The following is a 113,359-nucleotide window of genomic DNA, read 5'->3' on the forward strand; positions in this document are numbered from 1 at the left end:
GGAGCAGCGGCTGGGTGAGCAGTTCAGGGATTTGGTCGAACGCCGAGAAGGCGAACATCTTGTCCATGCTGGTCAGCAGGAAACGACCCTTCGCATTGGGGTGCTGACCTCGCGGTGTCCTGTAGTAGTCGTATCCTTCGCGCAGGAGGTCCGGCGTGCTTTCGTTGATCTCCTCCAGCGTTTCCGGGACGAACGGGGCGTACAGAGGCTGTGCTCCTCCTGCTTCCGCCGTGCGCTGCTGGGCGACCATTTCCAGCGTGCCGATCTGCTCGGCCACCGGGGACAGATGCCCCAGGAAGCCCCTGGAACCCTCACCCATCGGAGCTGCGCTGACGGTAGCGACTGCCTTGAAGCGACGTTCGGTCTGGGCCACGCTGATCGCGTAGCCGCCGCCGGCGCAAATGCCGAAGACCCCCATGCGGTCGGAGTCGACGAACGGAAGCGTGGTGAGGAAATCGGCTGCACAGCGAGCGTCTTCCACCCGGGTGGTCGGGTCTTCCAGGAGACGGGGTTCACCACCACTCGCTCCTTGGTAGGAAGAGTCGTAGACGACGGTGACGAATCCGTGCTCGGCGAGCCTCTTGGCGTAGTGGCCGATGGTCTGTTCCTTTACGCCGCCGGCCGGATGAATTCCGACGAGTGCCGGATATTTCTTGTCTTCGCTGAAGTTTTCTGGCAGATGGAGATGTCCCGCAATCTCCACTTCCTTGTTCCTGAACGAAACGGTTTCGACCATGGCGCCTGGCCTTTCGTGGCGCTGGGCAAGTAATTGCCCCTGTTTTGGGTTCGTGTTCTCCGTGGGCCGGCCCCGGTTGCCGGCCGCGGGTTGACCCTGCCATCCTCGTGCGAGCCCCCAAAGGGGAGAATTCCATCCTGAGAATGGCTTATCCAGGGGAGGAATCCTTACCCTCCTCGCGCAGACCGAGCGGTGCGAGACTGGCCGTCGGACTGCGCTTCCTGGCGTCGTGGACTGCTGCCCCGTATCAGCGGACGCGGGATGCGACAGCATGACCTGGGGCGCCGGTCCGGCGCGAGCGGCGCGTTCACTTCTTGGGCGCGTTCCAGAGCTCGCTGAGTTCCGCCCAGTCCGGAGCCGGGCTCTGCAACGCGGTGGGCCCGTCGGTGGTCGATGTGCGCAGTCCGGCGAGGATCAGGTCGAGGTACCGCAGGTGGAGCGTGGTGGCGCGTTCGTCGGTGACGGGGATCCGTGCGGTGAGGTGTTCGAGCAGCAAGGGAACGTCGGCGGAGGTGAAGTCGGCGCGCAGCACGCCTGCGCGGTGAGCGCCGTCCACCAGGTCGTCGAGGGCGGCCCGGAGTCGGGCGGCGGATGCCACGATGTCGTCGGTGGCCGGCAGCCGGCCGCCGATCAGGGGGAGGAGCGGGCCGCCCGCCCCCTGGGCCGAGAGCGCGTCCCGCAGGAAGCGGGCGAAGGCCGCCCATGGTTCGGGTTCTTCGGCGAGGGCGGTGCGGGCCTGGGTGACGAGCTGCTCCATCCCCACGATGCGCATCCGTTGAGCCAGCATCTCCTTGCTGGGGTAGCGGCGGTAGAGGCTGCCCATGCCGATGCCTGCCCGGCGGGCGATCTCCGAGACGGGCGCGTCCCAGCCGAGCTCGGCGAAGACTTCGCGCGCAGCCTGCATGAGGCGGTCGTCGTTGCGGTCCGCCTCCCGTCGGCGGCCGCGCGGTCTGCCGGTCTGCGTGTCACCCATGGGCAGGTATTTTCCTCTACCGGCGTGCCAGGCCGTACCCACCGTCGACGGTGAGCACCTCGCCGGTCAAGAAGGCGGCTTCCTCACCGAGGAGCATCACGATCGCCCGGGCCACGTCCTCCGGTTCCGCGACCCGCCCCAGGGGTGTGTTCTCCGCCAGCAGCCGCTGGAAGTCCTGCGGCATGTGTGCGCTGCTCTCGGTGCGGACGTAACCGGGTGCCACGACATTGACGTTGACGCCGAGTGGACCGGCCTCGTGGGCGACGAAGCGGGCGAAGGTGTTCAGGGCGGCCTTGGCGGTGCCGTGGGCGGTCATGCCCGGGGCCGGCGGACCATCGGCCACGGCGCTGGAGACGTACACGATCCGGCCCTGCCCTCGGGCGCCCATGAGTTCCAGTGCCCGCTGGGTGAGCGTATAGACGGATGCGAGTTCGCTCGTCACCTTCGTCCTGAAGTCGTCCCAGGCGAGGGTCTGCACCAAAGTGGGCGTGAAGCGAGCGCCGGCGTTGCAGACGAGGACGTCCAAGCACCCGTCGACCGCGGAGCTCTCCAGCAGTTCGGCCGCCTGGATGGGGTCGTACACGTCGGCCTGCACGGCGAAGGCTTCGCCGCCGTCGGCCTCGATGAGCTGGACCACCTGGTCGGCCGCCTCGCGGTGAGAGAAGTAGTTGACGGCGACGCGGTAGCCGCGAGCTGCCAATGCACGCGAGGTGGCAGCTCCGATTCCCCTGCTGCCGCCGGTCACCAGGGCCGTGGGCTTGGTCGTGGCGTTCATGGGTCCTTCCACGTTCGGGTGCTCTGTCACCCAACTTATCGGAGCGGAGCGCTCCGTTCAAAAAAGTGCCCCAGAAGGGGAATCGACCTTTCCGGCGCCGTGTTGTCCTGTGACATGAGCGAAGCAGTAGTAGCGCGTGCCTACGGTGGTCCTGAGGTGCTGTCGGTGATCGATGTCGCCGTAGGGGAGCCAGGGCCGGGTCAGGTGCGCATCGAGGTCCGCGCCGTCGGCGTCAACCCCTTCGACCACAAGATGTACAGCGGTGCCTTCGGAACCGATCCGGCGAATCTGCCGATGCGGCTCGGCGCCGAAGCGGCCGGTGTGGTGACCGCTGTCGGTGCCGACGCGACCGGCCCCGCGGGCCCGATCCGGATCGGCGACGAGGTGATCGCATACCGCGCGCCCGGCGCGTACGCGGCCGAACTCATCGTCCCGGCGTCGTCGGTGGTGCCCAAGCCCGCTGCTCTCTCCTGGGAGCAGGCGGGAGGACTGATGGTCACGGGCGTCACCGCGGTGCACGTCCTCGAAGCGATCGGCCTGCGTGAGAACGATGCCGTGCTGATCCACGGCGCCGCGGGTGGCGTCGGCCTGATGGCCGTGCAGCTGGCTGTCGAGCGCGGCGCGAGGGTGCTGGGGACGGCGAGCCCGGCCAAGCACGACGTGCTGCGCGACCTGGGGGCGATTCCGATCGCGTACGGGCCGGGTCTGGCGGACCGGGTGCGTGCGGCAGCGCCGCAGGGCGTCCATGCGGCGGCCGACCTGGTGGGCACCGACGAGGCGGTGGACGTCTCGGTGGAGCTGGTGGCGGACCGGTCCCGCATCGCGAGTGTTGCGGGGTTCGAACGCGGGGCCCGAGCCGGCATCAAGCTCCTGGGCGGCGGGCCCGGCGCGGACCCCGGCACAGAAATCCGCGCCGCCGCGCGCCTGCAGCTCACCGAAGCCGCGGGGGCCGGGCGGCTGCGGGTCCTGATCGCCGCCAGCCATCCGCTGCGCGAAGCCGCCGCAGCGCATCGGCAGATCATGACCGGGCACACGACGGGGAAGATCGTCCTCGTCCCGTGACCCGACCCCCGGCTGCACCGGCGGCGGCGCTGTGAGAAGAGACGGGGCAGTGCCCGAGGGGAAGCGAAGGGATGGGCAGAGATCCGCTGCCCACTTGCTGGCGGCGGTGGGGATCCCTGGGATCTTCGGCACGCACCCGCTTCAGGAGGCAGGGCCGTCCTTCCAGCGAGTGGTCGGTGCTTTCGTCGCCGGCTGAGCGGCGTCGCCGTGGGGTGTGCCCCATCGCAGCCGGCGTGCGATGCGCCGAGACCATGCGGGAGGAGTCGGCGTGCGCCGGGGCAGTCCCCGGACGCACAAGTGTGGCGTGTCGACCGACGGGTTCAGGCGTTGCGTACCGTCTTGCTCACATGGTCGAGCAGCGTCAGCAGCTGCGCGCTTTCTTCCGGTCCCAGCCCCTCGGTGACGTGGCGCTCGATGTCGGCGATCACCTGGTCGGCCGCGCGCAGCGCTTCCCGTCCGGCGTCGGTGAGGTGCAGCTCCTGCACGTGCCGGTGGCGCGGGTGCTCGCGCCTCTCCAGCTGCCCGCGGCCCTCCAAGCGTGCCACGAGGGAGGCGACGGCCTGGGGGGTCACGTTGAGGCGGCGGGCCAACTCGGCGCCGGCCAGCCCTGGTTCGCTGTGCACCGATATCAGCAGGGTGTAGTGAGCGGCGGCCATGCCCAGCGGGCGTAGCCGCTGTTCCTTGAGTGTCAGCACCGCCAGGTCCGCGCGGCGCAATGCCCAGGTCACCCGGTCGAGCGCGCCGAGCCCCACAGGCTCCTCGTCATCACGTATCACCTGCCAAGGGTACGACACTTCATAACTATCAAGCGTTTGACACTAGGCTAACGCTTGAGACATGCTCGACGTATGACTCGCACGATCGCTCTCATCACCGGCGCTTCCTCCGGCATCGGCGCCGAATACGCCCGTCTGCTCGCGGACGACCACGACCTCGTCCTGGTGGCGCGCCGCGCGGACCGACTCGGCCGCTTCGCGGAGGAACTCCGCGTCCGGGGTGCCGCCGTGGAGGTGCTGCCCGCTGATCTCGGCACCCACGAGGGCATCTCCGCTGTCGTGGGTCGCCTCGCCGCGGGGGACGTGCGCCTGCTGGTCAGCAACGCGGGCGCCGGCGGCTACGCCCCGCTCGTCGATGTCGACCCCGCCGACGTCGACCGACTGCTCACCCTCAACGCCGTGGCCCCCGTTCAGCTGGTCCGCGCCGCGCTTCCCGGAATGCTCGCCGCCGGAGAAGGCGCGATCATCACGGTGGCCTCGCTGCTGGCCTTCAGCGGGGGCCTCGACGACCCACGCGCACCCCGACGCACTCTCTACGCGGCGGCGAAGGCCGCAACCGTCGCCTTCACCCGGACCCTCGCAGGTGAGCTGGCCGACACACCCATCCGTACGCAAGTGCTGCTGCCCGGCGTCGTGGCCACGGAGTGGAACGAAGGCGTCGGCCGCGACATCCCCTGGGCGATGACCCCGCAGGACGTCGCCTCGGCCAGCCTGGCCGGCCTGCGCCTGGGGGAGACAGTGTGCGCCCCTGGTCTGGAGGACCAGGCCGCCGCCCTTGACGCCCTGCTGGCCGCGGAGTCCGCTCTGCTCACCGGCGGCAACCAGCCCACCCCCGCGGCTCGCTACCGCAACGCGCAGGTGTAGAAGCGGGCGTCTCCTCGGCGCTGCCCCCGACCGGGCCGCGGGTCGCCCTCCGACGGCTGCGCAACATCACCCCGCCGAGAGCGCATCCGGATATGCGGCCACCGATGCCCCACTGCCGTCGGCCCGCGCCGACTGCAGTCCAGCGGCCACTGTGCCGAAGACCTCGTCCGCCACCTGCCCTCAGCCATGGGTGCACCTCACGCGGGCGGACGTAAGAAAGACAGGGGAAGACCCATGACCGACAACAGCCCGACGATCACACGTGACGGCGTCATCGGATACGACGCGACCGAGATCGTCACCATCGACCAGGCCACCGGAGCCGAGTTCGCGCGCTACCCCGTGGCCGGCAAGGAAGAGGCAGCCGCAGCCGTCGCCGCCGCGCGCTCGGTCACCGGGGCCTGGTGGGACCTCGGCTTCGAGGGCCGCGCGGAGCGACTGCGCGCGTGGCGGCGGCAGATAGCTCTGAGTGGTGAGGAGGGCGCCGCACTCATTCACGCCGAGAACGGCAAGCCCCTCGACGACGCCCGCGTAGAGGTGCTCGGCACGCTCGAGCACGTGCAGTACGCCGCTGACAACGCCGCGCGTGTCCTGGAGCGTCGCGAGGTTCCGGGTAGCCCCACCACGCCCAACCAGCGTGCGTGGGTCGAATACCAGCCCTACGGCGTGGTCGGCGTCATCGGCCCGTGGAACTTCCCCTTGCTCACTCCCGCGGCCATCCTCGTCGACGCGCTCGCGGCCGGGAACGCCGTGGTCCTCAAGCCCAGCCAGATCACGCCCGGCGTCGCCGAATGGCTCGTCCGAACCTGGCAGCGTGCCGTTCCGGAGCTGTCGGCCGTCCTGCAGAGCCTGAACGGATACGGGGCCACGGGGCAGGCGCTCATCGAGGCGGGCCTCGACAAACTGGCGTTCACGGGCAGCGTCGCCACGGGTAAGGCGGTGGCCGCCCAATGCGCTCAGACCTTGACCCCCGTTCTGCTGGAACTCGGAGGCAAGGACGGCGTCATCGTCGCCGAGGACGCCGACCTGGACGAGGCCGCCGCTCACGTCGTGTGGGGCGCCATGCAGAACACCGGGCACGGTTGCATCAGTCTCGAAGTGGCCTACGTCGTCGAGTCGGTGCACGACGAGTTCGTCCGGAAGATCAGCGAGCTTGCCGGGCAGGTACGCGTCGGCAGCGACGAGGACGCGGAGATCGGGCCGGTTCCGCTGCCGAGCCAGACCTCGATCATCCGGGAACACATCAAGGACGCTTTGGACCGCGGCGCAACAGCCACCGTCGGTGGTCTCGACGCAGTGGGTGAACGCTATGTCGCGCCCACCATCCTGGTCGGCGTGGCCCCCGACGCCCTCGCGGCGACGGAGGAGACGTTCGGGCCGACGCTGGCGATCATCAAGGTCGCCGACGCGGATGAGGCCGTCGCTCATATCAACGCCGGCCGGTACGGACTGGGCAGCGCCGTCTTCAGCCGCGACCGCGGCGAGGCCATCGCCCGTCGCCTCCGCGTGGGAATGACCAGCATCAACGATGCCCTGGTGTTCTCCATGAACCCCGCGGTGCCGTTCGGCGGTCGCGGCGACAGTGGTTACGGGCGCAAGCAGGGAGAGGAGGGGCTGCGGGAATTCGCCTACGCGCACTCCTTCACCGCCAAGACCGGCCCCGCCCGGTTCTCCGCCTCGACCTTCGGCAGGCCGCAGGGGGCCATGGCGGGAGCCCTTGCCAGCGTCCGTAAGCAGATCCTGGCCGAGAGCGGCGAGAAGTCGGACTGATTCAACTCACGGGCTGCGACGGACGTTTCGGGCCGAGTCCGGTCCGCCATACGTGCCCCTCACAAGGCAGGCCATCGGCCGCCCGGCATCCGGGTCCCAGACGCTGCGCCGTCTTGGGACCGGGTCCCGGCGCCGGGCCGATGCCGGGGCGCATCGGAGCAACCGGCGCCCCGGCTGTGTGTCGTCCTCCGCGGCGGCCGGATGCGTGCCGCGAGCACGGCTGAGCCGACGAACTGCGGAAGCACCGCAGGTAGCCGCGTAGTACCGCGGTACCACTCGTACGGCGCAGATCAGCCTCCCGGTACCACCGGGTCGGGATGATCCGGCACCTAGCGTTGCCGGTGCGGCGTCGAAGTGACGGACGCCGGAGCCGGACAGAAAGAACGCGGATGATCGACGCACGGCAGCTGACCAAGAAATACGGCGAGAAGACAGCCGTCGACGGACTGGACTTCGTCGTGAAGCCGGGCACGGTGACGGGCTTTCTGGGGCCCAACGGCGCGGGCAAGTCCACGACCATGCGCATGATCGTCGGCCTTGATGCCCCGACGAGCGGCTCCGTCACCGTGAACGGCCACCGTTACGCCTCGCACCGGGCGCCACTCCAGGAGGTCGGCGCGCTCCTGGAGGCGAAGTCGATCCACCCCGGCCGCTCGGCGTACAACCACCTGAGGGCCCTCGCGCTGACCCATGGCATTCCGGGCCGCCGGGTCGACGAGGTCATCGACCTCGCCGGACTGGCCAGCGTGGCGAAGAAGCGGGCCGGTGCCTTCTCCCTCGGCATGGGCCAGCGGCTGGGCATCGCCGCGGCGCTGCTGGGCGATCCGCAGACGGTGATGCTGGACGAGCCGGTCAACGGGCTGGACCCGGAGGGGGTGCTCTGGATCCGCAACCTGCTCAAGGGGCTCGCCGACGAGGGGCGGACGGTGTTCGTGTCCTCGCACCTGATGAGCGAGATGGCCCTGGTCGCGGACCACCTGATCGTCGTAGGGCGGGGCCGGCTGTTGGCCGACACGACCGTCGCGGACCTGATCCGTGAGGCGGGCGGGGACACGGTGCAGGTGGTGACGCAGGATCCGGCGCGGCTGCGGGACGTTCTGGCCGGGCCGGGCGTCGAGGTCACCGGCCGGATCGGCTCCGAGGAGCTCCAGGTGACCGGGCTGAGCGCCCGCGAGATCGGGCTGAAGGCGGCCGAGCACGGGATCGCCCTGTTCGGGTTGAGCGCGCGGACCGTGTCGCTGGAGGAGGCGTTCATGGATCTGACCAGGGATGCCGTGGAGTACCAAGGCTCCACGACCGGCATCGAGACCCTCGGGAGGTCCGCATGAGCACCCTCACCGCAACCGCCGAGGAACCCCGGACCACCCCTGCCCGCCCCGACTACCGGGTGACCGGACGGCGCGTGCTGGCCTCGGAGTGGGCCAAGCTGTGGTCCCTGCGCTCGACCTGGATCACCTTGGGCCTTGGCCTGCTGTTCGTGGTGGCCTTCGGCCTGATCGCCGCGAGCCGCTACAAGTCGGGGATCGACTCCGGCAACCTGGACCGGGACTTCGCCGATTCGACGACCGTGAGCCTGTCCCTCTTCGGTACGAACTTCGCCCAGCTGGCCCTGGGCGTGCTCGGCGTGCTGGTCACGGCGGGGGAGTACTCGACCGGCATGATCCGCTCCACGCTGGCGGCGGTGCCCCGCCGGCTGCCCGTGCTGTGGTCCAAGGCGACCGTGTTCGGGCTGGTCGCGCTGGTGGTGGGGACGCTGGGTGCGTTCGTCACCTTCCTGATCGGGAGCGGAATCGTCTCGGGCACGCCCGCGGCCATGAGCCTCTCGCACGCGGGTGTCCTGCGGAGTCTGCTGGGCGCGGGGCTCTACCTCGGCCTGGTCGGGGTGATCGGCGCCGCCCTGGGCGCACTGCTGCGGTCGGTGGCCGGCGGGATCTCGGTCCTGGTGGCCGCCCTGATGCTGATTCCCGGACTGATCTCCCTGCTGCCGAGCTCCTGGCAGGACGACATCAGCCCCTACCTGCCGTCCAACGCGGGCCAGGCGATGTTCGCCCTGACCCACGACTCCACGACCCTGTCGCCGGGCGCCGGACTGCTGGTGTTCCTGTGCTGGACGGCGCTGGCGCTGGGCGGCGCGGCGTACCGGCTCGTACGCAGTGACGTCTGACGGCCGCACCATGGACCGGTGACGTCCGTGACCACCGATGACATCAGCGGGATGGGACCGCTGGTCGCCCGACTGTCCCGGGGCGGCCAGCGGCTGCGGCATGCCGACCGGACACATCCGTGGGTACTGGACACCGCGGTCGTCGTCCTGGTCTTCCTGATGTTCTGCCTGCCCGACCTGATCCACGGCGGTGCGGACGACGGGGACAGCCCGCGCCGGTTCCGGCTCGCCTTCACCCACCTGCCCGTCGCCGGAATGCTGGCCCTGCAGGCCGGCCTGGTACTGCCCCTGCTGTGGCGGCGGCGCAGGCCCGCAGCGGCCTTCGCCGCCATCACCGCGGTGTTCGTCCTCCAATGGTCCCTGGGCGCGGCGCTGCGCGCGGATGTCGCTCTCTTCGTCGCCCTGTACAGCCTGGCCCTGCACGGGAGGCTGCGGCAGTTGCCGTGGGTCTGTGCGGCCATGGCGGGCGCCATGGTGCTGGTCGCGGTCCGCGTGTCGTCGGTGGTGTCCGTCGGGGACTCGCTGTTCTTCCTGCTGAGCACGGCGACCGCGGCGCTCGCACTCGGCCTGATGGTCCGGATCCGCCGGGCCCAGCTCGCAGGACTGCGGGATCGGGCCGCCCGGCTGGAAATCGAGCGCGACCAGCGCAGCAGGCTGGCCACGGCCACCGAACGCACCCGTGTCGCCCGCGAGATGCACGACATCGTCGGCCACAACCTGTCCGTCATCATCACGCTCGCCGACGCGGGCGCCTACGCCACGGACGTCGCACCCGCACGAGGCAAGGAGGCCCTGGAGCTCATCGGCGACACCGGCAGACAGGCACTCGGCGAGCTGCGGCGCGTGCTCGGCGTGCTGCGCGAGACCGCGGACGGTCCGCCGGACAGGCCCGAGCTCAGCCCGCAGCCCGGCATCGCGGACCTCGAAGCGTTGTGCGCCAAGGTGCGCGCCGCAGGAATGGAGGTCGTCTACCGGACCTCCGGCGACGTGGACACCCTGGACAGCGGGGTGCAGCTGACGGTGTACCGCATCGTCCAGGAAGCCCTCACCAACGTCCTGAAGCACGCCGACTCCGGCACCCGGGTACACCTGGCGATCCTCGTCGAGGACAGCCGGCTGACCATCCGGGTCCTGGACACCGGCCCGGCCACATCATCCGAACCGCCGAACGAGGAAGGACACGGCCTGGTGGGCATGCGGGAGAGAGCGGCCTTGTACGGCGGCACCGTCAGCGCGGGACCGGCGGGCGGCGGAGGATGGAGCGTCGAGGCCGTCCTCGACCTCACGCCTGGAAGCGGCGGTGACCGATGACCACCGTGCTCATCGTGGACGACCAGCCGCTGCAACGTTACGGATTCCACCTGCTCCTGGACTCCGTCCCCGAGACCGACGTCGTCGGTGAGGCCGCCCACGGCGCCGAGGCCGTCCGCAAGACGGCTGAACTGCGCCCCGACGTCGTCCTCATGGACGTCCGCATGCCCGGCATGGACGGCATCGAGGCCACCCGCCGCATCGTCGCCGCGGGCGGTCGCTCGCGCATCCTCGTGCTCACCACCTTCGACCTCGACGAGTACGTCCACGCCGCCATCCGCGCCGGCGCCAGCGGCTTCCTCCTCAAGGACGCCCGCCCCGAAGAACTTCTCGCGGGCATCCGCGCGGTCGCCGTCGGCGACGCCGTCATCGCACCCGCGCTCACCCGCCGCCTTCTTGACGAGTTCGCCCAGTACGTCCCCTCCCACAGAGCTGGTCCCTCCGAGGACCCGAGGCTCATCTCCCTGACCGACCGCGAGCGCGAGATCCTCGTGGCCGTCGGCAAGGGCTGGACCAACGGGGAGATCGCCGCGCGGTTCGTTCTGTCCGAGTCCACGGTCAAGACGCATGTCGGCCGTGTCCTGACCAAGATCGGAGCCCGCGACCGCATCCAGGCCGTGATCTTCGCCTACGACCACGGCCTGGCCCGGCCCACCGTGGACTGAACCGACGAGCGGCGGCCGCATGCGATCATGCCGACCGCGCGACAACCGCTGCCTGCAGGAACCGGATCAGCTCGTGAGCGGGGTGCACCCGCACGGCCGATGAGCGGTCGGGCCACTCGTTCAACGCCCGATGCAGCAGGCGGAAAGTGCGCATGTCCGCGAGGTCCGGGCCGGTTCGGTGAGCAGGTCGCGGTCGGCCGACACGTGCTGCCGCGCTGATGTCCGCCATCGCCGTGCCGGCACATCCGCCGCCTCCTCCTCGGCAAAGGATGCCCGGGGACTCCTCGCTGAGGGCCGGTGGTCACAGTTCCTTCTGAGCAGGGCGCGGCCTGCCGGGTGTCTAGACTCACGTGAGATGTGGTGAACTCACAGGAGGAGTCAGGATGCCGCGGAACCGCCAACAGATCCCCCGCGAGGAGCGCACGGGTGATCTGCTAGCCGCGGCCACCGAGCTCTTTCTGGCGAAGGGCTACGCCAAGACCACGATGGCGGACATCAGTTCCGCCGCCGGCGTGGCCCGGGGCAACGTCTATTGGTACTTCGACTCCAAGGACCACATCTTCGCCGCCGTCATGAACCGCATGCTCAGTCGCGAGATCCGCATCCTGAACGAGGAGCAGGCCGGCGCCGACCCCCTGAGCCGCCTGGTGCGCGGGCTGTCCGACATGCGCTATTCACGGCCGCTGCACCAGGCCATGCACGACCGGCTTCCTCACTCGGAGGAAGTCCGCGAGGCCCACAACACCTTCCTGAACTGGATCGTGGGACTGGTCGACGAGCTCATGGCCGAGCGCGGCCTCGACAGCGCCCCTGGCATCGATGCCGCGCTCGTCCGCGATGTCGCGATCGCCGTGTTCGAAGGGGCGAACGTGCCCAACGACCAGAACAGGCCGGCCCACGAGATGATCCGCTTTCTGATGGAGTCCGTCCTGGCCAGGTGCGCGGGGCCCAAGGGGCGGAAGCGCTGAGAGCGGTACCTCAGACGAGGTGAGTCCCGACTCCCGCTGATACCGCCTGCTCCGCACCGGCGGCTTTCCCGTCCGAAGGCGAGAGCGTCGCCCCGCGCAGCGTGTCGAGTACGGCGACGGGATCCGCGGGAGCCTGCCGACCTCTCCAGCCGACGTGGCCGTCCGGGCGGACGAGCACGAGCGGCCGCTCGTACAGCTCCGCGGCGGCCGGGTCGGCCAGGCGCAGCACGGTCATCGGCACACCACACCGGCGCGCTGCCCGCACCAGCGGCGTCGGGTCGGCGAAACCCGAGACCACGAGCGTGAACCCGCGCCCGAAGTGGTCGAGCACCGAGCTGCCGTCGGGCAGCCAGACGTGCGGCGCGCGGCAGCCGGGCCACGTCGACGGCACGTATTCGTCCGGCTCGTCGGGCGGCTCCGGACTGCCGTCCGGCACGCAGATCGGGGAGCCGCTGTAGCGGTAGCCGAGCTGGACGCCCGTACAGCGGAACTCCTTGGCCCGGGACCGGCGGATCTCCTCTCCCACCTCACGACGGAGCCGTTCGCCTTCCGCGTCCATGCGGTCGAGCACGGGATCGGGGACGAGCCGCGCGTCGGCCCTCCAGTTGCTGGAGGCTTCCGTGACGTTGCGGACGGCGATCGGCCGCCGCTCCTGTTCGTAGCTGTCCAGGAGCGCCGGGCCTCCCCATCCCTGGAGGGTCGCGGCGAGCTTCCAGCCGAGGTCCACGGCGTCACCGATCCCGGTGTTGGCGCCGAAGCCCCCCTTGGGCCACAACAGATGCGCCGCGTCGCCCGCGAGGAACACCCGACCGTCACGGTAGGTGCGGGCCACGACGCAGTGTCCGCTCCAGGGCTGCGCTGCGAGGATCTCCACGTCGATCGGCGCACCGGCGGCCTCGCGTATCCAGGCGACCGCGTCAGCGGGGTCGGGCTCCTCGTCCAGGTAGACCGAGAGCCGCCATTCGTCCACGCCGTTGACGACCGTGATGTACGGCCTGCGCGCCGACGACAGGGTGTGGATCTGCACCGCGGGGCCGCCCAGCCGCTCCCGCAGCAGGTCCAGCAGCTGTGGCGCACGAAAATGCACGGCGAAGTTGTGACCCTGCGCGAACATGCCCTCGAACTCGATGCCGAGCGCGCGACGGATGCCGCTGCGGCCTCCGTCGCAGGCCACCAGGTAGGCGCCGGCCAGCGTCTCGGTGGCGCCGCTCGCCACGTCGCGCACCACGGCCAGGACACCGTCGGAATCCTGCTCCATCGTCTCCAGGCGGGTGCCGTACCTGATCTCGACTCCCGGCAGTTCATCAGCCGTTCGGGCGAGCAACGGCACGAAGGAGAACTTGGACAGGAAGGCGGGACCCTCCGGCGTCAGCGGCGTGTACACACCTGAGGACCGGTTGGTGACCCCGTAGTCGAAGTCGGTCAGGACGTGCCCCGTGGCGGAGGTGGCGAACACCGTGCGGTGCGGGTAGTCGGGAGCGGGCGCCGACTCCGTGCGGGCCTCTTCCGCGCAACCCCAGCGGCGCAGGTGTTCCATGGTGCGGGAAAAGATCGCCTCACCTGCTGGAAAGGGCACGCGGCCGTCACCCTGATCGATCACGGTGACCGGTACGCCTCGCCACCCCAACTCGGTCGCGAGGGCGAGGCCCACGGGCCCCGCCCCCACGACCAGGACGCGCCGAGATCCGGCTCTTTCGTGCTGGTCGGACATAGAAGATCTGCCTTCCTGAGCAAGGGTCGGACCGCTCATGGCCCCATCTCTTGAACCGGGGTCAGAATTGCACGCGCATGCCGTTGTGTGGAAGACCTGGCAAAACACAAGACTTTTGACAGGTCATGTGCGGTGCTACGCTCGTCTCTGGTTCAAGAGGCGGGGATGGCCATGGCGACTCCCGCGAGACATCACCACCCGCCCATTCCGCCGCACCGGCGGCAAGTGGCACATCGCGCGCCGCTCCTCAAGGCCGCTGCACCTCACCGTTCGACGGGCAAGGAGGCCCTCACGATGACGACGACTCCCCAGACCGAGGCCGGGACAGAGGCCGCCGGGACGCAAGCCGTCGCGCTGCAGCTCTCCGAGCTCGTGCTCAAGACCGCGCGCTACGACGACATGGCCGTCTTCTACGCCCACGTCCTCGGACACGGCCCGTTCTACGAGCGGACCCCCGACCCGGACGCCCCGCCGCGCCCCGTCGGCATGCCCGAGCGGGCGGTCGACGTCCGGCTGGGCTTCTTCCGCATCGCGGACGCCCCGCACAGCCAGGTGTTCGCCCTGTTCGGCGTCGAAAGCCTGAGCGAGACGGAGACCTCCGGACCCGGTCTGCACCACTTCCAGTTCGGCGTCAGCACCCTGGGAGACCTCATCTCCCAGCACGAACACATGGCCTCGATCGGCGTGCGCCCGACCCGCGCGGCCAACCACGGCCAGGCCACCAGCTTCTACTACCGCGACCCGGACCGGAACATCGTCGAGTTCTCGTGCCCCAACTTCGCCACGTTCGAGGAGGAGGTGGCCTTCATGTCCGGGCCCGTCTTCGCCGCGAATCCCTCCGGGCTGGAACTGGACCCCGACCGCTTCGCCGCCCGCTACCGTGCCGGTGACCCCGAGCGCGAGCTGCTACACCTCGACAATCGGGCGGTGGCCCTGTGACCAGGCTCGTCAGCACCGCCAAGGGCATCGGCAGACTGGCGCACGACGGCCGGACCATCGCCTTCCTCGACGTCGGCACGACCGACCTCGGGACGGCTCTGCAGAGCGGCCTCGACCTCCGCGCCCTGGCCAAGGCCGCGGTCCGCGACCGTATGCCTACGAGGCAGGCCCAGCTCCTCGCTCCCGTCCCCCGGCCCTCGAAGGTCTGGGCGGTGGGCTACGCGTACGCCGACCACCGCACGGAGGTGGACTACAACGGCGTGGCACAGGAGCCGGTCGTCTTCCTGCAGGCTCCGTCCTCGGTCATCGGCACGGGCGAGCGGATCCGCTTCCCGAAGGCAGCCCCCGACGCGGTCGACTACGAAGGCGAGCTCGCGGTCGTCATCGGCCGACGTGCGACCGACGTCTCCGAGGCGGAGGCGTACGCGTTCGTCGCCGGCTTCACGATCGTCAACGACGTCAGCGCCCGTGACGTGCCGAAGGGCCGTATCCCCGGCCGGGCTGCCGATGTCACCGCAGCCAAGAGCTTCGACACCTTCACCCTCATGGGGCCCGCCCTGGCCACCCTCGATGAATTCACCGACCCCGACGACCTGCGCCTGCGCACCTGGGTCGACGGGGAGCTGCGTCAGGACGCGCGCACCTCGCAGTCCAAACCCCGGCCGGCGTCGGCCACAAGCAGGGACTCTTCCTGAGGTCCGGCACCGAGGTGCGCATCGAGATCGAAGGCATCGGCGCCCTCGTCAACATCTGCGCGTGATTGACGCGCTCTCAACCCCACAATTCCGGCAGGCTACGGAGGACATGACGACATGAGTACACAAGCCAAGGACGACTTCGGCGGCGGAGACCCCTGGAAATACATTCAGCCGTGGGACGAGGAGCGTTTCGGCCCGGAGATCAACGATGTCGACCAGCGGGTGAAATGGGAAATGGCGATGGCCATCGCCGGTGGTCTGCCGTACATCTGGCAGGAGCTGGCCCGGCCGATCTCCGAGATCGTCTACGGTCTGCTCGAACTCCGTGCCGGAGACCGGGTTCTGCTCATCGGTGAGGGCATCGCGCCCGCCGGATGGGTCGAGGACATGCAGGCCATTGTGGGGCCGGACGGCGTCATCGACACCGTGGAGATCATCAAGGACGGACGGAACGCCGTCCTGGGCAAGGTCCCCGGCCGGAACGGTCAGATCGGCTGCTGGCGCTGGTCGTACACGGACGGCGTGGACGACGAGGCATACGACTGCGTAGCCGTGCTGCAGGCGACACAGCACTGTGACGACTGGGACGAGACGGCCGCGGACCTGCTGCGGGTGATGAAGCCCGGCCGGCGCATCGTGCTGGCCGAAGCGGTCCTGAAGGGAGCGACGTTCACCTCCCGTATCAACTCCGACGTCCACCTTCGGCAGTGGTTCGACAAACTCTTCGCGCACGTCCCCGTGGACGACATTCCCTACTACTCAGGAGAGCAGATCCGCGAGGCGTTCGGGGACAAGGTCGACAGCCCTCAGCTGATGGAATGGAAGGGCATCGAGATGTACTGGGGCCGAAAGAGGTGACCACCCAAGGACACGTACCCAAAGACAAGGAGGTCCCTGTGAGTGTCGTTGAAGACGTCATGGTTCTGGGCTCCGACCGTCCGTTGCGCAGCATCGTCCGCGACGAGCACCTGCTGCTCTCGCCGCCGCATCCCCCGAAGGTGCCCGTCAAGCTGTGGGGGGAGCACCCGCCGCTGACCGTGGTGCACTACCCGCAGCAGTATGAGCCGGAGGCATTCGCCCCGCCGCGCGGCGTCTATGAGAACGACGAGATCCGCGTCGAGTGGCAGAAAATGGACGGCCGGCAGCCGTTCTACCACCGCAACTGCGACGTCGACGAGATCTCCTACCAGATCGGCGGCGAGCGGACGCTGATGTCCGAGCTCGGCGCGATCGAGTTCCAGCCCGGCGAGTTCTCCCGTATCCCGCGTGGCGTCGCCCACGACAACTACGGCCGTGAGGACAGCCACCTGCTGTTCTACATCCCCGCACCGGTCACCGAACTGGCGCCGACTCAGCGGGAGTCAGCAGCCATCATCCCGCCGTTCCCCGGCTGGCAGCCCGGCGAGGCAAACGAGGCGATCACTCAGTGCATGGCCGCGGCCGGCCACGACATCACCGTCTTCGCGGTCGACGAACAGCTCCTGCTCGAGCAGGTGCACCAGGAGGACCGCCGGATGGCGGTCCTGCGAGCCGATCCCGGCCAGGACGTCACCTGGCTGTACAGCACCGATCGCATCCGCCTCGGCATGGTCACCACCACCCCCGGCGGCGAGCGCCGCTACCGGCGCATCCTCGACGCCGACGAGATCCAGTACCAGGCCCATGGTCACCGCACGCTGGTCACCCAGCGGGGCATCGTCGACCTCGGGCCGGGCGACTTCGTGCGCATCCCGCTCGGCATCTCCCACACCAGCGTCGTGACCGAGCCCGGTGACTACGTCAGCCTCCTCTCGCACCAGGAACTGCCCCAGGTCGCCGAGACCGCGCGTACGGCGGATGCGTACACGCCCGAACGGCTCCCGAGCCTCACCGTGGAGGTCCGCTGATGGCCACGATGCTCGCCCTACGAGCGCACCAGGGCGCCGAAGCACTCGTCCTGGACGAGGTGCCCGTCCCCGAGCCGGGTCCGCTCGACGTGGTCGTGAAGGTCGCCTCCGCCGGCCTGGCACCGGGCATCGTGCGCCTGCTGCGCATGGGGGCGCTCAAGCACCTGCCCACCACACTCGGCCACGAGGCCGCAGGCGTCATCTCCGCCGTCGGCCGCGACGTCACGGGCCACGCGGTCGGCGACCGGGTGCGGGTGCACCCCCTGCTGAACTGCCGTGAGTGCGACTACTGCCGTACCGACCGGGACATGATGTGCGCCCAGCAGGCCATGATCGGCCACGCCGCCTTCGGCGATGCCCCGATGCCCCTGTACGAGCAGTACCACGACGGCGGACTCGCGGAGTACGTCCGTGTCCCGCACTGGCTGATCGATTCCCTGCCGGACTCCGTCGGCTTCGACGTCGCGGCCAAGATCCAGGATCTCGCCAACGCCGTGCGCGCACTCAAGTGCGCCGACCTTCCGGAACGGGCCACCCTCGTGGTCACCGCCGCGACCGGCACCATGGGAACCGCGACGGTCAAACTCGCGGAGCACTTCGGAGTCGCCCGTCTGATCCTCGTCGGTCGCGACACCGACCGTCTCCACCGCGTCGCCGGGCTCTCCGGCGGCATACCGGCCAGTGTCGTCGCACTCGGCGAACTTCCTGAGAACTGGTCGACCGACGGCTCTCTCACCCGTCGGCTGCGCGAGCTGGCACCCGAGGGAGCCCATGCCGTCATCGACTTCATCCCGGAGGGACCCGCCCTCGGCCAGACCATGGCCGGCCTGGCCACCGGCGGCACACTCGTGCACATGGGCGGCAACGCCACCCCGCTGGCGCTGCCGGCCATCGCCCTGATGATGAATTGCTGGCGCTTCGTCGCCACGCGCGCCTACACCCGCCAGGACGCGACGGATGTCCTGCGTCTGCTCGCGGCGGGCACCCTCACCGCCGACGAGCTCATCACCCATCGGTTCCCGCTCACCGAAGCGCTCAAGGCCATGGACGCGATACAGCAACGCGTCGACGACCCCATGTGGATGACCGTGATCAACCCCTGACCCGACGCACGCGCGCGTGGCGACTCCGCGGAGTCGCCTCAGAACAGCGAGAGGAAGCCGGAAGTGTCCGAATCACAAGCCGTACGCAGCCAGGAGCCGCCCCTGATCGCGGTGATCGGAGCGGCCGGGCTCTGCGGTACATACGTGCTGGAGGCCGTGCTGCGAGCGCCATTCCGGGTCCGGGCCGTGGTGCACGGTCCGGCAGGGCGGGACCGCGTGGCCGCCCTGGGCGTGGACGACATCGTCGAGGCCGACCTGGAGAAGCCGGACACCGTCCGTCAGGCGCTGGAGAACGCCGACTTCGTGTTCATGATTCCGCCGGCGTTCCACCCGGAGGAAGACGTGCTCGCGATCAGGGCGCTCGAGGCGGCCGAGCACGTGGGCGCGCGCCGGTTCGTGTACCTGTCGGTCCTCCACCCCCACACCCCCGGGCTGCGCCACCACTTGCGCAAGGCGAACGCCGAGGCCGCCGTGCGGGCCTCGTCGCTGAACTGGACGATCCTCCAGCCCTCGATGTTCGCGCAGATCGTCCTGTCGACGTGGGGGAGGGCTCCGGCCGGCCCCGTCGAGGTGCCGTTCGACGTCGACAACGAGTTCTCGTTCATCGACCTGCGTGACCTCGGGGAAGCCGGTGTCAAAGTGCTGTCCGAGCAAGGGCACGACTCGGCGACCTACGAACTCGCGGGGCCCGCCCTGACGTTGGCGGAGGCGGTGCGCTTCGCCGGGCGGGCACGAGGAGTGGATCTGGAGGCGAGGACGGTGGACTGGGCGCACGCACCGCTCCCGCCGGGAGTGGCCGACTCCGCGTCCCGGGCCTCGGACATGCGCGCCATGTGGCAGGACTATGACCGCCACGGCCTGCGCGGCAACAGCAACGTCCTGCGGATGCTGCTCGGCCGTGTACCCGCGTCCTTCGAGGAAGCGGCCACCGCGTTCGCCGCGCGAGGCTGAGCGCCCCAGCGCCCACGTGTTCAGCTACGCGGGGAACTGACAGGCCGTAGGCCGCGGAGGACGGTGTCGACGATCTGTTCGGGCAGTCCGTCCGGGAGGTCGGGGTCGTGGCGTACGAACGTGCGGATGAGCAGAGGGCCGACGAACATGTCGATGGTCAGTTCCAGGTCGATGCCCGTACGCAGCTCCCCGTTCAGCTGGCCTCGCCGGAGGATCTCCAGTCCGAGGTCGCGCCGGGGGGCGATCACGCCGGAGTGGTAGGCGGCCCATATCTTCGGGCTGCTTCTCATCTGGGCGTGCGCGGTGTGCAGGACCGCCGACGAGCGGCCGGCCAGGCTGCGTTGGCGCAGTGACTCCAGCAGAACGACCAGGTCGTCCCGCATCGACGTACCGCGGAGTTCTCGCTCGGCGGGCTCAGCGGCGCGGATGACGTCGACAAAGAGATCCTCCTTGTCGCTCCAGCGGCGGTAGACGGCCGCCTTGCCGACGCCGGCGGTGCGGGCGATGCTCTCGACGGAGAGATCGGCCAGGGGTACGCCGTCCTCGAGAAGCGTCAACACCGCTTCCAGGATGGCCTGTTCCACGGCCTTGCTGCGGGGACGACCGCGGGTGGAACCGTACGACGGCGGACGGCTCTCGGCACGGCTCATGGCTTTGCGTCCTCTCGCCCCCGGAAGTGGCGGCCGCTGGACGGTCAGGGGTGGTTCAGCGATCGCGCGTCGATGGCGAGGGCATCGGGGTTCAGTTCCTCGACCAGACGGTGGAGCAGACGGTGAATGGCGTCTTTGTCATCCGGGGAGAGCGGCGAGGTCGTCTCCCGTTCGATCCGCCTCGCGATCGTCGTGGCACGAGCGGCCGCCTCGCCGCCGTCGGTGGTCGCGAACAGGCGCATACTGCGGCGGCTGGTCGGATGGGGCTCCCGTCGCAGCAGTCCTCGCTCGACGAGCTGGCTCACCGCGGCTCCCATGGACTGAGCCGTGATGCCGGAGCGGCGCGCGATCTCCGCGGCGGACACCCCCGGCGTCCAGAGGACCTGCTGCAAAGCGTTGTGCTGCGCCAAGGTGAGGTCCTCCGCGCGCAGTGCCCGCTCCAGTCGTCCGGCGATGATCTGGGAGAACTGCCAGGCGAGGTATCCGGTAGTGGGAAACGGGGCGTCGGTCACGGGCGCAGTCTACGAGAGCGAGGTGCGCTGTTCCCGAGCGTGTCACCGGTCAATGGAGTTGGGACTCCGCCGCGTGGCGCGCAGGCTGACTGGTCAGCCGACGGCCGCGCGACGGGGCCCGCGGGCATCGAGCACGAAGAGCACCACGGCGGCGACGAGGATCCACGCCGCCAGGACGACGATGCCCGCGGTGAGACCGTCGTTGTTGAAGTGCGACAGGCCTTGGACAGCTCGTACGCCGACTCCCACCGGGAGGATCTCCGAGAGCGGATGCAGCCAGCCCGGCAGGTAGGCGGTGGGCAGCGTGCCACCGCTCGTGCTGTTGCCGAAGGTCAGCAGGACCACGGCGGCCAGTGACATCCCGGCGCGGCCGAAGAGGCGCATGAACATCATGGTCGCGCTGCCGATGGCCGCGGCCATCAGTGCGATGACCCCGGCGATGCCCAGGAAGGGACCCGGCAGTGCCGAGAAGCCCAGGCTGCCGGCCATCGCCGCCACGAGGATGCCGGCGAGGATGCTGAAGGAGGCCAGGCTGACCAACCTCCACCGGTACTCCAGTCGCGGAGCCATCTGGTAGGTCATCATGCCGAACAGGAATCCGGCCAGTACGACGCCGAACCCGGCGTAGAACACCGACATGCCGCGGGTGTCGCCCGCCGAGGCCGGCACGACGTCCCGCACTATCAGCCGGTCTCCGCTCGCCTTGGCGACACCGGAGAAGGCACCGGTGACCGTCGAGGTCACCGAAGGGCCGTTGGCTCCGGCATACAGCAGCTCGGCGGACTTCCCGGGGCCGGTGACATAGGCGGCGTACACCTTTCGGTCCTGCAGCGCATGGCGGGCCGTGTCCGCGTCGGAGTAGCGCTTCACCTCGAATCCCCCGGGCAGTCCGAGTTCCAGCCCTCCGGTGATCTGTTCGAGCCGTTGGGTCGACCCGACCACGGCGACCGGCAGGTCGTGAGGCCGCGGTGCGTGAAATGCGGCCAGGAACACGCTGACGAAGATCGAGCCGATGGCCAGCACGATCGCGACGGGGAGCAGAACTCCCTTCATCCCGGTGGCGCCCTGCGGCGTCGGAGCGGTGTCCATCGCGTGGTGATGGTGCGCTGGGTGCGGCTCGGCGGAAGTGGTCGGTGGCGTGGACATGGGAGGGGCCCTCTCCAGCTCTGCTTGTAAGGTACCTTATAAGGTACCTTCTATTTGTACCATAGAAGTATCAGGCACCTTACTTTTGGAGTTTCTGATGGGCCGTCCCGCCGCACATCCCTCGACGCGCATGGGCTACCTGGCGTGGCAGGTGGTGCACGTGATGGGGACGCGTCTCGAGAGAGCGTTGCGCTCGCTCAACCTCACGGCCGCCCAGCACAACGCGCTGCAGCACGTCGTCTGGACCCCGGGCATTTCCGCGGCGGAGATCGCGCGTCGGACCGGCTTCACTCCCCAGTCCATGGGTGCCGCTGTCAACGCGCTGGTCGACCACGGCCTTCTCGCTCGCCGCGAACACCCTTCGAGCCGCAGAACCGTACAGCTGACGATCACCGACAGCGGGGCGAAACTCGCCGAGCGGGCGCGGGGTGTGGTGGAACGTCTCGACGAGGAAGCGCTCGCCGTCCTCGCCCCCGGCGAGCGGGCAGTCGTGCACACCCTGCTGCTCCGGATGCTTGCCGAGCTCAATCCCGATGCTCTGCCGGCGAAACCCGACCGCCTTCTTGACTGAGAGTCATGAGAGAACATCGTACCGGTGCGGCTCATTTCACTGGTATTGACTGGTAGCTACCCCGGAACTAACTTGGCTCCAGTTCAAGAGCTGGAACGCCGTTCGAGCCGCGGCCCGCTCAAGGCATGGCGTCAGCCGGCTCTCGGCACTGCACCGACGCCCATGCCGTCGGACCACTCGCCAACCACGCGCACCCTCGCGGAGCGCACCAGCCATGGCAGGACCCCGGCCATCAACCGCGCCCTCGAGGGAGAGTGGACATGCCCGACGACCGTCCCTTCCACGCCGTGACTCCGCCCGCCGAGCCTCGCCCCAAGCCTGCTGCCGAGGCCACCCGGCGAAGATTCATCGCCGCGACCGCCGCTGCCGCAGGAGCCGTCGTGGCCGGCGCTCTGGTCCCGGGGTCGCCCGCGTTGGCAGCCGAGGCCGCGCCTGGCAACCGTGTCTCCACGGCGGCCGGCGGATCGAAGGACCATCGGAGCACCAAGAAGGAGAAGAAGATGCGCATCGTGGCCGTGGAAGAGGCGTTCTCCATTCCCGGAGCCATCCGCCAGGAGGCAGCGATCCGTCAGCGCATGGACGTGCCGGAGGCGATCAAGCAGGAGTGGTTCCGGCGCCTGGACGATCTGACCGACCTGCGCCTGGCGGACATGGATGCCAACGGCGTCGACGTCCAGGTCCTCTCCTATTCCACGCCGGGCCTGGAAGTGATCGAGGATCCGGCAGAGGCGGTGGCCGTCGCGCGGAGGGTCAACGACTATCTGGCCAAGGCGGTCGCCGGTCATCCGAAAAGGTTCGCGGGTTTCGCGGTTCTTCCGCTGCAGGACCCCAAGGCCGCGGTCGTGGAGCTGCGCCGGGCGGTGGAGGAACTCGGGCTCAAGGGCGTGCTGTACAACGACCATGTGCGTGGGCACTACCTCGACGAGCCGCAGTTCAGGCCGGTATGGGCCGAGCTGGAGCGCCTTGGCGTGACGCTCTATCTGCATCCGGCCGTCGTTCCGGCCGACAACTGGCATGTCTTCGACGGGTATCCCGTGCTGGTCGGGCCGTCCTGGGGCTGGACCGCGACGACAGGTGCCCATGCGCTCCGGCTGATCTACGGCGGAGTGTTCGACGAGTTCCCACGCGCGTCGGTGATGCTGGGCCACATGGGCGAGCTGCTGCCGTTCCAGATGGCCCGGCTCGACAGCCGCTACGACCAGGTGCCCGCCGAGCACAGGGTTCAACACCTGCCCTCGTACTACCTGCGGAACAACGTGTACGTCACCACCAGTGGAGTCATGTCGCATGCCGCACTGCTGGGCGCCGTCCACGCCGTGGGTGTCGACCGGGTGCTGTTCTCCATCGACTACCCGTTCGAGTCCAGCGCTGAGGCGGTGGGATTCCTGCGCTCCGCACCGTACGCGCCGGCCGACCTCGCGAGCATCGCGCACGGCAACGCCGAGCGCGTTCTGCGACTGTGAGGAGCCTCGACGACGTACGCACAGCAGGTCGTACCTCGAAGACACCACGGCGCACGCCACCGCGCGGCTTGACGGTGGCGTGCGCCGCCGTTCACAGACCCTGACCGATGTCCCGCGCTGTCGCGAGCAGAGGCTCTGACAGTTCAGCGAGCCTTGCGCGGGTGCAGCGAACGGAGGGAGCCGCCACGACCACGGCAGCTACGGCGGCGTCCGTGCGGTCGCGCACACACGCGCCGACGGCGTGCACTCCGCGCTCGCTCTCCTGGAGATTGATGGCGTAGCCGTGGCGGCGCACGGACACCAGCTCGTTCACCAGGCTCTCGAAGTCCTTGGGAGTCCTGGCCCGGTCCTCGGGAAGTCCGTTGGGGTACAGGGCCCGGAGCCGGTCCGTCGGCAGTGCCGCGAGCAGGGCCTTGCCGCCCGAGGTCACATGCGCGGGCAGGAGTGTTCCGGTGCGGTAACTGACGCGCAGCGCCTGGGAGCCCTCGACTCCGTCGAGGAAGCGGCTGCCATTGCCCTCCAGCACCATCAGGTGGGTCGTCTCCCGGACCGCGTCCGCCAGTCGTTGCAAGTGAGGGTGGGCGATGGTGATCAGGTCCGGGGGAGGGGCGGCCTGGCTTCCCCTGATCGCCTGCAGAGCAGGCCCCGGCCGGTACACCTTGTGGCGGTCCTGCACGGCGAAGCCCTCGAAGACGAGCATCGCGAGGATCCGGTGCGCGGTCGAGCGCGCGACGCCGAGCCGGTCGGCGACGTCCATCACCCGCAGCTCGTCGAGCTCGTGCAGCAGCCGGACGACGCGCAGGGCGTTGCCGGCGGCGCTCACCGGATACGAGGGGCCGACCGCACGAGCCGCTGAATTCTCCATAGCGGAATCCTACCCCTCGGCGATTCCGGTGACAGGAAACATCGGCGTAGCGTCAGGAAACAGCGCCGAAAGACGCGCGCTTCTTACGGCGGTCGCCGAACACACGACGTGGAGGTTTCCGTGACCGACACCACCAGCGAACAGACCGAGCGCAAGCTACTCGAAGAGCTGTACGCGGACTTCGAGGACGCGGGCCTGATCCCGCTGTGGACCCAGGTGGACGGCCTCATGCCGATGTCGCCGCAGCCCGCCGCGGTTCCGCACCTGTGGCGGTGGGCGGAGCTGCTGCCCATCGCACAGCGCTCCGGAGAGCTCGTACCGGTGGGGCGTGGCGGCGAGCGCCGTGCCATGGCCCTGTCCAACCCCGGCTTCCCCGGCCTCCCTTACGCCACTCCCACGCTGTGGACCGCGATCCAGTACCTGGGTCCGCGCGAGGTCGCCCCCTCGCACCGGCACAGCCAGGGAGCCTTCCGGTTCGTCGTCGAAGGCGAAGGCGTGTGGACCAACGTCGACGGGGACGCGGTGGCGATGCGGCGGGGCGACCTGCTGCTCACACCGAGCTGGGCCTTCCACGAGCACCAGAACGTCACCGACCAGCCGATGGCCTGGCTCGACGGCCTCGACATCCCCCTCGTCTCCCAACTGGACGCCGGTTTCTTCGAGTTCGGCCCCGACGAGCTCTCCACCCGTGAGACTCCGGAGCGCTCACGCGGCGAGCGACTGTGGGGCCACCCCGGGCTGCGCCCCATCGGCCGGCCCGACCAGCCCAACTCCCCGCTGAACGCCTACCGCTGGGAGCACACCGACGCCGCCCTGACCGCTCAGCTGGAACTGGAACAGGAGGGCGTACCCGGCGTGCTCGAGCCCGGGCACGCCGGAGTGCGCTTCTCCAACCCCACCACCGGCAGGGACGCCCTGGTCACGATGCGCACCGAGATGCGCCGACTGCGGGCCGGCACGCAGACCGCCCCGGTACGCACGGTCGGCTCCGCGATCTGGCAGGTGTTCGAGGGCGAGGCGGTCGCCCACGTCGGCGACAAGGTCTTCGAGATCGCCAAGGGCGACCTGTTCGTCGTCCCGTCCTGGTGCGAGGTCTCACTGTCCGCCCGCACCCAGGTCGACCTGTTCCGTTTCAGCGACGAGCCCGTCTACGAGGCCCTCGGCCTCGCCCGTACCTCCCGAGGAGAACACAAGTGAAGCTCGCCACCATCCGGGTCAACGGCACCACGCGCGCCGTCCGCGTCGACGACGACAAGGCGGTGGACCTCGGCGAGAGCGACCTGGTGGCCTTCCTGCGCCACGGCGACTGGGCGACGCGCGCCGCGGCCGCCGACGGTGAGACGTACGAAGGCGCCCTGGACTACGCCCCCCTCGTCGTCGCGCCGGAGAAGGTCGTGTGCGTCGGTCTCAACTACCGCACCCACATTCTGGAGATGGGCCGCGAACTCCCCTCGCACCCCACGCTGTTCTCCAAGTTCTCGCGAGCGCTGGTCGGTGCGTACGACGACGTGACCCTGCCCGCCGCCTCCACGCAGATGGACTGGGAGGCCGAACTCGGCGTCGTCATCGGAGCCGAGGTCCGGCACGCCGACACGGAGCAGGCGCGGGCCGCGATCGCCGGGTACACCGTGCTCAACGATGTCACCGCCCGCGACTGGCAGTACCGCACCACCCAGTGGGACCAGGGCAAGACCTTCGAGGCCACAACCCCCATCGGGCCGTGGCTGGTGACCGCCGACGACCCCGCGGTCTCCGCCCAGGGCCTGAGCCTGACCTGCGAGGTCGACGGCGACACGGTCCAGAAGGCCGACACCGGCGACCTCGTCTTCGACCCGGCCGCACTCGTCGCGTACCTCTCCGAGATCATCACCGTCGTGCCCGGCGACGTCATCGCCACCGGCACCCCGGGCGGGGTCGGCCACGCCCGCAAGCCCGCCCGCTATCTGCAGGACGGATCACTCCTCGTCACCCGGATCGAGGGTATCGGCGAGACCCGCAACACCTGCCGCCGGGAGACTCGGTGAGCGCACGCCCTGCGGCGATGCTGGAGTGGGCGGCCAAGGGCACGGCGGCCTTCGAAGCCGCCGTGCACCGGCTCACCGACCCGGGATTCACCAAGCCTTCGTACCTGCCGGACTGGAGCCGGGCCCACGTCGTCGCCCATGTCGCCCGCAACGCCGACGCTCTGGTCAACCTGCTGACTTGGGCGCGGACAGGTGTCGAGACGCCCATGTACGCAAGTGGCGACCAGCGGGCGCGTGAGATCGAGGACGGCGCCCGGCGTCCCGCCGAGGAGCTCCGTACGGAGCTGCTCGCGGCCGACAGCCGTCTCGCCAAGGAACTCGCCGCGCTGCCCGACGACTGCTGGGCGGCGACCGTCCGCACCGCGCGGGGGCGTAAAGTACCCGCCTCTCAGGTCCCCTGGATGCGGGCGCGCGAGGTATGGGTCCACGCCGTCGACCTGGACGCCGGCACCAGCTTCGACGACGTGCCGCACGACATGTGCGCGGCCCTCGTCGACGACGTGACCGTCTCCTTCCGGGGGCGACCGGACTGTCCCTCCGTCCGGCTGCGGTCCGAGGACGGTGCCCACACCTGGCTTCTCGGCGACTCGGCCGGCGTCGAGCCGGTCGTGGTGAGCAGTGACCTGCCCAGCCTGGCCGCCTATACGACCGGGCGGCCCGTGCCCGGCCCCCTGTACCCGACCGGTGGGGGATCCCTGCCGACACTGCCCGCGTGGCTGTGAGCGCGAAGGAAAAGCCATGAAAGTTGCCTGCATCGGCGCAGGTCCCGGAGGACTCTTCTCCGCCACCCTGCTCAAGCGCAGCCGGCCCGAGGCCGAGGTCGTGGTCTTCGAACGCAACCGACCCGACGACACGTTCGGCTTCGGAGTGGTCTTCTCCGACGCCACCCTCGACGCTATCGACGCCGCCGATCCGGTCCTCAGCGAGGCACTGGAGAAGCACGGCCGGCACTGGGACGACATCGAGGTCCGCGTGCACGGAGCACGGGAGCGCGTCGGCGGCATGGGCATGGCGGCTGTCGTACGCAAGACGCTGCTGAGCCTGCTGCAGGAACGGGCCCGGGCCGAGGGCGTTCAGATGCGCTTCCAGCACGAGGTCCGCAATCCCGCCGAACTGGACGACTTCGACCTGGTCGTGGTGTGCGACGGCGCCAACAGCCGCTTCCGCACCCTGTTCGCCGACGACTTCGGACCGACCGCCGAGGTGGCGAGCGCCAAGTTCATCTGGTTCGGCACCACTTACCTGTTCGACGGGCTCACCTTCGTCCACCAGGACGGCCCTCACGGCGTCTTCGCCGCCCACGCCTATCCGATCAGCGACTCGCTGAGCACCTTCATCGTCGAGACCGACGCCGACTCCTGGGCCAGGGCCGGTCTCGACGCCTTCGATCCGTCGGCCCCGCCGGGCACGAGCGACGAGAGGACCAAGGCATACCTGGAAGACCTGTTCCGTGAGCAGATCGACGGGCACCCGCTGGTCGGCAACAACTCCCGCTGGGCCAACTTCGCCACCCGCGGGGCCAGTTCGTGGCGGCGGGGCAAGTGGGTGCTGCTCGGCGACGCCGCGCACACCGCGCACTTCTCCGTCGGATCCGGCACCAAGATGGCCATGGAGGACGCGGTCGCGCTGGCCGAGGCCCTGAGGGAGGCACCGGACAGCGTGCCGGACGCACTCGACCTCTACGAGGAGCGCCGCCGCCCCAAGGTCGAGAGGATCCAGAACTCTGCGCGGCCCAGCCTGTCGTGGTGGGAGCACTTCGGCCGCTACGTCCTTCACCTCGACGACCCGACACAGTTGGCCTTCCACTTCCTCACCCGCAGCATCCCGCGCGGCAAACTCGCCCTGCGTGACGCCTCCTACGTGGACCGCGTCGACGGATGGTGGCTGCGACACCACGAGGCGGGGCCCCTGCAGACGCCTTTCCGGGTCGGGCCGTACCGCCTTCCCTCGCGCCGGGTGACGGCCGACGACGACCTCCTGACCGGGACCGACGGCACCGGCATCCCGATGGTCCCCTTCAGCGGTCAGTCGTTCGGGGCGGGCGTGTGGATCGATGCCCCGGACACCGAGGAGGGGCTGCCGCTCGCCCTTGATCAGGTGCGTGAGACGGCAGAGGCGGGCGTCCTGCTCATCGGCGTACGCGGCGGTACGGCACTGACCCGCGTACTGGTCGCGGAGGAGGCCCGGCTCGTGCACAGCCTGCCCGCCGCGATCACCGGCGCGTACGACGACGACACCGCGACCACGCTCGTCCTCTCCGGCCGGGCCGACCTCGTCGGAGGCAGCAAGTGAGCGCCCTGGACGCGCTGTTCGCACCCCGAGCCATTGCCGTGCTCGGCGCGTCGGCCACGCCCGGGAAACTCGGCGCGGCGATGGCCGACTCCCTGGCTTCCTTCCCGGGGCCGGTGATGAAGGTCAACTCCGGCCGCCCGGACCCCGACCGGGGTTTCTTCCCCACGGTCGGCGAGGCCGCCGCAAGCCACGGCATCGCACCCGACCTGGTCGTCTCCTGCATCCCGGCCGCCGTAACCGCCGACGCCCTGCGCGAGGCGGCAGCCGTAGGTGCCCGTGCTGCACTCGTGTGCGCCGGCGGGTTCGCGGAAGCCGGGGGTGACGGTGCGCTGCACCAGCAGGCGTTGGCCGAGGTGGTGCGGGACACCGGCATCCGGGTCCTCGGACCGAACACCTCGGGCTTCCTCGCCCCCCACCGACGGCTCACGGCCAGTTTCGTCCCCGGCGCGTCCGACCTGGAACCGGGTCCGGTGGCGGTCGTGGCCGCGAGCGGCGGCGTGAACCACGCGCTGGCCTTCGCCCTGGCCGAGGCCGGCGTCGGGCTGCGCCTCGGGGTCGGCCTTGGCAACAGCCTGGACGTCACCCAGGGCGACGTCCTGAACCACCTCGCCGAGGACGACGGCGTACGGGCCGTCGCCCTGCACGTGGAGACCGCCGCGGAAGGCCGACGCCTCACCGAGGCGGTACGACGCCTGACCGATCGGGTCCCCGTCGTGGCCCTGGTCGTGGGCCGCAGCGACATCGGAGACTTCGCCCGCTCCCACACCGGCGCCCTGGCAACCTCCTGGCGCGTGACCAGGACGGCCCTGCGCCAGGCCGGAGCCGTCCTCGTCGACGACGAACGCGACCTCGTCGACGCCGTCACCGCGCTCAGCCGCGTACGCCTCCCGGCCAACCCACGTCCGGGCATCGGCCTGGTCACCGCACAGGCCGGACCCGGACTGCTGCTCACGGACGACCTGCGCTCCCACGGCATCCAGGTTCCCCCGCTGGTCGAACGGACGGTGAAGGAGCTGTGCGAGCTGCTCCCGGCCCTCACCTATCTCAACAACCCCGTCGACACCGGCCGCCCTTCGCCTGTGCTCACGCAGGTGGTGGAGCGGGTCTCGGAGGACCCCGGCATCGACGTCACCGCCGTGTACGGGCTGCTGGAACCCACGGCGGTGGACCTCCCGGCCGCGCTGACCGCCGCCCGGACGGCCACCCCGCTCGTCGCCGTCGTCGGCGGACCCGTGGAGCAGGCGCGGCGGACCCGCCGTGAACTCGGCGAAGCCGGCATTCCCTGCGCGGCCACGCCCGCCTCAGGCTCGGCGATGGTGCGCGCGCTCGTCGAGGACGCGGCTGCCCGCACCCGACGGGACGCCGTCCTCACCGCCTCCGATGCCCCCGCCCTGCCCCCGCTGGGCCCGGTCGACGAGCACACCGCCAAGGGTGTCCTCGCGGATTTGGGCATCCGTACGCCCGTACGACGCGTCTGCGCCGACCCCACCGCGGCGCACGCGGCTCTCGACGAGCTCGGCGGGCCGGTCGTCGTGAAGATCCTCGACGCGGAGATCCTGCACAAGACGGAGGTCGGCGGGGTCCAGGTCGGCATCCGCACGCACGAGGAGCTCGACGACGCCCTCGCCCGCATGCCCGCAAGCCCTGCGCTGCTGGTCGAAGAGATGGCCCCCGCGGGCCCCGATCTCATCGTCGGCGTACGCCGCGACCCGGTCTTCGGCCCCGTGCTGGCTCTGGGCGCCGGGGGAACGGCCGCCGAAATCCTCGGCGACGTCTCCCTGCGCCTCGCGCCCCTGTCCGCGAACGAGGCCCACGCGATGCTCGACGAGCTCGCCACCCACCAGTTGTTCCTCGGCGCGCGCGGCGCCACCCCGGTCGACCGCGCGCGACTCACCCACGTGCTGCTCGCCCTCGCCTCCCTCGCCGCGGACAACGCAGTGACCGAGTGCGAGATCAACCCTTTGCGCGTCCTGCCCGACGGCGACGTCGTCGCGCTCGACGCCGTACTGCTGCTGCGTGACCCCCGGGATCAAGGAGGATCCGATGACGCGTGAGGGATTCGTGCCCTGGCCCAAGGAGGCGGCCGACCGCTACCGCGAGGCCGGGTACTGGCGTGGGCGGCCGCTCGGCTCGTACCTTCACGAATGGGCCGAGGCCTACGGCGACACAGTGGCCGTCGTGGACGGAGACACCCGTCTGACTTACCGTCAACTCGTCGGCAGAGCAGATGGATTGGCATGCCGACTGCTGGACAGTGGCCTCAGCCCCGGGGACGCGATGCTCGTCCAGCTGCCCAACGGCTGGGAGTTCGTCACACTCACCCTCGCCTGTCTGCGGGCCGGAATCGCTCCCGTGATGGCGATGCCCGCGCACCGCGGTCACGAACTGCGCTACCTGGCCGCGCATGCCGAGGTCACCTCGATCGCCGTACCGGACCGACTCGGCGACTTCGACCACCAGGCCTTGGGACGGGAGGTCGCCGAAGCCACCCCGAGCGTACGGCTGTTGCTCGTCGCGGGCGGCACCTCAGGCACCGACGTCACGGACCTGCGCGCCCTGGCCGAACCGGCCGACGACCCGGTCGCCGCACGGGCCCGGCTCGACCGGATCGCCCCGGACAGCGGCGACATCGCCGTCTTCCTGCTCTCCGGCGGCACGACCGGACTGCCGAAGCTCATCACCCGCACCCATGACGACTACGAGTACAACGCGCGACGCAGCGCCGAGGTCTGCGGCTTCGACTCCGACTCCGTCTACCTCGTGGCCCTGCCCGCCGGACACAACTTCCCCCTGGCCTGCCCCGGCATCCTGGGCACCCTCATGAACGGCGGCCGGGTCGTCCTCGCCCGCACTCCGGAACCCGGCAAGGTGCTGCCGCTGATGGCCGCCGAGGGCGTGACGGCCACCGCCGCCGTGCCGGCCGTCGTCCAGCGCTGGATCGACGCGGTGGCCTCCGGCCGCCACCCCGCCCCGCCCGCGCTACGGCTGTTGCAGGTGGGGGGCGCCCGCCTCGCGCCGGAGGTCGCCCGCCGTGCCGAACCCGTGCTCGGCGGCACGCTCCAGCAGGTGTTCGGCATGGCGGAAGGGCTGCTGAACTACACGCGCCCCGACGACCCCGACGACATCAAGATCGAGACGCAGGGGCGCCCCATGTGCCCGGACGACGAGATTCTCGTCGTTGACGCCTCCGACGACCCGGTCCCGCCCGGCGAGATGGGCGCCCTGCTCACCCGCGGCCCGTACACCCCACGCGGCTACTACCGGGCTGCCGAGCACAACGCCCGTGCGTTCACCCCCGACGGCTGGTACCGCACCGGTGACGTTGCACGGCTCCACCCATCAGGCAATCTTGTCGTCGAAGGACGGGACAAGGACCTCATCAACCGGGGCGGCGAGAAGATCTCCGCCGAGGAGGTCGAGAACCTCATCTACCGTCTGCCCGGTGTCGCCCGCGTCGCGGCCGTCGCGAAGGCCGACCCCGAACTGGGGGAGCGGGTGTGCGCGGTCGTGGTCGTCGAGCCGGGAACCCGGATGAGTCTCGAATCGGTCCGTGCCGCCCTCACCGCGATGCAGGTGGCCCGCTACAAACTCCCCGAAGACCTGCTGGTCGTGGACGAGTTGCCGCTGACGAAGGTCGGCAAGATCGACAAGAAGCGGCTGCGGGATGTCGTCCGTGGCCAGGCGGACTCCGTCGAGGCGGTGTGACCGTCAGCGGTCTTACTCCCCTTCGCAGATGCCCTCGACAGCGAACTTCTGGTACAGGTGCGGGTAGGCGACGGTGCCGGCCGGGTAGCCCGCCAGGTGCGAGGCGAACTCCGGCGTGCCGAGCGCGGCACGGAGGTGCTCGGTGGATCGCCAGACCGCGACGTTGGTGAAAAGCCGGCTGCCGCCGATGCCCCGGTACAACTGCACCGAGAGGAGGCTCCCCGACTTCTTCATGTACTCCGCGTCGGCCGTCCAGGCGGCCACCACCTCGTCCTCCTTGCCTTCCGGGGCGACAAAGGTGTTGATGATGGTGACCGGGCCTGCCTTCTCCTTCTGCTGGTCCTGGAAGTGGGTGGACTCGTCGAGGTGGCCGAAGCTGAGCATGATTCCTCCATGGACTCGCGTGTGGTGAGTGGTGATCGGTCCGGGTGAGGGATCAGGTCCCGCGGCCCCGCCCGAGGTCTGCGTTCAGGCGTCGTGCTTGTCGAGGAAGTCGGTGATGAGCTGCAGCCACTCCTCGGTCCGCTCCAGCATCGGCAGGTGGCCGGTGGCGATTTCCGCGAGTTGGGCGCCGGGGATGGTCTCGGCGAGCCGGCGGTGCAGGGCGGTGGAGACGAGCCGGTCGTCGGTGGTCGAGACGACCAGGGTGGGGACCGTGATGCCGGCGAGGTCGTCGCGGACGTCGACCTGGCCGACGAGGTCGGTCTGCTCGGAGCTGCCGTCGACCGTACCTGCGGCGACGTAGCCGAGGGTCTGCTGCAGTTGCTCGGCCGGCATCGACTCCAGGGCCTGGGTGCCGAGGGCCATCACGAGCTGGAATTCGGCGAGCAGCTCACGGTCGCCGGACGCGGCGATCTTGCTCTGGATCGAGGAGGCGAGAGCGAGCCGGTTGTCGCGGTGCGGGAAGGCGGCGGTCAGGACGAGTGCGCTGACGCGCTCGGGGTGGCGGCTGGCGGCGCGGATGGCGACCGGGCCGCCGAGGGAGTAGCCGGACACGGCGAAGCGGTCGAGGCCCTCTGCGTCGGCGGCGGCGACGAGTTGGTCGGCGAGGTCGTCGACGGACAGCGGGGTAGTGGAGCGGGGGGTGTCGCCGCTGCCGGGGTAGTCGATGCCGACGATCGTGTGGCGGGCGGCGAGGGCTTCCAGGACGGGGCCGTAGGTGCCGGCCAGGCTGCTGCCGGCGCCGTGGGCGAGGAGCAGGCCGGGGCCGGAGCCGAGGCGGGTGCGGGCGAAGGTGGGTGCGGTGAGATGGCGAGGTGACATGGCCGTCTGCCTTTCGAATGCGCCGACACGCAAGAATCATCCAGTGCGTGTGATTACTTCCTCAGGTCTATCACACAGAGCGTATGATTCGGGCGTGTGACGTCAATCACACGCGCCGTATGATGTGCCGGTAAGGTGGCGGCATGAAGCAGCCCCTGCACCGCCGTCAGCCGACCCCGGGCAACCCGCGCGTGCAGCGCACCCGCAATCGCGTTCTGGCCGTCGCGAGGGAACTGCTGCCTCAGGTCGGACCGGCCGGGCTGACCTACGCCCTGCTGGCCGAGCGGTCGGACGTCACCCGCCAGACCCTCTACCGGCACTGGCCCACCCGAGCCGCGCTGCTCTTCGACCTCGTCCTCGAAGGCCCCGACCTCGGCACCTACCCCGAACCGGGCAGCGACGTGGGTGAGGTGGCCACCGCCTGGCTCAAGAGCCTGCGCGCCGGCGTCAGCGTGCCCGCCGTGCGAACCGCTGCCCTGGCCGTCACCGCCCAGGCCGACCACGACCCCGACAGCGCCCGGGCGCTCGTCCGCATCGGCGAAGACCGCCACGCCGGCTTCAACAGACTGCTGGAGCCCGCGGGCGTCCAGATCAGCGAGGACGAGTTCACCCTCCTCTACGGGCCGGTCCTCGCCCGGCTCTTCCTCGACCGCGGCCAGGTCACCGACGCCTTCATCGACGCCGTTGTGGCCCAATGGCTCACCACGCTGCGACCTGCCGACGCACCGCAGGACTCCCCGGAGTAGCCGGGCGACACTCGCACCCTGCACGGCCGCCGATCGGCTTCATGGAAGCTTCATGTGCTGAGCGGTAGGTGCTTTATGGGGCGCCTGTTGTCTGACGGTCATGCACGTACTCCTCGTCCCGCCGGTGGACAACGTGGATCACCCTGCTGTGCGGCGCGTTCCTTGGGCTGGGACCGGCCAGGCACGTGAACCCCGCTGGGCACGAGGTCGGCGACGAGGCGCTGCATGACCTTGCTCGCGGGCGGCAACCGGCCCGGCCGAGAAGCGACTTGGCCGCTTTGCGCTCCCCATGGCCTGGACCCCCTGCCGGCCTGGCGACAGCACCGTGACGCACGCACATACGACCTGACTCGCACACAGAACGAAGCGGAGTACCGGAAATGAACCTGCGACGGAACATCTCGCGTCGAAGGATGATCGAAGGGGCATCGGCCGCGGCGCTCGTCACGGCGGCTACGGCCACCGTGCCTGCTGCCATGGCCAGTCCGGAGGCGGCAGCGACCGGCCCCGGGCTGCCGAAGGGCAACTGGCGTATCGACACCCACGCGCACTACTCCCCGGACGTGTACAACGACTACCTGAAGCGCTACGGCCTCCTCGGCGCCATCACCGGGGCGTACGGTCCCTGGTCGGTCGACCGGCACCTGGCCTTCATGGACCAGTACCGGATCCAGGCCAGCGTCCTGTCGTTCGGCGACCTCCAGGTCACCGTCGGCCCGGTCGACGACCGGCGTGCCACCGCCCGCGCGGTCAACGACTACGCCCGCGAGCTCGTGCAGACCCGCGGCGACCGGTTCGGAATCTTCGCGGTCACCCCGATGCCCGACATCGAGGGCTCCGTGGCCGAGGTGGACCGCGCGCTCGGCGAACTGGACCTCGACGGCATCTGCCTGCTCACCAACTACCAGGGCACCTACCTGGGGGATCCGTCCCTCGCGCCGCTGTACGAGATCCTCAATGACCGCGGTGCCTACGTCTACGTCCACCCCACGGGTCCGGAGGTGAACCCGGCTCCCAAGCTCTGCTTCGGCCCCGACATCCCGGCCGGCAACAACGTCTTCGAGTACACCTTCGACGCGACCCGTGCGATGACGAGCCTCATCTACAACGGCGTCCTGCGGGACTACCCGAACATCCGCTGGCACTTCACGCACTCCGGCGGGGCGCTGCCGTTCCTGGCCTACCGGCTCGCGACCCGGCACTCCGCCTTCCCGCCCTTCAACGAGGTGCTGCCGGAAGGCCCTCTCAAGTACATCAAGCGGCTGTACTTCGACGACGCACAGGCGTTCACCGCCGCGCAGTTGCAGCCGCTGTCTTCCCTTGTGCCCGCCGACCACATCATGTTCGGCAGCGACTGGCCGGCGACCCGCCACCTCTACGCGGCCGACAACGTCGAGACGATGCCCTTCCTCAAGGGTCAACTGCCGCTTCTCCAGGCAGGCGACCCCGAACCGACCGTCGACGAGATCTACAACCGACGCCAGCGGATCGCTCTCGAGCGGGACAACGCCCTCGAGCAGTTCCCGAAGCTGAAGGCGCGTATACGCCGCGCCGGCTCTCGCTGAACCGCGACCGTACGGCCGGCTCGGCCGTGGTGGAGGGGCGCCGCCGGGATCTGCGCAAAGGCCGGCTCCGGCTGACGGGAAAGGCCCGCGGGATGGAACGCGTGCGGTGAGGGAGCCGATACACCGTGATCCCCTTCTCCACGCTGGTCCTGGTCGCAGGCTGAGGCCGGCGCACAGAGTGTCGCCGGCCACGACGGACGCCGTACGCTGGCGGCACTCGAGGACCTCTGCCCCCATGCCGCCGCTGTCCCCGCGGCGAGGACGGCCTTCCCCTCCCTCTCCCCACCCCGGCGATGGAAAGCGAGCACGATGAGTACGCAGCGGGTTCTGGTCGTCGATGACGAGCCCAAGATCCGCATGACCGTGCGCGGCTACCTGGAGGCGGACGGGTTCCACGTCGTCGAAGCCGCGGACGGACCGTCCGCCCTGCAGGCGGTCAACCGCGACCGGCCGGACCTCGTGGTGCTCGACGTGATGCTTCCGGGCCTGGACGGATTCCAGGTCCTGCGCCGCATCCGGGAGGCGAGCCGGATTCCGGTGATCATGCTCACCGCCCGGGACGAGGAGGTCGACCGGCTGATCGGCTTCACCACCGGCAGCGACGACTACGTCACCAAGCCGTTCAGCCCCCGCGAACTGGCACTGCGCGTACGCGCCATCCTGCGGCGCACCGACAGCCGGTCCGAGGCGGACCACGAGGACGGCGTGCTGCGCTTCGACGGACTGACTGTCGATCCAGAGACACGGACCGTGCTGGTCGATGCCGACCGGACGGTGGAGCTGTCCGCTCTCGACTTCGATCTGTTGTCCGCGATGGCCCGTGCCCCCGGGCGGGTCTTCACCCGGCGCGGTCTGCTGGCCCAGGTGTGGGGCGATGACTTCTTCGGCGACGAGCGCGTCGTGGACGTGCACATCCGCACTCTGCGGCGCGCCCTGGGCGACGACGCGGGCGCACCCCGGTTCGTGGGGACCGTCCGCACCATCGGCTACCGGTTCATGGGGCGCCCCGCCTAGCGGCCAGGAAGGACACCCACCTATGCCTGCCTCCCGCTTTCCGGCCTACCACCGGTCTCGTGCGCGGCTGCGCCGAATCAAGGAGCGTCTGTCGCTCCGCAACCGGCTGGTGCTCTCGCACGTCATGGTGCTCCTCCTTGCACTGGCGGCCATGGCGGCGATCAGCGCGCTGATCGAGGTGTGGCTCGGGTTCGCCGACATCCAAGGCGACGTGGTCCTGCAGGTCGGCCTGTTGTTCGGAGGGGCCGCGGCCTTCCCGGCGTCCGTGGCCCTCTCCCGGTTTCTGCTGCGTCCCCTCGACAGGGTGCGCGCCGCCACGCGACGGCTCGCCGAGGGACAATACGACGACGTCCTCGACGTGCCCAGTGAGCCGGGCCTGGCAGCGCTGGTCCAAGACGTCAACACGCTGGCGGCAGCCCTCGCCGACTCCGAGCGTCGCCGCGCGCGGCTGATCTCCGAGGTCGCCCACGAGATGCGCACCCCCATCACCATCCTTCGCGGACAGATAGAAGGCATGGCCGACGGCATCTTCGTCCCCGATGAGGCGATGTTCGCCTCCCTCGCCGACGACCTCGACCGGCTGCAGCGCCTGGCCGGCGACCTCTCCAGCCTGTCCCGGTCCGAGGAGGGCGCCTTCGATCTTCGCCGCAAGCCCACCGACGTGGCCATGCTGGCTCGGAACACAGCCGAGCGACTGCGCCCCCAGTACGACGACCAGAAGGTGACCCTCGTCGTAGACACAGGCGCACCCGTCGCCGCCTTCTGCGACCCGGACCGGATCACCCAGATCCTGGTGAACCTGCTCGGCAACGCACTGGCCGCATGCGATCGGCAGGGACATGTGGCGTTGTCCGTGCACGCTGAACCGTCTCCCGCGCACCACGTGATCGTCCGCGTCATGGACGACGGCATCGGCATCGCCGAACACGACCGGGAGCGCATCTTCCACCGCTTCGAACGCCTTGAGCATCCCGGCCGACCCGCTGCCGCCGGCGGCAGCGGCATCGGCCTGACCATCGCCCGGGGCATCGCCCGAGCCCATGGCGGAGATATCACCGCGGAATCCGCCGGCCTGGGCAAGGGAGCGACGATCACCTTGCGCCTACCGCAGGATCACGTTCCGGGGGGCGGCCTGCCTTCGGTCTTTCCCTGATGATGGACCCCGGAGCGGCAGTGACGAGCTCGCGCAGGTCGCCAGCCGCCGTCTGCTGCACCGCACGACGGCATGCCACGTCGATGCCGAGCCGTCCGAACAGGCCGCTGGTCCCGAAGACGACCAACCCGCTCTCACCGATCCCGTCCAGGAGCGCCGCCTCGCCCAGCGGTTGGTACGCGTCTGCTTCACGGAAGCAGAGAGCGTCCGGCTTCATGGAAGCTTCATCCGCGGAGTGGTACGGGTTTTATGAGGCGGCTGTTGCCTGGTGACTGTGCAGCTTCCTCGTCAGCGAGTACGCGCTGCATGAGGAAACCGCCGGCCTCCCCACGGGCTGCGCGGGGACGGCATCGGATTCACGACGTACTTGCGGGCCTGTTCCGCTGCCGGCTGCGGACTCGGTCCCCGTTCCCTTTCTGGTCAGTCCCGTGTCCGTCCCTGGTGAGCCGCCAGGCCGGGTGGCTGTGTGGGGCCTGCGATGAATTGCGTATCGATCTGAAGGAACGTGAGAGTGGAACAGACCATGATGGCCGTCCGCCTGTTCGAACACGGTGGGCCCGAGGTGCTCAAGTACGTAGAAGCACCGATCCCTGAGGTCGGCCCGGATGACGTCTTGCTGCGCGTGCATGCCACGGCCGTCAACAGCTGGGACCTGCGCTACCGGGCGGGCAACCTGCCGCAGCCTCTGCCGGGACGGCCGGCCTGGCCGCTGCCGTTCCAGCTCGGCCGGGACGCGGCCGGTGAAATCGTCGCCACCGGCGACAACGTCACCCGCTGGCACCCCGGCGACCGGGCGGTACAGCTCCCGCACCCGCCGTGCCGCAACTGCGCGCTGTGCGTCCGTGGGCTCGAGAACCTGTGCATCGACACCGCCTACCCCGGACACCAGGTCTTCGGCGGATACGCCCAGTACGTCGCGCGCCGCCAGGACGCCATCCTGCCCATCCCCGACGGCGTCGACTACGAGACGGCCGCAGCCACCATGTGGACCTACACCACCCCGCTCAACTGCGCGCGCCAAGCACCCGTCGGCCCCGGCGACACCGTGGTCATCACCGGCGCCAGCGGCGGAATGGCCATCGCCTGCGCACAACTGGCCAAGCTGAGCGGGGCCACCGTCATCGGCACCACCACCAAACCCGACCACGACGAAGCACTCAGCAGGCTCGGCTACGACCACATCCTGCACTCCACCGACCCCCGACTCCCGGCCCAGGTACGGGAGCTGACCCACGGATTGGGCGCCGACGCCGTCTGGGACTGCGTCGGCGGCAACGACTTCTTCCAGCTCTCCCTTGCCTGCACACGCCTCGGCGGCACGGTCATCGTCCTGGGCACACCCACCGACCAGGGCTCCCGCCTCGAACTGGACGCACTCGCCGTCATCGGCCAGCAGGTGAAGATCGCCGGCGTGCGCGGTGCCACCCTGCGCGACCAGCAACTGTGCCTGGAACTGCTGGCGGCCGGGAAGATCACCCCGATCATCGACCGCGCCTACCCCCTGCAAGAAGCCGCCCAGGCCCACGCCTACCTTGAAAGCCACCGCCAGACCGGCAAAGTACTCCTCCGGCCCTGAGCCCCCAGCCGGACCCCACCCTGCCGCTTCCCCGGCCTCCGGCGCGGCCGCCGGGAACCGGCGCTCAGGTGGCGGTGATCTGGCAGTACTACCGCTGTCATCTATCCGCTAACATAGAATAATTAGATAGATGAATAGCCTAGTACTGGCAAGGAGTGGCCGTGGACTTCGGGCTGACCGACGAGCAGGACCTGTTGCGTGCGACGGCTCGGCAGTTCGTCGCCGACGTGTGCCCGGCCGAGAAGGCCAAGCAGTGGGACGAGGAGAGCGTCGTACCGCCCGAGCTGTTCCGGGGCATGGCCGATCTCGGGTGGTTCTCCCTCCCGTTCGCCGAGGACGAGGGAGGCGACGGTGGCGGGCCGCTGGAGCTCATCCTGATCGCCGAGGAGCTCGGGCGGGCCAGCTTCGACGTGGCCATGTGCTACATCGGGGTGCTCATTCCCGGCATCACGGTGTTCCGGTGGGGCAGCGAGGCGCAGCGCGACTTCATCCGCGAGCACGTGATGACGGGCCGGCACCGGCTCGCCGTCGGCCTCAGCGAGCCGGACAGCGGATCCGATGCCGCGGCGTTGCGCACCACCGCCGAGGATCACGGGGACAATTTCCTCGTCCGTGGTCAGAAGGCGTGGTGCACGGGCGGCGGCCTGCCCGACACGACCATCGCCACGTATGTGCGGACCGGGCCCCGCGAGCCCAAGCACGGCGGCATCAGCCTGCTGCTCGTCGATCCCGCGACCGAGGGCGTCGACGTGCGCCGGACGCCGACACTGGCCCGGCACATCCTGGGCACCAACGAGGTCTTCTTCAACGACGCGCTGGTACCGAAGGAGAACCTCGTCGGCCCGCGCGACGAGGGCTGGAAGGTGATGCTCTCCAATATCGAGCTGGAGAAGGTGATCATCAGCGGGGGCTATCTGGGCGCCGCGCAGGCCACGCTCGACGAGATGCTCGACTACGCCCGCAACCGGCACGCCTTCGGCCGGCCGATCGGCAACTTCCAGGCCCTCGCGCACGCCATGGCCGACCTGCAGACCGAGATCGACTCCGCCCGGCTGCTCGCCTATCGAGCGGCCTGGCTGCTCGCCCAGGGCAAGCCGTGCACACGGGAGGGGTCGATGGCGAAGCTGAAGGGCTCGGAGACGTACGTGGCGGCCGCCCGGCTCGGGATGCAGGTCTGCGCGGGGCACGGCTTCTCGACCGAGAGCGTGATGAGCTTCCGCTACCGGGAGTCGATCGTGGCCACGATCTCCGGGGGCACGAGTCAGATCCAGCGCAACGGCATAGCCCGCAGCATGGGGCTCAGGTCCTACTGAGCCCCGGCGCCCGGGCCTGCCGAAGTTCCTTCTGGGACCCGGCGCCCGGGCCTGCGGGCTGTTCCTTCTGGGTCTCGCCGTCCCAGCGCGCCGGCTGTTCCTTCTCGGTCTCGCCGTGGCGGTCTGCGGGCTGTTCCTTCCGGGTCTCGCCGTCCCAGCCCGTCGGCTGTTCCTTCTCGGTCTCGTCGTCGTGGCCTGCCGACTGTCCCCTCTGAGCCCCGCCGTCCCAGCCCGCCGGCTGTTCCTACTGAGCCTCGGCGTCCTGGCCGACCAGCCATTCCTGGTGGCGTGCGAAGTGGCCCTGGTCCCGGGTCACCCAGATCCCGGAGACCCGGGCCAGCACGGCCCGGGTCGGCAGCAGCACCATCTCGCCGGCGATGTACCAGCGCCGGCCCTCCCGCTTCTCCACCCAGGCCCGGACCTCCAGCGGCCGCTGCACCGGCACCGGCTTCACGAAGCTCACGGTCAGTTCCGCCGTCACGCTCAACACCCGGTGCAGCAGCGGCAGATGGCCGAGGCAGTCGTCCAGTACGGCCGCGGTCCAGCCGCCGTGCGCGACATCGGGCCCGCCCTCCTGGTCGCGCGGGCAGGACAGCTCGAACAGCGCCGACCCGTCCTCGTCGAGCCGTTCGTGCTCCACTCCCAGCCGGCAGGAACCGGCGGCGCGGCACGCCCCGCACAGGGCCACCCCGCCGGGAGTGCGGGGCGGCTCCTGGAAGTCCGCCCCGGCCCAGGGGCCCGTCGGTGACGCAGGGGACATGGTGTGGCTCCTATTTTCGGGCAACGGAGTGTCAGACATCGGCAAGCAGCGGACGCAGCTTCCCGGCGATCAGCTGGACCTGCCGGGCCACCATCTCCTCGGGCATCCCGGCCAGCGAGGCCCACAGGAACACGCCCTCCACCGGCAACCCTGCCACGTACGCCCTGATGGCGTCGGCGACGTCCTGCGGGGTGCCGTAGAGGAACTGGCCGACGCCCGTCGCGCTCAGCCCCGTCTCCCGCCACTTCTCGGGGTCGATGGGACGGGGGAGCGGCTGGTCGGTGCCCTCCACCATGTACCGGCGGTAGCTGTCCCACTGGTACGCCAGGTGCTCGCGGACCACGGGCCAGTCGCCGTCGGGGTCCTCGGTGACGAACGTGGTGAACGAGCCCTGCATACGGGCAGTCGAGACGTCGTAACCGCTCTCCGCGAGCCCCTCCCGGTACGGCGTCAGCAGTGCCGGGTTGAGCGACAGCAGCCCCGTGCCGAGCCGGCCGGCCCGGCGGGCGCCCTGCGGGCCCTGGTAGCCGAGCCAGATCGGCAGGGGATCCTGGACCGGGCCCGGGGTGACCAGGGACTCGGCCCACAGGCCGCGGATCTCCCGTACCCGCTGATCGGTCGTGGAGTAGCGCTTGGTGAGGTCGGCGCCGTACAGCCGGTACTCGGGCACCCGGTAACCGGTACCGAGCCCGAGGTCCAGGCGGCCGTCGCTGATGATGTCCACGAGCGCGGCCTGTTCGGCGATCTCGGGGGCCGCGTGCAGCGGTGCGGGGATGACCGCGGTGCCCAGACGCACATGGCGGGTGCGGGCGGCGGCCGCGGCGGCCATGGTGAGCGGCTGGGGGAGATAGCCGTCCTCGAAACCGTGGTGTTCCGAGAACCAGACCGAGTCGAGGCCGAGCCGGTCCGCCTCCTCGCACATCTCCAGGGCGAAGCCGTAGACCCGTGACCAACTCCGTTGCCATGGCGGGGGGTTGCGCAGGTCGAAGTAGATGCCCACCTTCATGCCGGAGCGCCTCCTGTCGTGTTGTCCGCCAGCCGGATCGTCGCGTGTGCGACGGCGACTCCGTCCCCGGCCGGCAGCAGTCGTACGGGGCGCAGTTCCAGCGCCTCGATCTCGGGGAGGTCCTCGACCATCGCCGAGAGCCTCAGGACGGTCTCCTCCAGGGCAGCGAAGTCCACACCCTGCTTCTCCAGCAGGGGAGTCGCCCGCAGCGAGCGGACCATCTCGCGGGCGTCACGGTCGCTGAGGGGGGTGACGCGGTGGGCGACGTCCGCCATGAGGTCGGCGTAGTCCCCGGTGAGGCCGAAGGCGACCACCGGGCCGAAGACCGGGTCGGCTCGGACGGTGAGAAACGCGTCGGGTCCGGGGCCCGGTTCACCCCCGCGGACGGCGATTCCGTACGAGGCGAGCAGATCCGTGGCGACCGCCGCGGGGAGCGGCCCGGGGGCACCGGAGGCGATCAGCGCCCGGGCCCGCTCGGCGTCGACTCCCGCGAGGTCGGGTACGACGCCCGCCGGGGTGCTGCGCCAGGTCTGGTAGGCCGCCGCGTGTCCGAGCGAGGTGGCCGCGGCCTCGGGGAACGTGTACGTCGGGACCACCAGGTCGCCCCGGTGGAGAAGATCGGCGACGCCGGCACCGCCCAGGAAACTGGCCAGCACGGGTTTGTCGGGGCGGGCCGCGGCCGCGTCGAGGATCGCGGACGCCACCTCGTCGGGCTTGTCCGCCAGCGGCGGCATGAACAGGACGACGGCCGCGTCGATGTCGTCGTCGGCCAGGACGGCGTCCAGCGCCTGCCGGTAGTGGGCGGCGGTGGCCATCGGGGTGAGGTCGACCGGGTTGGCGACGTCGGCGCGCGGCGCCAGGGCCGTACGCAGCGTCTGCCGGGTGCGCTCGCCGAGCTCGGGCACGCACAGACCGCTCGCCTCGCACGCGCCGACCGTCAGCGCGGCCGGGCCCCCTGCGTTGGTGATCACGGCGACCCGGTTGCCGGGCGGGGGAGGCTGGTGGGCGAGCAGCAGGGCGACGTCGAACAGCTCCTGGAGGCTGCGGGTGCGGATCACGCCGGACTGGGCGAACAGCGAGCTCACCGCCGAATCCGCATGGCCGGGGTGGACCGCGACGATCGGTTTGCGCGGCGCGATACGGCGGGCGACACGGGCGAACCGGCGCGGATTGCCGAACGTCTCGACGTGCAGCAGGATCACCGAGGTCCCCGGGTCCTCCTCCCACCACTGGAGCAGGTCGTTCGTGGACACGTCGACGGCGTGGCCCACCGACACGAAGCCGGAGAAGCCGAGTCGCAGCCGTCGGGCGAAGTCGAGCACCGCGAGCCCGAGCGGCCCGGACTGGCTGGACATGGCCACCCGGCCGGGCGTCGGCAGGGCGGGCGAGAAGGTCGCGGCCAGTCGCGCCGCGGGGGTCGTGTTGACCACGCCCATACAGTTCGGGCCCACCAGCCGCATTCCGGAGGCGCGCGCGAAACGCGCCAGCTCCAGCTCGCCGGCCCGCCCTTCGGCTCCGGTCTCTCCGAAGCCCGCCGAGACGACGACCACCGCCTTGACGCCGGCCTCCGCGCACTCGCGTACGACACCGGGTACGGCCTCGGCCCGTACGGCCACCAGCGCCAGGTCCGGCGGCTCGGGCAGGTCCCGGACGTGTGCGTAGGCCCGCGCCCCGGCGATCCGGTCGGCACGCGGGTTGACGGGGAACACGCTGCCGGCGAAGCCGCCGCGCAGCAGGTTGGCGACGATCTCGTGGCCGATCGTCAGCGGGTCGCGGTTGGCGCCGATCACGGCGACCGAGCGCGGTTCGAGCAGGGGCTTGAGCGAGCGCCGTACGGCCGTCTGCTCGCGGCGCTCGGCCCGCGCCACGGCCTGGGCCTGTGGATCGACGGCGATCTCGAAGTGGATGATCTGGCCGGGTGGACCGGCCTCTGTCCGGTAGCCGGAGCCGAGGAACACGTTGATCATCCGGGTGTTGTCGGCGAGGACGTCGGCCTCCAGCACCCGGATGCCCCGGGCGCGCGCGGCGGCGGCGATGTGCTCCAGGAGCAGCCTGCCGAACCCCTCGCTCTGGTGGTCGTCCCGGATGGTGAACGTGACCTCGGCGTGTTCGGGTTCCTCCGGGTCGCGGACGTAGCGCACCAGGCCGGCGATCTCGTCACCGGCCAGGGCGACGAGCGCCAGCTCGTTGAGGTAGTCCACGTGGGCGCCGCGCCGGATGACGTCGTCGCGGGCGCGGACCACCGGTCCGAGGGAGCGGTAGGCCAGGGTGGCCCGGGACAGCGTGCCGACGAACGCGACCAGGCGGTCGGCGTCCTCCGGCCGGATGGGCCGGACGAAGGTCGACCGCCCGGTCCTGACGAGCCCGGGCCGTTCCAGGTCCTCGGGATACGAGGAGTACGGGGGAGTGGTCACAGGAGATGCGTCCAAAAGCCTCGCGCCGTTGGCGCCGCTCAGACGGCCGCCTCCTGGGGAGTCTGCTCCGGCAGGCCGAACAGCTCGTTGAAGGTGCCGCGCGTGACGCGGTCGCGGATGTCGTCGGACACGCCGTCGAACAGGTCGTGCAGCGTGGACTGGGTGTGGCCGTAGGTGCCTTCCAGGTGGGGATAGTCGTCGCCCCACATCACGTTGCGGTAGCCGGTCGATTCGACGATCTCCACCGAGCTCTTGTCGTGCTGGAAGGAGGCGTACACCTGCTGCCTGATGATCTCGCTGGGCAGTCGGCTCAGCTTGGGCCGGACGAACATGCCGTGCTGGCGGTAGGCCTCGTCCATGCGGTCACCGATGGCCGGCATCCAGCCCGCGCCGCCCTCCGCGATGAGGATCTTCAGGTCCGGGTGACGGTCCAGCGCGCCGCCCGCGACCATGTGGGACACCACCCGCATGCCCGGGTAGGTCGTCTCCATGTAGTTGACGACCGCACCGCCGGGCCCGCGGAAGACGACGTTCTCACCGCCCGTGCCGATGTGGAAGCCGAGCACCAGACCGGCCCGCTCGACCGCCGTCCACAGCGGCTCCCAGCGATCGAGGGCGTACTCCTCGCCGGCCCGGGTGGAACACGGCAGGAAGACCGCCTTGAAGCCCAGCTCCGCCACCCGCTCCACCTCGGCGACCGCGTCGTCGATGTCGGCCGTCGAGACGCAGGCGGTGGTGATGACCCGCTTGTTCTTGCTGAGGATCTCCTCGTGGGCCCAGTCGTTCCAGGCCCGTACGGTCTCCCGGGCGAGCTCCCGGTCGGTGATCGACACGAGCCAGAACCCCATGGAGGGAAAGGCCAGTTGGGACCACACGCCCTCCTGGTCGAGGTCCTTGAGGCGGACCTTCAGGTCCCAGGCGCCCGGCGGACGCATGGCGTCCATGAAGTCGCCGAGCTGGCGGTCGATGCGCTCCCCGTCGATGTAGAGCATCTCGTACTTCTCGCCGCGCTCGCTGCGCGGGGCCCGGGCGCCGAGCCGGGCGGGCAGCCTCTCGGTCCACACGTCGGCGGGTTCCATCACATGGGAGTCTCCGGAGTTGACCCAGATCTTCGTCATGACGCTCCTTCGGGTCAGGTCTGCAAGCTCAATGGATGCAATCAGTTAGCGATTTTAGTTGTATGGATGGCCGAAGGGAAGGCCGGACCGATGAAAGATCAGCTCCGGCGGCGCTCGATCTCGTCCACCAGCTGCGGCAGCACCGCGAAGAGGTCCCCGACCACGCCGTGGTCGGCGAGCTCGAAGATCGGGGCGTCGGCGTCCTTGTTGACGGCGACGATGGTCTTGGACGTCTGCATGCCCGCCCGGTGCTGGATCGCGCCGGAGATGCCGGCGGCGAGGTAGAGCTGTGGGGAGACCTGGGTGCCGGTCTGGCCGACCTGGTGGCTGTGCGGGTACCAGCCCGCGTCCACGGCGGCCCGGGACGCTCCGACGGCAGCGCCGAGCGCGTCGGCGACCCGCTCGATGAGGGCGAAGTTCTCGGCGCCGTTCACCCCGCGACCGCCGGAGACGACGAGGTCGGCCTCGGTCAGTTCGGGCCGGTCGCCGCGCTCCCGGGGTGTGCGGGACAGGACCCGGACGGCGTGCGAGGCCGGGCCGAAGGTGACGTCCTGCTTCTCGACGACGGGTTCGGCGGGGGCGGCCTCGGGGGCTGCGGCGTTCGGCTTGACCGTGATCACCGGTACGCCTTGCGTGACGTGCGCGGTGACCTGGTAGGTCGCGGCGAACGCCGACTGCTCGGTGACCGGTCCGTCCGGTCCCGCGGTGACATCGACGGCGTCGGTGATGAGACCCGACTCGAGCCGCAGAGCGACTCGCGCGGCGATCTCCTTGCCGTCCGGCCCCGACGGCAGCAGGATCGCGGCCGGGCCGGTGCGCTCGGCGATCTGGGTGAGGGCGTCCACGGCCGGGGTGACGAGGTACTCGTCGGCCTCCGGGGCGTCCACGACATAGATCTTCTGGGCGCCGTACCGGCCGAGAACCTCGGTCGCGGTGTCCGCGCCCGGACCGAGGAAGACGGCCGAGGGATCGCCCAAGCGGCGGGCCAGGGTGAGCAGTTCGAGGGTCGGCTTGCGTACGGCACCGTCGACGTGGTCGACGAGGACGAGGATCTCGGCCACGGTGATGCAACTCCTTCAGGCAGGCATTTTCGGGGCGGGGCGCGGTCAGATGAACTTCTTGGTGGTGAGGAACGCGGCCAGTCCGACGCCGCCCGTCCCGTCGTCGGCGACGATCTCGCCCTTGGTGCGCGGCGGGCGCCGGGTCGCGGTGTCCACGGCCGACCGCGCCCCGGCCGGGCCGACCTGTGCGGCCTCGATGCCGAGGTCGGCGAGGCCGAGGGTCTCCACCGGCTTCTTCTTCGCGGCCATGATCCCCTTGAAGGAGGGGTAGCGGGCGTCCCCGGAGCGGTCGGTCACCGAGACGACGGCCGGCAGAGCGCCCTGGATCCGTACGGTCGCCCCGTCGCCCTCGCGGCGGCCGGTCACCGTTCCGTCCTCGATCGCCAGATCCTCGAGGTGGGTGACGGCCGGAACGCCGAGCCGCTCGGCCAGCAGCGCGGGCAGCACGCCCATGGTGCCGTCCGTCGAGGCCATCCCGCACAGCACGAGATCGAAGCCGTGCCGCTCGATCGCCTTGGCCAGCACCAGTGAGGTGCCGAACGCGTCGCTGCCCTCGATGTCCTCGTCGCTGACATGGATCGCCGCGTCACCGCCCATGGCCAGCGCCTTGCGCAGGGCGTCACGCGCGTCGTCGGGTCCGACGGTGAGATAGCTGATCTCGGCATCCGCGTCCGACTCGGCCAGGCGCAGCGCCTGCTCGACGGCGTATTCGTCGAGTTCGGACAGCAGCGAGTCGACCGACGCCCGGTCGGTGGTGCCGCCCTCGGTGAAGGTGCGGTCCGCCGTGGCGTCGGGGACGTGCTTCACGCAGACAACGATCTTCACGGCAGCCCTCTTGTGGTTCAATGAGTTCTAATAGTTAACTATATAGATCGACCCAGCGCGAGTCTCGCGTTCAATCCGTCGAATTGGTTGACTGATTGCGCTGATAGCTGGAAGATCTGGGCACTGAGCCGCGAGGAGGCGCCATGGTCGGTGACAGGGACACCGCTGACAGGTACTTCGAGCCCCAGGTGGAGACCATGCCGCGCGAGGAACTGCGCGCGCGGCAGGAGAAACAGCTCCTGGAGCTCGTGGAGTACGCCTACGCCAACTCGGCCTTCTACCGCGAGCTGTGGGACGAGCACGGGGTCCACCCGCGGGACATCCGCTCCCTGGAGGACTTCCGGGCGCGTATCCCCTTCATCACCAAGGACATGATCCGTGCCTACCGGAGCCGTACCGGCGATGCCTTCGCCGGCCTGCTCTGCGTCCCGGTCGAGGAGCTGACCTCGGTCTCCTCCAGTTCCGGAACCACCGGCGACCCGGAGTTCTTCGCCGAGATCTGGCAGGACGCCCCGCCCCTGGTGACCGCACAGGTACGGGACCTGTGGGAGCTGGGCCTCAGGCCCGGGGACCGGGTCCTGAGCCCGCCCGGCACCTTCCGCAACTTCATGGACGCCGGCTTCCAGGCGCTGGGCGCGGTGGTCATCGAGGTGGACACCTGGATGGGCAACATGCCCGAGGTCGTCGAGGCCCTGCGCACCTACCGCCCCGCCTACCTGCAGATGATGTATCCGCAGATGGTGGAGCTGGAGCACCTGGCGGAGAAGACCGACCTGAGGGAGGCCTTCTCCTCCCTCAAGGGCGCCTCCTGCGCCGGCCAGCCCCTCAGCCGGAAGATGAAGGAGCGGATCCGCGACGACTGGGGCATCGACGTCTACGAGTACACCAGCGCCGCCGACACCGGCACCGCCTGGGAGTGCCGCGAGCACGACGGGTTCCACCTCTGGGAGGACACCGTCTTCGCCGAGTGCGTCGAGGTCGACGAGCACGGCTGGCACGACGTTCCCGAGAGCGACCTGGGCGAGCTCGTCGCCACCGACCTGGACAACCGGGCCGCGCCGCTGATCCGGTACCGCAGCGAGGACCTCGTCCGTCTCTCCCGTGACACCTGCGGCTGCGGTCGCACCCACGCCCGTATGTGGGTGGCCGGGCGGCGCGGTGACGAGACGGTGGTCCAGGGGCGTTCCGTCGTCCTGCGGGACGTCTGGCAGGCGGTGGAGGACCAGCCGGAGACCGTCGCGGGGGTCTTCCAGATCGTCCGGGACCGACGCGAGGTCGACGAACTGCGGCTGCGCGTCGGCTACGACCCCCATCTCACCGGCGACGTCGACGCCCTGGCCGGACGTCTGAGCGAGGCCGTGCGCGAGCGGACCGGAGTCAAGCCGGTGCTCGACATGCGCACCGAGGAGGACCTGTTGAAGACCATGACCAGCGTCGCCAAGTTCCCCCGGGTGGTGAAGACCTGATGGCCCGCGCGGACACCCTGGCCCGTGCCAGGACGCTCGACCGCCCCGAGCTCGCCTATCTCATGCGCTTCCCGACCGCCGACGGTGTCCGGGACCTGGAGCTGACCTGGGCGGAACTCGCCCGCGACACCGAGTGGGCCACCGCACGGCTGCGGGAGCACGGCCTCGCCGCCGGGCAGCGGGCCCTGCTGACCGCCTCCGGCTTCGAGGGCTTCTGGGGACATGCGGTGATCGGCGCCCTGCGCGCGCTGAAGGTGCCGTACGGCATCGCGGAGGCGATGGGCTGGGACCATCGCCGCACCGCGGTCTTCCACCGCGAACTGACCCCGCACGCGGTGATCGGCCTGTCGGCCCAGACGCTGGAGGGGCTGTCCGGCGCGACCGACATCGGCGAGATGTTCCGCTCCACGCCCGTGGTGCTGGCCCGGCCCGCCGCCGTACCGGTCCTGCGTGGAGTAGGGGTGACCGCGTCCGTGATCTCGGCGGTGGGACCGGCTCTCGCGCTGGAGTGCCCCGAGCGCAGCGGCGCACATGTCAACGCCGCCGAATGGCGGTTCGGTGAGCGGGACGGACAGCTGACCGTGGCGGCGGAGCAGGGGCGCACCTCACCCCTGCCCGAGACACCGCTCGGCATCACCGGACGCGTCGTCACCGGCCGGTGCGGCTGCGGCAGCGACAACCCGCGAGTCCTGCTCGCCGAGGCCAACTGACCTTCCCAATGGAGGAATTGAGCATGTCTGAAGGAATGGTCGAAGGCCGGATCGCGGTAGTCACCGGCGCCGGCAACGGGATCGGCCGGGCGCACGCCCTGGCGTTCGCCGCACACGGGGCGAAGGTCGTCGTCAACGACCTGGGCGGCGGACGGGACGGCGCGGGCGCCTCGGCCGGGCCCGCCCAGAGCGTGGTCGACGAGATCGTCGCGGCCGGTGGCGAGGCGGTGGCCAACACGGACGACATCTCCACCTGGGAGGGCGCCGGCCGGCTCGTCCGGCAGGCCGTGGACACCTACGGCGGTCTGGACGTGCTGGTCAACAACGCCGGCATCCTGCGCGACCGGATGATCGTGTCGATGACCGAGCGGGACTGGGACAGTGTGATCGCCGTCCACCTCAAGGGCAGCTTCGCCACCCTGCACCATGCGGCCGCGTACTGGCGCGAGCGCGCCAAGTCCGGTCACGGCAACGACGCCCGGGTGATCAACACGACCTCCCCGTCCGGGATCTTCGGAAACCCCGGCCAGTCCAATTACGGCTCCGCGAAGGCCGGCATCGGCAGCCTCACCCTCATCGCCGCCGCCGAACTCGCCCGCTACGGCGTGACGGTGAACGCCATCGCGCCCACCGCGCTGACCCGGCTGACCGACGACATCGAGATGATGAAACAGGCCGCCGAGCGTCAGGACCTGACCCCCGAGGCCATCTCGCCGCTGGTGGTATGGCTGGGCTCGGCCGCCTCGCGCGAGGTCACCGGCCGGGTGTTCGGCGTCGTCGGCAACCGCATCACGGTCCTGGAGGGCTGGGTCAACGGCCCCGCCGCGAGTGCCGACACCCGCTGGACGCCGGAGGAGCTGTCCTCCGTCGTCCCGAACCTGGTGGCCAAGGCGGCTCCGAACGCCGACGCCCTGGGCAACCGGAACGGGGCCTGAGATGACGATGACACAACGCCCGGTCGCCGAGGGCCTGTTCACCTGGCCGCCCGCCGCCGCGCCCCTCCGGCTGATCGGTTCCGAGTGCAGGGTGTGCGGCCTGGTGAGCTTCCCGGCCGCCGCGACCTGTGTCCGGTGCGCGAGCGACGAGTCGAAGGAGCGGCTCCTGGCGGACCGCGGCACGCTGTGGACGTACACCACCCAGGACTTCCGCCCGCCGTCCCCGCCGTACGACGGCCCCGAGGCCTTCGAGCCGTACTCCGTCGGGTACATCGAGCTCCCCGGCGAGCTGCTGGTCGAGGCGCGACTGACCGAACCCGACCCGGAGAAGCTGCGGATCGGACAGGACATGCGGCTGACGCTCGTGCCCTACACGGTGCAGGACGACGGCACCGAGGTCGTCACCTTCGCGTTCGCCCCGGTCGAAGAGTCCACCCATGCCGAACAGGAGGCGTCATGACCGAGGCCGTCATCATCGGGGTGGGCCTCCACCCCTTCGGCCGGTTCGCCGGCAAGCCCGCGCTGGACATGGGCGCCGACGCGGTACGGCTGGCGCTCACCGACGCGGGCGTGACCTGGCCACAGATCCAGGGCGGTTACATCGGCAGCTACGAGGTCGCCAACCCGGACGCGATCGTCGGCCGGCTCGGCCTGACCGGCGTACCCCTGCGCGGTGTCTTCAACGGCTGCGCGACGGCCGGTACGGCGGTGGCGCTGGCCGCCCGCGCCATCGAGACCGGCGAGCACGACCTGACCATCGCCATCGGCCTGGACAAGCACCCGCGCGGCGCGTTCGCCGCCGACCCGTCCGTGGCCGGCATCCCCTCCTGGTACGGGCAGACGGGGCTCTTCCTCACCACCCACTTCTTCGGCATGAAGATCAACCGCTATATGCACGAGCACGGCATCTCCCACGAGACGCTCGCCCGTGTGGCGTCGAAGAACTTCCGCAACGCGGCCGGCAACGAGAAGGCCTGGCGCCGGACGCCCCTGTCGCCCGAGGAGGTTCTCGCCTCCCCGGTCCTCAACTACCCGCTGCGCCAGTTCATGTACTGCGGCCCGAACGAGGGCGCCGCGGCGATCGTGATGTGCCGGGCCGACCAGGCCCACAAGTACTTGGGCAAGCCGGTACGGGTCCGTTCCACCGCCCTGCGCAGCCGCAGGCTCGGCGCGTTCGAGGTGCAGAGCCCGTCCTTCCCGGTCGGGGAGCCCGTGGACAGCCCGAGCGTGGACGCCTCCCGGGCGGCGTACGAAAGCGCGGGCATCGGCCCCGAGGACGTCGACGTCGCCCAGCTCCAGGACACCGACGCCGGGTCGGAGATCATCCACATGGCCGAGAACGGCCTCTGCAAGGACGGCGAGCAGGAACGCCTCATCGCCGAGGGCGCCACCGAGATCGGCGGCCGGCTCCCGGTCAACACCGACGGCGGACTGCTCGGCAACGGGGAACCGATCGGCGCGTCCGGGCTGCGCCAGATCCACGAGATCGTCCTCCAGCTGCGCGGTTCGGCGGGCACGCGCCAGATCCCCGGCACGCCCCGCGTCGGCTACACCCACCTGTACGGCGCGCCCGGCGCGTCGGCGGTGACGATCCTCTCGACCTGAACCTCTCCCCGACCGCGGAGCGAACGCGATGGAATCCGACGACATGCAGGACTTCGCCGCCGAGGCGCGCCGCTTCCTCGACGCGCACGTGGCGAAGGCCCCCGACCGCACCGCCGTCGCCTGGGGCGAGGGCGACGACTCGATGGCGTACTTCAGCAGCCTCCCGCCCGACGAGGAGCGGGAGTTCGTGCAGCGGGCCCGGGAGTGGCAGCGGATCCGCTACGAGAACGGCTTCGGCTGGATCACCGGACCGGTGGAGTACGGCGGCCGGGGCCTGACCCCCGTCCACGACCTGCTCTACGACGCCATCGAGTCGGAGTACGACGTCGCCGACACGGGTGTGCTCAGTGTGATCGGCCTGGGCATGATCGGACCGACGATCCTGGCCCACGCCCAGTCCCACATCAGGGACCGCTGGCTGCCGGCGATGTACCGCGGTGACGCCATCGCCTGCCAGCTGTTCAGCGAACCCGGCGCGGGGTCCGACCTGGCGAGCGTGGCCACGCGGGCAGTGCGGGAGGGCGAGGACTGGGTACTCAACGGGCAGAAGGTGTGGACCTCGGTCGCCCAGCACAGCCAGATCGGCCTCGCGCTCACCCGGACCAACCCCGACGCGCGCAAGCACCGTGGTATCACGGCCTTCCTGGTCCCCATGGACACACCGGGCGTCCAGGTGCGGCCGCTGCGGCAGATGACCGGCGGCGCGGACTTCAACGAGGTGTTCCTCACCGACGTCCGCATCCCCGACGACCACCGCCTGGGTGAGGTCGACGGAGGCTGGACGGTCGCGCTGACCACCCTGATGAACGAGCGCGCGACCGTCGGCAGCGAAGGGGTCGGCCCGGTGGGCGCCGCCCTGTCCCCGGACCACCTCTCGGCGCTCATGCGGGCCACCTGGACCTGGGACGACCGCGCCCTGCGCGCCCGCCTCGCGGAACTCCTGGTGGACGTCCTGGCCACCGAGCACCTCAACGCCCGCGCCCTGCGCAAGCTGCGCGGCGGGGTCGCGCCGGGCCCCGAGATGTCCGTCTCGAAGCTGATGTACGGCCAGAACCTGACCCGTGCGGCGCACTTCGTGTCCGACGTGCTCGGCCCCCGGATCATCGCCGACACCGGTCAGTGGGGCACCTACGCCTGGACCGAACTGCTCCTGGCCACCCCGGCGTTGCGCATCCTCGGCGGCACCGAGGAGATCATGAAGAACATCCTCGCGGAACGCGTCCTCGGCCTGCCCAAGGAACCGGTGACCGCCGCTGCCAAGGAGGTGCGGCCGTGACCGCCGACGAGAGCGAACTGCGGGAACTGCGGGCGTCCGTACGGGAGTTCCTGGAAGCCAAGTCGCCGGAGGAGGCCGTACGCAAGCTCATGGAGAGCGAGCCGCGCTTCGACCCGGCGGTGTGGTCCCAGGCGGCCGACCAACTGCGCCTGCCGGGCCTGGCGATCCCCGAGGAGTACGGCGGCGACGGCTTCGGCCTCGTCGAACTCGGCGTCGTCCTGGAGGAGATGGGCCGTGCGCTGTTCTGCGCTCCCTTCTTCGCCACCGTCGTCCTGGCCGCCCAGGCTCTGCTGGCTTCCGGCGACAAGGAGGCCTGCGCGCGTCTCCTTCCCGGCATCGCGGCCGGGCGGACCACGGCCACCCTCGCCGTCGCCGAGGACGCAGGCTCCTGGGACCCCGCCATGGTCTCGGCGCGCGCCGTGCCCGACGGCGACGGCGGCTGGACCATACGCGGCCGCAAGAGCTTCGTCATCGACGGTACGACGGCCGACCTGATCCTCGTCGTCGCCCGTACCGTCGCCGGTCCCACCCTCTTCGCCGTGGAGCGGGACGCCACGGGACTCGCGGCGCAGCCGATGCAGACCCTGGACGCCACCCGGGCCATGGCCCGGCTGACCTTCGACGCCGTGCCCGCGACCGTCCTCGGGGCGGAGGGGGCCGGCGGTCGCATCATGGCCAAGGTCCTGGACATAGCCTCGGTGGGGCTGGCCGCCGAGCAGGCGGGAGGGGCGCGCCGGTGCCTGGAGGCAAGCGCGGAATACGCCCGCGTCCGCCATCAGTTCGGCCGGCCGATCGGCTCCTTCCAGGCGGTCAAGCACAAGTGTGCCGACATGCTCGTCCAGGTGGAGTTGGCGGAGGCGGCGAGCCGGGAGGCCGCGCTGCTCGCCGACGAGGGCTCGGACGAGTTCCCGGTCGCCGCCGCGGTGGCACACGCCTGCTGCTCCAAGGCGTACATGGTCGCCGCCATGGAGAACATCCAGGTCCACGGCGGTATCGGCTTCACCTGGGAACACCCGGCCCACCTGTACTTCCGACGGGCCAAGTCCTCCCAGCTGCTCTTCGGCGGCCCGGCGGTGTATCACGAGCGGCTGCTGGACCGGCTCGGGATCTGAGGGACGCAGCACGAAAGAGGCCCCGGGGATGACGAATCCCCGGGGCCTTTGCCTTGTGTATCGCTCAGCCGCGCGCCGCCTCGCCCAGCAGTGCCTTGGCGATGATGACCTGCTGGATCTGGCTGGTGCCCTCGTAGATGCGGAACAGCCGGGCGTCGCGGTAGAAGCGCTCGACGGCGACCCCGCGCATGTAGCCGGCGCCGCCGTGGATCTGCACGGCGCGGTCCGCGACCCGCCACACCATCTCGCTGGCGAAGTACTTCGTGCAGGAAGGGCCGATCTTGGTGTCCGTGCCGGCGTCGAAGGCGCGGGCGGCTTCCAGCACGGTGGCGCGTCCAGCGTAGTAGTCGGTCTGCGAGTCGGCGATCAGGCCCTGGACGAGCTGGAAGGAGCCGATGAGCTTCCCGGACTGCTTGCGGGTGCTCGCGTAGGCGACCGACTCGTCGACCAGGCGCTCTGCCATGCCGACCATCAGTGCGGAGATGTGCACCCGCCCGTGGGCGATGCAGCCCATCGCCGTGGAGAAGCCCCGGTTCAGACCGTCGTCACCGCCGACGAGCGCGGAGGCCGGCACGCGGACGTCGTCGAAGAACACGTCCGCGGTCCAGGCGCCGAACTGGCCCATCTTGTGGTCCTTGGGAGCCACGGTCAGGCCCGGCGTACCGGCCGGGACCAGGAAGGTGGAGATGCCGCGGGTGCGCGGGGCGTCGGGGTCGGTGCGGGCGAAGACCATGAAGACGTCGGCGAGCGGGGCGTTGGTGATGTAGCGCTTGGCGCCGTTGATCACCCACTCGTCGCCGTCGAGGTGTGCCTTGGTGGTGAGCGTGGAGGGATCGGAACCCGCCTCGGGCTCGGTGAGGGCGAACGAGGCCAGAACGTCACCCGAGGCGATCCTCGGCAGCCAGTGCGCCTTCTGTTCCTCCGTACCGCCGACCATGAGGACATGACCCGCAATGCCGTTGTTCGTGCCGAACATCGAACGCAGGGACGGAGTCGTGTAGCCCAGCTCGAACATCAACTGGGCCTCCTCGTACATCGACAGCCCCAGCCCGCCGTACTCCTCGGGCAGCGCGAAGCCGAACAGGCCCATCTTCTTGGCCGCCTCGCGGATGTCCGCGGGCATCTCGTCCGTCTCGTCGATCTCCGCTTCCAGCGGCACGACGCGGTCCCGGACGAAACGCCGGACCTCGGACAGCACCGCGCTGAAGTCAGCCGCGTCCATGTCGACTCTCCCTTGTTGCCCTTGTTGCCCTTGTCGGTCTCATGGGTCTCATTGCTCTGTCTCGTCGGGCTTCTGCTCCGGCCGGTAGCACAGCGCCAGCAGTGCCGCCGCGCTCGCCGTGCCGACCCCGGCCGCCAGCAACGCGTGCCGGGTACCGGCGCTTCGGCGGCGCAGCAGGCCGTCGAGCGAGTACCGGCCGTTGCCCAGGGCCGCCAGTGCGACGGCCGCGCCGCCCACGACACCGGCGTACTCCCAGCCGCCCTTGAAGACGAAGAAGCCCTTGCCGCGGTGGTCGGTCCGCGCGGCCACGGTCATCAGGCCGACGGCTGCCGCGGCGGGGAGCGGGTTGGCCGCGCCGAGCGCGATGCCCACCCCGGCCGCCATCTCGGTGCCGGCCGCCATCCGGGCGTGCACCTCGGCCGGCTGGAGACCGAGCGCCTCGAACCAGCCTGTGGTGCCCTTGATCCCGCCCGGTCCGGCGACCTTGTTCCAGCCGTGCGCGAAGAGCATCGGGCCGAGGGTCGCGCGCAGCACGAGGGCGGCGGCGTCGTGGCCCTTCACTGGCCGGCTCCCGTCGCCCGGCCGGCCGGGACAGCGCCGTACAACTGCGGTACGGCGTCGACGAGTTCGTCGTAGGTGAGAGCCTGGCCGGACTGACTCGGGTGGACGGCGGCGACCGTCCAGCCCTGCAGCCGGTTCAGCCGGTTGCCCTCGATGCGCAGGACCTGGCCGGTCAGCCAGGCCGCGCTGTCGGAGGCCAGGTAGACGACGACACCGGAGGCGTTGGCGGGATCGCGCGGGTCGAAGCCCTCGACGGCCTGGAGGGACTCGCCGACGGCCAGCCCGTCAGTCATGCGCGTCGCCGCGATCGGCGAGATGGCGTTCGCGGTGACTCCGTAGCGGCGCATCTCCAGGGCGGTGAGGACGGTGAGTCCGGCGATCCCGGCCTTTGCCGCCCCGTAGTTGGACTGGCCCTGGTTGCCGAACAGGCCGGTCCCGGACGTCGTGTTGATCACGCGTCCGGTGACCCGCTCACCCCGCTTCGACGCCTCGCGCCAGTACGCGCACGCGTGCCGCGTGAGGGCGAAGGTGCCCTTCAGGTGCACCGCGATGACGCTGTCGAACTCGGCCTCCGTCATCGAGAACAGCATGCGGTCGCGCACGATCCCCGCGTTGTTCACCACGATGTCGAGGCGGCCGAACTCCGCGACGGTGTCCGCGACCATGGTCTCGGTCGCCGCCCAGTCGGTCACCGAGGAGTGGTTGGCGATCGCCCGGCCGCCGAGCTTGGTGATCTCGGCGACGACCTCGTCGGCGGGGGAGTCACCGGTCTGCTCGCCGTGTATGCCCGAGCCGAGGTCGTTGACCACCACGGTCGCGCCGGCCTCGGCGAGCGCCAGACAGTGCGCCCGGCCGAGGCCTCTGCCGCCGCCGGTGACGATGGCGACCTTGTCGTCGAGGATGCCCACGCCGTACCTCCAGATAGATGAGTTCAGTTGAGTTCGCGGAGCACGTCGCCGTTGAGTTCGCGCAGTACTTCGTCGGTGTGCTCGCCGAGCGTCGGCGCGCCGCCTCGCGGCTTCTCGTCGACGCCCCAGAAGGCGACCGGAGTCGCCACCGTCCGCAACGGCGGCGCGTCACCCATACCGGGCTGTTCGACGAACGCCCCGACCGCCTCCGCCTGCGGATCGGCCGCCACCTCCGCCAGGGTCTGCACGGGCGCCCACCACACGCCCTCGGCGTCGAAGCGCTCGGCCCACTCGGCCAGCGGCCGCTTCGCGAACTCCTCGTCGAATGCGGCGATCAGCTCGCGTACGTGCCCGCGCCGGGCCTTGCCGGTCGCGAACCGCTCGTCCGTCGCCATGTCCTCGCGGCCGAGTGCCTTGACAACACCGGGCCAGTGCCGGTTGCCCTCCAGGCCGACCAGCCAGAACCAGCGGTCGTCGGCGGCCCGGTAGGAGTTGTAGAGCGGCGACTCGTGCTCGCTGCGGTGGCGGGTGCGGCCACGTTTGCCGAAGAAGTTCTGCAGGGCGAGGTCGTTCCCGTTGGCGTAGGTGCCGGAGCGCAACAGCGACACGTCCACCACGCCGCCCTCGCCGGTGCGCTCGCGGCGCAGCAGCGCGGCCAGCACTCCGGCGACCAGGTTGGCCGCGGCCGTACGGTCGCCGAGGCCGGGCCGGATGCCGGGCGGCGGCTCGCCTGCCGGGTTGAGCATGGCGGCGATGCCGGGCCGGGCCCAGAACGCCGAGACGTCGTACCCGGCGCGGTCGCGCTCGGCGCCCGTCCAGCCGTAGCCCGTCAACGTGCCGACGACCAGGCGGGGGTGGCGAGCCCGCAGCTCCTCGGGTCCGAGGCCGAGCCGCTCCAGGGCGCCCGGTCGGAGGTTGGTGACGAACACGTCGGCCCGCTCCAGCAGCCGCTCCAGAACGTCCTTGCCGTCCTCGGAGCGCAAGTCGAGGACGATCCCGCGCTTGCCGCGGTTGTCGGTCTCGAACGGGGGAGCACTGTCGATGTCCTGCCCGACGTGCTTGAGCGTGTACCGGTTGGGGTCGCCGGTCGGCGCCTCCACCTTCACCACGTCCGCGCCCCAGTCGGCGAGCATGGTGGCCGCGGCCGGTGCCGCCACCCACATGCCCAGCTCCACCACGGAATAGCCCTCAAGTGGCCGCACGGGCCCACCTCCAGATCATCGGGCGCTTGTACGCCTGCTACACGCCGCGGAAGTCGCCCGGTCGGCGTTCCCGGAAGGCCTTGAGTCCCTCGGCCCGGTCCTCGGTGCTGAACAGCACCGCGACGGTCTCGCGCTCGTACGCGATCGCCGCCTCCAGGTCCATGCCGAGCCCGTAGTCGACGAGCCGTTTGCCCGCCGCGAGCGCGAGCGGGGCCCCGGCGGTCAGCCTCGCGGCCAGGGCTTCGGCGGTCTTGAGCGCACCGCCGGGCTCGGCGAGTTCGTTGACGAGCCCGAGCGCGTGGGCACGTTCCGCGTCGATCGGCTCGCCGGTGAGGATCATCTGCTTGGCGATCGCCGGCGGCAGGAGGCGGGGCAGCCGCTGGGTGCCGCCCGCGCCCGGCAGCACGCCGAGCTTCATCTCGGGCAGGCCCAGCCGGGTCCCGCGCTCGGCCACCCGCAGGTCGCAGGCGAGGGCCAGCTCAAGCCCGCCGCCGAAGGCGAACCCGTGGACGGCCGCGACCGACGGCTTGGGGAAGTCCTCCAGGAGCGCGAACGCCTCGGTGAGGCGCCCCACGAAGGCACGGAACTGCCCGGGTGCCGTGAACGACTCGATCTCACCGAGATCGGCACCGGCCGAGAAGGCCCGTCCTGCACCGGTGATGACCAGGGCGCGTACGTCGTCGTTGTCGCGGACGTCAGTGAGGATCTGTTTCAGCTGGTCAGCGGTCTCGGAGCCGATGGCGTTGAGCTGCCCCGGCCGGTCGAGTGTGAGCACGGCTGTTCGGTCGCGGAGTTCCATTCGCAGCACGGTGCTCACCTCAGACCATCGTCAGTCCGCCGCTGACCGAGAGCGTCTGCCCGGTCATGTAGGCGGCGTCGTCGGATGCGAGGAAGGCAACCACACCGGCGATCTCGTCGGGCTGGGCGACGCGGCGCAGCGGGATGGCCCGCACCGTCGCGTCGTACATCTTCTGGCTGAAGTCGGCGACCTGTCCGAGCAGCGCGGTGTCGGTCGGGCCCGGGCAGACGCTGTTGACGGTGATGCCGTGCCGGGCGACCTCGCGGGCCAGCGCCTTGCCGAAGGCGATGACCCCGCCCTTCGTCGCGGAGTACACCACCTCTCCGGACGAGCCGACGCGGCCGGCGTCCGAGGCGATGTGCACGATCCGACCGCCACCGCTCTCGATCATCGAGTCGAGCACCGCCCGGGTCACCGTGATCGTGCCGCGCAGATTGACGTCGATGATGCGGTTCCAGGTGTCCTCGGTGCTGTCGACGAAGCGGCCGATGACATCGACGGCCGCGTTGTTGACCAGCACGTCCACCGGACCGAGGTCGACGGTCACCCGCTCCACGGCCGTGTGCACGGCCGCGCTGTCGGAGATGTCCGCGCCGACCCCCGTCGCCCGCACTCCGTACCGCTCGACGAGCCGGCCCGCGACCTTGGCGGCGGCCTCCGCGTCCAGGTCGCAGACGGCGACCGCGGCTCCCTGGGCGGCGAGCCGGTCGGCGATCGCCTCGCCGATACCGCGTCCCGCTCCGGTGACGAGTGCCACCTTGTCCCGTACGCTCACGCGCCCTCCCTCGCCTAGGTCCCGATACAGGGCTATCGTATAACTACTTCAGCTAAATAAGCGAGATGCATGAGTGGAGTCAAGCATGCGCCGAACGATCTTCACCGAGGAACACGAGCTGTTCCGCGACACCGCCCGTACCTTCTACCTGCGCGAATGCGCCCCGTACGCCGAGCAGTGGGAGCGCGACGGGCAGGTGAGCCGGGCCGCTTGGGCAGCGGCGGGCAAGGCCGGACTCATCGGCTGGCAGTTCCCGGAGGAGTACGGCGGCCAGGGCATCCGGGACTTCCGCTACAACGCCATCATGGCGGAGGAGATGGCGGCCACCAGTACGGTCGGCATCGGACTCGGGCTGCAGAACGACGTCCTCCCGCCCTATCTGATGAACCTCACCACTCCTGAACAGAAGGCCCGCTGGCTGCCCGGGGTGATCAGCGGCGAGACGATCTGCGCGCTCGCGCTGTCGGAGCCGTCCGCCGGGTCCGACCTGAAGGCCATCCGTACCACCGCCCGCCGGGACGGTGACGAGTGGGTGATCGACGGCTCCAAGACCTTCATCACCAACGGCATCCTGGCCGACCTGGTCATCGTCGCCTGCAAGACCGACCCGGAGGCCGGCCACAAGGGCATCAGCCTGATCGTCGTCGAGCGTGGAGCCGAGGGCTTCGAGCGCGGACGCAAGCTCGACAAGGTCGGCATGAAGGCCCAGGACACCGCCGAGCTCTTCTTCCACGAGGTCCGGGTCCCGGCCGAGAACCTCATCGGAGAGGAGGGCCGCGGTTTCTACCACATGATGGGAAACCTCCCCACGGAACGGCTCGCCATCGCCGTGTCCTCGCTGGCGGCCGCGGAGCGGGCCTACGTGCTGGCGCTGGACTACGCCAAGACCCGTACGGCCTTCGGGCAGCCCATCGGGGAGTTCCAGGCCAACCGGTTCGCGCTCGCCGACATCAGGGCCAAGCTGAACGCCGCCCGCGTGTACGTGGACGGCTGCATCATGGCCCTGGTCCAGGGCGAGCTGACGGCCGACGAGGCCGCCGCCGCCAAGTACTGGACCTCCGAGACCGGCTGGCAGGTCATCGACCGCTGCATGCAGCTCTTCGGTGGCTACGGCTACGTCAACGAGTACGAGATCGCGCGCATCTGGCGGGACAGCCGGGTACAGCGGGTCTTCGGCGGGACCTCGGAGATCATGCTGGAGATCATCGGGCGGTCACTGGGCCTGTAGATCGCGGCCGGGGCTGTAGTCCGCGGCCCGGACTGTTCTGAACTTATTGACTACCTTGGCTAAATAGGTTAGCTATTTAGCCTGGATGTGCGCAGTGTTGCGCGGTCTCTAGGAGGTACCCGTGGTCACGGTCGATGTGAAGCTTCACCAGGACAGAGCGGAGCATGACCTGCCGCAGCCGCGTCTGGTCATCGGCGGCAAGGACGTCACCGACACCAGCGGCGGACTCTACGAGCACCGCAACCCGGCGACCGGTCTGATCCAGGCGCACATCCCGCTCGCCGGGCCCACCGAGGTGGACCAGGCCGTGGCCGCCGCCCGTCAGGCCTTCGAGGTGTGGGGCACCATGCGCCCCGCCGAGCGCCGTCGGCTGCTCACCCGCTTCGCCGGGCTGCTGCGCGACCACATCCCCGACTTCGCGGCGATCTGCCCGCTGGAGAACGGGGTGTGCATCGGCGGCTGGGCGGAGAACGTCGGACCGCACGTCGCCGAGTGGACCGAGTACTACGCCGGCTGGGCCGACAAGATCGAAGGCATGGTCGGCGCGGCCTACAGCCCGCACGAGAACGTCGAGTACACCATCGCCGAGCCGTACGGCGTCATCGGCCACATCATCACCTGGAACTCGCCCGCGCTGTCGCTGGCGATGAAGGTCCCGCCGTCGCTCGCCGCCGGCAACACCGTGGTCATCAAACCGGCCGAGTCCACGCCGTTCTCCGCGCTGCTCTTCGCCGACCTGGCCCGCGAGGCCGGCATCCCCGAGGGCGTCGTCAACGTCGTCACCGGGCTCGGCGACGCGGGATCGGCCCTGGTGACCCACCCCGGCGTCGACAAGATCTCCTTCACCGGCGGCCCCGCCACCGCGCGCCGCATCATGGCGGACGCGGCCCTGAGCCTCAAGCCGGTCGTCTTCGAGCTCGGCGGCAAGTCCGCCAACCTGCTCTTCGCCGACACCGACCTCGACACCGTCGTCCCGTACTGCGCCGCCTTCGCCATGAGCAACACCGGCCAGGGCTGCGCACTGCCCACCCGGCTCCTGGTGGAACGCTCGATCTACGACGAGGTCATCGCCCGGGTCACCGGGGTGATCGCCCACCTGCCGGTCGGCGACCCGCTCGACCCGACGACGTACATCGGCCCCCTCATCAACGAAGCCGCGCGCGACCGCGTCCAGGGCATGGTCGCCAAGGCGATCGAGGACGGTGCCGGCCGGCTCGTGTACGGCGGCGAACGCATCGACTCGGACGGCTACTTCGTCTCTCCGACGGTGTTCGCGGACGTCGACAACCGCAGCGACCTCGCTCAGCAGGAGGTCTTCGGCCCGGTCCTGGCCATCACCCCGTTCGACACCGAGGACGAGGCCGTCGCCCTGGCCAACGACAGCGAGTACGGCCTGTCCGCCTACATCCAGTCCCGTGACATCACCCGCGTCAACCGCCTGATACCGCGCCTGAAGGCCGGGACGGTCTACGTCAACCCCGGTCCGAATCCGATCACTTCGCCCGCCACACCCTTCGGCGGCGTCGGCATGAGCGGGTTCGGGCGGGAAGGCGGCAAGGCCGGTCTGGACGAGTTCATCAACGTGAAGGGCGTCGGCATCGGCCGCGTCTGACCGACCATGGGGAGCAACGACGTGAATCCCGCCCGCCGCCTGACGTTCGGCGACATCATCCGTGAGCACCGAAGGTCCTTCCCCGACAGGGTCGCCCTCGTCGACGGCGACGTCCGGCTGACCTGGCCCCAGTTGGACGAGCGCACCAACCGACTCGCGGGCGCCCTCAGGGACGCGGGCGTCGGCTCCGGCGACCGCATCCTGTGGCTCGGCCAGAACTCCTTCCGGATCTGGGAGCTGCTCGGCGCCGCCGCCAAGGTCGGCGCCATGGTCTGCCCCGGCTACTGGCGCTGGGCCGCCCCCGAGATGGCCTTCGCCGTCGAGGACTTCGACCCCAAGGTCGTCGTCTGGCAGGACGAGGAGATCGGCGACACGGTCGCCAAGGCGCGGGCCGAACTCGGCAGCGACCACCGGGCGTTGTGGCTGCAGCACGACTCCGAAGGCGCCGACTCCTACGAGTCCTTCCTGGCCTCCGGCTCGCCCGAGGACCCCGTCGCCGAGGTCGACCCGGACGCCGCCCTGCTGGTCATCTACACCGCGGCGATCTCCGGTCGGCAGTCCGGCTCGATGCTCTCGCACCGCAACCTGCTCGCCATGGGCGCGAGCGCCGCCTGGATGGGGGACATCGGCACGGAGACCGCCTTCCTCGGCGCCGGGCCCATGTTCCATATCGGCAACTACCAGTTCTGGGGCGTCCCGGCCTTCGTGCACGGCGGCAAGAACGTGGTCGTCCGCCGCGTGGTCGCCGAGGAACTGCTCCCGCTGCTGGCGGGCGAGAAGTGCACGCACGCCTACCTGATGCCCCCGACCATCGCGCAGCTCGTCGCGCTGAACCGCGAGGCCGGCCACGACCTCTCCCACCTGCGCGCGAGCGTCGCCGCACAGCTGTGGCAGGGCACCGTCCCCACCGACGAGAGCCGCTTCACCCGCAACGGCGGCGGTATGGGCCGCGGTTACGGGCAGACCGAGGTGACCGGCTTCGCCGTGACCGGCGCCTACGGCGACGCGGGCACCGGCAACGCGGGCCGCCCCGGCCCCTTCACCGCCGTACGCATCCTGGACGGCACCGGCACAGAGTGCGCGGTCGGCGAGGCCGGCGAGATCTGCGTCCGCGGCGACCTCGTGCACCTCGGCTACTGGAACCGGCCCGAGATCAACAAGGAGCGCTTCCGCTTCGGCTGGTGGCACACCACCGACCTCGGCCGGCGCGAACCGGACGGCACGATCAGCTTCCTCGGCACGACGACGCGCATGCTCAAGTCGGCCGCCGAGAACATCTTCCCGGCCGAGGTGGAGAACTGCATCGAGTCCCACCCCGCGGTAAAGGAAGCGGCCGTGATCGGCGTGCCCAACGAGCGCTGGGCGCAGGACGTCAAGGCCGTCGTGGTGCTCCAGCCGGGCGCCGAGCCGGTCACGGCGGAGGACGTCATCGAGCACTGCCGGGCGCGGATCGCCTCGTACAAGAAGCCGAAGACGGTGGAGTTCGTCGAGGCACTGCCGCGCACCAAGGACTACACCAAGGACTACGAGGTGCTCGACGAGCGCTTCGGCGGGGGCGGCTACCCCGGCGGCGAACAGCTCGGCGCGGGGCGGTGACCCGGTGAACCCCCGCCAACCCGTCGTCGTCGGCGTGCACGCCACCGAACAGGCGCTGAAGCTGCCCGACCGCGACGCCATGGACCTCGCCCTCGAAGCGGTGCGCGGCGCGATCGCGGACGCCGGGCTCACCCCGGCCGAGGTCGACGGCGCCCAGGTCGACTGGCCCGGCCCGGGTGGCGTACCCGGCGAGGGCAGTTCCTGGGCGCGGATGCTCGGCCGGGACCTGCGCTGGACCAGCGACTCGATGCTCGACAACGCCGGCTCGCGGGGCCTGCTGAAGGCGGCCGCCGCCATCAGCGCCGGATACGCGGACACCGTCGTCGTCGGCGGCTGCAAGCTGGTCTCGCGCGGAGCCGGTCCCGTCGGAGCAGGTGTGCCCCTGGAGTTCGCCGACGTGTGGGGCAGTTATGTCGTCGCCCAGTTCGCGCTGGTGGCGGCTCGGCACATGCACGAGTACGGCACGACCTCCCGGCAACTTGCGGAGGTCGCCGCCACGATCCGCAACAACGGCACCACCAACCCGGAGGCGATGATGTACGGCCGCGGCCCGTACACCGCCGACGACGTCCTCGCCTCCCGGATGGTGGCCACGCCCTTCCACCTGCTGGACTGCTGCATCGTCGGCGAAGGCGGCGCCGCACTGGTGGTCACCACCGCCGAACGGGCCCGCGACCTGCCGAACCCGCCCGTCGCCGTCCTCGGCGGCGGCATGGAGTACCACCAGGCCGCATACGCCAACCCGGCCCTGCACCGGGAAGTCGGTCAGCTCGGCCGGGACGCCGCCACCCGCGCCTACGCCATGGCGGGCGTCGGCCCGCACGACGTGGACGTCTTCTCCCTCTACGACCCCAACTCCTTCGAGGTCATCCGGCAGTTGGAGGCACTCGGCCTGTGCGGCGAGGGCGAGGGCGGACCCCTGGCGGCCAGCGGTGCCATCGCCGTGGGCGGCAAGCATCCCGTCAATCCCGACGGGGGCTGTCTGTCGTACGCCTGGAACGGGACACAGCAGATGACGCTCAAAGTCGTCGAGGCCGTACGGCAGTTGCGCGGCACCGCCGTGCACCAGGTCGAGGGCGCCGAGCTCGCGGTCGTCGGGAACGCCGGATCCGGCGCACAGCACTACGAGATGAGCCTGCTGGGGAGAGCGCGATGAGCCGGCCCGTACCCGTCCCCACCGAACTGTCCGAACCGTTCTGGGACGCGGCCCGACGCGGCGAACTGGTCGTCCCCTACTGCCCGAGTTGCGACCTGCGCTTCTTCGTCCCCGAGCCCGCCTGCCCCGGTTGCATGGCGCCCAACTGGCACTACGTGCCGAGCGCGGGCCGGGGGACCGTCTACTCGGTGACCGTGGTCCACCGCGCCCCCGGGCCCGGCTTCGACACGCCCTTCGCGCTCGCCGTGATCGACCTCGACGACGGCGGCACCCTGCTCTCCCACGTGGACGCCGGCGATCCGGACGCCGTGGCCATCGGCATGCGCGTCCGCGTCGACTTCCGGCTCTTCACGGACGAGATCACGCTGCCGTACTTCGTGCCGGAGCGTTGACCGAAGCGGTTGACTCACTCTTGTGAAAACTTAGTGAGCTAAGTGTATTTAGATAGCGGTATCCGGCGATAGCATGGCGCGTCATCGTGCGGGCCCATCCGAGCGGCCTGTCACTTGGAGCATCGCTGGGGACCTCAGTGGCAGTGCACGCGCGTGCGTCGAAGAGACAAGACCCAAGGGGCAGCGGAGCCCGGCGACAGCCCTCACTCCGCACGGTCCTGCTCATCCTGGCTCTGGTGCCCAGCGTGACCCTCGTGGCCCTGTGGCTGGCGAGTTCCGCGCAGCTCTACACGGACTGGCAGAGGCAGAAGGACCGCAACGCGGCCTCCAACGCGGCGGCACGTCCGATCATGGCGGCCTTCTTCGACCTCCAGGAGGAACGCCGGCTCAGCGGCGCGGAGTTGGCCGATCCCGAGGGCTACCAGAAGGCGTTGCGCGCGCAGCGCATCCGCACCGACGCCGACGTCACGACCGTCCAGGAACTGCCCGACAGCGACTGGAGCGCCCCGGACGACATCCGCGCCAACGTCGTCCAGGTGGGCAGGAACCTGCGGAAACTGTCCGACTACCGGGCGGCGGTGGACCAGCGGACCGCCTCGCAGCAGCAGACGTTCGACCGCTATACGGCTCTCATCTCCGGCCAGTTGAACGTGTTCACCACCCTGAGCCACGTGGGTCTGCCCAACATCGACTACCTCGCCCGACCGGCCATCGACTCGGTCTGGGGCATGGAGATGATCTCCCGGGAGAACGCGCTCTTCACCCGCGGCTCGGTGACCGGACGGCTCAGCGGCACCGAACGCGGGCAGCTCGCCGGATGGATCGGCTCCCAGCACTTCCTCTACGACAACAAGGTCGTGCCCCTGGTCCCGGACGACCAGGCCGCGCTCTACCGGAAGTTGATGGCGGGCGGCGCGTGGAAGCAGAAGGCGACAGCCGAGCAGAAAGTCCTGTCCGGCACCGGCACCGGCACGGACAACGGCTCCGGGACCGACGCGGACAAGTTCTCCAAGGGACTCGGCACGACGTGGAGCGACAGCGTCGGGCCGGTCACCGCCCAGCTCCAACAGCTCAACTCCACCTACTCCGTAACCCTGACGGCGGCCACTGAGAAGGAACTGGACGCGATGGTGCGGCGGCTGATCGTCACCAGCGTGATGGGCGCGGTGGCGGTGCTCGTGGTCGTCCTGATCAGCGCGCTCCTCACCCGGACGCTGCGCCGCCGGATCGCCGCGCTGCGCGTCGCCGCCCTGGACCTGCAGACCCGCATGCCGGCCGTGGTGGAACGCCTGCGCAGCGGGGACGTCGTCGACCTGGACGCCGAACTCCCCGCCATCCAGCACGGCGACGACGAACTGGGCCAACTGGGGCAGGCGCTGAACCTCGCCCGCCACAGCGCCCTGGACACGACGATGGCCCAGGTCTCGCAGTTCCGCGGCTTCGAGAAGCTCCTCCAGCGCATCGCCCGGCGTACTCAGCTGCTCATCGGCCTCCAGATGAAGAAGCTCAGCGAACTGGAGCGCCGGCACGAGGATCCCGAGGTACTTGAAGGCCTGTTCGACCTCGACCACCTGACCGCCAGGCTGCGGCGCTACGAGGAGAACCTGGTGATCCTCGGAGGCGGCCAGCCGCAGCGACGCTGGCGCAAGCCCGTCCTGCTGCTGGATGTGCTCCGCTCCGCGCAGAGCGAGGTGCAGGACTACCGCCGGATCCAGATCGACGTCGAGGACCGGGTGTGGCTGGCCGAGCGCGCGGTCGGCCTGGTGATCCACGTGCTGGCCGAACTCATGGAGAACGCGGTGGGCTTCTCGAGACCACCGACGCCCGTGGAGGTGTACGCCGCCCGGGTGGGACGCGGTCTCGCGGTGGAGATCGAGGACCGCGGCGTGGGCATGGACCCCGAGCAGTACGACGAAGCCAACCGGCTGATGACCGAGCCGCCCCGCATGGACGTCATGTCCCGGGCGGACGACGTCAGGCTCGGCCTCTACGTCGTGGCCCGGCTGGCGCGTGCCCTCGACATCCAGGTGGAACTGCGGCCCTCCTCCTTCGGCGGCACCCGGGTCGTCGTCCTCATCCCCGACGAGCTCGTCGTCGAGGCCGCCGGACCGACCGGGCCGGTACCCGAAGCAGCCGACACCGCCTGGCCGCCGCCCCCCGAGGCGGCCGTAGCGGATGTCGCGGGCCCGCCCGAGCACAGGACGGCCCCGGACGCGGACACCCTGGTGACCGGCCGCGTCGGCCCGCCCACAGCCGCGGTCCCCTTGAGCGATGTGTGGACCCCGCCGCCGCGACCCCATCCGGTGCCGCAGACGGCCGGCGCCCCGCGCGGGAACGGCACCCTGCGCGTGGAGGTCGCGCCGGACGTGCAACCGCTGCCCAAACGGGTGCGCCTGGCCAGTCTCGCCGACGAACTGCGGGACCCGAACGCCGGCCTGGGCGCCCAGCCGACCGACGAGCAGTCACCGGCCCGGCGGCCCGCACCCACCCGCTCCGGCGCGACGATCGGCGCCTTCCAGCGCCAGTCCCGGATGGTCCGGCGTGACGTTCCCCCGACCGACCACGAACCCACCGACGTGCTGCCGCAGCGTAGACGCATCCCGACGGAAGACTGACCATGACAATGCGAACGACCGCCACCCATCCGGACCTCGACTGGCTGCTGGACGGCCTGGTCGAACAGGTTCCCGGTACGCACCACGCCATCGTGCTGTCCGACGACGGGCTGGTGGTCAGCCAGTCCCGCACCATCGCCCGCGGCGACGCCGAGCGCCTCGCCGCCATCGCCACCGGCCAGCAGTCCCTGGCCCGCGGGGTCGGCCAGCTGTTCGGCGGCGGTTCGGTGCACCAGGTGATCGTCGAGCTGGCCGACCTGTGGCTGTTCATCTCCGCAGCGGGCCGTGGCACTCATCTGGCCGTCGTGGCGTCCCAGGAAGTGGACGCCGAGTTGATGGCCGTGGCCATGCACACGCTGATGCAGCAGGTGGGCCAGCGCATGAGCACCGAGACGCGCTTCGGGGCGCCCGCCGACGAGCGCGGTGTGCGTGAGTGAGCCACTGGATGGACGGCCTGGAAGCAGGGGACGCAGAGGAGCTGTCGGTCAGGCCTTACACGATCACCCAGGGCCGGACGGCACCCGCGCGCGACGACCTCACCCTGATCACGCTCGTGACGACCGTCGAACCGGCATCGGGCCGGGCCGGTCTGCGAGGACTGCAGCCCGAGCACCGCTCGATCCTCCAGCAGTGCCGCACACCCGCAGCGGTGGCGGAGATCGCCGCGGAACTGAACCTGCCCGTGGCGGTGACGAAGATCCTGATCGACGACCTGGTGGCGCTGGGCAGGGCGACAACCCGGCCGCCGGTCGCCGTAGCGGTAGGGAACACAATGGACATGACACTTCTTCGGGCGGTGAGGGATGGCCTTCGTAGACTCTGACCCCGCGGGCCGGGCCTATGACGGCTCGGCTCCCGCGGCGGTCAAGATCCTGGTGGCCGGTGGTTTCGGTGTCGGCAAGACGACCCTGGTCGGGGCGGTGAGCGAGGTGGCGCCGCTGCGCACCGAGGAGTATCTGACCGTCGCGAGTGTGGGCGTCGACGACGTCGAGGGCGTCGAGCGGAAGTCCACCACCACGGTGGCCATGGACTTCGGCCGCATCATGATCAACCCGCAGCTGGTGGTCTACCTGTTCGGGACGCCCGGCCAGGAGCGCTTCTGGTTCATGTGGAACGACCTCGTGCACGGCGCGCTCGGTGCGGTGGTCATCGCCGACACCCGGCGGCTGGAGTCCAGTTTCGCGTCCATCGACTTCTTCGAGAGCCGTGGCATTCCCTTCGTGATCGGGGTCAACTGCTTCCACGGCCACCAGGAACGCAGCGAGCGGGAGATCCGCGAAGCGCTCGACCTCGACCCGGAAGTCCCCTTGGTGATGGGGGACATGCGGCAGCGGGCGGTCGGCCGCGACCTGCTGCTCGCGCTGGCCGAACATCTCATTTCCGCGAACTCGATAACCTAGTTGAATCAGTTATCTAGTAGAGTGAACCGTCTACCCGGTGCTCGGGCTGTGTCCCGCACCTGTGGGTCGGACGGAGGTGGGCCCGGTGACGAGTACGACGGGGCGGCAGGGCGGTGGCGGTGAGGGCGTGAACGGTGTCAAGGTCCGCGTCCCCAAGATGGCCGAGCTGGTGGCGGCACAGCTGCGCCGCAAGATCGTGCGCGGAGAGCTGGCCGAGGGCGAGGCGCTGCCGGCCGAGTCGGCGCTGATGGCGGAGTTCGCCGTCTCCCGGCCGACGCTGCGTGAGGCGTTCCGGGTGCTGGAGTCGGAGTCGCTGATCAGCGTGCGCCGGGGCGCCCGGGGCGGGGCGCGGGTGCAGACCCCGGAAGGCACGGTCGCGGCCCGGTACGCCGGGGTGGTCCTCGAATACCGGGGCACGACCCTCAAGGACGTCTACGACGCCCGTACGGTCATCGAGGCACCGTGCGCCGGGCTGCTGGCCGAGGGGCGCACGGACGAGGACCTGGTGCGGCTGCGGGCCGCCGTCGCCGAGGCGGAGCGGCTCATGGACGACCCCTCGGCCTTCATCCGCGCCCACATGGAGTTCCACGCCCTGGTCGTCGAACTGGCCGGAAACGAGACGCTGAGCGTCCTCAACGGCATGGTCCGGCACATCATCGACCAGGCGAACTGGTCCCACGTCGACCTGGACGCGGGCAGCCCCGAGAACGTACGGGCCAACCGCCGGGGCTTCCGCGCGCACGGCGCGCTCGTCGAACTGGTGGCCGCGCGCCAGACCGAGGCCGCCGAGGAGCTGTGGCGCGTGCACCTGCAGGAGGCCGAGGACTACCTGCTGCAGAACAGGTCCATGACCACCGTCCTGGACCTGCTCGGCTGACGCGACGTCAATTGCTGTGCAGCTCCTCGACGATGGGTTCCCACACCGCGGCGTCGATCTCGTACGCGGTGTAGAAGGACACCCGGTCCACCAGCGCCCCGTACCGGCGCCGGATCTCGCCCGCGACCCGCTCCGGTTCCGCCACGACCGCGAAGGTGTGGAGCACCTCGTCGTCGACGAGGCGGCTCATCGCCTCCCACTTGTCCTCACGACGGGACGTCGACAACTTGTGCAACTCGTCGCCGAGTTCGCCCCAGCCGTGCAGCTCCAGCACCCCGCGGTAGGCGGGTGTGCTGCCGTAGAAGGCGATCTGGGCACGGGTGCCGTCGATCGCGCGGGTCATCTCCTCCTCCGTGCGGCCGGTCGCGGTCAGCAGCAGATGGGAGACGGCGAAGTCGGCCCGGGTACGGCCGGACGCGGCGAGCCCCGCCTCCACGGTCGGCAGGGTCACCTCCTTCAGATACCGCTCGGTGGTGAAGCCGTGCGCGAGGAGTCCGTCGGCGACCTCGCCCGCCACCCGGGTCATCGCCTGGCCGACCGCGGCCACGAACACCTTGGGCGCGCCGCCGGGAGCCGGCGGGGGAGAGAAGAAGGGTGACATCAGGGTGTGCGAGTAGAAGTCGCCGCGGAAGTCGAGCTTCTCGCCCTCGTTCCAGGCGGCCCAGATCGCGTGCAGCGCGCTCACGTACTCCCGCATGCGGGCCGCGGGCCGGCTCCACGGCATGTCGAAGCGCCGCTCGATGTGCGGCTTGATCTGGCTGCCGAGCCCGAGCGAGAACCGTCCGCCCGCGTAGGTCTGCAGGTCGTGCGCGGTGTACGCGAGCTGCATGGGGGAGCGGGCGAAGGCCACCGCGATGGCCGTCCCCACCTCGAGGCGGTCGGTGTGCTCGGCCGCCAGCACCAGCGGCAGGAAGGGGTCGTGCTTGGACTCCGACGCCCACAGGCCGTCGTAGCCGGCCTTCTCGTGGTGCCGGGCCTCCTCCACGACCTCCGTGGTGCTCCACACGTTGAGCTTGCCGTCGACCTTCATGCCGCTCCCTTGTCCTTTTCCATGCCGATGTCCATGCCACTGTCCATGCCGATGCGCCGTGCGAGCAGCTCCCGGTGGTACGCCGGATCCCCGAACAGCAGCTGTGACGTCTTGGCCCGCTTCAGATAGAGGTGGGCCGGGTGCTCCCAGGTGAAGCCGATGCCGCCGTGCACCTGGATGTTCTCCTGTGTCGCCTGGACACACGCGTCGGAACAGAACGCCTTCGCCAGACTCGCCACGGCGGGCAGTTCCGGGTCGGCGCTCTCGGAGTTCTCCGCGGCGAGCAGGGCGTAGTGAGCGGCGGCGCGCGCCGACTCCACCTCGAGGAGGACGTCGGCGAGCAGATGCTTGACGGCCTGGAAGGAGCCGATGGGCCGCCCGAACTGGTGGCGCACCTTGGCGTACTCCACCGCCATGTCGAGCGCGCGGGAGGCCACCCCGACCTGCTCGGCCGCCAGCGCCACGGCGGCCCGGTCGAGCACCTCCGAGACAAGGCCCCAGCCGTCGCCGTGCGTACGCAGCCGGGTCGCCGGGACGTCGTGGTAGTCGAGGCGGGCCTGGCGGCGGGTCGGGTCCATCGTGGGCAGCGGTTCACGGGTCAGGCCGGTCGCGTCGCCGTCCACCCAGAAGACTCCTATGCCGTCACCGGTGCGGGCGACGGTGAGGACGACATCGGCGGTGGCGCCGTCGAGGACGAACATCTTGTGCCCGCTGAGCAGCCAACTCCCGTCGCTTTCGCGGGCGGTGAGCTGCACACCTGCCGCGTCCCAGCGGGCGGAGTCCTCGGTCAGGGCGAGTGTCCCGACGAGTTCACCGGAGGCCAGGCCCGGCAGCAGGCGCTTGCGGGCGTCCTCGTCGGCGCAGCGCAGCAGCGTGGTCGTCGCCAGCACGGCCGAGGACAGGAACGGCGCACACAGCAGCGCACGGCCCATCTCCTCCATCACCACGCCCACTTCGACCGGCCCGCACCCGGCACCGCCGTACTCCTCGGGGACCGCCAGGCCCTGCAGCCCGAGCTCCGTCCCCATCCGGTGCCACAGCACCCGGTCGAAGCCCTCGGGCGTCTCCATCAGGCGCCGCGTCTCGGTCTCGGGCGAGGTGTGGGCCAGGAACGCCCTTACAGTGCGCCCCAGTTGCTCCTGCTCCTCGCTGAACGCGAAGTCCATGGCTCAGCCCTCCCCGGCGGTCCGGCGACGGTCGCGGGACGCGATGATCTTCTCGACGACGGCGATGTGGTCCGGCGAGTACATGGTCTCCTGCTCGGCGAGCAGCGCGGGTTCGAGCACGGTGGCGAGCGCCTGCTCCAGGTGCAGGTTCACCGCGCGCTTGGTCTCGCGCAGCGCCTGCGCGGGCAGCGCGGCCAGCCGTCCGGCGAGGTCCATGGCCTCATCCAGGAGCTTGTCCTTCGGTACGGCCCGGTTGGCGATGCCCAGCCGGACAGCGTCCTCGGCGCTCACCCGGTCGCCGAGGAACAGCAGTTCCTTCGCGCGGGTGAGGCCGACGAGCAGAGGGAGGACGAGTGCGCCGCCGTCGCCGGCGACGAGTCCCACCTGGACGTGCGGGTCCGCGATATAGGCGTCGTCGGCCATCAGGACCAGGTCACTCAGCAACACCAGGCTGCATCCGAGCCCCACCGCGGGCCCGTTGACGGCCGCGATCACCGGCAGCGGGCAGCGGACCATGCCGGTGATGATCCGCCGGGCCTCGTCGACGTTCTGCTCCCGGAAGGCGCGGTCGCGCTGGACCCGGGTCATGATGTCGAAGTTGCCCCCGGCGCTGAACGCCCGGCCGCGCCCGGTGAGGACGACCACCCGAGCCTCGGGGTCGTCGGCGAGTGAGTCCCACAACGCCGCGAGACCCGCGTGCAGCTCCTCGCTCATCGCGTTGAGCTGGTCTGGCCGGTTCAGCTCGATCAGCCGGACCGGCCCGACGGCCGTCACCAAGAGGTCCGTCATCTCCACCGCCATCAGTCATCATCGAACGAGTCAGTAGAGTTGAATGCTATAACTAATTAAGCTTTCTGGAAACGGCCTGCTGGAGTGACGGAGGACGCGTATGCCGGTGCAGGAGTACGAGACCGTGCGGGCCGAGGTGGCGGACCGGATCCTCACCGTCACCCTCAACCGGCCCGAGAAACTCAACGCCTTCAACCCCCGGATGATGGCCGACCTGCTCGACGTCCTGGACGCGGCCGACGCCGACGACGAGATCCGGGTGATCGTGGTGACCGGCGCCGGGCGCGGCTTCTGCGCGGGCGCCGACGTCAGCTCCGGCGGCTCCTCCTTCGACCACCGCAAGGCGGGCGCCTGGCACCGGGACACCGGCGGCCGGGTCGCGCTGCGGATCTTCTCCAGCACCAAGCCGGTGATCGCGGCGATCAACGGCCCGGCGGCGGGCGTCGGGGCCAGCATGACCCTGCCCATGGACATCCGCCTGGCGTCGACCTCGGCGAAGTTCGGCTTCGTCTTCGCCCGCCGCGGCATCGTGCCGGAATCGGCGGCGAGCTGGTTCCTGCCCCGGGCCGTCGGCATGCAGCGGGCCATGGAATGGGTGGCCACGGGCCGTGTCTTCGGCCCGGACGAGGCACTCGCGGCCGGGCTGGTCCGCTCCGTGCACCCGCCGGAGGAACTGCTCCCGGCGGCGTACGAACTCGCCCGGGAGATCGCCGACAACACCTCCGCGATCTCCGTCGCCCTCTCCCGCCAGATGATGTGGCGGATGCTGGGCGAATCCCACCCGATGGCCGCCCACCGGCTCGACTCCCGGATCATGAGCCAGATCGGCGGCGGCCCGGACCCCGTGGAGGGCGTCCAGTCGTTCCTCGCCAAACGGCCGCCCGAGTTCCCGGGCCGGGTCAGCAAGGACATGCCACCCCTGTATCCCTGGTGGCAGGAGGAGGAGTTCCGCCCCCTGGAGGAGCAGGCACCGGCACCGGAGGCCGAGGGATGACGACGTTCGACTACATCGTGGTGGGCGCGGGGTCCGCGGGCTGCGTGCTCGCGAACCGTCTCTCCGAGGATCCGAAGACCTCCGTGCTGCTGATCGAGGCGGGCGGCAAGGACTCCACACCGCTGATCAAGATGCCGAAAGGGTTCGGCAAGCTGCTGGGTGATCCCCGGTTCGCCTGGCACTACCCGGTCGAGCCGGTGGGCCCCAGCGGCCGCGTCGAGCACTGGGTCCGGGGCCGCACGCTCGGCGGGTCCAGCTCGGTCAACGGCATGGTCTACAACCGCGGTGACCGCGCCGACTACGACGAGCTGGAACGCCTCGGCAACCCCGGCTGGGGCTGGGACACCATGCTGCCCGTCTTCCAGCGGATCGAGGACAACGCGCTCGGCGCCTCCGAGGGCCGGGGCGCGGGCGGCCCGCTGCACGTCTCCACCGCGCCGGCGCCGGAGCCGCTGTGCGAAGAGGCCATCGCCGCCGGGACCGGGCTCGGCTGGCGCCGCACCGACGACCTGAACGCGAGCGACGACGAACGCATCGGCTACGCCATGGCCACCATCAAGAAGGGACAGCGGTTCAGCGCCGCCCGTGCCTTCCTGCACCCCGCCGAGGACCGGCCGAACCTGACGGTGGCGGTGGACACCGTCGTGACGCGCGTCCTCGCCGAGCACGGCAGAGCCGTCGGCGTGCGCACCCGCAGCAAGGGCCTGGAGGCCGACTTCCGGGCCCGGCGCGAGGTGATCCTCTCCGCCGGCAGCATCGCCACGCCCAAGATCCTCCAGCTGTCCGGCATCGGCCCGGCCGAGACGCTGAAGTCGGCGGGTGTCGACGTCCTGGTCGACAGCCCGCACGTCGGCGGCCGGATGCGCGAGCACCGCTGTTTCGTCGTCCAGTACCGGCTGAAGGACGACCTCGGCTACAACAAGGCGCTGAGCACCCCGCTGCGACAGGCCCTGTCGGGGGCGAAGTACCTGGCCACCCGACGCGGACCGCTGGCCGCGCCCGCCTTCGACGTCATCGCCTTTTTCAAGACCCGCCCAGAACTCGCCCGACCGGACGCCCAGCTGCTGATCGCGCCGGTGTCCCTGCTGCCCGACGTCCCCGGCAAGGAGACCGGCGTGGAACGCGAGCCCGGAGTGATGGGCCTCGGCTACATCCTGCGCCCCACCGCCGAGGGCGGCCTGCACATCACGTCGGCCGACCCCGACGCCCCTCTGACGATCACGCCGAACTACTACGGCTCCGACCACGACCGTACGGTGGGAACCGCCCTCTTCCGGCGCATGCGGGAACTCTTCGAGACCGAGCCGATCGCCGGCCGGATCACGGCCGAGACGCTGCCGGGCCCCGGTGTCAGCGACGACCAGGACATCATCGACGCCGGTCTCGACCAGGGACGCTGCGGCTACCACGCCATCGGCACTTGCGCCATGGGCCCGGACGAGGACGACGTCGTCGACGGCCGGCTGCGGGTACGCGGCATCGAGGGACTGCGGGTCGTCGACTGCTCGGTCATGCCGACCATGGTGTCCGGAAACCTGAACGCACCGATCATGGCCATGGCCTGGCGGGCGGCCGACCTCATCCTGGGGGCGGTCTGATCCCGTATCGGGAGATGTGGCCGAAACATTGTCGTAGTTTGTTTGACCTGTTAGCGTCCGGTCGGCGGACATTCAGCTGAATGCGCTAAACCATTCACCGCCTGGACGGTAACCATGAGCGATGGTTTCCTGCACGAATCCCTTCGCTGTGTCGACTGGGGGGTCGCCACCGCGGACACCATCGCGGCGCCCCCGCCGCCACTGCCGGAACGCGGCGGGCACTTCCGGCAGTGGACCGACGACCTCCGGCAGCTGACCGGTGTCGTCGCGGACACCCACCGCATGGTCGCCGGATGGCCGCAGCTCCAGCCCGACGGGCCGGGGAGCTGGGACCGGGACGCGCTGGACCGCTGCGACCGCGCGCTCGACGCACTTCTTGCGCGCGGCACCCGGCCCGCTCTCACCCTGCTCGACCGCTCACTGCCGCCCTGGCTGGACGCGGCGGGCGGCTGGCTCGTCCGCGACACCGCCGAGCACTTCGCCGCCTATGCCGCCGAGCTGGGCCGCCGTTTCGGCGACCGGGTGGAACGCTGGATCACCTCCACCGACCTCGCCGGCCCCACCCTCGCCGACCACGTGGCCGGAATGTATCCCCCGAACCGGGGCGCGGGACGGGCCGGACTGCCCGCGGTCCACCACATCCTGCTCGCGAACGGGCTCGCCACCCAGGCCCTGAGGGCCACCGGCGCGCGAGGCCGGATCGGTACCACGGTCACCCTCGTGGGCGGCTACCCGGCCACCGACGACCCCTACGACCGTCTCGCCCTGGAACGCCTGGAGAGCTGGACCAACCGTCTCTTCCTCGACCCCCTGCTGCTCGGCGAGCACATGGTGACCGAGGACGGCGACTCACCGGTCGAGGACACCGGCTGCGTGCGCCCCGGCGACCTGGAGACGATCACCACCGAGCAGGACCTGCTGGGCCTGTCCTGGCACACCCCGTTCCGCGTCACCGCGCCGGAGAACCTGCCCCGCGTGCTGCCGACGACCACGTGTCTGAGCGCCCTCAACGAGGTGAACCGCCTGCTCGTGGGCCTGGGCTTCGCGATCGTCCCGTTCGACGACGTGGAGACCACCGCCTACGGCTGGCCGATCATCCCCGAAGGACTCGCCGACGCTGTCGCCGGCCTCTACGAGCTGTACGGCGACGCGCTGCCGCCGCTGTCCGTCATCGACAACGGCATGGGCGACCTGGACCTCGTCGACGCCACGGGACACAGCGACGACGACCGCCGGCGGGCCCTGCTGCGGGCCCGGCTCACCTGGCTGGCCGGACTCACCGCGGCCGGTGTGGAGGTGTGCGGGTACGAGTACTGGTCGGTCCTGGACAACCTGGAGGCCAAGTTCCGCTACACCCGCCTCTACTCGATGGCGGTCCCGGACCACGAGGCCCCGCCGCGCCCCCCGATCCCCTCCGACTGGCTGCGCAGCGGCGCCTTCGCCGGCGCCCCCGTGCCCGAAGCGGGGCGGCCGACCGGACTGAGCCTGGTGCCGACCGCGCCCCGGGTTCCGGACAGCCCGAACTCCTAGCCGTACCCCGGGCTCAGGATGCCGGAGCCTCGTAGTCCCGGCCGCGGATCAGTCGCACCGGCTTGTAGACGAGCACGTCCTCGTCCCGCTGGTTGCGCACGGTGATCCGGCTGGTCACCACGCCCCGGCCGGGCTTGCTGGAGGGCCGGGACCCGGTGGTCTCCACGACGGCGTACAGGGTGTCGCCGACGTACACCGGGCCCAGCACGTCGAGCTCCATGTGCAGGAAGGCGAGGCCCGTGCCGTGCAGCACGTTCGTCTGCAGGACGAGCCCTTCGGCCAGGCAGTACGTCAGTCCTCCCGGGACCAGTCGCCCGGTGTAGCCGCCGTCTGCGGCGTGCGAGGCGTCCCAGAAGAGGGGCTCGGTGAAGCCGCCCCAGGTGACGAAGTTGACCAGGTCGGTCTCGGTGATGGTGCGGCGGGCGGTCCGGAAGACCTGCCCGACCGGCATCTCCTCATAGGTCAGCCCCTTGACCAGCAGGGGGGCCTCGGTGATGGTCTGCTGCGGCGCCATGATGGGTTCCTCTCGTACGGTCGGTGGTCACAGGTCGAGCGGGTGCTTGCCGCTGACTCCCTCGAAGTCCGCGGGCCGCTTCTCGCGGTGCGCGGCGAGCCCCTCGACGACCTCGTGCCCGCCGAACCCGAAGAACTCCAGCCCGAGCGAGGCCTCGAAGATCGGCTGGGCGGTGCGGTACCAGTGGTTGAGGGACCGCTTGGTCCAGCTGATGGCGCTGGTGGGCCCGGCGGCCAGCGCGGTCGCCACGCGCAGGGCCTCGGTGTGCACCTCCGCGTCGTCCACGCACTTGGACACCAGGCCGATCCGCTCCGCCTCCTCGCCTGTAAGCGTCTCGCAGGTGAGCAGGTAGTACTTGGCCTTGGCCATGCCGCACAGCAGCGGCCAGCAGATGGCGGCATGGTCGCCGGCCGCGACGCCGAGCCGCGTGTGCCCGTCGACGATCTTCGCGGTGCGGGCCGCGATCGAGATGTCCGCGAGCATGCCGATGACCAGCCCCGCCCCGACCGCCGGGCCGTGGATCGCGGAGACCACCGGCTTGGAGCAGTTGAGCACCCCGTAGACCATGTCCCGCGCCTCCCGCATCACCCGGGCGCGCACCGCGTAGTCCTCGGTCATGGCCTCGATCGAGTCGAAGGTCCCGCCCGCCGAGAACGCCCGGCCCGCCCCCTGGACGACCACCGCGCGGGTCTCCTCGTCCCTGTCCACGACGGACCAGATGTCGGCGAGTTCACCGTGCATCCGGGGATCCACGGCGTTGAGGTTCGGGGCATCGAGCACGATCCGCAGCACGCCGGGCGCGGGCCGCTCGAAGGTCAGGCTCGTGAACGGGGCGTAGGGATCGGTCACGTCGCGCTCCTGGTGTATTCAGTGTGGATACTATAATTATCTAACTGTATCGAGAGGTGGGCGGCAAGCAGGCCGCACGTGACGTTGCACGGATGACGGGAAGCTCGGCATGGATCTCACCTTCAGCGAGGAACAGGACGAACTGCGCAAGGTCGTCCGCTCGTTCCTCGCCAAGCACTCCGACGAGGCGACCGTGCGCCGCCTCGCCGCCGACCCGACGGGCCACGACCCCGTCGTCTGGCGGCGGATGGCCGGCGAACTCGGCCTCCAGGGGCTCGCCGTCCCGGAGGAGTACGGCGGCTCGGGCTTCGGCTACGTCGATCTCGGCATCGTCTTCGAGGAGGCGGGCCGCGCACTGCTGTGCGGGCCGTACTTCGCCACCGTTGCCCTGGCCGCGGAGGCGCTGCTGCGCTGCGCCGACGAGCGGGCGCGAGCCGACCTCCTGCCGGGCATCGCGTCCGGCGAGACGGTGGCCACGCTGGCGCTCACCGAGGACAGCGGCCGCTGGGGCGAGCAGGGCATCGGGCTCACCGCCGACCCTGACGAAAGGGGCGGCTGGCGGCTGACCGGCGTGAAGACCTACGTCCCCGACGGACACCTCGCCGACCTGCTCCTGGTCGCCGCCCGCACCCCCTCGGGCATCAGCCTGCTGGCTGTCGAGACCGCCGACGCGCCCGGCCTCACCCGCACCCCCCTCCCCACCCTCGACCAGACCCGCAAACAGGCCCGGATCCAGTTCACGGACACCCCCGCCCGTCTCCTGGGCCCCGAGGGCGGCGCATGGCCCGCCCTCGAACGCACCCTCGCCACCGCCGCCGTACTCCTGGCCGCCGAACAGGTCGGGGGAGCCGCGGCCGCCCTGGACGCCGCCGTCGAGTACGCCAAGATCCGCGAGCAGTACGGCCGGGCCATCGGCTCGTTCCAGGGGATCAAGCACAAGTGCGCCGACATGCTCATGGAGATCGAGTCCGCCCGCTCGGCCGCGTACGGCGGACTGTGGGCGCTGGACGCGGGCGACGAGACGGAGATCGCGATGGCCGCCGCCCTCGCGCAGGCCTTCTGCTCGGAGGCGTTCACCAAGGTCGCCGCGGACAACATCCAGGTCCACGGCGGCATCGGCTTCACCTGGGAACACCCCGCGCACCTGTACTTCAAGCGGGCCAAGAGTTCCGAGGTGCTGCTCGGCACACCGTCGTACCACCGGGAACTGCTCGCCACCCGGCTCGGCATCTGAGACCTCAGGGAGAAGCTGACATGGAGCTGGACTTCGGGCCCGCGGTACGCGGCTTCCGCGACGAGGTGCGGGACTGGCTGGCGGACCACCTCGTGGGGGAGTTCGCAGAGAACCGGGGCGTGGGCGGCCCCACCGACGGCGCGGCCTGGGAGGTTCGCCTCGCCTGGGACCGGGAGCTGTCCGCGGGCGGCTGGCTGGGGATCGGCTGGCCCCAGGAGTACGGCGGGCGCGGGCTCGGGCTGCTCGAGGAGATCGTCTTCGAGTACGAGTACGCGCGCGTGAACGCCCCCTACCGGGCCACCGTCAACGCGCTCGACCTGCTCGGCCCGATGCTCCTTAAGGTGGGCAGCGACGCTCAGAAGAAGCGTTTCCTGCCGCCGATCCTTTCCGTCGAGGAACTGTGGGGCCAGGGCTTCAGCGAGCCCGGCGCCGGCTCCGACCTGGCGTCCGTCCGCACCCGGGCGGAACGGGACGGCGACGAGTGGGTGGTCAGCGGGCAGAAGGTGTGGACGTCCTTCGGCATTCACGCCGACTGGATCTACGTCCTCACCCGCACCGACCCGCAGTCCGCGCGGCACAAGGGCCTGAGCATGCTGCTGGTGCCCACGGACCAGCCCGGCGTGGAGATCCGCCCCATCCGCAACCTCGCCGGCCAGGACGAGTTCGCCGAGATCTTCCTCTCCGACGCGCGCACCGGCGCCGACATGGTCGTCGGCGAGGTCGGCCAGGGCTGGCGCACCGCGATGGCCACGCTCGGCATCGAGCGCGGCACCACTCTCCTGCCCCAGCAGCTCGCCTTCGAGCGGGAGGCCGAGGCACTGATCGACCTGGCCCGCGAGCGGGGCGCGCTCGACGATCCGATGCTGCGCCGCCGTATCGTCGACGCCTGGATCTCCGTACGCATCATGCGCACCACCAACCTGCGGACCATCGCCGAACTGACCGCCGGCCGCACGCCGGGCGCCCAGGCCACCACCGCGAAGCTGTACGCGTCCACCAGGCACCAGCAACTCGGCCAGTTGGCCACGGAGCTGGCGGGCCCGGCCGGACAGATCGTCGGCGAGGACTACGGCCTGGACCGCAGGCAGCGCTCCTTCCTGCTGGCCCTCGCGGAGACGATCTACGGCGGGTCGAGCGAGATCCAGCGCAACATCATCGGGGAGCAGGTCCTCGGTCTGCCGAAGGAGCCGCGCCCGTGACCTCGCTCGAGGACCGTCTCGACCGCGTCGAGTCGCAGCTCGCCATCCAGCAACTGCCCATCCGTTACGCGCTCGCCGTGGACGGCCGCGACCTCGACGCCTGGGTCGGCTGCTTCCGGCCCGACGTGGACATGGGACGTCACGGCCGCGGGCGGGATGTCCTGCGGCAGCACATCGAACCCCAGGTGCGCGGCTTCCACCGGTCGGTCCACCAGATCTGCGGCCACCGCGTCGAGTTCACCGGGCAGGACACGGCGACCGGCGCGGTCTATTGCAGGGCCGAGCACGAGGTGGGGGACCGGTGGATCGTGATGGCGATCTGCTACTGGGACGAATACGCGCGCGTGGACGGTGACTGGTACTTCTCCCGGCGCCGCGAGCGGCACTGGTACGCGGCGGACGTGACCGAGCGCCCCCAAGCGGTGGAATTCAAGGGCTGGGAGGGCGCCGGAGAGCCGGCGCTGCCCGAGGCCTTCCCCTCCTGGTCGGCCTTCTGGAAGGAAACGTGATGGCACGGTTGTCAGGGAAGACGGCGCTGGTCACCGGCGGCGGGCAGGGCGTGGGCCGCGGCATCGCGCTCGCGCTGGCCGCCGAGGGAGCGGCCGTGGTGATCACCGGCCGCACCGAGGGCAAGCTGAAGGACACGGCCGGGGAGATCGCCGAACGCGGGGGGCGGGCGTACACCGTGGTCGGGGACGTGGGGGATCGGGACGACGTCGACCGCATGGTGGCCGAGACGGTACGGGAGTTCGGCGGCCTTGACGTGCTCGTCAACAACGCGCAGTCCTCGGTGCAGCGCCGGCTGGCGGAGACGTCGTACGACGATGTCGAACTCACCTATCGCAGCGGGCCGTTGGCCGCCTTCCACGCGATGCAGGCCGCCCTGCCGCATCTCAAGGAGAGCCGCGGCAGCGTGGTGAACCTCGGTTCGTCGGCCGCCGTGCAGGGCGAGGCGACGTTCGCGGCGTACGCGATGGCCAAGGAGGCGATCCGCGGCCTGAGCCGGGTCGCCGCGCGGGAGTGGGGCCCCTACGGGATCAGGGTGAATGTCATCTGTCCGGCCGCCCTGAGCCCGGCGGCGGAGGACTACCTGGCCGCACATCCGCAGAAGGCGGCGGAACTGGCCAGGGACATCCCGTTGGGCCGGCTCGGCGATCCGGAGGCCGACATCGGCCGGGCGGTGGCCGCCCTCGTCAGCGACGACATGGTCTATCTCACGGGTGCGACGCTGATGCTGGAGGGCGGCCGGACCCTGCTCGGGTGAGGCCGCTACACGACACCCCGGGCACGCAGTCCCGCCAGCTGACCCTCCGTCATCCCGGCGAGTCTGGTAAGGACTTCGTCGTTGTGCTCACCCAGCGCCGGCGGCGGGGCGTACCCCTCGACCGGCGTCGCCGTGAACCGGATGGGGTTGGCGAGCATCGGCAGGGGTCCGGAGGCCGGGTCCTCGACCTCGATCAGCATCCCCCGGTGCTGTATCTGCGGGTCGGCGAACACCTCGGGCATCTCGTTGTACGGGCCCGCGGGCACGTCGTGTGCGTCGAGCACGGCCAGCCACTCGTCCCGGGTGCGGGTGCGCAGGATCGCCGCCAGCACCGGCAGGATCTCCTCGCGGTGGGCGATCCGGGCGGAGGTCGTGGCGAACCGTTCGTCCTGGAGGAGGTCGGTGCGGTCGGCCGCCGCGCAGAACGCGGCGAACTGCTTGTCGTTGCCCGCGACCAGGAAGATCGGCCTGTCCTTGCAGGGGAAGGCCTGCGAGGGGATCCCGCCGTAGCCGCCGTTGCCGCGGCGCTGCGGAACCTCGCCGGAGACCAGGTAGTTCATCGCGAAGTGGGACAGCGAGGCCAGGCCGCAGTCCAGCAGGGACAGGTCGATGAACTGCCCTTCGCCGGTGGCGTCCCGGTGGCGCAGGGCCGCGAGGACGGCCGTGGAGGCGTACAGCCCGGTGAGGATGTCGATCATGCTGACGCCGACCTTCATCGGCTCCTCGGGGTGCCCGGAGACGCTCATCATCCCGGACATGGCCTGGAAGATGCCGTCGTAGCCGGGGCGGTCGGCGTACGGGCCGGTCTGGCCGAAGCCGGTGACCGAGAGGTAGACGAGGCGCGGGTTGAGTGCGCGGAGGCTCTCGTGGTCGAGGCCGTACTTCGCCAGTGTGCCCGTGCGGAAGTTCTCGACCAGTACGTCCGAGCGTGCGGCGAGGGCGCGGATCAGCTCCTGTCCCTCGGTGCAGGCGTGGTTGACGGTGACCGACCGCTTGTTGCGGTTGGCGGCGAGGTAGAAGGCGGCGGTGTCGGTCCGGTCGCCCTCGGGTCCGGGGGCGAAAGGGGGGCCGTACGTCCGGGAGTCGTCCCCCGATCCGGGCCGCTCGACCTTGATCACCTCGGCGCCGAGATCGGCGAGCATCTGGGTGGCCAGCGGCGCGGCGAGGATGCGGGACAGATCGAGCACGCGGATCCCGGCCAGTGCGGTCGACGGCATCTGGGTCTCCCTCTGTTCACGGACGACGAATCAGTTATATAAATAATACATCTAGCGCTCGGCTACGGCCGACGTGATTGCCTCATCTATTCAATTCATGTAACTATATTGATCGGCCGCCAGGCCGGGACCGGAGGGCGGGCTGATGACCGTCGCGGCGAGGACCCTCACCGATCAGGAACAGCGCGAACGCCGGGCCTGGTTCCGGGCCCGCTGGGAACGCGGGGTCGCCTTCAACCGGCGCTGCCGCATCCGGGTGACGCGCTGGGAGGCGGACGGGGTCGAGATCGTGCTCCCCTACGCCGAGTCCCTCTCTGCCCACGAAGACGTCTTCCACGGCGGCGTCATCTCGGCGCTCATCGACACCGCCGGCGCCGGAGCCGTGATCGCCGGGCACGACTTCACCAAGGGCAGCCGGCTCAGCACCGTGTCGATGTCGGTGCAGTACCTCGCACCCGCCCGCGGCCGTGAGGCGGTCGCCTACGCGCGCTGTGTGCGGCGCGGTGGCCGGGTGCACTTCGCCGACGTCGACGTACGCGCCGACGGACGCATCTGCGCCCGCGGGCAGGTGGTGGTGACCATCTCCGGGGAACGGCCCGGCGTCGGCGACCCGATCGAACCGCTGGACGAGGAGTGACGTGATGCCCGAGGAAACCGTGGTGGCCCCCGAGGACCTGGACCTGGTCCTGTACGAGGTGGACGAGGACGGCGTCGCCACCGTCACCCTCAACCGGCCTGAGCGCAAGAACGCGTGGAGCATCCCCATGGAGCGCCGCTTCTTCGCGCTCCTCGACGAGGCCGCGCAGGACCCCGCCGTCCGAGTGGTGATCATCACCGGCGCGGGCAGGGCGTTCTGCCCGGGGATGGACATGCAGCGCCTGGAGCAGAACTCGCAGCCGGGGGAGTCCCTCAACCTCCAGGCCCGCGTCCCCATGTACAGCAGGCGCAACATGCCGAAGCCGATGATCGCCGCCGTCAACGGCGCCTGCGCGGGCATCGGCCTGGTCCAGGCGCTCATCTGCGACATCCGCTTCGCCGCCCGTGGGGCCCGCTTCACCACCGCCTTCACCCGACGCGGCCTGGCCGGCGAGTACAACATGCCGTACGTGCTGCCCCGCGTGATCGGCCTGGAGAACGCGCTCGACCTGCTGCTGTCCGGCCGCGTCTTCGACGCCGACGAGGCCAAGGACCTCGGCCTGGTCAGCCGCGTCGTGGAACCCGAGGACCTGCTCGACGCCGCCCGCGCGTACGCCCGGGACATCGCCCGCAACTGCTCCCCGCGCGCCATGGCCGTCCTGCGCCACCAGGTGTACGGCGACCTCGACCGCACCTTCACCGACGCCCTCGCCCGCTCCTACTCCGCCATGGAGTTCTTCGCGGGCTCGCCCGACTTCCGCGAGGGCGTGTCGAGCTTCGTGGAGAAGCGGGAGCCCAAGTTCGAGGGACTGCCGCCGGACTTCGACCCGGACGAGGCCACGCGCGACGCGTTTCTGCCGTACTGAACCGATGCGAGGAGCACACGCAGATGACAGGGCAACCCTTCCCCGTCGAGGCCGGGCACATCATGATGTTCGCCCGCGCCATCGGTGACGAGAACCCCGCCTACACGGGCGAGTCGGCGCTCGCGCCGCCCACCTTCACCATGGCGAGCGCCCACTACGACCCCGACTACCACCTGCGTCCCAAGCCGGACGAGGAGTGGTTCGGGTCGGGCCGCGACGCCGGCGTCATGGCCGAGGGCGCCGGCGGGCTCCACGCCGAGCAGCACTTCGAGTTCCACCGCCCGGTGCGCGCCGGCGAGACCCTCTACGCGCACCTCTCCACCGGCCGCAGCTGGGAGAAGCAGGGCCGCACCGGCCGCCTGCTCTTCAGTGAGCGCATCACCGAGTACCGGGACGCCGACGGCGAAACGGTCGTCAGTGCCGTGACCGTGGCCGTCGTCCCCGAGGGCCCGGCGACCCCGAAGGACGCCCGATGAGCCTGAGCCCGGACGACATCAAGGTCGGCGAGACCCGCGAGAGCGTCCTCGTCGACGACCTCAAGCGCACCCGCATCGTGCAGTACGCGGGCGCCTCCGGCGACTTCAACCCCCTGCACACCGACGAGAAGTTCGCCGTCGAGGCCGCGGGCTATCCCGGCGTGTTCGCCCACGGCATGCTGACGATGGGCATGACAGGGCGGGTCCTGACCGACTGGGTCGGCACCGAGGCACTGCTGCGCTACGGCGTGCGCTTCAAGGCCCAGGTCTGGCCCGGCGACACCCTCACCGCCACGGCCACCGTCGAGTCGATCGAGGACACGCCGACCGGTCCGGTCGCCCACTTCACCCTGCGCACGGTCAACCAGGACGGCGCCGAGGTGGTCACCGGTACCGCGGCGGCCCGCCTGGCGCCCTGAGCCGATGGCCGCCGCGCAGGAAGGGATGCAGGCGGCCACCTGGACCGCCATGGTGAGCCGCGCCTACGACCACGCCCGCCCCGCCGTCCGGTTCGGCGACCTGACCTGGACCGGACGTGAACTCCTCGACCGTGCGGCCGGCGCGGCCGACTGGCTGGACACCCTGGGCCCGGAGCCCGGCGAACCGGTGCCCGCACTGGTCGCCACCTCAGCCGACGCCCTCGCGCTGGTGATCGGCGGCGCCGGATCCGGCCACCCGCTCGCCCCGCTCGGCGTCCGCATGACGGCATACGAGATCGCCGCCGTGGTCAAGGAGACGCGGGCTCAGGTGCTCCTGGCGCAGCCCGAGTTCGCCGACCTCGGCAGGCAGGTCGCCGAGCTCTCCGGCCGGCGGCTCGCCGTCGTGCCCGAACTATGCAGGTCTTCAAGGGAGTTGGCCGCAGAGTCCGACGACCTAGCCACCGTCCTGCACACCTCCGGAACGACGGGCCTGCCCAAGCCCGTCCCCATGAGCCAACGGCGCCTGGCCGCCCGGGCCCGTGTGAACGGGCACCTGTGCGGGCTCGACCCCGACAGCTTCTACGGCGGGAGCGCGCCCTTCCACCACATCGCGGGCCTGGGCAACATCGCCGTCGCCCTCGCCGCCGGCGCGCTGATCACCGGCCTGCCCCGCTTCACCGTCGAGGGCTGGGCCCTGCTGCGGGACCTCGGCACCACGCACACCAGCATGGTCCCCGCGATGCTGGAGACCCTGCTGGCGGCGGGCCAGGCCCGCCACGAGACGCTGCGGACCCTCCAGTACGGCGGCGCGCCCGTCCGCCCCGGCACCCTGCGCCGGACGTACGAGGCGATGCCCGGCGTCCGCATGCTCAACATGTTCGGGCAGACGGAGGGCTCACCGATCAGTGTGCTCACCCCGGAGGACCACCGGGAGGCGGTGGCCGGACGCACCGAGCTGCTGCGGTCGGTGGGTCGGCCGGCACCCGGTGTCGAGATCAGGGTCCATGACCCCGGCCCGGACGGCGTCGGCGAGATCCACGCCCGCGCCGACCACCTCTTCAAGATCGACGCCGAGGGCTGGCTGCACAGCGGGGACCTGGGCCGCGTGGCGGAGGACGGGTATCTCTACCTGCTCGGCCGACGCACCGACATGATCATCCGTGGTGGTGAGAACGTCCACCCGCTGGAGGTGGAGACGGTCCTGTCCGCGCACCCCGGGGTGGCGGACGTCGCGGTCACCGGCGTACCGGACGAGCGGCTCGGCCAGACCGTCGTCGCCTTCGTCGTCCCCGCCGATCCCGACGCCCCGCCGGAACCGGCGGCGCTCCACCGCCACACCCGCGCCCGGCTGTCCGGGTTCAAGGTCCCCGTCCGCTGGTGGTTCGTGGACGACCTGCCGCGCAACGCGAACGGCAAGGTCGTACGCCGAAGCCTTCGGGAACCCACCGCGCTCGAAGGAGAACCACGTGACGCTTGACCACTCGGTCGTCGCCCCGGAAGCCGTCGGCGTCCACCCGCACCGGCTGGACGTACTCCTGCGCCGAATCCGCATGGAGGTCGAGCACGGGCCGCTGCCGTCCGCGCAGGTCGCCGTGGCGCGGGGCGGACGGCTGGTCGCCTTCGAGACCTGGGGGGACGCCGAACCGTCCACGCGATATGTCCTGCAGTCCGTCGGTCGGTCGATCATCGCGGGCGCGGTGTGGAAGCTGATGGGCGAGGGCCTGCTGGACGTGGGCGAGCAAGTCGCCGCGATCATCCCGGAGTTCGCGCCCAACGGGAAGGAGACGGTGACGGTCGAGCAGGTGCTCACGCACACCGCCGGCTTCCCCTTCGCTCCGCTCGGGTACCCGAAGATGCTCGACCGCGAGCAGCGTCTCGCCGCCTTCGGCCGCTGGCGGCTCGACTACCCGCCGGGCAGCCGCTTCCAGTTCCACCTCACCTCGGCGGCCTGGCTGATCGCCGAGATCGTGGAGCGGCGTACGGGCCTGGCCTTCGCCGACTATCTGCGCGAGCGGATCGCCGTCCCGCTCGGCCTGTCCTCGCTCGAACTCGGCGTACCGGTGGACCGGCAGCCCGGCACCGTCGCCCCGATGACCGCCACCGACCGCACGAGCGACGAGCAGGAACCCGACCCCTGGGGCCCCTGGTACCTGTCCGACCCGCGGGTGCTGGCGGCCGGGGAGCCCAGCCACGCCCTGGTCGCCACGGCCGCCGACGTCGCCCTGTACTTCCAGGCGCTGGAACACTCGGGACTGTGGAAGCCGGAGGCCGTGGCGGAGGGCACCCGGATCCGGCTGACGGACCACCCGCACGGGGAGCAGATCTACGGGGGCGGCTCCAACCGCCGTACCAGCATGGGCCTGTTCGTCACCGTGGCCGGCCCGGACGCGGGCAGCAACCTGCCGTCCACCGGGTCGCCCGCCCTCTTCGGCAGCGCCGGGGCCGCCTACCAACTCGGTTTCCTGGACCCGGAGTCCGGCCTGTCCTTCGTCTGCCTGAGCAACGGCTACCCCCTGGCCGGTTACGACCACTCCCGGCGCGGCACGGCACTGCTCACCAACATCGCGAATCTCGCGGCGGATCTCACCGACTAGACAGAGCTGAGCCCGGTACCGACTCCCGGTACCGGGCTCCCTGTTGCTCGGACAGCGCTGCTCAGCGGCTGATCAGCTGCTGGGCGTTGTTGTACATGATGTCGTCCTGGGCGGACTCGCCGAGCTCGGCGATGAGCTTGCGGAAGTCGGCCGGGTTGGCCAGGCCCTCCGCGTGCGGGAAGTCGGAACCCATGACGATGGACTCGTGGTAGCCGAGGCGCTTGACGACGTTCACGATGTCGTCCTCCGGATAGGGGACCACGCGGACGTGCTTGCGGAAGACCTGGCTGGGGCGCTCTTCCAACTGGCCGCCGACCCAGGGGCCGTTGCGGCCCATGCCGCGGCTCTTGTCCATGTGGCGCACGAAGTGCGGCACCCACTCGGAGCCGAACTCGGACACCAGGACGTTGATGTCGGGGAACCGGCCGAAGAGGTTGTCGAAGATCAGCGCGGACAGCGTCTCCTCGACGGGGCGCTGGCCGTAGGTGTTCTGCCACTGCCAGGCCGACATCCGGAAGTGGATGGGGTTCGGGTCGTAGCCCCAGGCGGGCGCCACCTGCGAGTTGTAGTAGAACTCGCTGATGTGGTAGCAGACACTCGCCTTGGCCTCGTTGACCAGCTTCCAGAACGGGTCGAAGTACGGGTCGCCGGGCGAACGGCCGTACACCGGGCCGGTGGGGAGCAGGATGAAGCGGGCGCCCTGGTTCAGGACGAACTCCAGCTCCTTGACCGCGCTGGGCAGATCGCGCAGTGACAGCAGCGCCGGGGCGTAGATGCGGTTCTGGTGGTTGAAGCCCCAGACCTCGTTCATGTACCGGTTGAAGGAGTGGTAGTTGGCGTAGAGCGGCTCCACGCCCTTCACGTACTCCTCGGCGACCAGCGCCCAGCCGCCCGGGTAGATGATCGTCTGGTCCAGGCCCTGCTCGTCCATGACGCGCAGCCGGGAGTCGCGGTTCTGGTACGACTCGTGCATCGGCTCGAACTGGTACGTCTCCTCGGGATTGCCCGAGGCCATCGCCTTGAGCATCTCCTTGAGCGAACCGGGACGGTAGACCTGTCCGAACTCCGGTTCCAGGCATACGACGATGCGGTCCCCGGCGAGGATCACCTCCCGCCCGTCCGGCAGGGTCACCGGGGCGACCGCCGTACCGAGGAACTCCTTCGGAAGGTAGCGGGTGAAGGAGTCCCGCTCCTCGTACATGTGCTGGTCGCAGTCGAAGATGGGCTTGCGCTGTTCGGCCATGGCGTCGCCTCCGGGCCCCGGGAACCATTCAGTACGCCTTCTATAATTATCTAACTGATTAGAGAGCGCAAGGGGGAGCGGAGGCGGACCCGCCGCGATGCGGTCCGCGGCGATGCGGGGCCGGTCAGTCGAGGAGTTCGAGCACCGTCTTGGGCCCCGCGGAGTTCACGACGTCGTCCGCGCTGGAGATGTGCCGCTGCCACAGCTTCTCGGCCTCGTCCGCCTTGCCGGACTCGATCAGGCCGACCATTCGCACATGCGCCCGGTGTCCCTTGAGGGCCTGCGTCTTCTGGGCCTCGGCATCGGCCGCGCCCGCGGTGTACGAGGCGTTGGCCCGGTCGATGATGTTGCGCAGCATGCCGCACAGCAGGATCAGGGTCTGGTTGCCGGTGAGCTCGATCAGCAGGGCGTGGAAGGCGTCCTGCGCGTCGACCAGGGCGAGCGGGTCATCGAGGACGGCCTTCTCGGCCGCCACCGCGTCGCGCAGCTGCTTGATGTCGTCCGGCGTGTGCTTGGTGGCGAGCTGGCGTGCGCAGGGCGGCTCGATGAGGGCCGCGGCGCGATAGATGTCGCCCAGCGTGGCGCCGCGGTACTCGAGGATCAGGCCGGCGAAGCGGGCGGCGACATCCGCGTCCGGAGCGCTCACCCGGGCACCGCCGTGGGCCCCGCGGCGCACCGTGATCAGGGACTCCGACTCCAGCACCCGGAACGCCTCGCGCAGCGTGGGCCGCGAGATGCCGAACTGCTCCATCAGGCCCGACTCCGGCGGCAGCGCGTCGCCGGGCTTCAACTCGCCCCGTACGATCTGGCGACGCAGGTGTGCGGCGACCAGCTCGGCGGTCTTCGGCACCCGCACCTGACGTCCGACGCGGCTGCGGGCGGGGACGGGCACGGTCGCCGTTTCTGCGGTGCGGGCTGCCTCGGCCACGGTGGGCTCCTCGTATAGCTAAATGAATCGTCTTAGTGCATCGAGGGTACCAGGTCAAGCCGTCGGTGATCTTCTTTGTGCACGACCCGATCTGGTGCCCTGGCGGTCCTTTGGTATATAGATGATTCATCTATCTATAAAGCCGGTCCAGCCGACGGATACCGCGGGAGTGACCTCGATGACCGAGAACCCGGCCCCGGAGATCCTCACCGATCTCACCGACGACGGGGTCATGCTGCTGACCCTGAACCGGCCCGAGCGGCACAACGCCTGGACGCTCGAGATGGAGCTGCTCTACAACGAGCTGTTCGACCGGGCGGAGCACGATCCGCGGGTGCGGGCGGTGGTGCTCACCGGCGCCGGGCGCAGCTTCTGCCCCGGAATGGACATGAGCGTCCTGGACGCCGCCTCGTCGGGCGCCCGCCCCTGGCCGACGGACCAGCTGCCCCCGCGCACCCGGCCCATGTCCTTCCCCAAGCCGGTGGTGGCCGCCGTCAACGGCGCCTGCGCCGGCATCGGGTTCAACCAGGCGCTGATGTGCGACGTCCGGTTCGCCGTACCGCACGCCAAGTTCGCCGCCGCCTTCAGCGCGCGCGGGCTGGTGGCCGAGGACGGCGTGTCCTGGATCCTGCCCCGGCTGGTCGGCTACGGCAACGCCGCCGACCTGCTGCTGTCCTCGCGCCGGATCACCGGGACGGAGGCCCTGGCGATGGGGCTGGTCAACCGCCTGGTCGAACCGGCGGAGCTGCTCCCGGCGGCACTCGCCTACGCGACCGAACTGGCCCGCTCGGCCAGCCCGTACGCGATGTCCCTCATCAAACGGCAGCTCGCCGACGACCAGGCGAGGACCTTCACCGAGAGCCGCGACCACGCGGCCGCCCTGCTGGCCACGGCGAAACGCGCCCCGGACTACCGCGAGGGCGTGCGCAGCTTCATCGAACGCAGGCAGCCGGAGTTCGCGGGGCTGGGGGATTCTCCGGCCGTGACGTCGGCGCTTTCGCAGGAGGCGTCGTCATGACACGCTCCGAAGTCCCGCTGCACCGCCGTACGATCACCGTCACCGCGTACGCGGAGGGCGGCGACGAGATCTCGGTCGAGGCGGAACTGAGCGACGTGCGCCCCTGGGCGGAGCCGTCGGCCGACGTCGTCCACCGGATGGTGCTCGCCGTGCGGGTACGTCTGGCCGACATGGTCATCGTGCACGCCGACGCGGACATGCGGACCTTCCCGCACGCCGAGTGCCCGTTGATCACCCCGGTGTTCGACGGCCTGACCGGGCTCAGCGTCGCCGCCGGATACAACCGGGCCATCCAGGAGCGGTTCCGCGGGGTCTCCGGCTGCTCGCACCTCCACGAGCTGGCCCGTGTCCTGGGCCCCGCGGTGGTGCAGGCGGCCATCTCGGCGAACGCGGGCCTGCGTTATGCCGGCGAGCAGTCCCACGACCCGCGCTCCACGGCCGGTGTGCTGAACAGCTGCCACATCTGGGCGCCGGACGGCGTGGGCCTGCGCAAGCTGGACACGGGCTGGGTCCCGGGGACCGGCCCGCGTCCGGTGCCGCCGCTGAGGACCTTCGAGCAAGGTGGACCGGGGATCTGATCGGGAAGTCGGGGATCATCCGGTGCCTGCGGGCCGTACTGCCGAACGGCAGGCCGAGTCGGTGCACCTAGGGGTGGCCCACGACAGGTGTCTCACACCTCGACCACCTCGACCCCCGCCTCCCGCAGACGGCTGCCGGTCTTCTCGTCCACCGGGGCGTTGGTCACCACGACGTCGAGTTCCTCGGGACCGCACACCCGGGCCATTCCGGTGCCGGGGAACTTCCCCGTGTCCGCCAGCAGGACCACCTGGGCGCTGGCGGCGATCATCGCCCGCTTGACGGGCACCTCGACGGCCGTGGTGTCCAGCACCTGGCCGTCGGGGCGGACCCCGCTGGTGCCCAGGAACAACCGGTCGGCGTGGACCTGCCGCAGGTTGTCCTCGGTGAGGAAGCCGACCAGCGAACGGTAGTCGCGGCGGACCACGCCGCCCAGCAGGATCAGCTGGACGTCCTTGTCGTCCTGGAGTTCCTCGTAGACGGCAAGGTTGCTGGTGATCACGGTCAGCGACCGGCCGTGCAGGTGGCGGGCCACCCGGTGGGCCGTGGTGCCGATGTCGAGCAGCACGGTCTCGCCGTCCCTGACGAGGCCCGCGCACCAGGCTGCCAGCGCGTCCTTCGCCTCGGCCCGGACGCCGGCCACGTCGGCGAACGGGTCGTCCTCTCCCATCACGGGCGCGGCACCGCCGTAGACGCGCTTGAGCAGTCCCTCGTCCTCCAGTTGTACGAGGTCCCGACGGATCGTGGCCTGACTCGCCCCGACCTTCTCGGCCAGGGCGACCACCGAGATGGGCCCGTCCGCGCGCAGGGCGCGAAGGATCAGCTGATGTCTCCGGTCAGCGAGCATGCCGCAGACCATACTCGCGAACTCTTCAAACTCAAGCAAAGTCACGCATGAATGTCTCGATTTTCGCTTGACCCTTGTCAAAGTCGCGCACCGGGTGCACTCTCTTGCGTAATTCAAGCGAGGTCCGGACCCCACTCCGGTCGGCCGAAGCGTACGAACGGCATGTTCCGCCGTCACGGACGCGTCGGCACCGTCTGAGAGGACCCAGCCCACACACCCCGGGTGGCTGAAGAGTTCCCACCACGCCGATGCCCTTCAGCCACCCGGCCCTCCCGTCGCACCCCTCCACGGCTCACGACTCACAGGTCCTGTCGGACATGCCTGACATGACTGATGCGCAGAACCCGCCCCGAACTAGGAGAAGATCGTGGATCTTTCCCGCAGACGATTCCTGCAGGCCGCCGCCCTGACGGCCGCCGCGGCCGGCGCCACCGCGGCATGCGGCGGCAGCTCAGGATCGAGCGGCAGCAAGGACGGCAAGGACCTGACCCTCTGGTACTGGGGAGGCGCGCTCAGCGACAAGGTGGTCGCCGAAGCAAAGACGCACTTCAGCGGCCAGATCAAGCTGACCACCGCCTCCATCGGCGGCGACTTCAAACAGAAGCTCACGACCACCATCGCGGCGGGCACCTCCGTCCCCGACATCACCGGCATCAAGGGGGAGGACATCGCCTCCTTCCTGCCCAACGGCAATCGCTTCCTGGACCTGAACGACCTGGGCTTCAAGAAGCTCGCCTCCCAGTACCTGGACTGGAAGACCAAGCTCGCCCAGACCACCGACGGCAAGCAGATCGGTTTCCCGATCGACATCGGTCCCACCGCGCTCTACTACCGCGCCGACCTGTTCGACAAGGCCGGGCTGCCGTCCGACCCGGCCAAGGTCGCCGCCGCGACCAAGACCTGGGACGACTACTACGCGCTCGGGGCCGAGCTGAAGAAGGCGCTGCCCGGCACCTACGTGCTCAACAACATCAGTACGGTGTTCAACATCGCGGTCGGTCAGGGCACCACGCGGTTCATCGACAAGAACAACCACTTCATCGGCGACCAGGACCACATACGCGCCGCCTGGGATCTCTCCGTCCGCGCCTACCAGCTCGGTCTCGACGGAAAGATCAACGACAACACCCACAACGCCGCCCTCAGCAAGGGCACCCTGACCACCGAACTCGGCGCGGCCTGGCACGCGTTGGACATCGAGCAGGCGGCCCCCAACACCAAGGGCAAGTGGCATGTCAGCCCGAACCCCGGAGGACCGGCCAACCAGGGCGGCTCCTACCTGGCCCTGCCCAAGCAGTGCCGTAACCCCGAAGAGGCATTCAAGATCATCAGCTGGATTCTCAGCCCGGCCAACGACGCCCGCGGCTTCACCGACGCCGCCATCTTCCCGGCCTGTCCGGCTGCTTACACGACGCCGGCCATGACAGGTCCGGACGCCTTCTTCGGCGGACAGAAGATCATCGAGGTCTTCGGCCCGGCCGCCGAGGCCATCCCGGTCAGCTACGAGGCGCCCGCCGACGCCGCCGTCATGGCCCCCTACCTGACCGAGTTGACCAACATCGAGGCCAAGGGCAAGAAGCCCGACGACGCCTGGAAGGACGCGGTCAGCCAGGCCAAGCAGATCGGCCAGCGGCAGGGGGTGAGCTGACGTGTCCTCACCTCCGGTCACCGGACCCGCCGCGGTGCCCAAGCACCGCGGCGGGCCGGGCCCGACCCGGTTCCGCCCGCGGCGCACCCCGCCCGCGGGCGCCGTACGGGTCAGGCGACGCGGGGTGCTGTCCCACTGGCGGCAGTACCTGGCGATCTCGCCCTTCTACCTGGTCTTCCTCGCCTTCTCGTTCTTCCCGGTCCTCTACTCGCTGTATCTGGCCTTCCAGCGCTGGGACGGCATCGGCACCATGCACTTCGTGGGGCTGCAGGAGTTCCGGTTCCTGTGGAAGGACCCCGTCTTCTGGCTGTCGATCCGCAACACCCTGGCGATCTGGGTCCTGTCCACCGTGCCCACGCTCGTCGGTGCCCTGGTGCTGGCGACGCTGCTGCATTCGGTGCGCCGCTTCAAGGGCTTCTACCGCATCGCCCTCTACGTGCCGAACGTCACCTCGATCGTCGCCGTGGCGATCTTCTTCGGCGCGGTCTTCAGCAACAACTTCGGCCTGGTCAACGCGATCCTGGACACCGTCGGCATCTCGCCCGTCCCGTGGCTGAGCAACCCGTGGCTGATCAAACTGGTCATCGCGCTGCTGATGACCTGGATGTGGACCGGCTACAACATGATCATCTACCTGGCCGGTCTGCAGACCATCCCGAAGGAGATCTACGAGGCGGCCAAGCTGGACGGCGCCGGCCCCGTCCGTACCTTCCTCCAGATCACCATGCCGATCATGCGGCCCATCATTCTGTTCACCGTCATCATCTCGACCATCAACGGCCTGCAGAGCTTCAGTGAACCGCAGATCCTCTTCGCCAGTGAGGCCGCCAACCCCAGCCTCGGCGGCCCCGGCCAGGCGGGTCTGACCACGCTGCTGTACTTCTACCAGTCGGCCTTCGTCAACAACGACTACGGCTACGGCGCGGCCATCGTGTGGGCCTTCTTCGTACTGATCATCGTGCTGGTCCTCGTCAACTGGCGCATCGTGCAACGAGGGAGGAAACCGTGACCGCAGCGGACACGACGCCGAGGGCGGTGGACAAGAGGAGGTCCCGACGCCCCAGGGGCCTGAGCGCGCACGTCTTCCTCATCCTGGCCGTCCTGATCTCGGTCTTCCCGTTCGTGTGGACGATCATCATGGCGACGAACACGACCCAGGACATCTACCAGAGTCCGCCGAAGCTGACCTTCGGCTCCCATCTGCTGGAGAACACCCGGCACATGCTCAAGACCATCGACTTCTTCGGGTCGATGCTCAACACCCTCGTCGTCGCGTCCGTCACCACCCTCCTGGTGCTGTTCGTCGACTCCCTGGCCGCCTTCGCCTTCGCCAAGTTCGACTTCCCCGGACGCAGGGTGCTCTTCGTCGCGCTGCTGGGGTTCATGATGCTGCCGTTGCAGCTGGGTATCCTTCCGCAGTTCATCCTGGTCTCCAAGATCGGGTGGGTCGGCACGCTCAGGGCACTCGTCCCGCCCGCCCTGGCCAACGCGTTCGGCATCTTCTGGCTGCGCCAGTACATCCAGAGCGGCGTGCCCGACGAACTCCTCGACGCCGCACGCATCGACGGCGCCGGGTTCTTCCGGCAGTACTGGAACATCACGCTGCCCATGATCAAGCCGGGGTTGTCGTTCCTCGCCACCTACGCCTTCGTCAACGCCTGGAACGACTACATCTGGCCGCTCGTCGTGCTCACCAAGCCCGATCACGTCACCCTGCAAGTGGCGCTCGCCCAGCTCAACGTGGCCCACAACACCGACTACAGCATGGTCATGGCCGGTGTGCTGCTGGCCTCCGTCCCGATGCTCGTGGTCTTCTCGATCTTCGCCCGAGGCTTCATCGCGGGTGCGACGGAAGGGGCTGTGCAGGGCAGCTGAGCCGTTGAGGTTGCGAGAGAGGTGAGAAATGACGGATGTCGATCCGCCGGGGCCGACGGCGCTCGGTGAGCACGCTGAGGAGAGGACGGCAGACGGTGAGAAGCGCGGCAAGGTGCTCGTGGTGGGCCTGGACGGGGTGCGCTTCGACCGGCTGACCCGACCGCCGTTCAAGGCGCCCGTGTTGCACGGGCTGATGGGCGCGGGCTCTCACGGCACCAGTCTGCTGCCCTACGGCGAGGTGGACGGGCAGGCGGAGGACGGGCCGTCGACCAGCATGGCCTACACCGACTCCGGACCGGGCTGGTCGAGTGTGCTGACCGGCGTGTGGCCCGATCGGCACGGGGTGACCGGCAACGACTTCACCGGCGCCGACTACTCCCGCTATCCCGACTTCCTCAGCCGCGCCGTCGCCGCCCGGCCCGGTCTGCGCACCGCGGCCGTGGTGTCGTGGCCCGATCTGGTCCACCGCGGCACGCTCGGCCCTGCCATCGGCCGACGGGTACTCCACGACGGCGAGGCACAGGGTTACGAAGCCGCGGACCGCCTCGTCGCCGACACCGCCGCGCACTGGCTCACGCACGGCGACCCGGACGTCGTGTTCGTCTACTTCGGCGCCGCCGACGAAGCCGGTCACGCCACGGGCCCCCTCAGCCCCGCCTACGACCACGCCCTCCTCTCCCAGGACGCCCACCTCGGGCGGCTGTTGGGGGCGATCGACTCCCGACGCTCCCACCCCGGGCGCGCCGGCGAGCACTGGACCGTGCTCGTCACCACGGACCACGGCCACCTCGACACCGGTGGCCACGGCGGCGACACCCGTGCCGAGCGAGAGGTCTTCGTCATCCTCGCCGAGCCCGGCGTGCCCGGCGGCACCCCGCTCGACACCCCGCGCCTCATCGACCTGGCCCCCACCGTCCTGGACCGCCTCGGCATCCCCGTCGACCCCGCCTGGGGTCTGGAGGGCCGCGTCCTGCCCAGGACCGCAAGGGCTCCTGAAGGGGACCTCTAGTCGACGTCGACCCGGCCGTCGTCGTCCTTGCCGTCCTTCCGCGAGTGCAACTGGAGCAGGCCGTTGCCATTGCCGTTGCCGCTGCTCTCCGAGGGCCGGCGGCCGTCGGAGGAGTCCGGGCCGTTCAGGTTCTGCCGGACCGAGTCCAGGATCGTCAGGCCCTGCGACACCAGGCCGGCGGCGATCTCGCCGAGACCGTCCGCGCCGTTGAGGACGTTGACATTGGCGCCGGCGAGGCCGCCGGCGGCCTCCTTCACGATCTGGGGGAGCTGGTCGATCAGCATCCGGTCGAGCGCGACCCGGTCGTAGGAGGCCGCCGCCTCCGCCTGGATCTTCATCCGCTGTGCCTCGGCGGCGGCGAGCACCCTGATCCGCTCGGCCTCGGCCTCGGCGGGCTTCACGATCTCCGCCACCAGCTGCTGCTGCCGCAACTTCGACTGGCGCAGGGCCAGTTCCGTCTGCGCGTCGAGGACTTCCTGCTGGGCGTGGGCCTGCGCCAGCGGCCCGGCCTGCGCGGCCTTGGCCTGCGCCCGTTCCACCTCGGCCGAGTACTCCGCCTTGACGATGGCGGTTTGCCGGGCGTACTCGGCCTGGTTGCGGGCCGCGACCTGCTCCGCCTCGACCGAGGCCTGGGTGGCCTGGGCCTGGGCGATCTGGGCCTGCCGCTGGATGGCCGCCTTGTGCGGCGCGGACATGGCGTCGATGTAGCCGGTGTCGCCGTCGTCGATCGACTGGATCTGCAGCGAGTCGACGATCAGGCCGATCTTCGCCATCTCGGTCTTCGAGGTGTCCAGGACCTCCGCGGCGAGCTTCTGCCGCTCGGTGACGATCTCCTCGACCGTCATCGAGCCGATGATGGCCCGCAGGTGACCGGCGAAGATCCGGCCGGTCAGCACCGACATCTGGTCCTGGTCGGAGAGGAACCGCTGGCCCGCGTTGATGATGCTCTCGTGGTCGTTGCCGACCTTGAAGGCGATGACGGCACGGACGTGCAGCGAGATGCCCTGCCGGGTCACACAGGTCTCGGTGACCTCGGACTCGCACATCGACAGGGTGAGGAAACGGGTCTTGCGGAAGATCGGGAGCACGAACTTGCCGTGCCCCGTCACCACTCGGAACGGCGCGCCCCCCAGTCCCCGTCGTCCTCCCGAGATCAGCATTGCCTCGTCGGGAGCGGGAACGCGGTAACCGAACATTGTCTACTACTCCTCAATCGGCGCCGGCAGGGTCGCCGCCGAGCGCGTCCAATGGATCCGCCCACTCGATGACGCCGACCTCGCGGCATCCACGCGATTCGATCACGAGCACGGTCGCCCCCGTGGGCAGGGGATCCTCGGACCAGGCGAGGAAGGTCTCCGAGCCGCCTCTGACGCGCACGAGGATCTCGCCGGGACCCGCGGAACCACGCGTTCCGATGAGCACTGTCCCCGTGCAGCCGATCACGGCCTCGTCCTGCGGCATCACGGCCGTCCTCCATCGTCTGGCCCCAGGATCCCGACGATAGACCCACTGCGGCCGGAGGCCCAACGGGCATGACAATCCGGCCCACCACGCTCCGTTTGTCGCGTCTGCGGCGTGGCCCGTCGGGCGTCGTTTGTTGCGCCGGTGGCGCGGCTCACCGGGCGTCGCTCGTCCCGCCCTCGGCGTGGCCCGTCGGGTGCCGTTTGTTGCGCCGGTGGCGCGGCTCACCGGGCGTCGCTCGTCCCGCCCGCGACGCGGCCCACCACGCGCCGCCTGCCGCGCCCTCGACGCCGCTCACCAGGCGCTGCGTGCCCCGCCTCCTACGCGGTCCACCGCCGCAGCCGGCACAGCCCCCTCGCCCGGGTCCTAACCCGCCGCTGCCCTGGGCTCGCGCGGCAGCCCCAGCACCTTCTCCGCGAGGATGTTCCGCTGCACCTGCGAGGTCCCCGCGTAGAGGGTGCCGGAGCGGGCGATCAGGTACGTCGTAGACCAGGACGCCGAGGAGTTCGCGGCGCCGGGGTCGTCGGTGCGATAGGTGCGCAGGGGCGGGCGGCCGACCGGTACCTGGCCGTGCAGGCCCATGATGTCCATCGCGAGATCGGTGACCTTGGTGTGGTACTCGCTCCAGTACAGCTTGGCGATCGACGACTCGGGGCCGGGCTCGGTGCCCTTGAGCCAGCCGGTGAGGATCCGGTAGCCGAGATAGCGCATGATCTCGACCTTGGACCAGCACCAGGCGATGCGCTGCCGGATCACCGGGTCCTGGTCCTTGCCGTACAGCCGCGTCAGCTCCACGAGGCGTTCCACTTCCGCCTTGAAGAGGATGGGGTTGGTCGCCGCCTCCTCCCCGCGCTCCACGCCGAGCAGGCTCTGGGCGACGGTCCAGCCGTTGTCGACCCCGCCCACGACGAGGTCCGCGCGGGTGCGGGCGCCGTTGAAGAACACCTCGTTGAAGTGGAGCTGCCCGCTCATCATGCGGAACGGGCGCACCTCGACACCGGGCTGGTCGAGGGGGACGAGGAGGAAGGAGATGCCGCGGTGCTTGGGGGCGTCGGGGTTCGTACGGGCCAGGACGAAGATCCAGTCGCTGTGATGAGCACCGGAGGTCCACACCTTCTGGCCGTCGATCACCCATTCCTCGCCGTCGCGCACCGCACGCGTCCGCAGGGAGGCGAGGTCGGAGCCCGCGTCCGGCTCCGAGTACCCCTGGCACCAGGTGTCCTCGCCGCTGAGGATGCGCGGGAGGAAATGGGCCTTCTGCTCGTCCGTGCCCCAGCGCAGCAGCGTGTTGGCCAGCATCTTCACGCCGAAGGTGTCCTGCGGCAGCCCGAACGGCACACCGGCCAGTGCCAGTTCCTCCATGAGCACCACCTGGTGGAGCTTGGTCAGGCCCCGACCGCCGTACTCCTCGGGCCAGGTCAGGGAGAGGTAGCGGCGCTCGGCAAGCAGCCGGCGCCAGTCCCGGGCGAAGGCCCAGGCCGCCTCCTCGTCGAGGGCGCCGATGCCCGTCCAGTCCGGCGGCAGCGTCTCGGAGAGGAACGCCCTGACCTCGGTGCGGAACGCCTCGGTCTCGGGGGGATAGCTGATGTCCACCTGTGTACTCTCCTCGTCCGGTCCCGTGCGCACAGCTCAGTCGCCGTATTGATTGTTTCAGCATAATAGGTTATCTATTTAAGAGGAATAGCGTCGAGCCAGGGCGGGCTGACATGGGACTGCTGGACGGCCGCAACGCGGTGATCACCGGCGGCGCACAGGGCATCGGCTTCGAGATCGCCGGAGTCCTCGGCGCCGAGGGGGCGTCCGTCGTCCTCGGGGACATCAACGAGGACGCGGCGGCGGAAGCCGCCGAACGCCTCGCCAAGAACGGCGTCGCAGCCACCTCGCTGCGCTGCGACGTCACCGACGAGGACGAGGTCGCCGCCCTCGTCGCCCACGGCACCGACATCTTCGGACCGGTCGGCGTCATGGTCAACAACGCCGGGATCACCCGGGACGCGACCCTGCGCAAGATGGCTCTCGCCGACTTCCGCGCCGTGGTCGACGTGCACCTGACCGGCGCCTGGAACGGCACCCGGTACGCCGCCGAGGCGATGCGAGCGCACGGCCAGGGCGGCAGCATCGTCAACATCTCCTCCATCGCCGGCAAGGTCGGCAACTTCGGCCAGACCAACTACAGCGCGGCCAAGGCCGGACTCGTCGGCCTCACCAAGGCCTCCGCCAAGGAGCTCGCGAAGGCGGGCATCCGCGTCAACGCCGTGCAGCCCGGCCTGATCCGCACCGCCATGACCGAGGCGATGCCTCCGGCCGCCTGGGACGCGAAGCTCGCGGAGATCCCGATGGGCCGCGCCGGCGAACCCGCCGAGGTCGCCCAGGTCGTCCTCTTCCTCGCCTCCGACCTGGCGAGCTACGTCACCGGAGCCGTGGTCGAGGTCACCGGCGGCCGGTACATGTGACCCCTCATGAAAGGCAGTGCTGATGCCCGCCCTCCTGCGTGACGCGGTGATCTGCGAGCCCCTGCGTACCCCCGTCGGCGGCTACGGCGGCGTCTTCCGCGACGTGACGGCGGCCGAGCTCGCCGCCACGGTCGTCCGCGCCGTGCTGGAACGCACCGGCATACCGCCCGCAGCCGTCGACGACGTCCTGCTGGGCCAGTGCTACCCCAACGGCGAGGCCCCGGCCATCGGCCGCGTGGCCGCCCTGGACGCCGGTCTGCCCGTAGAGGTCCCGGGACTTCAGATCGACCGCCGCTGCGGCTCCGGACTCCAGGCGATCATCACCGCCGCGATGCAGGTGCAGACCGGCGCCAGCGACCTCGTGCTGGCCGGGGGTGTCGAGTCCATGAGCCAGGCCGAGTTCTACACCACTGACGTCCGCTGGGGTGTACGCGGGGCGGGCACCACCCTGCACGACCGGCTGGCGCGCGGGCGCGTCACGTCCGGAGGTGTCAACCACCCTGTCGCCGGGGGCATGTTGGAGACCGCCGAGAACCTCCGGCGCGAGTACGCCATCCCCCGCGAGGAGCAGGACCGACTCGCCCTGCGCTCCCACGAGAAGGCCGTCGCGGCCCAGCGGGAGGGCCGGTTCGCCGACGAGATCGTGCCGGTCACCGTACGGTCCCGGAAGGGGGACACGGTCGTCGACACCGACGAACACCCGCGCCCCGGCTCCTCGTTGGAGAAGCTCGCGTCGCTGCGTCCCGTGCTCGGCCGCCAGGACCCGGAGGCGACCGTCACCGCGGGCAACGCCAGCGGCCAGAACGACGGCGCCGCGCTCTGCGTCGTGACCCACCCCGAGCGCGCCGCCGAACTCGGCCTGCGACCGCTGGGCCGCCTGGTCTCCTGGGCCGTCGTCGGCGTACCACCCGAGACGATGGGCATCGGCCCGGTACCCGCCACCGCCCGGGCCCTGGAGCGAGCCGGACTCAAACTCGCCGACATCGACCTGATCGAACTCAACGAGGCCTTCGCCGCCCAGGTACTGGCCTGCACCCGCGAATGGGGCCTGGCCGAGACCGACTTCGAACGGTTCAACGTCAACGGCTCCGGCATCTCGCTGGGCCACCCCGTCGGCGCCACCGGCGGCCGCATCCTGGCCACTCTGCTGCGCGAACTGGACCGCCGTCAGGCCCGCTACGGCCTGGAGACCATGTGCCTCGGCGGGGGCCAGGGCCTGGCCGCGGTCTTCGAACGGCCCACCGACGCAACCCACGTTCATGGAGGACGCTGACATGCCCGGACTGATCGCATACGGCGCCTACGTGCCGTACCACCGCCTCGCGAGGACGGATGTCGCAGCCGCCCTGGGCGGCAAGGGAGGCAAGGGAACCCGCGCGGTCGCGGGCTACGACGAGGACACCACGTCCATGGCCGTCGAGGCGGCCCGCGGCGCCCTGGACCGCGACGGGCTGCGCGCCCGCGTCAGCCAGCTCTTCCTCGCCACCGCCGCACCCGCCTATCTCGACAAGACCAACGCCACCGCCGTGCACGCCGCGCTCGGCCTCGACCGGCACGTGCTCGCCGCCGACATGGCCGGCTCCGTGCGCTCGGGCCTCGGCGCCCTGGTCACCGCCGCACGCTCCCCGGTGCCGACCCTGACGGTCCTGTCCGACCTGCGCACCGGTCTGCCCGGCGGCAGTGACGAGGTCGCGGGGGGCGACGGCGCGGCGGCGTTCGTCTTCGGCGGACACCGCAACGGGGCGCCGGTCATCGCGGAGCTGCTCGCCCACGACACGGTCAGCGACGAGATCCTCGACCGCTGGCGGCTGCCGGGGGCGCCCGTCTCCCGGGTCTGGGAGGAGCGCTTCGCCGAGGAGATCTACGTGTCCCTCGCGGACAAGGCGCTCACCGCGGCCCTCGACCACGCAGCGGTGGACATCGGCTCGATCGACCATTTCGTGGTCGCGGGGCTGCACGCGCGCGCGTGCGCGGCGGTCCGGCGCACGGCCGGGGTCCGTCCCGAGGCGGTGACCGCGGACCTGGCCGGAGTGATCGGCAACGCCGGCACCGCCCAGCCGGGCCTGCTCCTCGCCGACGTCCTGGATCGGGCCCGACCCGGCGAGCTCATCGCCCTGCTGGTGCTCGGCGACGGCGTCGGAGTCCTGCTGCTGCGTACCACCGACGCGCTCCCCGCACACCGCGCGGCCCGTCCGGTCGCCGCGCAGATCGCCCAGGGCAGCGCCCCGATGCCGTACGCCACGTACCTGTCCTGGCGCGGTCTCCTCGACCGTGAACCGCCCCGCAGGCCGGACCCCGAGCCGCCGTACGCCCCGCCCGCGCACCGCCGCACCGCCTGGAAGTACGGCTTCGTGGCCTCCCGGTGCGAGAAGTGCGCGACCCGGCATCTGCCGCCGGACCGGGTGTGCACCTCCTGCCACAGTGTCGACGCCATGACCGACGAGCCGATGGCACATGTGCAGGGCACGGTCGCCACGTTCACCGTCGACCGCCTGGCGGCAACGCCGAGCCCGCCGATGCTCGTCGTGGTCGTCGACTACGACGGCGGCGGCCGGTTCCGCTGCCAGCTCACCGACGCCACCGAGGCCGACGCCGTCATCGGGGCCCGGGTGGAGATGACGTTCCGGCGCACGGTCACGGCGTCCGGTGTCCACAACTACTTCTGGAAGGCCCGGCCGGTACGGACGGGCGAGGCTGAGGAGACACGCTGATGGGCTCGCACGGAATCAGGGACCGGGTCGCGATCGTCGGCATGGGCTGCACGCCCTTCGGCGAGCACTGGACCCGCTCGGCGGACGACCTGCTGATCGACGCCGTCGGCGAGGCGGTCACCTCGGCCGGCATCACCCTCGACGACATCGACGCCTACTGGTTCGGCACCCAGGCCTCCGGAGTGTCCGGACTGACCCTGAGCCGGGCGCTCCACCTGCCCAACAAGCCGGTCACCCGCGTCGAGAACATGTGCGCCACCGGCTCCGAGGCCCTGCGCAACGCCTGCTACGCCGTCGCCTCCGGGGCGTACGACGTGGCGATGGCCGTCGGCGTGGAGAAGCTCAAGGACTCCGGGATGTCCGGGCTGTCCGGTACGGCCATCCCCGGCGCCGGCGACGACAGCCGCGGGGAGATCACCGCCCCGGCCAACTTCTCCCTCCTCGCCCCCGCCTACGCCGACAAGTACGGCCTGGGGGAGGAGGAGATGAAGGACGTCATGACCCGGATCGCGTGGAAGAACCACTACAACGGGGCCCGCAACCCGCGCGCGCAGTTCCGCAAGGAGGTGCCGCTGGAGCGCATCAAGGCGGCCCCGATCGTGGCGGGCATGCTGGGTGTGTTCGACTGCTCGGGTGTCTCGGACGGCTCGGCGGCGGCGATCGTCGTACGCGCCGAGGACGCCTACCGGTACACCGACAAGCCGATCTTCGTTAAGGCGCTGTCCTTCGCCGCGGGGCCGGCCGACGGGCTCCTCGACCCGGAGTACGACTTCACCACCTTCCCCGAGGTCGTCGCCTCCGCGCAGGAGGCGTACCGGCAGGCCGGCATCACCGACCCGCGCACCGAGCTCGCGCTCGCCGAGGTCCACGACTGCTTCACGCCCACCGAGCTGGTGCTGATGGAGGACCTGGGCTTCTCCGAGCGCGGTCAGGGCTGGAAGGACGTCGCCAGCGGGGCGTTCGACCTGGACGGCTCCCTGCCGGTCAACCCGGACGGCGGCCTGAAGGCGTTCGGCCACCCCATCGGCGCCTCCGGGCTGCGCATGATGTTCGAGGCGTGGCTCCAACTGCGGGGCGAGGCACCGGCCGAGCGGGCCCTGAAGTCCGTGGCCGAAGGACGCTCGCTCGCCCTGACCCACAACCTCGGCGGCGGACCCGGCGAGTGCGTCTCGTTCGTGTCGGTCGTCGGAAGTCAACTCACCGAGTAGAAAAGGCGGTTCGCAATGACGCGACTCCAGGACAAGATTGCCGTCGTCACCGGGGCCGCGTCCGGCATCGGTGCGGCCACCGCCCGCCGCCTGGCGGCCGAAGGCGCCCACACGGTGGTCGCCGACCTGAACCTCGACGGCGCCAAGGCGGTGACGGAGGAGATCCGCGCCGCCGGGGGCTCCGCGACGGCGGTCGCCGTCGACCTCGGTGACGTGGAGAGCGTACGGGCCATGGTGGCCACGGCGGTCGAGACGTACGGCGGTCTCGACGTCCTGCACAACAACGCGGCGGCCACCCACCTGGCCGCCCGTCAGGACCTCGCCGTCGTGGACGCCGACCCGGCGGTCTGGGACGACACGATGCGCATCAACCTGCGCGGGACCATGGTCGCCATCCAGGCCGCCGTCCCGCACATGATCGCGCGCGGCGGCGGTTCCATCATCAACACCTCGTCCGGAGCAGGGCTTTCGGGCGACCTGCGCAACCCGGCGTACGGCGCGTCCAAGGCCGCGCTCATCAACCTCACGCAGTACGTCGCCACCCAGTACGGCAAGCAGGGGGTGCGCTGCAACGCCATCGCGCCGGGGTTCATCGTCACGCCGGCCAGCTCAGGTTCGGCGCACGGGGCGATCCGTGAGGCGATGCTGCGCCATCACCTCACGCCGCGCCTGGGGCGCCCGGAGGACGTCGCGTCGGCGGTCGTCTTCCTCGCCTCCGACGAGTCGGCCTTCGTCACCGGGCACACCCTGCGGGTGGACGGCGGGCTGCTGTCCCATCAGCCGTATGTCGCGGATCTGCGCGACGCCTGACACGGCCCCTGTCACTGCCACCGGAGGCGCTGATCCCAGCGCCTCCGGTTTTCGCCGTCGTCCGGACCCTCAGGCCAGCGTCTCCGGCTCCAGATCGCCCAGGTAGGCGGCCCGTACCGCCGGATCGCTCCGGACCTCCTCCGGCGTACCGGCGCAGATCCGGCGCCCGAAGTCCAGGACGACGACCTGGTCGCAGACGCTCATCACCATGTCGACGTCGTGCTCGACGAGCAGCACCCCCATGCCCCAGTCCTCGGCGAGCCGCCGTACCAGGTGGGCCAACTCCCGGGTCTCGTCGTCCGACAGGCCCGCCGCCGGTTCGTCGAGGAGCAGCACGGACGGCGAGGCCGCCACCGCGCGGGCGATGGCCAGCAGCCGGCGCTCGCCGTACGACAGGTCGCCCACCGGCCGGTCCAGACTCTCCTGGAGACCGAACTCCCGTACCGCGACGAGCACATGGGCGGGCAGCGGGCGGCTGCCGGGACGGACCAGGTCGGTGAGGTACGCCCACCGGCCGGGCCGGTCGCAGGCCGCGTACAGGTTGTCCAGGACGGTCATGTCCTCGAACAGCTCCAGCGACTGGAAGGACCGGCTCAGGCCGGCGGCGGCCCGCCGGTGGACCGGGAGCCGGGTCGCGTCCCGGTCGCCGAGGCGCACACTGCCCGACGCGGCCCGGGTGAAGCCGGTGACCGCGTCGATGGCGGAGGTCTTTCCGGCGCCGTTCGGTCCGATGAGCCCCACGACCTGGCCCGGCCCGACGTCCAGCGAGAGTCCGTCGACGGCGACGACACCGCCGTAGCGGACGGTGAGGTCCCGTACCTGGAGGGGGAGCGGGGCGGCACGTTTCACGCTCGCGGCGGCCGACAGTTCGGCCGTCGGGACGGGCGCCGACCGCTGCGGGGGCACCGTGCGTCGGTTCCCCGCAGGCCGTTTGCCGAGCCCCTTCCCGATGCCGTCCTGGTTGCCCACCAGCGTCAGCACCAGGATGATTCCGCCGATCAGCGGCATCCACTCACTGAGCCCGGGCAGCACGAGGTCCCCGAACCGGGCGCCCACCGTGCCCGCGGCGAAGGTCGCGCCGAACAGCGGGCCGACGAGGAAACCGACACCGCCGATGACCGCGAGGCCGAGCGCGGTGATGGAGTTGAAGCTCGCGAAGTCGGACAGGACGACCGAGGTCGAGCGGAAGCCGGTGAGCACTCCGGCGAGTGCGGCGATGGCCGCGGACAGGCCGAAGGCGTAGAGCTTGGCGGCGCGTACGTCGATGCCGAGGGCGGCAGCGGCCCGCTCGTTCGCCCGTACGGCGATCAGCCGGCGGCCGGTCCGGCTGCGCCGCACGTTGGCGACCACGAGGGTGGCGGCGACGAACAGCACGAGCACCACGGCGGCGTACCGCTGCGGATGGTCGACGCCGGAGATGCTGATGCCGAAGAGGGTCTGCTTGCCCACCGCGATGCCGTCGCTGCCGGGGGTCGTCGACAGGTCGGTGTTCTGGAAGACCATCGCCTCCAGCGTGGTGCCGAGGCCGAGCGTGATGATCGCGAGGTTGACGCCGCGGGTGCGGACCGCGGGGAGCGCGAAGAGCAAGCCGATCGGCACGGTGCCCAATACCCCTGCCAGCAGGGCGAGTTCGAAGGGCCAGCCCCAGTCGGCTGCCGCGTGTCCGGCGAGGAAGGCACCGGTCCCGGCCAGGGCGTAGGCCGCGAGAGAGACCTGTCCCGCGTACCCGGTGACCACGACGATCGACAGGATGATCAGTGACAGCACCAGGGTGGTGGTGATCGCGTCGGCCCACAGCGGTGTCGCCAGGCTCACCAGCGTCAGTCCGACCACGACGGCGATCGCCAACGGCAGCGGGCGGACCTTTCCGGTGCCCAGTCCGGGAAGCCGGTCCAGGAAGGTGCCGCGCAGCGGCAGCGCCCGGCCGCGTGCGACCAGCACCAGGGCGATGAAGAGGAAGGGGACCGAGGCGGCGAGCCCGGTGACGTCGGAGCCGAAGCGGGTCAGTTCGGACTGCACGACGCCGATGACCAGGCCACCGGCCAGCGTGACGGGGAACGAGGAGAACCTGCCGACCAGGGCCGCGGCAAGGGCGCTCAGCAGGAGGGTGGTCAGTCCGGTCACCGACAGGCCGATGACCGGCACGATCAGGATGGCCGTCAGGCCCGCGAGGGCCGAGCCCAGGGCCCAGTTGCCGGTGGCGATCAGGTCCGGGGACCAGCCGAGCGAGGCGGCCGCGCCCTCGTTCTCCGCGACCGCGCTGGTGCCCAGGCCGAACAGGGTGCGCTTGTAGAGCAGGTGGAGGAGCACGGTCACGGCTACCGCGATGGCGATCAGCCACATGCGGTCCTCGGAGACCGTCGCCCCGGCGATCGTGAGCAGCTTGGTGGGCAGCTTGCCCGGCACCAGCTCCAGGCCGTCGCCGTAGCGCTTGACGGCGATCGCGGTGATCACGATGAAGACCGCCAGCGTGCCGACCAGGCGGGCCAGTGAGGACGCTCTGCGCAGCGGGCGGAGCACCAGAAGGTGGGTGAGCACGCCCAGCACGGCGGAGGTGAGCACGCCGCACGCGGTGGCGGGCCAGTACGGCACGCCGTGCTGGGCGGCGAGCTCCCACTGGACATAGGCCCCGGCCATACCGATCGCGCCGTGCGCGAAGTTCAGGACGCCGGAGCCCCGGTAGACCAGCACGATGCCGTGCGCGGTGAGTGCGTAGAGGGCGCCGAGCCCGAGGCCTAGCAGCGCGAAACGCAGGACGTCGTCCATCGAGGAACCTCCCGAGGCAGGGGCGAGACAGTGTATTCATTTAAATAATTGTGCCGAGAGTACTTCACTAACCACAAAACAGACCCCATGCTGTTCGCCATCTCGACGACGAGCCCAGCGGAGGAACCATGAACCACTCACGCCGACGCAGAACCGCCGCAGCGAGCTGCCTCGCGGTCACCGGAGTCCTGCTCGCCGCCGGCTGCGGGGGAGAGGCGTCCGGCAGTTCGAAGGAGGAGACCTCCACCCTGAAGGGCACACCCGTCAAGGTGATGGTCTGGACGCCGGAGGACACTCAGGGCAGCGCCCAGCCCGGGGTCCGGCTCACCGCCCAGGCCTACGAGAAGTGGATCAACGCCAACGGCGGCATCAAGGGAGCCCCGCTGAAGGTGCTCACCTGCAACGAGAAGAACAACCCCGACGAGGCCGAGAAGTGCGCCCAGCAGGCGGTCTCCGAAAAGGTGGTCGCGGTCGTGGGTTCCTACAGCCTCGCCGGCGATCGCTACATGCCCATCCTGCAGAAGGCCGGCATCCCGTACCTCGGCGGCACCGGCGTCTCGGCGGCCGAGTTCTCCAACCCGCTGTCGTTCCCGGTCAACGGCGGCACCCCGGTGATCTTCGCGGCCCACGGTCGGCAACTGGTGCAAAGCGGCTGCAAGAAGATCTCCGGCGTGCGCTACGACGTGGCCGCCGCCGCCGTCGTCTCGCAGTTCCTCACCGTCGGCGCGGTCTCCGCCGGAGCGCCGGCACCCAAGGACATCAAGGTGCCGCTCACCGCCACCGACCTCGCCCCGCAGGTCGCCGCCGCCACCAAGGGCAGCGACTGCGTGAGCGTCATCATGGGCACCGCCTCGGGCCTGTTCGTGAAGTCGTACGTGCAGTCGGGCGCCAAGACGAAGCTCGGCAGCGTCGTCGGCAACCTGACCCCGCAGCTCGCCGAGAGCACGGGCGGAGCCGGCGGCCCGCTGGAGGGCGCCGCGATCACCGGCTACTTCCCGCCGACCTCCGACGCCGCCTGGAAGGACTTCCTCGCGGCCACCAAGGGCGACAAGGACATCGACACCACCAACGGCGCCAACGAGACGACCTGGGTGGCCTTCAAGGTCTTCACCGAGGCCGCCAAGAAGCTCCCGGCGATCACGGCCAAGGCCCTGGTGCAGGAGCTCGACACCGCCCCGGGCATCGACACGGGCGGACTGACCCCGCCGCTGAGCTGGAAGGCGTCCACGGCCCTGCCGATCAAGGGGCTGAACCGCATCCACAACACCACCGCCACCGAACTGACCATCCGCGACGGGAAGATCGAGTGGGCCAAGCCCGGTTCGACCTTCGTCGACGTCCGCAAGGTCCTGACGGCCCTGCCGTCCAGCTGAGGAGCAGGCCCGTGCCCGACACCGACGCACCCCTGATCGAAGCTCGCTCCCTGTCCGCCGGATACGGCAGCCAGCCCGTCGTCCGCGACCTCGACCTCGAGGTCCGGCCCGGCGAGGTCGTCGCCCTGCTCGGCCCCAACGGCGCGGGCAAGACCACGACCCTCCGGGCGCTCTCCGGCAGCCTCGCCCCCATGGGGGGCGAGGTGCGGTGGCTGGGCGAGCCCGGCCGGACACCGCTGCACCGCCGTGCACGCCAGGGTCTGGCGTACGTCGGTGAGCGGGCGGTCTTCACCCGGCTCGACACCGCGGACAACCTGCGGGTCGGCCGGGTGAGGTCCCAGCAGGCGCTGGAACTCTTCCCCGAGCTCGAGAAGCGCCTCACCACCGGCGCGGGCATGCTGTCCGGCGGCGAGCAGCAGATGCTGTCGCTGGCCCGCGCCCTGTGCCGCGCGCCCAAGCTGCTCCTGGCGGACGAACTCTCCCTCGGTCTCGCCCCGTTGGTGGTCGACCGTCTCCTGCGCGCGGTGCGGGAGGCGGCCGACCGCGGCCTCGGCGCGCTGCTGGTCGAACAGCACGTCCGCAAGGTGCTGGACATCGCCGACCGCGTCTACGTCCTGCACCGCGGCCGCGTCACCATGACCGGCACCCCGAAGGAACTGCGCGGCAACCTCGACGCGATCGAGTCGTCGTACCTCGCGCAGACGGCAGCGGAAAAGACCACGTACGCAACCGATTGAGGTGAACGCTGTGCCAGGCGCACGCGAGCAGATCCGATCCCTCGTCCTTTCCGGCGACACCTTCGACCAACCAGCCGGCGAACTGAGGGAGTTGCAGCTGGAGGCCGCCCGGGAGACCTTCACCGCCCACCGCGAGCGGGTTCCGCTGCTGCGCACCCGGGCGGCGGAGACCGGAGTCGACGAGGTCACCGGCCTCGACGACCTCGTGCCCCTGCTCTTCTCGCACACCAGCTACAAGTCGTACCCCGTCTCCCTCATCAGCGCGGGCCGCTGGGACCGGCTCCTGCGCTGGTACACGACCGTCTCGGCGGTCGAGCCCGGCGACGTCGACATGGACGGCGTCCGCGACATCGACGAGTGGACCGACCGCATCACCGCCGCCGGCCACCGCCCGTACATCACCAGCGGCACCTCAGGGAAGGTCTCCTTCCTCAACTGCGATGCCAGTGACCTGAGTTTCCTGCACGACATCCTCGAGAA

108 protein-coding genes (2 of these 108 cut by a window edge) are annotated in these 113,359 nt (G+C 70.4%); 72 read left to right on the forward strand and 36 right to left on the reverse strand.

Annotation, left to right across the window (positions count from 1 at the left end; translation table 11 throughout):
• From ACIBJB_RS12125 to ACIBJB_RS12135, 3 genes are all read right to left on the reverse strand, one after another.
• A protein-coding gene (locus tag ACIBJB_RS12125) for an alpha/beta hydrolase (protein WP_398929325.1) crosses the window boundary here: on the reverse strand, nt 1-736 show its 5' portion. It extends 176 nt beyond the left edge of the window; only the first 736 of its 912 coding nucleotides appear in the window; it begins with the start codon at nt 734-736; the stop codon falls past the left edge of the window.
• 307 nt (nt 737-1,043) lie between these two features.
• Nucleotides 1,044-1,709 (reverse strand): TetR/AcrR family transcriptional regulator, encoded by a 666-nt coding sequence (locus ACIBJB_RS12130; protein ID WP_398929327.1) that lies wholly within the window; start codon nt 1,707-1,709, stop codon nt 1,044-1,046.
• A gap of 16 nt (nt 1,710-1,725) precedes the next feature.
• Nucleotides 1,726-2,484 carry an SDR family oxidoreductase gene (locus ACIBJB_RS12135; RefSeq protein WP_398929329.1) on the reverse strand — a complete coding sequence of 253 codons (759 nt, stop codon included), beginning with the start codon at nt 2,482-2,484 and terminating at the stop codon, nt 1,726-1,728.
• 114 nt (nt 2,485-2,598) lie between these two features.
• Between ACIBJB_RS12135 and ACIBJB_RS12140 the strand changes: the two genes are divergently transcribed.
• The gene (locus ACIBJB_RS12140) at nt 2,599-3,546 is read left to right on the forward strand and encodes a zinc-binding alcohol dehydrogenase family protein (RefSeq protein ID WP_398929331.1); all 948 of its coding nucleotides are present in this window, start codon (nt 2,599-2,601) and stop codon (nt 3,544-3,546) included.
• A gap of 320 nt (nt 3,547-3,866) precedes the next feature.
• Here ACIBJB_RS12140 and ACIBJB_RS12145 read toward each other — a convergent pair whose 3' ends face one another.
• The gene (locus ACIBJB_RS12145; protein WP_391060254.1) at nt 3,867-4,322 is read right to left on the reverse strand and encodes a MarR family transcriptional regulator; all 456 of its coding nucleotides are present in this window, start codon (nt 4,320-4,322) and stop codon (nt 3,867-3,869) included.
• A gap of 72 nt (nt 4,323-4,394) precedes the next feature.
• On the opposite strand from ACIBJB_RS12145, the gene ACIBJB_RS12150 reads away from it, so the two are divergent.
• From ACIBJB_RS12150 to ACIBJB_RS12180, 7 genes are all read left to right on the forward strand, one after another.
• On the forward strand, nt 4,395-5,186 hold the full coding sequence (locus tag ACIBJB_RS12150; RefSeq protein ID WP_398929334.1) for an SDR family NAD(P)-dependent oxidoreductase: 792 nt from the start codon (nt 4,395-4,397) through the stop codon (nt 5,184-5,186).
• A 234-nt stretch (nt 5,187-5,420) separates the two neighbouring features.
• A complete protein-coding gene (locus ACIBJB_RS12155) occupies nt 5,421-6,956 on the forward strand; it encodes an aldehyde dehydrogenase family protein (protein ID WP_398929336.1) in 1,536 nt (511 codons plus the stop codon).
• A gap of 389 nt (nt 6,957-7,345) precedes the next feature.
• Nucleotides 7,346-8,284: an ATP-binding cassette domain-containing protein gene (locus tag ACIBJB_RS12160; RefSeq protein ID WP_398929338.1), complete on the forward strand. Its 939-nt coding sequence runs from the start codon at nt 7,346-7,348 to the stop codon at nt 8,282-8,284.
• Nucleotides 8,281-9,120: an ABC transporter permease gene (locus ACIBJB_RS12165; protein WP_398929340.1), complete on the forward strand. Its 840-nt coding sequence runs from the start codon at nt 8,281-8,283 to the stop codon at nt 9,118-9,120. The genes ACIBJB_RS12160 and ACIBJB_RS12165 overlap by 4 nt, the downstream gene beginning before the upstream one ends.
• Before the next feature lie 27 nt (nt 9,121-9,147).
• The gene (locus tag ACIBJB_RS12170) at nt 9,148-10,431 is read left to right on the forward strand and encodes a sensor histidine kinase (RefSeq protein ID WP_398929844.1); all 1,284 of its coding nucleotides are present in this window, start codon (nt 9,148-9,150) and stop codon (nt 10,429-10,431) included.
• On the forward strand, nt 10,428-11,096 hold the full coding sequence (locus tag ACIBJB_RS12175; protein ID WP_398929342.1) for a response regulator: 669 nt from the start codon (nt 10,428-10,430) through the stop codon (nt 11,094-11,096). Before ACIBJB_RS12170 ends, ACIBJB_RS12175 begins: the two co-directional genes overlap by 4 nt.
• 383 nt (nt 11,097-11,479) lie before the next feature.
• Nucleotides 11,480-12,064 carry a TetR/AcrR family transcriptional regulator gene (locus ACIBJB_RS12180; RefSeq protein WP_398929344.1) on the forward strand — a complete coding sequence of 195 codons (585 nt, stop codon included), beginning with the start codon at nt 11,480-11,482 and terminating at the stop codon, nt 12,062-12,064.
• 10 nt (nt 12,065-12,074) lie between these two features.
• On the opposite strand, the gene ACIBJB_RS12185 is transcribed toward ACIBJB_RS12180, so the two are convergent.
• Nucleotides 12,075-13,775: an FAD-dependent monooxygenase gene (locus tag ACIBJB_RS12185; RefSeq protein WP_398929346.1), complete on the reverse strand. Its 1,701-nt coding sequence runs from the start codon at nt 13,773-13,775 to the stop codon at nt 12,075-12,077.
• Between the two features lie 294 nt (nt 13,776-14,069).
• Between ACIBJB_RS12185 and ACIBJB_RS12190 the strand changes: the two genes are divergently transcribed.
• From ACIBJB_RS12190 to ACIBJB_RS12215, 6 genes are all read left to right on the forward strand, one after another.
• Nucleotides 14,070-14,714, forward strand: a complete 645-nt coding sequence (locus ACIBJB_RS12190) for a VOC family protein (protein WP_398929348.1) — start codon at nt 14,070-14,072, stop codon at nt 14,712-14,714.
• Complete coding sequence (locus tag ACIBJB_RS12195) at nt 14,711-15,409, forward strand: fumarylacetoacetate hydrolase family protein (protein ID WP_398929350.1); 699 nt, start codon at nt 14,711-14,713, stop codon at nt 15,407-15,409. Before ACIBJB_RS12190 ends, ACIBJB_RS12195 begins: the two co-directional genes overlap by 4 nt.
• A gap of 117 nt (nt 15,410-15,526) precedes the next feature.
• Nucleotides 15,527-16,270: a hypothetical protein gene (locus ACIBJB_RS12200; RefSeq protein WP_398929352.1), complete on the forward strand. Its 744-nt coding sequence runs from the start codon at nt 15,527-15,529 to the stop codon at nt 16,268-16,270.
• A 38-nt stretch (nt 16,271-16,308) separates the two neighbouring features.
• Nucleotides 16,309-17,298, forward strand: a complete 990-nt coding sequence (locus ACIBJB_RS12205; RefSeq protein WP_398929354.1) for a hypothetical protein — start codon at nt 16,309-16,311, stop codon at nt 17,296-17,298.
• The gene (locus ACIBJB_RS12210) at nt 17,298-18,401 is read left to right on the forward strand and encodes an alcohol dehydrogenase catalytic domain-containing protein (RefSeq protein ID WP_398929356.1); all 1,104 of its coding nucleotides are present in this window, start codon (nt 17,298-17,300) and stop codon (nt 18,399-18,401) included. The genes ACIBJB_RS12205 and ACIBJB_RS12210 overlap by 1 nt, the downstream gene beginning before the upstream one ends.
• A 63-nt stretch (nt 18,402-18,464) precedes the next feature.
• The gene (locus ACIBJB_RS12215; RefSeq protein WP_398929358.1) at nt 18,465-19,352 is read left to right on the forward strand and encodes an SDR family oxidoreductase; all 888 of its coding nucleotides are present in this window, start codon (nt 18,465-18,467) and stop codon (nt 19,350-19,352) included.
• 20 nt (nt 19,353-19,372) lie between these two features.
• Here ACIBJB_RS12215 and ACIBJB_RS12220 read toward each other — a convergent pair whose 3' ends face one another.
• The 3 genes from ACIBJB_RS12220 to ACIBJB_RS12230 all read right to left on the reverse strand — a co-directional run bounded on the left by ACIBJB_RS12220 (nt 19,373) and on the right by ACIBJB_RS12230 (nt 21,603).
• Nucleotides 19,373-20,002, reverse strand: a complete 630-nt coding sequence (locus tag ACIBJB_RS12220; RefSeq protein WP_398929360.1) for a TetR/AcrR family transcriptional regulator — start codon at nt 20,000-20,002, stop codon at nt 19,373-19,375.
• 44 nt (nt 20,003-20,046) lie between these two features.
• The gene (locus tag ACIBJB_RS12225; RefSeq protein WP_398929362.1) at nt 20,047-20,514 is read right to left on the reverse strand and encodes a MarR family winged helix-turn-helix transcriptional regulator; all 468 of its coding nucleotides are present in this window, start codon (nt 20,512-20,514) and stop codon (nt 20,047-20,049) included.
• A gap of 93 nt (nt 20,515-20,607) precedes the next feature.
• On the reverse strand, nt 20,608-21,603 hold the full coding sequence (locus ACIBJB_RS12230; protein WP_398929364.1) for an ABC transporter permease: 996 nt from the start codon (nt 21,601-21,603) through the stop codon (nt 20,608-20,610).
• Nucleotides 21,604-21,757: 154 nt separating this feature from the next.
• On the opposite strand from ACIBJB_RS12230, the gene ACIBJB_RS12235 reads away from it, so the two are divergent.
• Together ACIBJB_RS12235 and ACIBJB_RS12240 are read left to right on the forward strand one after the other, a co-directional pair.
• On the forward strand, nt 21,758-22,231 hold the full coding sequence (locus tag ACIBJB_RS12235; protein ID WP_398929366.1) for a MarR family winged helix-turn-helix transcriptional regulator: 474 nt from the start codon (nt 21,758-21,760) through the stop codon (nt 22,229-22,231).
• Between the two features lie 260 nt (nt 22,232-22,491).
• The gene (locus ACIBJB_RS12240) at nt 22,492-23,694 is read left to right on the forward strand and encodes an amidohydrolase family protein (RefSeq protein ID WP_398929368.1); all 1,203 of its coding nucleotides are present in this window, start codon (nt 22,492-22,494) and stop codon (nt 23,692-23,694) included.
• Between the two features lie 91 nt (nt 23,695-23,785).
• Here the strand turns inward: ACIBJB_RS12240 and ACIBJB_RS12245 are convergent, their stop codons facing one another.
• Complete coding sequence (locus tag ACIBJB_RS12245) at nt 23,786-24,559, reverse strand: IclR family transcriptional regulator (RefSeq protein WP_398929370.1); 774 nt, start codon at nt 24,557-24,559, stop codon at nt 23,786-23,788.
• 120 nt (nt 24,560-24,679) lie between these two features.
• On the opposite strand from ACIBJB_RS12245, the gene ACIBJB_RS12250 reads away from it, so the two are divergent.
• From ACIBJB_RS12250 to ACIBJB_RS12275, 6 genes are read left to right on the forward strand one after another with little or no spacing between them, the layout of a single operon-like run.
• A complete protein-coding gene (locus tag ACIBJB_RS12250; RefSeq protein ID WP_398929372.1) occupies nt 24,680-25,756 on the forward strand; it encodes a cupin domain-containing protein in 1,077 nt (358 codons plus the stop codon).
• On the forward strand, nt 25,753-26,583 hold the full coding sequence (locus tag ACIBJB_RS12255) for a fumarylacetoacetate hydrolase family protein (RefSeq protein ID WP_398929374.1): 831 nt from the start codon (nt 25,753-25,755) through the stop codon (nt 26,581-26,583). Before ACIBJB_RS12250 ends, ACIBJB_RS12255 begins: the two co-directional genes overlap by 4 nt.
• Complete coding sequence (locus ACIBJB_RS12260; RefSeq protein ID WP_398929376.1) at nt 26,580-27,305, forward strand: maleylpyruvate isomerase family mycothiol-dependent enzyme; 726 nt, start codon at nt 26,580-26,582, stop codon at nt 27,303-27,305. Before ACIBJB_RS12255 ends, ACIBJB_RS12260 begins: the two co-directional genes overlap by 4 nt.
• 16 nt (nt 27,306-27,321) lie before the next feature.
• The gene (locus tag ACIBJB_RS12265) at nt 27,322-28,875 is read left to right on the forward strand and encodes an FAD-dependent monooxygenase (RefSeq protein WP_398929378.1); all 1,554 of its coding nucleotides are present in this window, start codon (nt 27,322-27,324) and stop codon (nt 28,873-28,875) included.
• Nucleotides 28,872-30,929: an acetate--CoA ligase family protein gene (locus ACIBJB_RS12270; protein WP_398929380.1), complete on the forward strand. Its 2,058-nt coding sequence runs from the start codon at nt 28,872-28,874 to the stop codon at nt 30,927-30,929. The genes ACIBJB_RS12265 and ACIBJB_RS12270 overlap by 4 nt, the downstream gene beginning before the upstream one ends.
• Complete coding sequence (locus ACIBJB_RS12275) at nt 30,919-32,580, forward strand: (2,3-dihydroxybenzoyl)adenylate synthase (RefSeq protein ID WP_398929382.1); 1,662 nt, start codon at nt 30,919-30,921, stop codon at nt 32,578-32,580. Before ACIBJB_RS12270 ends, ACIBJB_RS12275 begins: the two co-directional genes overlap by 11 nt.
• A 12-nt stretch (nt 32,581-32,592) precedes the next feature.
• Here the strand turns inward: ACIBJB_RS12275 and ACIBJB_RS12280 are convergent, their stop codons facing one another.
• Together ACIBJB_RS12280 and ACIBJB_RS12285 are read right to left on the reverse strand one after the other, a co-directional pair.
• A complete protein-coding gene (locus ACIBJB_RS12280; protein ID WP_398929384.1) occupies nt 32,593-32,964 on the reverse strand; it encodes an antibiotic biosynthesis monooxygenase family protein in 372 nt (123 codons plus the stop codon).
• Nucleotides 32,965-33,048: 84 nt separating this feature from the next.
• Nucleotides 33,049-33,843 (reverse strand): alpha/beta fold hydrolase, encoded by a 795-nt coding sequence (locus ACIBJB_RS12285; RefSeq protein ID WP_398929386.1) that lies wholly within the window; start codon nt 33,841-33,843, stop codon nt 33,049-33,051.
• Between the two features lie 143 nt (nt 33,844-33,986).
• Between ACIBJB_RS12285 and ACIBJB_RS12290 the strand changes: the two genes are divergently transcribed.
• The 6 genes from ACIBJB_RS12290 (at nt 33,987) to ACIBJB_RS12315 (ending at nt 41,210) form a co-directional block, all read left to right on the forward strand.
• Nucleotides 33,987-34,589 carry a TetR/AcrR family transcriptional regulator gene (locus ACIBJB_RS12290; RefSeq protein ID WP_398929388.1) on the forward strand — a complete coding sequence of 201 codons (603 nt, stop codon included), beginning with the start codon at nt 33,987-33,989 and terminating at the stop codon, nt 34,587-34,589.
• 413 nt (nt 34,590-35,002) lie between these two features.
• Nucleotides 35,003-36,154, forward strand: coding sequence for an amidohydrolase family protein (locus ACIBJB_RS12295; RefSeq protein ID WP_398929390.1), 1,152 nt, complete (start codon nt 35,003-35,005; stop codon nt 36,152-36,154).
• 309 nt (nt 36,155-36,463) lie between these two features.
• Nucleotides 36,464-37,168, forward strand: coding sequence for a response regulator transcription factor (locus ACIBJB_RS12300; RefSeq protein ID WP_398929392.1), 705 nt, complete (start codon nt 36,464-36,466; stop codon nt 37,166-37,168).
• A gap of 22 nt (nt 37,169-37,190) precedes the next feature.
• The gene (locus ACIBJB_RS12305) at nt 37,191-38,321 is read left to right on the forward strand and encodes a sensor histidine kinase (RefSeq protein WP_398929394.1); all 1,131 of its coding nucleotides are present in this window, start codon (nt 37,191-37,193) and stop codon (nt 38,319-38,321) included.
• Nucleotides 38,322-38,832: 511 nt separating this feature from the next.
• Nucleotides 38,833-39,897: a zinc-binding alcohol dehydrogenase family protein gene (locus tag ACIBJB_RS12310; RefSeq protein ID WP_398929396.1), complete on the forward strand. Its 1,065-nt coding sequence runs from the start codon at nt 38,833-38,835 to the stop codon at nt 39,895-39,897.
• A gap of 161 nt (nt 39,898-40,058) precedes the next feature.
• Nucleotides 40,059-41,210 (forward strand): acyl-CoA dehydrogenase family protein, encoded by a 1,152-nt coding sequence (locus ACIBJB_RS12315; protein WP_398929398.1) that lies wholly within the window; start codon nt 40,059-40,061, stop codon nt 41,208-41,210.
• A gap of 244 nt (nt 41,211-41,454) precedes the next feature.
• Here ACIBJB_RS12315 and ACIBJB_RS12320 read toward each other — a convergent pair whose 3' ends face one another.
• The 6 genes from ACIBJB_RS12320 to ACIBJB_RS12345 form a co-directional block, all read right to left on the reverse strand.
• Nucleotides 41,455-41,970 carry a PaaI family thioesterase gene (locus ACIBJB_RS12320; RefSeq protein WP_398929400.1) on the reverse strand — a complete coding sequence of 172 codons (516 nt, stop codon included), beginning with the start codon at nt 41,968-41,970 and terminating at the stop codon, nt 41,455-41,457.
• Between the two features lie 31 nt (nt 41,971-42,001).
• Entirely contained in the window at nt 42,002-42,976 is a 975-nt protein-coding gene (locus ACIBJB_RS12325; protein ID WP_398929402.1) for an LLM class flavin-dependent oxidoreductase, read from the reverse strand.
• The gene (locus tag ACIBJB_RS12330) at nt 42,973-45,390 is read right to left on the reverse strand and encodes a GNAT family N-acetyltransferase (protein WP_398929404.1); all 2,418 of its coding nucleotides are present in this window, start codon (nt 45,388-45,390) and stop codon (nt 42,973-42,975) included. The genes ACIBJB_RS12325 and ACIBJB_RS12330 overlap by 4 nt, the downstream gene beginning before the upstream one ends.
• A gap of 38 nt (nt 45,391-45,428) precedes the next feature.
• On the reverse strand, nt 45,429-46,508 hold the full coding sequence (locus ACIBJB_RS12335; RefSeq protein ID WP_398929406.1) for an amidohydrolase family protein: 1,080 nt from the start codon (nt 46,506-46,508) through the stop codon (nt 45,429-45,431).
• Nucleotides 46,509-46,606: 98 nt separating this feature from the next.
• On the reverse strand, nt 46,607-47,569 hold the full coding sequence (locus ACIBJB_RS12340; RefSeq protein ID WP_398929408.1) for an electron transfer flavoprotein subunit alpha/FixB family protein: 963 nt from the start codon (nt 47,567-47,569) through the stop codon (nt 46,607-46,609).
• A gap of 45 nt (nt 47,570-47,614) precedes the next feature.
• A complete protein-coding gene (locus ACIBJB_RS12345; RefSeq protein WP_398929846.1) occupies nt 47,615-48,376 on the reverse strand; it encodes an electron transfer flavoprotein subunit beta/FixA family protein in 762 nt (253 codons plus the stop codon).
• A gap of 161 nt (nt 48,377-48,537) precedes the next feature.
• Here ACIBJB_RS12345 and ACIBJB_RS12350 point away from each other — a divergent pair, with 161 nt between their 5' ends.
• From ACIBJB_RS12350 to ACIBJB_RS12380, 7 genes are read left to right on the forward strand one after another with little or no spacing between them, the layout of a single operon-like run.
• Complete coding sequence (locus ACIBJB_RS12350) at nt 48,538-49,860, forward strand: phenylacetate--CoA ligase family protein (RefSeq protein WP_398929410.1); 1,323 nt, start codon at nt 48,538-48,540, stop codon at nt 49,858-49,860.
• A complete protein-coding gene (locus ACIBJB_RS12355) occupies nt 49,860-50,570 on the forward strand; it encodes a hypothetical protein (protein WP_398929412.1) in 711 nt (236 codons plus the stop codon). The genes ACIBJB_RS12350 and ACIBJB_RS12355 overlap by 1 nt, the downstream gene beginning before the upstream one ends.
• 23 nt (nt 50,571-50,593) lie before the next feature.
• Nucleotides 50,594-51,505, forward strand: a complete 912-nt coding sequence (locus ACIBJB_RS12360) for an SDR family oxidoreductase (RefSeq protein WP_398929414.1) — start codon at nt 50,594-50,596, stop codon at nt 51,503-51,505.
• 1 nt (nt 51,506) lies between these two features.
• Nucleotides 51,507-51,965 carry a Zn-ribbon domain-containing OB-fold protein gene (locus ACIBJB_RS12365; RefSeq protein ID WP_398929416.1) on the forward strand — a complete coding sequence of 153 codons (459 nt, stop codon included), beginning with the start codon at nt 51,507-51,509 and terminating at the stop codon, nt 51,963-51,965.
• The gene (locus ACIBJB_RS12370; protein WP_398929418.1) at nt 51,962-53,110 is read left to right on the forward strand and encodes a thiolase family protein; all 1,149 of its coding nucleotides are present in this window, start codon (nt 51,962-51,964) and stop codon (nt 53,108-53,110) included. The genes ACIBJB_RS12365 and ACIBJB_RS12370 overlap by 4 nt, the downstream gene beginning before the upstream one ends.
• 28 nt (nt 53,111-53,138) lie before the next feature.
• Entirely contained in the window at nt 53,139-54,386 is a 1,248-nt protein-coding gene (locus ACIBJB_RS12375) for an acyl-CoA dehydrogenase family protein (RefSeq protein WP_398929420.1), read from the forward strand.
• Nucleotides 54,383-55,498 (forward strand): acyl-CoA dehydrogenase family protein, encoded by a 1,116-nt coding sequence (locus ACIBJB_RS12380; RefSeq protein WP_398929422.1) that lies wholly within the window; start codon nt 54,383-54,385, stop codon nt 55,496-55,498. The genes ACIBJB_RS12375 and ACIBJB_RS12380 overlap by 4 nt, the downstream gene beginning before the upstream one ends.
• A gap of 64 nt (nt 55,499-55,562) precedes the next feature.
• Here ACIBJB_RS12380 and ACIBJB_RS12385 read toward each other — a convergent pair whose 3' ends face one another.
• From ACIBJB_RS12385 to ACIBJB_RS12410, 6 genes are read right to left on the reverse strand one after another with little or no spacing between them, the layout of a single operon-like run.
• Entirely contained in the window at nt 55,563-56,720 is a 1,158-nt protein-coding gene (locus ACIBJB_RS12385; protein ID WP_398929424.1) for an acyl-CoA dehydrogenase family protein, read from the reverse strand.
• A 48-nt stretch (nt 56,721-56,768) separates the two neighbouring features.
• On the reverse strand, nt 56,769-57,281 hold the full coding sequence (locus ACIBJB_RS12390) for a DoxX family protein (protein WP_398929426.1): 513 nt from the start codon (nt 57,279-57,281) through the stop codon (nt 56,769-56,771).
• Nucleotides 57,278-58,189: an SDR family NAD(P)-dependent oxidoreductase gene (locus ACIBJB_RS12395; RefSeq protein ID WP_398929428.1), complete on the reverse strand. Its 912-nt coding sequence runs from the start codon at nt 58,187-58,189 to the stop codon at nt 57,278-57,280. The genes ACIBJB_RS12390 and ACIBJB_RS12395 overlap by 4 nt, the downstream gene beginning before the upstream one ends.
• A gap of 23 nt (nt 58,190-58,212) precedes the next feature.
• Complete coding sequence (locus ACIBJB_RS12400) at nt 58,213-59,391, reverse strand: CaiB/BaiF CoA transferase family protein (RefSeq protein ID WP_398929430.1); 1,179 nt, start codon at nt 59,389-59,391, stop codon at nt 58,213-58,215.
• A gap of 37 nt (nt 59,392-59,428) precedes the next feature.
• Nucleotides 59,429-60,190: an enoyl-CoA hydratase/isomerase family protein gene (locus ACIBJB_RS12405; RefSeq protein WP_398929432.1), complete on the reverse strand. Its 762-nt coding sequence runs from the start codon at nt 60,188-60,190 to the stop codon at nt 59,429-59,431.
• Between the two features lie 19 nt (nt 60,191-60,209).
• On the reverse strand, nt 60,210-60,965 hold the full coding sequence (locus ACIBJB_RS12410) for an SDR family NAD(P)-dependent oxidoreductase (protein WP_398929434.1): 756 nt from the start codon (nt 60,963-60,965) through the stop codon (nt 60,210-60,212).
• Between the two features lie 85 nt (nt 60,966-61,050).
• Here ACIBJB_RS12410 and ACIBJB_RS12415 point away from each other — a divergent pair, with 85 nt between their 5' ends.
• The 10 genes from ACIBJB_RS12415 (at nt 61,051) to ACIBJB_RS12460 (ending at nt 71,841) form a co-directional block, all read left to right on the forward strand.
• The gene (locus tag ACIBJB_RS12415) at nt 61,051-62,193 is read left to right on the forward strand and encodes an acyl-CoA dehydrogenase family protein (protein WP_398929436.1); all 1,143 of its coding nucleotides are present in this window, start codon (nt 61,051-61,053) and stop codon (nt 62,191-62,193) included.
• A 121-nt stretch (nt 62,194-62,314) separates the two neighbouring features.
• Entirely contained in the window at nt 62,315-63,805 is a 1,491-nt protein-coding gene (locus tag ACIBJB_RS12420; protein WP_398929438.1) for an aldehyde dehydrogenase family protein, read from the forward strand.
• 21 nt (nt 63,806-63,826) lie between these two features.
• Nucleotides 63,827-65,401, forward strand: coding sequence for an AMP-binding protein (locus ACIBJB_RS12425; protein ID WP_398929440.1), 1,575 nt, complete (start codon nt 63,827-63,829; stop codon nt 65,399-65,401).
• 4 nt (nt 65,402-65,405) lie between these two features.
• On the forward strand, nt 65,406-66,557 hold the full coding sequence (locus ACIBJB_RS12430; protein ID WP_398929442.1) for a thiolase family protein: 1,152 nt from the start codon (nt 65,406-65,408) through the stop codon (nt 66,555-66,557).
• On the forward strand, nt 66,554-66,949 hold the full coding sequence (locus ACIBJB_RS12435; RefSeq protein WP_398929444.1) for a Zn-ribbon domain-containing OB-fold protein: 396 nt from the start codon (nt 66,554-66,556) through the stop codon (nt 66,947-66,949). The genes ACIBJB_RS12430 and ACIBJB_RS12435 overlap by 4 nt, the downstream gene beginning before the upstream one ends.
• 236 nt (nt 66,950-67,185) lie before the next feature.
• Nucleotides 67,186-69,564, forward strand: a complete 2,379-nt coding sequence (locus tag ACIBJB_RS12440; RefSeq protein ID WP_398929446.1) for a nitrate- and nitrite sensing domain-containing protein — start codon at nt 67,186-67,188, stop codon at nt 69,562-69,564.
• A gap of 8 nt (nt 69,565-69,572) precedes the next feature.
• On the forward strand, nt 69,573-70,001 hold the full coding sequence (locus tag ACIBJB_RS12445; RefSeq protein WP_398929848.1) for a roadblock/LC7 domain-containing protein: 429 nt from the start codon (nt 69,573-69,575) through the stop codon (nt 69,999-70,001).
• 17 nt (nt 70,002-70,018) lie between these two features.
• Complete coding sequence (locus ACIBJB_RS12450; RefSeq protein WP_398929850.1) at nt 70,019-70,387, forward strand: DUF742 domain-containing protein; 369 nt, start codon at nt 70,019-70,021, stop codon at nt 70,385-70,387.
• Nucleotides 70,368-70,964, forward strand: a complete 597-nt coding sequence (locus tag ACIBJB_RS12455) for a GTP-binding protein (RefSeq protein WP_398929448.1) — start codon at nt 70,368-70,370, stop codon at nt 70,962-70,964. Before ACIBJB_RS12450 ends, ACIBJB_RS12455 begins: the two co-directional genes overlap by 20 nt.
• An 85-nt stretch (nt 70,965-71,049) precedes the next feature.
• A complete protein-coding gene (locus ACIBJB_RS12460; RefSeq protein ID WP_398929450.1) occupies nt 71,050-71,841 on the forward strand; it encodes a FadR/GntR family transcriptional regulator in 792 nt (263 codons plus the stop codon).
• Between the two features lie 7 nt (nt 71,842-71,848).
• Here ACIBJB_RS12460 and ACIBJB_RS12465 read toward each other — a convergent pair whose 3' ends face one another.
• From ACIBJB_RS12465 to ACIBJB_RS12475, 3 genes are read right to left on the reverse strand one after another with little or no spacing between them, the layout of a single operon-like run.
• The gene (locus tag ACIBJB_RS12465; RefSeq protein ID WP_398929452.1) at nt 71,849-72,871 is read right to left on the reverse strand and encodes a TIGR03617 family F420-dependent LLM class oxidoreductase; all 1,023 of its coding nucleotides are present in this window, start codon (nt 72,869-72,871) and stop codon (nt 71,849-71,851) included.
• Entirely contained in the window at nt 72,868-74,037 is a 1,170-nt protein-coding gene (locus tag ACIBJB_RS12470; protein ID WP_398929454.1) for an acyl-CoA dehydrogenase family protein, read from the reverse strand. The genes ACIBJB_RS12465 and ACIBJB_RS12470 overlap by 4 nt, the downstream gene beginning before the upstream one ends.
• 3 nt (nt 74,038-74,040) lie before the next feature.
• A complete protein-coding gene (locus ACIBJB_RS12475) occupies nt 74,041-74,826 on the reverse strand; it encodes an enoyl-CoA hydratase/isomerase family protein (RefSeq protein ID WP_398929456.1) in 786 nt (261 codons plus the stop codon).
• Nucleotides 74,827-74,926: 100 nt separating this feature from the next.
• Between ACIBJB_RS12475 and ACIBJB_RS12480 the strand changes: the two genes are divergently transcribed.
• From ACIBJB_RS12480 to ACIBJB_RS12490, 3 genes are all read left to right on the forward strand, one after another.
• Nucleotides 74,927-75,820 carry a crotonase/enoyl-CoA hydratase family protein gene (locus ACIBJB_RS12480; protein ID WP_398929458.1) on the forward strand — a complete coding sequence of 298 codons (894 nt, stop codon included), beginning with the start codon at nt 74,927-74,929 and terminating at the stop codon, nt 75,818-75,820.
• A complete protein-coding gene (locus ACIBJB_RS12485) occupies nt 75,817-77,418 on the forward strand; it encodes a GMC family oxidoreductase (RefSeq protein WP_398929460.1) in 1,602 nt (533 codons plus the stop codon). The genes ACIBJB_RS12480 and ACIBJB_RS12485 overlap by 4 nt, the downstream gene beginning before the upstream one ends.
• A gap of 114 nt (nt 77,419-77,532) precedes the next feature.
• Nucleotides 77,533-78,948, forward strand: a complete 1,416-nt coding sequence (locus ACIBJB_RS12490; protein ID WP_398929462.1) for a family 1 glycosylhydrolase — start codon at nt 77,533-77,535, stop codon at nt 78,946-78,948.
• Nucleotides 78,949-78,961: 13 nt separating this feature from the next.
• On the opposite strand, the gene ACIBJB_RS12495 is transcribed toward ACIBJB_RS12490, so the two are convergent.
• Together ACIBJB_RS12495 and ACIBJB_RS12500 are read right to left on the reverse strand one after the other, a co-directional pair.
• Entirely contained in the window at nt 78,962-79,462 is a 501-nt protein-coding gene (locus tag ACIBJB_RS12495; RefSeq protein ID WP_398929464.1) for a MaoC family dehydratase, read from the reverse strand.
• A 27-nt stretch (nt 79,463-79,489) separates the two neighbouring features.
• The gene (locus ACIBJB_RS12500) at nt 79,490-80,311 is read right to left on the reverse strand and encodes an enoyl-CoA hydratase/isomerase family protein (RefSeq protein WP_365651768.1); all 822 of its coding nucleotides are present in this window, start codon (nt 80,309-80,311) and stop codon (nt 79,490-79,492) included.
• A 109-nt stretch (nt 80,312-80,420) separates the two neighbouring features.
• Here ACIBJB_RS12500 and ACIBJB_RS12505 point away from each other — a divergent pair, with 109 nt between their 5' ends.
• Genes ACIBJB_RS12505 through ACIBJB_RS12520 form a run of 4 tightly spaced genes read left to right on the forward strand, consistent with a single transcriptional unit; the run spans nt 80,421 to nt 84,008 of the window.
• Nucleotides 80,421-81,545, forward strand: coding sequence for an acyl-CoA dehydrogenase family protein (locus ACIBJB_RS12505; protein ID WP_398929466.1), 1,125 nt, complete (start codon nt 80,421-80,423; stop codon nt 81,543-81,545).
• Between the two features lie 20 nt (nt 81,546-81,565).
• The gene (locus tag ACIBJB_RS12510) at nt 81,566-82,744 is read left to right on the forward strand and encodes an acyl-CoA dehydrogenase family protein (RefSeq protein WP_398929468.1); all 1,179 of its coding nucleotides are present in this window, start codon (nt 81,566-81,568) and stop codon (nt 82,742-82,744) included.
• Nucleotides 82,741-83,253, forward strand: a complete 513-nt coding sequence (locus ACIBJB_RS12515; protein ID WP_398929470.1) for a nuclear transport factor 2 family protein — start codon at nt 82,741-82,743, stop codon at nt 83,251-83,253. Before ACIBJB_RS12510 ends, ACIBJB_RS12515 begins: the two co-directional genes overlap by 4 nt.
• The gene (locus tag ACIBJB_RS12520; RefSeq protein ID WP_398929472.1) at nt 83,253-84,008 is read left to right on the forward strand and encodes an SDR family NAD(P)-dependent oxidoreductase; all 756 of its coding nucleotides are present in this window, start codon (nt 83,253-83,255) and stop codon (nt 84,006-84,008) included. The genes ACIBJB_RS12515 and ACIBJB_RS12520 overlap by 1 nt, the downstream gene beginning before the upstream one ends.
• Before the next feature lie 5 nt (nt 84,009-84,013).
• Here ACIBJB_RS12520 and ACIBJB_RS12525 read toward each other — a convergent pair whose 3' ends face one another.
• Nucleotides 84,014-85,225, reverse strand: a complete 1,212-nt coding sequence (locus ACIBJB_RS12525; RefSeq protein ID WP_398929474.1) for a CaiB/BaiF CoA transferase family protein — start codon at nt 85,223-85,225, stop codon at nt 84,014-84,016.
• A 145-nt stretch (nt 85,226-85,370) separates the two neighbouring features.
• Here ACIBJB_RS12525 and ACIBJB_RS12530 point away from each other — a divergent pair, with 145 nt between their 5' ends.
• The 6 genes from ACIBJB_RS12530 to ACIBJB_RS12555 are packed head-to-tail and all read left to right on the forward strand — an operon-like array spanning nt 85,371 to nt 90,216.
• Nucleotides 85,371-85,862 (forward strand): PaaI family thioesterase, encoded by a 492-nt coding sequence (locus tag ACIBJB_RS12530; RefSeq protein ID WP_007386933.1) that lies wholly within the window; start codon nt 85,371-85,373, stop codon nt 85,860-85,862.
• A gap of 4 nt (nt 85,863-85,866) precedes the next feature.
• Nucleotides 85,867-86,727, forward strand: a complete 861-nt coding sequence (locus ACIBJB_RS12535) for an enoyl-CoA hydratase-related protein (RefSeq protein WP_398929477.1) — start codon at nt 85,867-85,869, stop codon at nt 86,725-86,727.
• Between the two features lie 23 nt (nt 86,728-86,750).
• Complete coding sequence (locus ACIBJB_RS12540) at nt 86,751-87,203, forward strand: MaoC family dehydratase N-terminal domain-containing protein (protein WP_398929478.1); 453 nt, start codon at nt 86,751-86,753, stop codon at nt 87,201-87,203.
• A complete protein-coding gene (locus ACIBJB_RS12545) occupies nt 87,200-87,622 on the forward strand; it encodes a MaoC/PaaZ C-terminal domain-containing protein (protein WP_398929480.1) in 423 nt (140 codons plus the stop codon). Before ACIBJB_RS12540 ends, ACIBJB_RS12545 begins: the two co-directional genes overlap by 4 nt.
• A gap of 4 nt (nt 87,623-87,626) precedes the next feature.
• Entirely contained in the window at nt 87,627-89,099 is a 1,473-nt protein-coding gene (locus ACIBJB_RS12550; protein ID WP_398929482.1) for a class I adenylate-forming enzyme family protein, read from the forward strand.
• Nucleotides 89,089-90,216: a serine hydrolase domain-containing protein gene (locus tag ACIBJB_RS12555; RefSeq protein ID WP_398929484.1), complete on the forward strand. Its 1,128-nt coding sequence runs from the start codon at nt 89,089-89,091 to the stop codon at nt 90,214-90,216. Before ACIBJB_RS12550 ends, ACIBJB_RS12555 begins: the two co-directional genes overlap by 11 nt.
• A 61-nt stretch (nt 90,217-90,277) precedes the next feature.
• Here ACIBJB_RS12555 and ACIBJB_RS12560 read toward each other — a convergent pair whose 3' ends face one another.
• Both ACIBJB_RS12560 and ACIBJB_RS12565 read right to left on the reverse strand, forming a co-directional pair.
• The gene (locus ACIBJB_RS12560) at nt 90,278-91,459 is read right to left on the reverse strand and encodes an amidohydrolase family protein (RefSeq protein WP_398929486.1); all 1,182 of its coding nucleotides are present in this window, start codon (nt 91,457-91,459) and stop codon (nt 90,278-90,280) included.
• Nucleotides 91,460-91,583: 124 nt separating this feature from the next.
• Nucleotides 91,584-92,387, reverse strand: coding sequence for a FadR/GntR family transcriptional regulator (locus ACIBJB_RS12565; protein WP_398929488.1), 804 nt, complete (start codon nt 92,385-92,387; stop codon nt 91,584-91,586).
• A 178-nt stretch (nt 92,388-92,565) separates the two neighbouring features.
• Here ACIBJB_RS12565 and ACIBJB_RS12570 point away from each other — a divergent pair, with 178 nt between their 5' ends.
• A complete protein-coding gene (locus ACIBJB_RS12570; RefSeq protein ID WP_398929490.1) occupies nt 92,566-93,405 on the forward strand; it encodes an enoyl-CoA hydratase-related protein in 840 nt (279 codons plus the stop codon).
• Nucleotides 93,402-93,983 carry a DUF2889 domain-containing protein gene (locus tag ACIBJB_RS12575; RefSeq protein ID WP_398929492.1) on the forward strand — a complete coding sequence of 194 codons (582 nt, stop codon included), beginning with the start codon at nt 93,402-93,404 and terminating at the stop codon, nt 93,981-93,983. Before ACIBJB_RS12570 ends, ACIBJB_RS12575 begins: the two co-directional genes overlap by 4 nt.
• Nucleotides 93,984-94,075: 92 nt before the next feature.
• Here ACIBJB_RS12575 and ACIBJB_RS12580 read toward each other — a convergent pair whose 3' ends face one another.
• Complete coding sequence (locus tag ACIBJB_RS12580) at nt 94,076-94,828, reverse strand: DeoR/GlpR family DNA-binding transcription regulator (protein ID WP_398929494.1); 753 nt, start codon at nt 94,826-94,828, stop codon at nt 94,076-94,078.
• Nucleotides 94,829-95,195: 367 nt separating this feature from the next.
• Here ACIBJB_RS12580 and ACIBJB_RS12585 point away from each other — a divergent pair, with 367 nt between their 5' ends.
• The 4 genes from ACIBJB_RS12585 to ACIBJB_RS12600 all read left to right on the forward strand — a co-directional run bounded on the left by ACIBJB_RS12585 (nt 95,196) and on the right by ACIBJB_RS12600 (nt 99,360).
• Entirely contained in the window at nt 95,196-96,476 is a 1,281-nt protein-coding gene (locus tag ACIBJB_RS12585; protein ID WP_398929496.1) for an extracellular solute-binding protein, read from the forward strand.
• Nucleotides 96,477-96,600: 124 nt separating this feature from the next.
• Nucleotides 96,601-97,485, forward strand: coding sequence for a carbohydrate ABC transporter permease (locus tag ACIBJB_RS12590; protein ID WP_398929852.1), 885 nt, complete (start codon nt 96,601-96,603; stop codon nt 97,483-97,485).
• Nucleotides 97,482-98,351, forward strand: coding sequence for a carbohydrate ABC transporter permease (locus ACIBJB_RS12595; protein WP_398929498.1), 870 nt, complete (start codon nt 97,482-97,484; stop codon nt 98,349-98,351). Before ACIBJB_RS12590 ends, ACIBJB_RS12595 begins: the two co-directional genes overlap by 4 nt.
• 28 nt (nt 98,352-98,379) lie before the next feature.
• Entirely contained in the window at nt 98,380-99,360 is a 981-nt protein-coding gene (locus ACIBJB_RS12600) for an alkaline phosphatase family protein (RefSeq protein WP_398929500.1), read from the forward strand.
• Here the strand turns inward: ACIBJB_RS12600 and ACIBJB_RS12605 are convergent.
• The 3 genes from ACIBJB_RS12605 to ACIBJB_RS12615 all read right to left on the reverse strand — a co-directional run bounded on the left by ACIBJB_RS12605 (nt 99,357) and on the right by ACIBJB_RS12615 (nt 102,414).
• Nucleotides 99,357-100,556: a flotillin family protein gene (locus ACIBJB_RS12605; RefSeq protein WP_398929502.1), complete on the reverse strand. Its 1,200-nt coding sequence runs from the start codon at nt 100,554-100,556 to the stop codon at nt 99,357-99,359. The genes ACIBJB_RS12600 and ACIBJB_RS12605 overlap by 4 nt on opposite strands.
• A gap of 13 nt (nt 100,557-100,569) precedes the next feature.
• Nucleotides 100,570-100,821, reverse strand: a complete 252-nt coding sequence (locus ACIBJB_RS12610) for a hypothetical protein (protein WP_069760059.1) — start codon at nt 100,819-100,821, stop codon at nt 100,570-100,572.
• Nucleotides 100,822-101,187: 366 nt separating this feature from the next.
• Complete coding sequence (locus ACIBJB_RS12615) at nt 101,188-102,414, reverse strand: acyl-CoA dehydrogenase family protein (RefSeq protein ID WP_398929504.1); 1,227 nt, start codon at nt 102,412-102,414, stop codon at nt 101,188-101,190.
• Between the two features lie 113 nt (nt 102,415-102,527).
• On the opposite strand from ACIBJB_RS12615, the gene fabG reads away from it, so the two are divergent.
• From fabG to ACIBJB_RS12640, 5 genes are read left to right on the forward strand one after another with little or no spacing between them, the layout of a single operon-like run.
• Complete coding sequence (fabG, locus tag ACIBJB_RS12620; RefSeq protein WP_398929505.1) at nt 102,528-103,274, forward strand: 3-oxoacyl-ACP reductase FabG; 747 nt, start codon at nt 102,528-102,530, stop codon at nt 103,272-103,274.
• A gap of 22 nt (nt 103,275-103,296) precedes the next feature.
• Complete coding sequence (locus ACIBJB_RS12625; RefSeq protein WP_398929507.1) at nt 103,297-104,547, forward strand: acetyl-CoA C-acetyltransferase; 1,251 nt, start codon at nt 103,297-103,299, stop codon at nt 104,545-104,547.
• Nucleotide 104,548: 1 nt separating this feature from the next.
• Nucleotides 104,549-105,985, forward strand: coding sequence for an OB-fold domain-containing protein (locus ACIBJB_RS12630; RefSeq protein ID WP_398929509.1), 1,437 nt, complete (start codon nt 104,549-104,551; stop codon nt 105,983-105,985).
• On the forward strand, nt 105,985-107,193 hold the full coding sequence (locus ACIBJB_RS12635) for an acetyl-CoA acetyltransferase (protein WP_398929511.1): 1,209 nt from the start codon (nt 105,985-105,987) through the stop codon (nt 107,191-107,193). Before ACIBJB_RS12630 ends, ACIBJB_RS12635 begins: the two co-directional genes overlap by 1 nt.
• 15 nt (nt 107,194-107,208) lie before the next feature.
• Nucleotides 107,209-108,003, forward strand: coding sequence for an SDR family NAD(P)-dependent oxidoreductase (locus ACIBJB_RS12640; RefSeq protein WP_398929513.1), 795 nt, complete (start codon nt 107,209-107,211; stop codon nt 108,001-108,003).
• A 69-nt stretch (nt 108,004-108,072) separates the two neighbouring features.
• On the opposite strand, the gene ACIBJB_RS12645 is transcribed toward ACIBJB_RS12640, so the two are convergent.
• Nucleotides 108,073-110,769, reverse strand: coding sequence for an ATP-binding cassette domain-containing protein (locus tag ACIBJB_RS12645; RefSeq protein ID WP_398929515.1), 2,697 nt, complete (start codon nt 110,767-110,769; stop codon nt 108,073-108,075).
• 128 nt (nt 110,770-110,897) lie between these two features.
• Here ACIBJB_RS12645 and ACIBJB_RS12650 point away from each other — a divergent pair, with 128 nt between their 5' ends.
• The 3 genes in view from ACIBJB_RS12650 to ACIBJB_RS12660 are tightly spaced (at most 11 nt apart) and all read left to right on the forward strand, a layout consistent with a single transcriptional unit that may run on beyond the window.
• Complete coding sequence (locus tag ACIBJB_RS12650) at nt 110,898-112,142, forward strand: ABC transporter substrate-binding protein (RefSeq protein WP_398929518.1); 1,245 nt, start codon at nt 110,898-110,900, stop codon at nt 112,140-112,142.
• Between the two features lie 11 nt (nt 112,143-112,153).
• Complete coding sequence (locus ACIBJB_RS12655; RefSeq protein ID WP_398929520.1) at nt 112,154-112,879, forward strand: ABC transporter ATP-binding protein; 726 nt, start codon at nt 112,154-112,156, stop codon at nt 112,877-112,879.
• A 10-nt stretch (nt 112,880-112,889) separates the two neighbouring features.
• On the forward strand, nt 112,890-113,359 hold the 5' end (the start) of the coding sequence (locus ACIBJB_RS12660; RefSeq protein WP_398929522.1) for a hypothetical protein. Its footprint extends 871 nt past the window's final position; only the first 470 of its 1,341 coding nucleotides appear in the window; its start codon is at nt 112,890-112,892; its stop codon lies off the right edge, out of view.

Source organism: Streptomyces sp. NPDC050759 (assembly GCF_044456945.1).
GTDB lineage: Bacteria > Actinomycetota > Actinomycetes > Streptomycetales > Streptomycetaceae > Streptomyces.

Coding starts and splice junctions, on each gene's coding strand:
- ACIBJB_RS12135 (WP_398929329.1), bottom strand. CDS start 2,484: ATGAACGCCACGACCAAGCCCACGGCCCTGGTGACCGGCGGCAGCAGG.
- ACIBJB_RS12210 (WP_398929356.1), top strand. CDS start 17,298: ATGGCCACGATGCTCGCCCTACGAGCGCACCAGGGCGCCGAAGCACTC.
- ACIBJB_RS12635 (WP_398929511.1), top strand. CDS start 105,985: ATGGGCTCGCACGGAATCAGGGACCGGGTCGCGATCGTCGGCATGGGC.
- ACIBJB_RS12265 (WP_398929378.1), top strand. CDS start 27,322: ATGAAAGTTGCCTGCATCGGCGCAGGTCCCGGAGGACTCTTCTCCGCC.
- ACIBJB_RS12415 (WP_398929436.1), top strand. CDS start 61,051: ATGCGCCGAACGATCTTCACCGAGGAACACGAGCTGTTCCGCGACACC.
- ACIBJB_RS12550 (WP_398929482.1), top strand. CDS start 87,627: ATGGCCGCCGCGCAGGAAGGGATGCAGGCGGCCACCTGGACCGCCATG.
- ACIBJB_RS12185 (WP_398929346.1), bottom strand. CDS start 13,775: ATGTCCGACCAGCACGAAAGAGCCGGATCTCGGCGCGTCCTGGTCGTG.
- ACIBJB_RS12645 (WP_398929515.1), bottom strand. CDS start 110,769: ATGGACGACGTCCTGCGTTTCGCGCTGCTAGGCCTCGGGCTCGGCGCC.
- ACIBJB_RS12325 (WP_398929402.1), bottom strand. CDS start 42,976: ATGAAGGTGGGCATCTACTTCGACCTGCGCAACCCCCCGCCATGGCAA.
- ACIBJB_RS12220 (WP_398929360.1), bottom strand. CDS start 20,002: ATGAGCCGTGCCGAGAGCCGTCCGCCGTCGTACGGTTCCACCCGCGGT.
- ACIBJB_RS12505 (WP_398929466.1), top strand. CDS start 80,421: ATGGATCTCACCTTCAGCGAGGAACAGGACGAACTGCGCAAGGTCGTC.
- ACIBJB_RS12160 (WP_398929338.1), top strand. CDS start 7,346: ATGATCGACGCACGGCAGCTGACCAAGAAATACGGCGAGAAGACAGCC.
- ACIBJB_RS12385 (WP_398929424.1), bottom strand. CDS start 56,720: ATGGACGCGGCTGACTTCAGCGCGGTGCTGTCCGAGGTCCGGCGTTTC.
- ACIBJB_RS12365 (WP_398929416.1), top strand. CDS start 51,507: ATGACGATGACACAACGCCCGGTCGCCGAGGGCCTGTTCACCTGGCCG.
- ACIBJB_RS12485 (WP_398929460.1), top strand. CDS start 75,817: ATGACGACGTTCGACTACATCGTGGTGGGCGCGGGGTCCGCGGGCTGC.
- ACIBJB_RS12445 (WP_398929848.1), top strand. CDS start 69,573: ATGCGAACGACCGCCACCCATCCGGACCTCGACTGGCTGCTGGACGGC.
- ACIBJB_RS12190 (WP_398929348.1), top strand. CDS start 14,070: ATGACGACGACTCCCCAGACCGAGGCCGGGACAGAGGCCGCCGGGACG.
- ACIBJB_RS12465 (WP_398929452.1), bottom strand. CDS start 72,871: ATGAAGGTCGACGGCAAGCTCAACGTGTGGAGCACCACGGAGGTCGTG.
- ACIBJB_RS12360 (WP_398929414.1), top strand. CDS start 50,594: ATGTCTGAAGGAATGGTCGAAGGCCGGATCGCGGTAGTCACCGGCGCC.
- ACIBJB_RS12405 (WP_398929432.1), bottom strand. CDS start 60,190: ATGGAACTCCGCGACCGAACAGCCGTGCTCACACTCGACCGGCCGGGG.
- ACIBJB_RS12370 (WP_398929418.1), top strand. CDS start 51,962: ATGACCGAGGCCGTCATCATCGGGGTGGGCCTCCACCCCTTCGGCCGG.
- ACIBJB_RS12575 (WP_398929492.1), top strand. CDS start 93,402: ATGACACGCTCCGAAGTCCCGCTGCACCGCCGTACGATCACCGTCACC.
- ACIBJB_RS12320 (WP_398929400.1), bottom strand. CDS start 41,970: ATGTCCCCTGCGTCACCGACGGGCCCCTGGGCCGGGGCGGACTTCCAG.
- ACIBJB_RS12630 (WP_398929509.1), top strand. CDS start 104,549: ATGCCCGGACTGATCGCATACGGCGCCTACGTGCCGTACCACCGCCTC.
- ACIBJB_RS12480 (WP_398929458.1), top strand. CDS start 74,927: ATGCCGGTGCAGGAGTACGAGACCGTGCGGGCCGAGGTGGCGGACCGG.
- ACIBJB_RS12470 (WP_398929454.1), bottom strand. CDS start 74,037: ATGGACTTCGCGTTCAGCGAGGAGCAGGAGCAACTGGGGCGCACTGTA.
- ACIBJB_RS12560 (WP_398929486.1), bottom strand. CDS start 91,459: ATGGCCGAACAGCGCAAGCCCATCTTCGACTGCGACCAGCACATGTAC.
- ACIBJB_RS12495 (WP_398929464.1), bottom strand. CDS start 79,462: ATGGCGCCGCAGCAGACCATCACCGAGGCCCCCCTGCTGGTCAAGGGG.
- ACIBJB_RS12200 (WP_398929352.1), top strand. CDS start 15,527: ATGAGTACACAAGCCAAGGACGACTTCGGCGGCGGAGACCCCTGGAAA.
- ACIBJB_RS12350 (WP_398929410.1), top strand. CDS start 48,538: ATGGTCGGTGACAGGGACACCGCTGACAGGTACTTCGAGCCCCAGGTG.
- ACIBJB_RS12230 (WP_398929364.1), bottom strand. CDS start 21,603: ATGGACACCGCTCCGACGCCGCAGGGCGCCACCGGGATGAAGGGAGTT.
- ACIBJB_RS12235 (WP_398929366.1), top strand. CDS start 21,758: ATGGGCCGTCCCGCCGCACATCCCTCGACGCGCATGGGCTACCTGGCG.
- ACIBJB_RS12535 (WP_398929477.1), top strand. CDS start 85,867: ATGCCCGAGGAAACCGTGGTGGCCCCCGAGGACCTGGACCTGGTCCTG.
- ACIBJB_RS12580 (WP_398929494.1), bottom strand. CDS start 94,828: ATGCTCGCTGACCGGAGACATCAGCTGATCCTTCGCGCCCTGCGCGCG.
- ACIBJB_RS12610 (WP_069760059.1), bottom strand. CDS start 100,821: ATGCCGCAGGACGAGGCCGTGATCGGCTGCACGGGGACAGTGCTCATC.
- ACIBJB_RS12520 (WP_398929472.1), top strand. CDS start 83,253: ATGGCACGGTTGTCAGGGAAGACGGCGCTGGTCACCGGCGGCGGGCAG.
- ACIBJB_RS12435 (WP_398929444.1), top strand. CDS start 66,554: ATGAGCCGGCCCGTACCCGTCCCCACCGAACTGTCCGAACCGTTCTGG.
- ACIBJB_RS12530 (WP_007386933.1), top strand. CDS start 85,371: ATGACCGTCGCGGCGAGGACCCTCACCGATCAGGAACAGCGCGAACGC.
- ACIBJB_RS12305 (WP_398929394.1), top strand. CDS start 37,191: ATGCCTGCCTCCCGCTTTCCGGCCTACCACCGGTCTCGTGCGCGGCTG.
- ACIBJB_RS12130 (WP_398929327.1), bottom strand. CDS start 1,709: ATGGGTGACACGCAGACCGGCAGACCGCGCGGCCGCCGACGGGAGGCG.
- ACIBJB_RS12280 (WP_398929384.1), bottom strand. CDS start 32,964: ATGCTCAGCTTCGGCCACCTCGACGAGTCCACCCACTTCCAGGACCAG.
- ACIBJB_RS12525 (WP_398929474.1), bottom strand. CDS start 85,225: ATGCCGTCGACCGCACTGGCCGGGATCCGCGTGCTCGATCTGTCCCGC.
- ACIBJB_RS12295 (WP_398929390.1), top strand. CDS start 35,003: ATGATCGAAGGGGCATCGGCCGCGGCGCTCGTCACGGCGGCTACGGCC.
- ACIBJB_RS12165 (WP_398929340.1), top strand. CDS start 8,281: ATGAGCACCCTCACCGCAACCGCCGAGGAACCCCGGACCACCCCTGCC.
- ACIBJB_RS12285 (WP_398929386.1), bottom strand. CDS start 33,843: ATGTCACCTCGCCATCTCACCGCACCCACCTTCGCCCGCACCCGCCTC.
- ACIBJB_RS12475 (WP_398929456.1), bottom strand. CDS start 74,826: ATGACGGACCTCTTGGTGACGGCCGTCGGGCCGGTCCGGCTGATCGAG.
- ACIBJB_RS12180 (WP_398929344.1), top strand. CDS start 11,480: ATGCCGCGGAACCGCCAACAGATCCCCCGCGAGGAGCGCACGGGTGAT.
- ACIBJB_RS12140 (WP_398929331.1), top strand. CDS start 2,599: ATGAGCGAAGCAGTAGTAGCGCGTGCCTACGGTGGTCCTGAGGTGCTG.
- ACIBJB_RS12545 (WP_398929480.1), top strand. CDS start 87,200: ATGAGCCTGAGCCCGGACGACATCAAGGTCGGCGAGACCCGCGAGAGC.
- ACIBJB_RS12600 (WP_398929500.1), top strand. CDS start 98,380: ATGACGGATGTCGATCCGCCGGGGCCGACGGCGCTCGGTGAGCACGCT.
- ACIBJB_RS12605 (WP_398929502.1), bottom strand. CDS start 100,556: ATGTTCGGTTACCGCGTTCCCGCTCCCGACGAGGCAATGCTGATCTCG.
- fabG (WP_398929505.1), top strand. CDS start 102,528: ATGGGACTGCTGGACGGCCGCAACGCGGTGATCACCGGCGGCGCACAG.
- ACIBJB_RS12640 (WP_398929513.1), top strand. CDS start 107,209: ATGACGCGACTCCAGGACAAGATTGCCGTCGTCACCGGGGCCGCGTCC.
- ACIBJB_RS12355 (WP_398929412.1), top strand. CDS start 49,860: ATGGCCCGCGCGGACACCCTGGCCCGTGCCAGGACGCTCGACCGCCCC.
- ACIBJB_RS12175 (WP_398929342.1), top strand. CDS start 10,428: ATGACCACCGTGCTCATCGTGGACGACCAGCCGCTGCAACGTTACGGA.
- ACIBJB_RS12650 (WP_398929518.1), top strand. CDS start 110,898: ATGAACCACTCACGCCGACGCAGAACCGCCGCAGCGAGCTGCCTCGCG.
- ACIBJB_RS12375 (WP_398929420.1), top strand. CDS start 53,139: ATGGAATCCGACGACATGCAGGACTTCGCCGCCGAGGCGCGCCGCTTC.
- ACIBJB_RS12490 (WP_398929462.1), top strand. CDS start 77,533: ATGAGCGATGGTTTCCTGCACGAATCCCTTCGCTGTGTCGACTGGGGG.
- ACIBJB_RS12625 (WP_398929507.1), top strand. CDS start 103,297: ATGCCCGCCCTCCTGCGTGACGCGGTGATCTGCGAGCCCCTGCGTACC.
- ACIBJB_RS12275 (WP_398929382.1), top strand. CDS start 30,919: ATGACGCGTGAGGGATTCGTGCCCTGGCCCAAGGAGGCGGCCGACCGC.
- ACIBJB_RS12540 (WP_398929478.1), top strand. CDS start 86,751: ATGACAGGGCAACCCTTCCCCGTCGAGGCCGGGCACATCATGATGTTC.
- ACIBJB_RS12570 (WP_398929490.1), top strand. CDS start 92,566: ATGACCGAGAACCCGGCCCCGGAGATCCTCACCGATCTCACCGACGAC.
- ACIBJB_RS12335 (WP_398929406.1), bottom strand. CDS start 46,508: ATGACGAAGATCTGGGTCAACTCCGGAGACTCCCATGTGATGGAACCC.
- ACIBJB_RS12290 (WP_398929388.1), top strand. CDS start 33,987: ATGAAGCAGCCCCTGCACCGCCGTCAGCCGACCCCGGGCAACCCGCGC.
- ACIBJB_RS12455 (WP_398929448.1), top strand. CDS start 70,368: ATGGCCTTCGTAGACTCTGACCCCGCGGGCCGGGCCTATGACGGCTCG.
- ACIBJB_RS12150 (WP_398929334.1), top strand. CDS start 4,395: ATGACTCGCACGATCGCTCTCATCACCGGCGCTTCCTCCGGCATCGGC.
- ACIBJB_RS12510 (WP_398929468.1), top strand. CDS start 81,566: ATGGAGCTGGACTTCGGGCCCGCGGTACGCGGCTTCCGCGACGAGGTG.
- ACIBJB_RS12300 (WP_398929392.1), top strand. CDS start 36,464: ATGAGTACGCAGCGGGTTCTGGTCGTCGATGACGAGCCCAAGATCCGC.
- ACIBJB_RS12245 (WP_398929370.1), bottom strand. CDS start 24,559: ATGGAGAATTCAGCGGCTCGTGCGGTCGGCCCCTCGTATCCGGTGAGC.
- ACIBJB_RS12155 (WP_398929336.1), top strand. CDS start 5,421: ATGACCGACAACAGCCCGACGATCACACGTGACGGCGTCATCGGATAC.
- ACIBJB_RS12240 (WP_398929368.1), top strand. CDS start 22,492: ATGCCCGACGACCGTCCCTTCCACGCCGTGACTCCGCCCGCCGAGCCT.